At 35.8% G+C, this 115343-nt stretch carries 96 protein-coding genes and 2 tRNA genes (1 of these 98 running past the window's edge); 54 read left to right on the plus strand and 44 right to left on the minus strand.

Annotated elements, in window-relative coordinates; translation table 11 throughout:
- The first annotated feature begins 183 nt into the window (after nucleotides 1-183).
- Nucleotides 184-675 (plus strand): GNAT family N-acetyltransferase, encoded by a 492-nt coding sequence (locus ACN0U3_RS02390; protein WP_417264996.1) that lies wholly within the window; start codon nucleotides 184-186, stop codon nucleotides 673-675.
- 204 nt (nucleotides 676-879) lie between these two features.
- Here the strand turns inward: ACN0U3_RS02390 and ACN0U3_RS02395 are convergent, their stop codons facing one another.
- Entirely contained in the window at nucleotides 880-1653 is a 774-nt protein-coding gene (locus ACN0U3_RS02395; RefSeq protein ID WP_417264997.1) for a hypothetical protein, read from the minus strand.
- Between the two features lie 248 nt (nucleotides 1654-1901).
- Here ACN0U3_RS02395 and ACN0U3_RS02400 point away from each other — a divergent pair, with 248 nt between their 5' ends.
- Nucleotides 1902-2636 carry a peptide deformylase gene (locus ACN0U3_RS02400; protein WP_417264998.1) on the plus strand — a complete coding sequence of 245 codons (735 nt, stop codon included), beginning with the start codon at nucleotides 1902-1904 and terminating at the stop codon, nucleotides 2634-2636.
- 55 nt (nucleotides 2637-2691) lie between these two features.
- Here ACN0U3_RS02400 and ACN0U3_RS02405 read toward each other — a convergent pair whose 3' ends face one another.
- Both ACN0U3_RS02405 and ACN0U3_RS02410 read right to left on the minus strand, forming a co-directional pair.
- On the minus strand, nucleotides 2692-5547 hold the full coding sequence (locus tag ACN0U3_RS02405) for a PD-(D/E)XK nuclease family protein (protein ID WP_417264999.1): 2856 nt from the start codon (nucleotides 5545-5547) through the stop codon (nucleotides 2692-2694).
- A gap of 89 nt (nucleotides 5548-5636) precedes the next feature.
- The gene (locus ACN0U3_RS02410; RefSeq protein ID WP_417265000.1) at nucleotides 5637-6638 is read right to left on the minus strand and encodes an aspartate-semialdehyde dehydrogenase; all 1002 of its coding nucleotides are present in this window, start codon (nucleotides 6636-6638) and stop codon (nucleotides 5637-5639) included.
- 176 nt (nucleotides 6639-6814) lie between these two features.
- Between ACN0U3_RS02410 and ACN0U3_RS02415 the strand changes: the two genes are divergently transcribed.
- On the plus strand, nucleotides 6815-9394 hold the full coding sequence (locus tag ACN0U3_RS02415) for a lamin tail domain-containing protein (RefSeq protein WP_417265001.1): 2580 nt from the start codon (nucleotides 6815-6817) through the stop codon (nucleotides 9392-9394).
- Between the two features lie 54 nt (nucleotides 9395-9448).
- Here the strand turns inward: ACN0U3_RS02415 and ACN0U3_RS02420 are convergent, their stop codons facing one another.
- From ACN0U3_RS02420 to pheS, 3 genes are read right to left on the minus strand one after another with little or no spacing between them, the layout of a single operon-like run.
- A complete protein-coding gene (locus ACN0U3_RS02420; protein WP_417265002.1) occupies nucleotides 9449-10519 on the minus strand; it encodes a glutaminyl-peptide cyclotransferase in 1071 nt (356 codons plus the stop codon).
- A 6-nt stretch (nucleotides 10520-10525) separates the two neighbouring features.
- Nucleotides 10526-10897, minus strand: a complete 372-nt coding sequence (gene ytxJ / locus ACN0U3_RS02425; protein ID WP_417265003.1) for a bacillithiol system redox-active protein YtxJ — start codon at nucleotides 10895-10897, stop codon at nucleotides 10526-10528.
- A gap of 2 nt (nucleotides 10898-10899) precedes the next feature.
- Nucleotides 10900-11922, minus strand: coding sequence for a phenylalanine--tRNA ligase subunit alpha (gene pheS / locus ACN0U3_RS02430; protein ID WP_417265106.1), 1023 nt, complete (start codon nucleotides 11920-11922; stop codon nucleotides 10900-10902).
- Nucleotides 11923-12055: 133 nt separating this feature from the next.
- Here pheS and ACN0U3_RS02435 point away from each other — a divergent pair, with 133 nt between their 5' ends.
- The 7 genes from ACN0U3_RS02435 to ACN0U3_RS02465 all read left to right on the plus strand — a co-directional run bounded on the left by ACN0U3_RS02435 (nucleotide 12056) and on the right by ACN0U3_RS02465 (nucleotide 15965).
- Nucleotides 12056-12433, plus strand: a complete 378-nt coding sequence (locus ACN0U3_RS02435; RefSeq protein WP_299206225.1) for a hypothetical protein — start codon at nucleotides 12056-12058, stop codon at nucleotides 12431-12433.
- Between the two features lie 73 nt (nucleotides 12434-12506).
- Nucleotides 12507-12887: a hypothetical protein gene (locus tag ACN0U3_RS02440; protein WP_299206227.1), complete on the plus strand. Its 381-nt coding sequence runs from the start codon at nucleotides 12507-12509 to the stop codon at nucleotides 12885-12887.
- 199 nt (nucleotides 12888-13086) lie between these two features.
- Nucleotides 13087-13176, plus strand: a tRNA-Ser gene (locus tag ACN0U3_RS02445).
- 76 nt (nucleotides 13177-13252) lie between these two features.
- The gene (locus ACN0U3_RS02450) at nucleotides 13253-14107 is read left to right on the plus strand and encodes a MotA/TolQ/ExbB proton channel family protein (protein WP_417265004.1); all 855 of its coding nucleotides are present in this window, start codon (nucleotides 13253-13255) and stop codon (nucleotides 14105-14107) included.
- A 43-nt stretch (nucleotides 14108-14150) separates the two neighbouring features.
- On the plus strand, nucleotides 14151-14633 hold the full coding sequence (locus ACN0U3_RS02455; RefSeq protein WP_299206231.1) for a hypothetical protein: 483 nt from the start codon (nucleotides 14151-14153) through the stop codon (nucleotides 14631-14633).
- Nucleotides 14634-14640: 7 nt separating this feature from the next.
- Nucleotides 14641-15444, plus strand: coding sequence for an ExbD/TolR family protein (locus tag ACN0U3_RS02460; RefSeq protein ID WP_299206233.1), 804 nt, complete (start codon nucleotides 14641-14643; stop codon nucleotides 15442-15444).
- Nucleotides 15445-15446: 2 nt separating this feature from the next.
- Complete coding sequence (locus ACN0U3_RS02465) at nucleotides 15447-15965, plus strand: ExbD/TolR family protein (RefSeq protein WP_299206235.1); 519 nt, start codon at nucleotides 15447-15449, stop codon at nucleotides 15963-15965.
- A 1-nt stretch (nucleotide 15966) separates the two neighbouring features.
- On the opposite strand, the gene ACN0U3_RS02470 is transcribed toward ACN0U3_RS02465, so the two are convergent.
- The 8 genes from ACN0U3_RS02470 to ACN0U3_RS02505 form a co-directional block, all read right to left on the minus strand.
- A complete protein-coding gene (locus tag ACN0U3_RS02470) occupies nucleotides 15967-16818 on the minus strand; it encodes a CPBP family intramembrane glutamic endopeptidase (RefSeq protein WP_417265005.1) in 852 nt (283 codons plus the stop codon).
- Entirely contained in the window at nucleotides 16818-18218 is a 1401-nt protein-coding gene (rodA, locus tag ACN0U3_RS02475) for a rod shape-determining protein RodA (RefSeq protein WP_299206239.1), read from the minus strand. Before rodA ends, ACN0U3_RS02470 begins: the two co-directional genes overlap by 1 nt.
- Nucleotides 18211-20088, minus strand: coding sequence for a penicillin-binding transpeptidase domain-containing protein (locus ACN0U3_RS02480; protein ID WP_417265006.1), 1878 nt, complete (start codon nucleotides 20086-20088; stop codon nucleotides 18211-18213). Before ACN0U3_RS02480 ends, rodA begins: the two co-directional genes overlap by 8 nt.
- Nucleotides 20085-20600, minus strand: coding sequence for a rod shape-determining protein MreD (locus ACN0U3_RS02485; protein WP_299206243.1), 516 nt, complete (start codon nucleotides 20598-20600; stop codon nucleotides 20085-20087). The genes ACN0U3_RS02480 and ACN0U3_RS02485 overlap by 4 nt, the downstream gene beginning before the upstream one ends.
- Entirely contained in the window at nucleotides 20597-21430 is an 834-nt protein-coding gene (mreC, locus tag ACN0U3_RS02490) for a rod shape-determining protein MreC (RefSeq protein WP_417265007.1), read from the minus strand. The genes ACN0U3_RS02485 and mreC overlap by 4 nt, the downstream gene beginning before the upstream one ends.
- Before the next feature lie 16 nt (nucleotides 21431-21446).
- Nucleotides 21447-22472, minus strand: coding sequence for a rod shape-determining protein (locus ACN0U3_RS02495; RefSeq protein ID WP_299206247.1), 1026 nt, complete (start codon nucleotides 22470-22472; stop codon nucleotides 21447-21449).
- A gap of 96 nt (nucleotides 22473-22568) precedes the next feature.
- The gene (purH, locus tag ACN0U3_RS02500) at nucleotides 22569-24095 is read right to left on the minus strand and encodes a bifunctional phosphoribosylaminoimidazolecarboxamide formyltransferase/IMP cyclohydrolase (protein ID WP_417265008.1); all 1527 of its coding nucleotides are present in this window, start codon (nucleotides 24093-24095) and stop codon (nucleotides 22569-22571) included.
- 129 nt (nucleotides 24096-24224) lie between these two features.
- Nucleotides 24225-24602: a globin gene (locus tag ACN0U3_RS02505; protein ID WP_299206251.1), complete on the minus strand. Its 378-nt coding sequence runs from the start codon at nucleotides 24600-24602 to the stop codon at nucleotides 24225-24227.
- Between the two features lie 118 nt (nucleotides 24603-24720).
- Between ACN0U3_RS02505 and ACN0U3_RS02510 the strand changes: the two genes are divergently transcribed.
- Nucleotides 24721-25869 (plus strand): OmpA family protein, encoded by a 1149-nt coding sequence (locus tag ACN0U3_RS02510; protein WP_417265009.1) that lies wholly within the window; start codon nucleotides 24721-24723, stop codon nucleotides 25867-25869.
- Nucleotides 25866-27029 (plus strand): OmpA family protein, encoded by a 1164-nt coding sequence (locus ACN0U3_RS02515; RefSeq protein ID WP_417265010.1) that lies wholly within the window; start codon nucleotides 25866-25868, stop codon nucleotides 27027-27029. Before ACN0U3_RS02510 ends, ACN0U3_RS02515 begins: the two co-directional genes overlap by 4 nt.
- Nucleotides 27030-27041: 12 nt before the next feature.
- Here ACN0U3_RS02515 and ACN0U3_RS02520 read toward each other — a convergent pair whose 3' ends face one another.
- Nucleotides 27042-28013, minus strand: coding sequence for a polyprenyl synthetase family protein (locus ACN0U3_RS02520; RefSeq protein WP_417265011.1), 972 nt, complete (start codon nucleotides 28011-28013; stop codon nucleotides 27042-27044).
- Between the two features lie 155 nt (nucleotides 28014-28168).
- Here ACN0U3_RS02520 and ACN0U3_RS02525 point away from each other — a divergent pair, with 155 nt between their 5' ends.
- A complete protein-coding gene (locus ACN0U3_RS02525; protein ID WP_417265012.1) occupies nucleotides 28169-28381 on the plus strand; it encodes a YwbE family protein in 213 nt (70 codons plus the stop codon).
- 48 nt (nucleotides 28382-28429) lie between these two features.
- Here the strand turns inward: ACN0U3_RS02525 and ACN0U3_RS02530 are convergent, their stop codons facing one another.
- Nucleotides 28430-28762 carry a hypothetical protein gene (locus ACN0U3_RS02530; RefSeq protein WP_417265013.1) on the minus strand — a complete coding sequence of 111 codons (333 nt, stop codon included), beginning with the start codon at nucleotides 28760-28762 and terminating at the stop codon, nucleotides 28430-28432.
- A 7-nt stretch (nucleotides 28763-28769) separates the two neighbouring features.
- A complete protein-coding gene (locus ACN0U3_RS02535; RefSeq protein WP_417265014.1) occupies nucleotides 28770-29609 on the minus strand; it encodes a universal stress protein in 840 nt (279 codons plus the stop codon).
- 282 nt (nucleotides 29610-29891) lie between these two features.
- Between ACN0U3_RS02535 and ACN0U3_RS02540 the strand changes: the two genes are divergently transcribed.
- Both ACN0U3_RS02540 and ACN0U3_RS02545 read left to right on the plus strand, forming a co-directional pair.
- Nucleotides 29892-32045 carry a histidine kinase gene (locus ACN0U3_RS02540; protein ID WP_417265015.1) on the plus strand — a complete coding sequence of 718 codons (2154 nt, stop codon included), beginning with the start codon at nucleotides 29892-29894 and terminating at the stop codon, nucleotides 32043-32045.
- 9 nt (nucleotides 32046-32054) lie between these two features.
- On the plus strand, nucleotides 32055-32801 hold the full coding sequence (locus ACN0U3_RS02545) for a LytR/AlgR family response regulator transcription factor (protein ID WP_299206265.1): 747 nt from the start codon (nucleotides 32055-32057) through the stop codon (nucleotides 32799-32801).
- Nucleotides 32802-32810: 9 nt separating this feature from the next.
- On the opposite strand, the gene ACN0U3_RS02550 is transcribed toward ACN0U3_RS02545, so the two are convergent.
- On the minus strand, nucleotides 32811-34724 hold the full coding sequence (locus ACN0U3_RS02550) for a glycosyltransferase family 39 protein (protein ID WP_417265016.1): 1914 nt from the start codon (nucleotides 34722-34724) through the stop codon (nucleotides 32811-32813).
- Nucleotides 34725-34895: 171 nt separating this feature from the next.
- The gene (locus ACN0U3_RS02555) at nucleotides 34896-35738 is read right to left on the minus strand and encodes a DUF4476 domain-containing protein (protein ID WP_299206269.1); all 843 of its coding nucleotides are present in this window, start codon (nucleotides 35736-35738) and stop codon (nucleotides 34896-34898) included.
- A 219-nt stretch (nucleotides 35739-35957) separates the two neighbouring features.
- Here ACN0U3_RS02555 and ACN0U3_RS02560 point away from each other — a divergent pair, with 219 nt between their 5' ends.
- On the plus strand, nucleotides 35958-36434 hold the full coding sequence (locus ACN0U3_RS02560) for a biotin transporter BioY (protein ID WP_417265017.1): 477 nt from the start codon (nucleotides 35958-35960) through the stop codon (nucleotides 36432-36434).
- A gap of 171 nt (nucleotides 36435-36605) precedes the next feature.
- On the opposite strand, the gene leuS is transcribed toward ACN0U3_RS02560, so the two are convergent.
- Nucleotides 36606-39419: a leucine--tRNA ligase gene (leuS, locus tag ACN0U3_RS02565; RefSeq protein ID WP_417265018.1), complete on the minus strand. Its 2814-nt coding sequence runs from the start codon at nucleotides 39417-39419 to the stop codon at nucleotides 36606-36608.
- A gap of 152 nt (nucleotides 39420-39571) precedes the next feature.
- Here leuS and ACN0U3_RS02570 point away from each other — a divergent pair, with 152 nt between their 5' ends.
- Complete coding sequence (locus ACN0U3_RS02570; RefSeq protein WP_299206273.1) at nucleotides 39572-39868, plus strand: hypothetical protein; 297 nt, start codon at nucleotides 39572-39574, stop codon at nucleotides 39866-39868.
- 212 nt (nucleotides 39869-40080) lie between these two features.
- Here ACN0U3_RS02570 and ACN0U3_RS02575 read toward each other — a convergent pair whose 3' ends face one another.
- The 4 genes from ACN0U3_RS02575 to ACN0U3_RS02590 form a co-directional block, all read right to left on the minus strand.
- On the minus strand, nucleotides 40081-41868 hold the full coding sequence (locus ACN0U3_RS02575) for a gliding motility-associated C-terminal domain-containing protein (RefSeq protein WP_299206274.1): 1788 nt from the start codon (nucleotides 41866-41868) through the stop codon (nucleotides 40081-40083).
- Between the two features lie 192 nt (nucleotides 41869-42060).
- Nucleotides 42061-43356 carry a hypothetical protein gene (locus ACN0U3_RS02580; RefSeq protein ID WP_417265019.1) on the minus strand — a complete coding sequence of 432 codons (1296 nt, stop codon included), beginning with the start codon at nucleotides 43354-43356 and terminating at the stop codon, nucleotides 42061-42063.
- 248 nt (nucleotides 43357-43604) lie between these two features.
- Nucleotides 43605-45404 (minus strand): tetratricopeptide repeat protein, encoded by a 1800-nt coding sequence (locus ACN0U3_RS02585; RefSeq protein WP_417265020.1) that lies wholly within the window; start codon nucleotides 45402-45404, stop codon nucleotides 43605-43607.
- A 47-nt stretch (nucleotides 45405-45451) separates the two neighbouring features.
- The gene (locus ACN0U3_RS02590; RefSeq protein WP_417265021.1) at nucleotides 45452-48835 is read right to left on the minus strand and encodes a LamG-like jellyroll fold domain-containing protein; all 3384 of its coding nucleotides are present in this window, start codon (nucleotides 48833-48835) and stop codon (nucleotides 45452-45454) included.
- Between the two features lie 184 nt (nucleotides 48836-49019).
- Here ACN0U3_RS02590 and ACN0U3_RS02595 point away from each other — a divergent pair, with 184 nt between their 5' ends.
- Nucleotides 49020-49685: a DNA alkylation repair protein gene (locus ACN0U3_RS02595; protein ID WP_417265022.1), complete on the plus strand. Its 666-nt coding sequence runs from the start codon at nucleotides 49020-49022 to the stop codon at nucleotides 49683-49685.
- Here ACN0U3_RS02595 and ACN0U3_RS02600 read toward each other — a convergent pair.
- Nucleotides 49669-50139 carry a biotin/lipoyl-containing protein gene (locus ACN0U3_RS02600; RefSeq protein ID WP_417265023.1) on the minus strand — a complete coding sequence of 157 codons (471 nt, stop codon included), beginning with the start codon at nucleotides 50137-50139 and terminating at the stop codon, nucleotides 49669-49671. The genes ACN0U3_RS02595 and ACN0U3_RS02600 overlap by 17 nt on opposite strands.
- A 186-nt stretch (nucleotides 50140-50325) precedes the next feature.
- On the opposite strand from ACN0U3_RS02600, the gene ACN0U3_RS02605 reads away from it, so the two are divergent.
- Complete coding sequence (locus ACN0U3_RS02605; protein ID WP_417265024.1) at nucleotides 50326-52992, plus strand: M1 family aminopeptidase; 2667 nt, start codon at nucleotides 50326-50328, stop codon at nucleotides 52990-52992.
- 163 nt (nucleotides 52993-53155) lie between these two features.
- Nucleotides 53156-53404 carry a hypothetical protein gene (locus ACN0U3_RS02610; RefSeq protein ID WP_417265025.1) on the plus strand — a complete coding sequence of 83 codons (249 nt, stop codon included), beginning with the start codon at nucleotides 53156-53158 and terminating at the stop codon, nucleotides 53402-53404.
- A 57-nt stretch (nucleotides 53405-53461) separates the two neighbouring features.
- Here the strand turns inward: ACN0U3_RS02610 and ACN0U3_RS02615 are convergent, their stop codons facing one another.
- Complete coding sequence (locus ACN0U3_RS02615; RefSeq protein WP_417265026.1) at nucleotides 53462-54166, minus strand: hypothetical protein; 705 nt, start codon at nucleotides 54164-54166, stop codon at nucleotides 53462-53464.
- A 42-nt stretch (nucleotides 54167-54208) separates the two neighbouring features.
- Between ACN0U3_RS02615 and ACN0U3_RS02620 the strand changes: the two genes are divergently transcribed.
- Complete coding sequence (locus tag ACN0U3_RS02620) at nucleotides 54209-56152, plus strand: ABC-F family ATP-binding cassette domain-containing protein (protein WP_417265027.1); 1944 nt, start codon at nucleotides 54209-54211, stop codon at nucleotides 56150-56152.
- A gap of 89 nt (nucleotides 56153-56241) precedes the next feature.
- Here ACN0U3_RS02620 and ACN0U3_RS02625 read toward each other — a convergent pair whose 3' ends face one another.
- Entirely contained in the window at nucleotides 56242-56883 is a 642-nt protein-coding gene (locus ACN0U3_RS02625; protein WP_417265028.1) for a hypothetical protein, read from the minus strand.
- Complete coding sequence (locus ACN0U3_RS02630) at nucleotides 56880-58133, minus strand: DEAD/DEAH box helicase (protein WP_417265029.1); 1254 nt, start codon at nucleotides 58131-58133, stop codon at nucleotides 56880-56882. Before ACN0U3_RS02630 ends, ACN0U3_RS02625 begins: the two co-directional genes overlap by 4 nt.
- Before the next feature lie 163 nt (nucleotides 58134-58296).
- Between ACN0U3_RS02630 and ACN0U3_RS02635 the strand changes: the two genes are divergently transcribed.
- The 4 genes from ACN0U3_RS02635 to ACN0U3_RS02650 all read left to right on the plus strand — a co-directional run bounded on the left by ACN0U3_RS02635 (nucleotide 58297) and on the right by ACN0U3_RS02650 (nucleotide 63249).
- Nucleotides 58297-60615 (plus strand): two-component regulator propeller domain-containing protein, encoded by a 2319-nt coding sequence (locus ACN0U3_RS02635; protein ID WP_417265030.1) that lies wholly within the window; start codon nucleotides 58297-58299, stop codon nucleotides 60613-60615.
- A gap of 5 nt (nucleotides 60616-60620) precedes the next feature.
- Nucleotides 60621-61328, plus strand: a complete 708-nt coding sequence (recO, locus tag ACN0U3_RS02640; protein WP_299206297.1) for a DNA repair protein RecO — start codon at nucleotides 60621-60623, stop codon at nucleotides 61326-61328.
- Nucleotides 61329-61449: 121 nt separating this feature from the next.
- The gene (locus ACN0U3_RS02645) at nucleotides 61450-62460 is read left to right on the plus strand and encodes an NAD(P)/FAD-dependent oxidoreductase (RefSeq protein WP_417265031.1); all 1011 of its coding nucleotides are present in this window, start codon (nucleotides 61450-61452) and stop codon (nucleotides 62458-62460) included.
- A gap of 24 nt (nucleotides 62461-62484) precedes the next feature.
- Nucleotides 62485-63249 (plus strand): exodeoxyribonuclease III, encoded by a 765-nt coding sequence (locus ACN0U3_RS02650; RefSeq protein ID WP_417265032.1) that lies wholly within the window; start codon nucleotides 62485-62487, stop codon nucleotides 63247-63249.
- A 61-nt stretch (nucleotides 63250-63310) separates the two neighbouring features.
- Here the strand turns inward: ACN0U3_RS02650 and ACN0U3_RS02655 are convergent, their stop codons facing one another.
- Nucleotides 63311-64999, minus strand: coding sequence for a hypothetical protein (locus ACN0U3_RS02655; RefSeq protein ID WP_417265033.1), 1689 nt, complete (start codon nucleotides 64997-64999; stop codon nucleotides 63311-63313).
- A 144-nt stretch (nucleotides 65000-65143) separates the two neighbouring features.
- On the opposite strand from ACN0U3_RS02655, the gene ACN0U3_RS02660 reads away from it, so the two are divergent.
- Entirely contained in the window at nucleotides 65144-65272 is a 129-nt protein-coding gene (locus tag ACN0U3_RS02660; protein WP_417265034.1) for a hypothetical protein, read from the plus strand.
- Nucleotides 65273-65323: 51 nt separating this feature from the next.
- Here ACN0U3_RS02660 and ACN0U3_RS02665 read toward each other — a convergent pair whose 3' ends face one another.
- The 4 genes from ACN0U3_RS02665 to prfB all read right to left on the minus strand — a co-directional run bounded on the left by ACN0U3_RS02665 (nucleotide 65324) and on the right by prfB (nucleotide 68626).
- Nucleotides 65324-65986, minus strand: coding sequence for an SCO family protein (locus ACN0U3_RS02665; RefSeq protein WP_417265035.1), 663 nt, complete (start codon nucleotides 65984-65986; stop codon nucleotides 65324-65326).
- 135 nt (nucleotides 65987-66121) lie between these two features.
- Nucleotides 66122-66499 (minus strand): hypothetical protein, encoded by a 378-nt coding sequence (locus ACN0U3_RS02670; protein WP_417265036.1) that lies wholly within the window; start codon nucleotides 66497-66499, stop codon nucleotides 66122-66124.
- A gap of 1 nt (nucleotide 66500) precedes the next feature.
- Nucleotides 66501-67484, minus strand: coding sequence for a hypothetical protein (locus ACN0U3_RS02675; RefSeq protein ID WP_299206311.1), 984 nt, complete (start codon nucleotides 67482-67484; stop codon nucleotides 66501-66503).
- 56 nt (nucleotides 67485-67540) lie between these two features.
- Nucleotides 67541-68626 (minus strand): peptide chain release factor 2, encoded by a 1086-nt coding sequence (prfB, locus tag ACN0U3_RS02680; RefSeq protein ID WP_299206313.1) that lies wholly within the window; start codon nucleotides 68624-68626, stop codon nucleotides 67541-67543.
- A gap of 216 nt (nucleotides 68627-68842) precedes the next feature.
- Between prfB and gcvH the strand changes: the two genes are divergently transcribed.
- The 9 genes from gcvH (at nucleotide 68843) to ACN0U3_RS02725 (ending at nucleotide 76780) form a co-directional block, all read left to right on the plus strand.
- Nucleotides 68843-69223: a glycine cleavage system protein GcvH gene (gcvH, locus tag ACN0U3_RS02685; RefSeq protein ID WP_417265037.1), complete on the plus strand. Its 381-nt coding sequence runs from the start codon at nucleotides 68843-68845 to the stop codon at nucleotides 69221-69223.
- 3 nt (nucleotides 69224-69226) lie between these two features.
- Complete coding sequence (locus ACN0U3_RS02690; protein WP_299206317.1) at nucleotides 69227-69607, plus strand: VanZ family protein; 381 nt, start codon at nucleotides 69227-69229, stop codon at nucleotides 69605-69607.
- A 52-nt stretch (nucleotides 69608-69659) separates the two neighbouring features.
- Nucleotides 69660-70325, plus strand: coding sequence for an energy transducer TonB (locus tag ACN0U3_RS02695; RefSeq protein WP_299206319.1), 666 nt, complete (start codon nucleotides 69660-69662; stop codon nucleotides 70323-70325).
- Between the two features lie 74 nt (nucleotides 70326-70399).
- A complete protein-coding gene (gene deoC, locus ACN0U3_RS02700) occupies nucleotides 70400-71146 on the plus strand; it encodes a deoxyribose-phosphate aldolase (protein ID WP_417265038.1) in 747 nt (248 codons plus the stop codon).
- Entirely contained in the window at nucleotides 71139-71960 is an 822-nt protein-coding gene (locus ACN0U3_RS02705; RefSeq protein WP_417265039.1) for a 3'(2'),5'-bisphosphate nucleotidase CysQ family protein, read from the plus strand. The genes deoC and ACN0U3_RS02705 overlap by 8 nt, the downstream gene beginning before the upstream one ends.
- A gap of 44 nt (nucleotides 71961-72004) precedes the next feature.
- On the plus strand, nucleotides 72005-73531 hold the full coding sequence (locus ACN0U3_RS02710) for a hypothetical protein (protein WP_417265040.1): 1527 nt from the start codon (nucleotides 72005-72007) through the stop codon (nucleotides 73529-73531).
- A complete protein-coding gene (locus ACN0U3_RS02715) occupies nucleotides 73531-75033 on the plus strand; it encodes a hypothetical protein (RefSeq protein ID WP_417265041.1) in 1503 nt (500 codons plus the stop codon). Before ACN0U3_RS02710 ends, ACN0U3_RS02715 begins: the two co-directional genes overlap by 1 nt.
- 50 nt (nucleotides 75034-75083) lie before the next feature.
- Nucleotides 75084-75980 carry an ABC transporter ATP-binding protein gene (locus ACN0U3_RS02720; protein ID WP_417265042.1) on the plus strand — a complete coding sequence of 299 codons (897 nt, stop codon included), beginning with the start codon at nucleotides 75084-75086 and terminating at the stop codon, nucleotides 75978-75980.
- Nucleotides 75977-76780, plus strand: a complete 804-nt coding sequence (locus tag ACN0U3_RS02725) for an ABC transporter permease (protein WP_417265043.1) — start codon at nucleotides 75977-75979, stop codon at nucleotides 76778-76780. The genes ACN0U3_RS02720 and ACN0U3_RS02725 overlap by 4 nt, the downstream gene beginning before the upstream one ends.
- Before the next feature lie 2 nt (nucleotides 76781-76782).
- Here ACN0U3_RS02725 and ACN0U3_RS02730 read toward each other — a convergent pair whose 3' ends face one another.
- Both ACN0U3_RS02730 and ACN0U3_RS02735 read right to left on the minus strand, forming a co-directional pair.
- Nucleotides 76783-77745: an OmpA family protein gene (locus ACN0U3_RS02730; RefSeq protein ID WP_417265044.1), complete on the minus strand. Its 963-nt coding sequence runs from the start codon at nucleotides 77743-77745 to the stop codon at nucleotides 76783-76785.
- 167 nt (nucleotides 77746-77912) lie between these two features.
- On the minus strand, nucleotides 77913-79028 hold the full coding sequence (locus tag ACN0U3_RS02735; protein WP_417265045.1) for a glycosyltransferase: 1116 nt from the start codon (nucleotides 79026-79028) through the stop codon (nucleotides 77913-77915).
- Between the two features lie 131 nt (nucleotides 79029-79159).
- Between ACN0U3_RS02735 and ACN0U3_RS02740 the strand changes: the two genes are divergently transcribed.
- The 7 genes from ACN0U3_RS02740 (at nucleotide 79160) to ACN0U3_RS02770 (ending at nucleotide 88580) form a co-directional block, all read left to right on the plus strand.
- Entirely contained in the window at nucleotides 79160-80254 is a 1095-nt protein-coding gene (locus ACN0U3_RS02740; RefSeq protein WP_299206337.1) for a peptidylprolyl isomerase, read from the plus strand.
- On the plus strand, nucleotides 80254-82656 hold the full coding sequence (locus ACN0U3_RS02745; protein WP_417265046.1) for a DUF5686 family protein: 2403 nt from the start codon (nucleotides 80254-80256) through the stop codon (nucleotides 82654-82656). Before ACN0U3_RS02740 ends, ACN0U3_RS02745 begins: the two co-directional genes overlap by 1 nt.
- A 126-nt stretch (nucleotides 82657-82782) precedes the next feature.
- Nucleotides 82783-83715 carry a radical SAM/SPASM domain-containing protein gene (locus tag ACN0U3_RS02750; RefSeq protein ID WP_417265047.1) on the plus strand — a complete coding sequence of 311 codons (933 nt, stop codon included), beginning with the start codon at nucleotides 82783-82785 and terminating at the stop codon, nucleotides 83713-83715.
- Between the two features lie 79 nt (nucleotides 83716-83794).
- Nucleotides 83795-85351 carry a T9SS type A sorting domain-containing protein gene (locus ACN0U3_RS02755; protein WP_299206343.1) on the plus strand — a complete coding sequence of 519 codons (1557 nt, stop codon included), beginning with the start codon at nucleotides 83795-83797 and terminating at the stop codon, nucleotides 85349-85351.
- 123 nt (nucleotides 85352-85474) lie between these two features.
- Nucleotides 85475-87103, plus strand: a complete 1629-nt coding sequence (locus tag ACN0U3_RS02760) for a sensor histidine kinase (protein ID WP_417265048.1) — start codon at nucleotides 85475-85477, stop codon at nucleotides 87101-87103.
- Nucleotides 87096-87785 (plus strand): response regulator transcription factor, encoded by a 690-nt coding sequence (locus ACN0U3_RS02765; protein ID WP_417265049.1) that lies wholly within the window; start codon nucleotides 87096-87098, stop codon nucleotides 87783-87785. The genes ACN0U3_RS02760 and ACN0U3_RS02765 overlap by 8 nt, the downstream gene beginning before the upstream one ends.
- A 96-nt stretch (nucleotides 87786-87881) precedes the next feature.
- Nucleotides 87882-88580, plus strand: a complete 699-nt coding sequence (locus tag ACN0U3_RS02770; protein ID WP_417265050.1) for a TonB family protein — start codon at nucleotides 87882-87884, stop codon at nucleotides 88578-88580.
- A gap of 212 nt (nucleotides 88581-88792) precedes the next feature.
- On the opposite strand, the gene ACN0U3_RS02775 is transcribed toward ACN0U3_RS02770, so the two are convergent.
- The 3 genes from ACN0U3_RS02775 to ACN0U3_RS02785 form a co-directional block, all read right to left on the minus strand.
- Nucleotides 88793-89161 carry a DUF3127 domain-containing protein gene (locus ACN0U3_RS02775; protein WP_299206351.1) on the minus strand — a complete coding sequence of 123 codons (369 nt, stop codon included), beginning with the start codon at nucleotides 89159-89161 and terminating at the stop codon, nucleotides 88793-88795.
- 143 nt (nucleotides 89162-89304) lie between these two features.
- Nucleotides 89305-89378, minus strand: a tRNA-Ile gene (locus ACN0U3_RS02780).
- 170 nt (nucleotides 89379-89548) lie between these two features.
- On the minus strand, nucleotides 89549-90748 hold the full coding sequence (locus ACN0U3_RS02785) for an acyl-CoA dehydrogenase family protein (RefSeq protein ID WP_299206354.1): 1200 nt from the start codon (nucleotides 90746-90748) through the stop codon (nucleotides 89549-89551).
- 162 nt (nucleotides 90749-90910) lie between these two features.
- On the opposite strand from ACN0U3_RS02785, the gene ACN0U3_RS02790 reads away from it, so the two are divergent.
- The 6 genes from ACN0U3_RS02790 to ACN0U3_RS02815 all read left to right on the plus strand — a co-directional run bounded on the left by ACN0U3_RS02790 (nucleotide 90911) and on the right by ACN0U3_RS02815 (nucleotide 98378).
- Nucleotides 90911-91564 carry a DUF4271 domain-containing protein gene (locus ACN0U3_RS02790; RefSeq protein ID WP_417265051.1) on the plus strand — a complete coding sequence of 218 codons (654 nt, stop codon included), beginning with the start codon at nucleotides 90911-90913 and terminating at the stop codon, nucleotides 91562-91564.
- A 35-nt stretch (nucleotides 91565-91599) separates the two neighbouring features.
- On the plus strand, nucleotides 91600-92352 hold the full coding sequence (locus ACN0U3_RS02795; protein ID WP_299206358.1) for a uroporphyrinogen-III synthase: 753 nt from the start codon (nucleotides 91600-91602) through the stop codon (nucleotides 92350-92352).
- Between the two features lie 166 nt (nucleotides 92353-92518).
- Nucleotides 92519-95041, plus strand: a complete 2523-nt coding sequence (locus tag ACN0U3_RS02800) for a transglycosylase domain-containing protein (RefSeq protein WP_417265052.1) — start codon at nucleotides 92519-92521, stop codon at nucleotides 95039-95041.
- A gap of 14 nt (nucleotides 95042-95055) precedes the next feature.
- Nucleotides 95056-95754, plus strand: coding sequence for a CoA transferase subunit A (locus ACN0U3_RS02805; protein ID WP_299206362.1), 699 nt, complete (start codon nucleotides 95056-95058; stop codon nucleotides 95752-95754).
- Entirely contained in the window at nucleotides 95754-97562 is a 1809-nt protein-coding gene (locus ACN0U3_RS02810) for a hypothetical protein (protein WP_417265053.1), read from the plus strand. Before ACN0U3_RS02805 ends, ACN0U3_RS02810 begins: the two co-directional genes overlap by 1 nt.
- A 96-nt stretch (nucleotides 97563-97658) precedes the next feature.
- Nucleotides 97659-98378, plus strand: coding sequence for a glycosyltransferase family 2 protein (locus ACN0U3_RS02815; protein WP_299206366.1), 720 nt, complete (start codon nucleotides 97659-97661; stop codon nucleotides 98376-98378).
- 81 nt (nucleotides 98379-98459) lie between these two features.
- Here the strand turns inward: ACN0U3_RS02815 and ACN0U3_RS02820 are convergent, their stop codons facing one another.
- The 3 genes from ACN0U3_RS02820 to ACN0U3_RS02830 form a co-directional block, all read right to left on the minus strand.
- On the minus strand, nucleotides 98460-100604 hold the full coding sequence (locus ACN0U3_RS02820) for a hypothetical protein (RefSeq protein ID WP_417265054.1): 2145 nt from the start codon (nucleotides 100602-100604) through the stop codon (nucleotides 98460-98462).
- A gap of 245 nt (nucleotides 100605-100849) precedes the next feature.
- A complete protein-coding gene (locus ACN0U3_RS02825) occupies nucleotides 100850-101053 on the minus strand; it encodes a hypothetical protein (protein ID WP_299206370.1) in 204 nt (67 codons plus the stop codon).
- A 3-nt stretch (nucleotides 101054-101056) separates the two neighbouring features.
- Entirely contained in the window at nucleotides 101057-103312 is a 2256-nt protein-coding gene (locus ACN0U3_RS02830; RefSeq protein ID WP_417265055.1) for a TonB-dependent receptor, read from the minus strand.
- Between the two features lie 55 nt (nucleotides 103313-103367).
- On the opposite strand from ACN0U3_RS02830, the gene ACN0U3_RS02835 reads away from it, so the two are divergent.
- The 6 genes from ACN0U3_RS02835 (at nucleotide 103368) to ACN0U3_RS02860 (ending at nucleotide 110462) form a co-directional block, all read left to right on the plus strand.
- Nucleotides 103368-103778, plus strand: coding sequence for a Fur family transcriptional regulator (locus ACN0U3_RS02835; protein ID WP_417265056.1), 411 nt, complete (start codon nucleotides 103368-103370; stop codon nucleotides 103776-103778).
- Nucleotides 103779-103995: 217 nt separating this feature from the next.
- Entirely contained in the window at nucleotides 103996-106782 is a 2787-nt protein-coding gene (locus ACN0U3_RS02840; protein WP_417265057.1) for an efflux RND transporter permease subunit, read from the plus strand.
- A gap of 33 nt (nucleotides 106783-106815) precedes the next feature.
- On the plus strand, nucleotides 106816-107787 hold the full coding sequence (locus ACN0U3_RS02845; protein WP_417265058.1) for a polyprenyl synthetase family protein: 972 nt from the start codon (nucleotides 106816-106818) through the stop codon (nucleotides 107785-107787).
- Nucleotides 107787-108962, plus strand: coding sequence for a hypothetical protein (locus tag ACN0U3_RS02850; RefSeq protein ID WP_417265059.1), 1176 nt, complete (start codon nucleotides 107787-107789; stop codon nucleotides 108960-108962). The genes ACN0U3_RS02845 and ACN0U3_RS02850 overlap by 1 nt, the downstream gene beginning before the upstream one ends.
- An 87-nt stretch (nucleotides 108963-109049) precedes the next feature.
- Nucleotides 109050-109670 carry a hypothetical protein gene (locus ACN0U3_RS02855; RefSeq protein WP_299206380.1) on the plus strand — a complete coding sequence of 207 codons (621 nt, stop codon included), beginning with the start codon at nucleotides 109050-109052 and terminating at the stop codon, nucleotides 109668-109670.
- Nucleotides 109671-109760: 90 nt separating this feature from the next.
- On the plus strand, nucleotides 109761-110462 hold the full coding sequence (locus tag ACN0U3_RS02860; RefSeq protein WP_299206381.1) for a hypothetical protein: 702 nt from the start codon (nucleotides 109761-109763) through the stop codon (nucleotides 110460-110462).
- Nucleotides 110463-110465: 3 nt separating this feature from the next.
- Here ACN0U3_RS02860 and ACN0U3_RS02865 read toward each other — a convergent pair whose 3' ends face one another.
- The 3 genes from ACN0U3_RS02865 to ACN0U3_RS02875 all read right to left on the minus strand — a co-directional run.
- Complete coding sequence (locus ACN0U3_RS02865; RefSeq protein ID WP_417265060.1) at nucleotides 110466-110855, minus strand: hypothetical protein; 390 nt, start codon at nucleotides 110853-110855, stop codon at nucleotides 110466-110468.
- Between the two features lie 62 nt (nucleotides 110856-110917).
- Complete coding sequence (gcvP, locus tag ACN0U3_RS02870; protein ID WP_417265061.1) at nucleotides 110918-113803, minus strand: aminomethyl-transferring glycine dehydrogenase; 2886 nt, start codon at nucleotides 113801-113803, stop codon at nucleotides 110918-110920.
- Between the two features lie 209 nt (nucleotides 113804-114012).
- Nucleotides 114013-115343: the end of a DEAD/DEAH box helicase family protein gene (locus tag ACN0U3_RS02875; protein WP_417265062.1), read on the minus strand. It continues 2104 nt past the right edge of the window; the window shows 1331 of its 3435 coding nt (coding positions 2105-3435); the start codon falls outside the window, past its right edge — the gene reads right to left on this strand; its stop codon occupies nucleotides 114013-114015.

The raw sequence follows: 115343 nt of genomic DNA on the forward strand, positions 1-115343 counted from the left end.
AATTACGAATTAAAACAACATTGAAACGTTAGTTCGCAGTATTTCCACGAAAACTTTGCGTCATTTTTTTCTCTACTTCACTCTAAAAGTAATTAATTATAACGCCCTTTGCGAATCTCTACCTTATTTCTACTTCTTTTCTTTATTCAATTATACTAATTTCGAAGCTCCAAACATCCAATAATGAAAAACAATATACTCATTCGCAAAATCCAGCCTTCAGACAATCCTTTCATCGCTAAAATTATTCGCACAGCTTTGGAAGAATACGGCGAAGCAAAACCCGGAACTGTCTATACTGATCCGACCACAGATGAACTTTACAAAACCTTTTCTTCAGCACCAAAAAGCGGTTATTTCATTGCAGAACTGGATGGAGAAGTCATTGGTGGAAGTGGAATTTACCCGACGAAAAACTTACCCAAAGGTTATGCAGAATTGGTAAAAATTTACTTAAAAAGCGAATACCGCGGCAAAGGAATTGGAAAACAACTCATGGATAGAAGTATTGTTTATGCAAAAGAAAAAGGCTATACCCATTTGTACCTCGAGTCTTTTCCAAGTTTAAAGGAAGCCATTGTGTTGTATGAGAAAATTGGTTTTCAAAGAGTTGAAAGTCCGTTGGGCGACTCTGGCCATTTCGCATGTGATGTTTGGATGGTGTTGACTTTGTAATGTTATTTGGAAGACTAATCTATCTGCGTTTTATAGCGATGTCCTGAACGGAGTTGAACGGGTTGTTTTTCATTTGTTAGGTACTTAAAAAGGGCATCACAAGCTTCCTTTGGTCGCTATGACACCCTTGAATTACTGTGTATATTATTTTTCAGCTAGTTATTCAACTCCGGCAGGGCTTGCCGAACAACTTTCAAAAACAACTTACGGCATTATAATATCCGTATTCGCCATCATCTCTTGTAGGGTCTGAACATAAATACTCATGATATCGGATAAACTTAATCCAGCTGTAGCTTTAAGGTTCCATTCTGATTTCAATAAACGGTCATACACCTTATTCGTTGATGAATTAACACGAATTTTATCAAAGTTTTTTTTAACGTACTTATAGTTTCCTATTTTATTTTTATCTCTATCAAAAATAGTTATTGTGATAATGCATTTTGGCTTTAAATGATTGGGCATTAGATCAGACTTCAAAGAAATCTTTTCTTGAATTTCAACTGTTGTTTTTATGAGATAGGGAACTTCTGAATCATACTGCAAAAACTTTTTGAACATCCAACCAGGTAAATAGTCGAAACCATATTTTCCGCTGGAAGACATACAGCCTGGACAATAGGCTTTAAATGTTTTATCTTCTTGATCTGGGTCGGCAACTACAATCTTCTTATTTGTCTTTTTGCTTAGTTCTTCTTCAAAAATCTGAAAAAGTTCATATTTAGCAATATCAAAATTGATATAAGTTGAAACTTCCGAAAAGACCTTTGAATCTCGTTTGGCTTTAATAGAGCTCACATAAGCTTCAGGTACACAGAAGTTAAAATAAAAAACTGAAGCGTCTCGTTCTCTAAAATTATCCCAATTATCAATTCCCGCCTTTTCTGGAGTAGAATCATTCTCCTGCGCATTAATTTGTAGCGGTGTTAAAAATAGTAAAGCAAGAGCAGTAGCTTTAATTAGTGTAGAATTCATAGTATTTGATTTTAAAATTAACGAAATCACGCTCCAATAAACGTGCCGATTAAATAGATGAAATGTGATTAATAGGTTGATAATTAGTTGATTTAATGATTTATGCAGTGTATTTTAACTTTTTTATCTATAGTTTCTCTTCTTGATGCTAAAACTGTGAAAAAAAACACAATAAGATCGATTCATTAGAGAAAAGTAGTGAATTACCTTATCTTGTCCTTCTCAACAGTACAAAAATGCGACAATTTATGATTAAAAATTATTTAATATACAGCCTTGTCATCTTGACAGCACTATCCCAAACTTCTTGCTCAGTAGATCCATCCTTAACATTAGAAATACCTGAAGAAGGATTCAAGGTTGTTCAACACATTCCTATAGATTCTGTTGGAAGAGATCAAAACGCTTTGTACTTAACACCGCGTAGCATTAAACAGGATGAATTTAATTCTACTGAACTCAATACATTTATTGACAGCATGAATGCAGTTATGATGAGAGAAGAGGGGGTTGGAATAGCCGCAAATCAACTTGGAAAAAGACTGCAAATTTTTATCATTGAGGCGATGAATGATAATCCGAGATACAAAGTGTTAGGGGCAGTAGAAAATCAAGTTTTTATCAATCCAAAAATTACCAAAGTATCTAAGGAACGCAAAAACTTTTGGCACGGATGCTTGAGCGCAGAAAATGAAGATAGGGGAAACGTAGCGACTTTTAGTTGGATTGAATATGAGTGTCAAAATCAAAAAGGGGAGACCCAACGTGGACGATTAGAAGGATTTGCGTCAGTCATATTTCAACATGAATATAGGCATTTGATGAATGGCACTTATTTAGACCACGCCAATCATTTTCTTCCAAAAGCCGAATTGGATCATCAACTTGAAATTGGAGAATTACCATTTTTTGAACCCGCAAACGATACCTTACCGTTATTGATTGAAGGTTATCAATTGGGTAAGAGCCTAGAAGATTATTAGCATGAATATTGAAACAAATTAAAGGAAGTTAATCACATTTTGACTTGCTTTAGATTCACCCTTCACAATAATCACAATATTTACTTCTGGTATCGTGCTCGAAATCGTATTCTGTGCTGTATAAATCTTCTATAATCTGCGTCAAAACTTTCTCAAATAACTCCATTAACTCCTCGATTGTTTCGGTCAGTTCATTGGCCATATAGAATGGGCCATCATTCAAGTTTACCATAGAGATAATCCCTACTTTATCTGGGTATTCACCAAACTTATCTTTATACAGCATGTTGTACACTAGCATTTGAAAAGCATACTTGCTTCTTTTCAATTTTCCGATTAAATCTCCAACCATTTCTTCTTCGGTCATGCCTTTTCTTGAGGGTTTGGTGATTTTCACATCCTTTTCACTACATTTCCCCGATTTATAGTCAATAATGCGTTTTTTGCCTTCAAATTCATCAATTCTATCTATAAAACCGATGAAATTGACGGTTTTGTCTTCTCCATGAATGTTTAAGGTTAAAGATTTAGTCAACTCCATCTCCAAACTTACAATGAATAAATGTCCATCATGGTCTTTTAAACTTTGACGTTCTTTCTTTAAAAAACGATCGGTTAAATGTTGGGCGACTTCAAGACTGAGATAGTTTTTTCCTTCTAGGCTCTGATTGGATTCATAATTAAAGAAGGTGTAAAAATGTTTTTTCATCACCTCGCCTTGTTTTTTAATCATTTCATCAATGTCAACGGTTGACAAAGACTTGTGAGCATCTCGTTTATTTCCTTCTTTGTCAAGTTGAGCAAAATCATCGTATAAGGTTTCTAAAGTGTTGTGGATAAAGTTTCCAAACGTACTTGCTTCAATCTCTTCTTCGACCTTGTCTTCTTCTCCAAACCCGAGCAGGTATTTGTAGTAAAAATCTAAAGGACAACGCAGCGCAGTTTTTATGGCTGAAGCAGAAGTGCGTTTACCAAAATATTCATCCAGACGGTTAAGAACAGCATCTGTTTTTTGGACTGTGATTTCTTCGCTTTGTTCATCTTCATTGGAAATCGTATAATCGGAAGTGTTGAATTCAATTAAAGGATTAATACGTGAAAGTTCCAACTGCAATTGCATGATGTAGCGCGATGGTTCATCCACCCCTCCCATGTCTCTGTCTGCCGAAGAATAAGTAATCCAACAATTTTCTGCATGGTGCAACAAACGGTAGAAGTGATGTGCAAAGAGTCCTTGTTTTTCCCTTGGTGTTGGCAAATTGTGGTACTTCCTTAAATCCATTGGGATAATGGTCTGAATAGCATTCGTTGGTGGCATACTTCCATCGTTTAACCCAACGACTATCATGTTCTTAAAATCAATCAATCGGGTTTCTAATAACCCCATGACTTGCAAGCCATCTAGTGGATTTCCGTAATATGCAATGCTTTCATTCACCCAATGTTGATTAAACAAAGATTTAAAGGTTCCCAAACGCAAATCTGGGGTAAACTCTTCCAAAACGGACTCTAACTTGACCAAAGATCGGTCAAAATGATATAAAATTGACCTTTCTATCGCATTTTGCTCATTATTGAGTCTTTGGTAAATAATTTGATTTAAACTTCGTATTTGTTCCAGCGAATACTTCTTTTCGTCGCTTTTCCAAGGAGTAAAAAACAAATCAATCAGTTGGGAGATACGTTCGCCTAAATCCAAAGCGCTAGGAAATATAAATGTCCAGTTACCACTCAGTATTCTATGTTCAACTTTTGTTATGGCTAGACTCTCTTCCTTGTTGCAAAACCCTGTAATAAAAGGGTGTTTGATAAAGCGAATAAAATCTTTGTGATATATCTGTTTTGAATTGAATTGCTGAAAGTGTTCTTGCACGGTAAACAGCATGTCTACCCAAGACTTGATGGCGGTGTTTTTCAAAGGCAATCCTAAAGTGATATTCGTTTCGCCGACATTTTTAGGGATGTTCTTCATCACAGGAACCACTAGTTTCTCATCGGCCAGTAAAAGCAAAGTTTCAGAAAGTTCGTTGTGTGGAATTTGATCATGTAAAATTGTTGCACTCACTTTTGCTTGTCCAGTGGGTTGTGCACAGTTGATGACATTAAAAACTTTTTTTTCTTTACCGATTTTATCCACCACAAAAGGCAGTTCTTTTACCTTTAACTCGCTAAATAAATCGCGAATAAATCGACCTGCTTCATGGTTTTTATCGTTGAGGTAATATTCATCTGCATCTACGAAAACATCAGCTCTCCCCATATTTTTCAATTGTTTCATAATTGAAATCTCGGCAGGAGAAAGGGCGTTAAATCCAGCAAAAATGAAATGTGAAGCTTTATCTTCTTCAAAAGCGACGTCTATGTTTGTGGCTAAGTTCCTATACGCCATTCCCATATAACATTCACCGTCTTTTTTTAACCTTTCATTGAAATGTTGGTAATAATCTGCCAGTAAATCCCAAAAACGCATAAAACGCAGTTGACCTTCGGTAAGTTGTTCCTCACTGTCAAAACTCCAATTTTCAATATCTTTGATGTCTGCTAAATTCCGAAACAAGTCTTTACTATCGATGAGGTAGCGATCCATTTCATCAAAATCACTGAGCAAAGTTTTTCCCCATTTAAAGAATTCATCTAAAGTTTGGGGTTCTTCCGTATCTACTTTTAAATGGACATCATATAGTTTGAAAAGCGCTCTTGTTGGTTCGATAATCGGTAAGGAGGATAGTTCTTGCACCCATCTGTTCATCGTAATGATTTTCGGGGAGAAAATGGGTTTGCCATACACCTTAAATAAAGCACGTTGTAAATATTTTTTCGCACGTTGCGAAGGAAGGACAATGGTCAAGTGCTCTAACTCTAATTGTTCGTCATAAATATGTTGTGCGATACGGTCGATAAAATGGCTCATGGTTTGTTTTAGTTTTTAGAATGAAAAATAAAAGACAAAAAATGGTGCTTTAACACAATTTTCGCTTTTTATTTATACTTTTTAATTTTTTAAAAAGTCCCAATCTTGATAATCTTTTTCTCAATCAATTTCTGAACAATCTGAAGTGTATTGGTAGCTGCGCCTTTACGTAAGTTATCTGCAACTACCCACATGTTTAATGTGTTTTCTTGACTTTCGTCTCTTCTCAGGCGACCAATAAAAACTTCATTCTTTCCTGCCGCATATAAAGGCATAGGATAGCTATTTGTATCAGGATTGTCTTGTAAATGAATTGTAGAGTTGTTGTGGTATATTTTTCGAATAAAGGCCAAGTCAAAATCGTTTTCGAAACTTACATTGATAGCCTCAGAGTGTCCGCCCTGAACGGGAACACGCACTGCGGTAGCTGTTACCGCAATTTTAGGGTCTAAAATTTTCTTTGTTTCATTCACCAATTTCATTTCTTCTTTGGTGTAACCGTTGTCTAAAAAGTCATCGCAATGCGGTAAAACGTTTTGGTCAATAGGATAAGGATAAATCATTTCCCCTTGAATTCCTTGGCGTTCGTTATCCATTTGTTGAACGGCTTTCGCTCCTGTTCCAGAAATGGATTGGTATGTAGAAACGACCACTCTTTTTACGGTATACAATTGATGCAATGGAGCTAAGGCTATGAGCATTTGAATGGTAGAACAATTCGGATTGGCAATGATGAAGTCATCTTCTGTTAAGAGATCACCATTAATTTCTGGAATGATTAACTTTTTGTCTTCATCCATTCTAAAAGCAGAAGAATTATCGACTACACGACAACCAATTGCAGCGAATTTTGGTGCCCACTCAAGAGATATATTTCCTCCTGCAGAAAAAAGTGCAACATCTGGTTTCATGCTTAATGCTTTTTCAACATCAACAACGGTGTGCTCTTGTCCACCAAATTTAATTTTAGTACCTGCGGAACCTTTTGATGCTACTGGAATTAATTCAGTTATGGGAAGACTCATTTCTCCCAAGACTTTTAGCATTTCTTGTCCGACCATTCCTGTTACTCCAACAATTGCAAGCTTCATATTTTCAGTTTTTCCAAATGTAATTATTTTTCTATTTGGAACAGTTGTTTTAGCTCAAACAATCCATAGAATACCATCTTTTATCGCAATTCTCAGTCAAACAGTTTTGGCAATGATTCAATACGCTTATATTTGTATGAGATATTGTAGTTTACACTACTGAGTAAGAAAAAATTATGAGACAACTATTATTGATTTTTTGCAGCTTTTTCATTTTCACTTCATGGGGACAAATGAGTGATTCCTTTGATGATGGAGACTTTACAAATAATCCTACGTGGGTTGGTGATGTGACTGATTTTATCGTGAATACCAACAGTGAACTTCAGCTGAATGCAGCAGCACCAGGTGAAAGTTATTTATCCACCCCGCATACCTTAACGCAATTAGAAGACAGGGAATGGCGGTTTAAAATCAATTATGCTTTTAGTCCATCAAATAACAATAATGGGGACACTTATTTGACTGCAAGCGATTCTGATTTATCTACTGCTCCAGATGGAATTTTTGTGCGTATAGGTGAAAACGGCAGCAATGATCCAATTTATTTAATTGAAAGAAGTGGTGGGGTTGAAACCAATATTCTCACCAGTACACCCGCTATTGTTGCCACGAGCTTTGAAATCAATGTGAAAGTTATTTATCGTGCCAATGGAGATTGGGAATTGTATACAGATTTAGCCGGAGGAACAGCTTTTCAGTTGGATGCTACTGCCAATCATACGGCCACTGTTTTAGGTCAGCACCTTGGTGTCTGGTTGAAATACACGACCAGCAATGTAACAAAATTCACTTATGACGATATTTATGCTGGACCAATTCAAATTGACAATACGCCACCTAACTTAAGTTCAGTAACCCCCATTTCTTCAACCGTTTTAGAGGTTTTGTTTGATGAAGGGATTGATCAAACAACAGGAGAAGATGTTTTAAACTATTCAGTTGATGGGGGAATCGGTAATCCAACATCTGTACAACAGGACGCTTCGAATTTAGCATTGTTTACCCTAACATTTGCTAGTCCTTTTAATGTGGGCTCTATCTACACTTTAACTGCAAATGGAGTTGAAGATTATGCCGGAAATGCGATGTCAACACAAAGTGAGGCTTTTCAATATATTGAAGCACAAACTCCTGAGTTTGGAGATATTATAATCAATGAGTTTATTCCAAGGGAAAATCCAGCAGTTGGAATGCCAGAAGTTCAATATGTAGAACTTTATAACCGAAGCAATAAATATTTTCATTTAGATGGTTGGAAATTGAGCGACAATAATTCAACAGGAACAATTCAAGATGTTTGGATGCTGCCTGGTCAATTTTTGATTTTGGTTCCTACGAGTGGATTAACAGACTATCCTCAAGCTACAAATGTAACCAGTTGGGCAACTTTGAACAATAGCGGAGATGACATTCATTTAGCTACAGATAATGGAATTGTTGTTGATTTTTTAAGCTATACAGATGCTTGGTACAAGGATGAAAGTAAGCAAAATGGAGGGTGGAGTATAGAAAGAATCAATCCTGAGTTGCTTTGTTCATCAGCAGATAATTGGCGAGCAAGTATTGACCCGAGTGGAGGAACTCCAGGAGCACAAAATAGCGTTTATGACAACCTACCAGATACTCAAGCACCAACAGTTGTGAATACAACGCCTGAACTTCCAAATACATTAACCATTTATTTTTCAGAAGGAATGGATTCTTTGAGTTTGGAGAATGCTGTTTTTACTTCTCACCCAAACCTATCTCTTGCATCACGAACTTTGATCGGGAAATATCCAACTGAAATTACTTTCGTGTTCAATGAAGTCCTTGTTCCTGGTCAGGTTTATACGTATTCAATAAATAATTTTTCTGATTGTTCAGGGAATACAAATAGTTATGCGGGTACTTTTGTCTTGCCACAAACCCCTGTGAAAGGCGACTTAATCATCAATGAAATTCTGTTTAATCCCTTAACTGGTGGTTCAGACTTTGTTGAAATTTATAATCATTCTGATAAATACATTGATTTAAAAGATTGGGAATTAGCTAACTTTAAGGATGGTGCTGTAGCCAATCAAAAGCAAATTACCGAATCCTATATTTTGAAACCACAGGATTATGTTGTGTTAACTGCAGATAGTAATTTTCAACTGATGAATTATCCAGTAGCAGTGCCTGGAAAATTTCTACAAATGTCTAGTTTACCTAGCTATAACAATGATTCTTCTACAGTTTATTTGATTTTTAATAATGAGGTGATGGATAAAGTTGCTTATCATGAAGACTGGCATTTTTCATTATTACAATCAAAAAAAGGAGTGAGTTTAGAACGTTTTTCAGCCGAAAAAGCATCAAATACAGCTTCAAATTGGCACAGTTCGAGTGAAACCATTGGTTTTGCTACGCCAGGAAGAGTGAATTCTCAAGACATGAAACCAGGTGAAGAGGGAGGGACATTAACCTTGTCTTCAAAGACTTTTTCTCCTGATGGCGACGGATATGAAGACGCGCTGGTACTCAGTTATGAAGTTTCTGCGCCTGATTTGTTAGGGGATTTAGTTATCTACGATGATAAAGGAAGAATGATTAAGACCTTGTTTAAACAAGAACTTTTAGGAGGGAAAGGGTCTGTAAAATGGGAAGGAACAAAAGAAGATGGTACAAAAGCCTCGATAGGACCTTACATCATATTGTTTGATGTGTTTAATTTGGATTCAAGTAAAACACAAACAATAAGAAAAGTGGTGACTTTGTCTGGACGACTATAAAGGACATTTATTTTATAATAGAAGGTGTGACTTTTAAATCGCACCTTCCACTAGTTACTCTTTTACCAATCCAATTTCCAACATATTCGGCCAGTTTTTACCCGTTACGAATAATTGTTTAGTGGATTCTTTATAGGCAATTCCGTTAAAAACTTCCCCTGTTTTACGGTAATCTAATGCCAAAATACTTGCATCAATTCTCCCTGTTACAATTCCTGTTTCTGGGTCGATAATTGCGATTTGATTTGTGGTATAGATATTTGCATAAATCTTTCCATTAATGTATTCCAATTCGTTTAATCCTTTTACCGGGCCTTCATTGGTGTATACCTCTAGGGTTTTAATCAAACCAAAAGTGTTTGGATCTCTAAAGTAAAGACGTTCTGAACCATCCGTCATAATGAGCTGTTCTCCGTTGTTGCACAATCCCCAACCTTCTCCGGTGTAAGTAAATGTCTCAATTTCTTCCAAGGTGTTTTTGTTGTAAACAAAACAAGTGTGTTCTTGCCATGTTAATTGGTACAGTCTATCCCCTAGAATTGTAATTCCTTCTCCAAAATACTTCTCACCAAGCATTTTTTTGTCTTGAATTGCACCCGTGTTTAAGTCCACCTTTGCAATCATGCTGCTGCCCATTCCACCTGTTCCTTCATACAGTTGGTCGCCATCAAATTCAAGTCCTTGGGTGTAAGACATTGTCGAATGCGGATATTCTTTCAACACTTCAGCCGTGTACTCTTGTGGAAATACGTCTGGGATAATTTTAACAATTCGGTTGTCTCTGCGTGTTTTATCATTCGTAGTTTTGGTTTCTAAAGTCAGTTGGTTGGTTCCAATTCCCCAATTCCTTGTGTTTACCTCAAAAAGGTAGCTTTCTTTTTTTGCAGGACCTTCAAAAATCACAGTATCTTTGGTAAACACCTTGATTGATTTTACATTTTCCAGATTAGCAATACTTACTTCAACACGAATAGACTGACCTTTTTGTGCTGATGCGTTGTTGAATGGGAGTTCAAATTTTGCAGGCACAAGACTTCCTCTTGTAATTGGGGTATCATCTTCACCACATGAGTGAATAGTCAACACAAGCAACATAAACGTTGCTAAATAGAAAAACGATTTCATATGAATTTAGATTAAATTTTTTATAGCACTTGCTGAAATACCATTGTGAGATGAGTTGTATACAGCTTTTTTATCTTTGATTAAGATAACCTGGGGTGACTGATGTTCAACAGAGGTGATTTCACTCAATGCATTTGAAACGTCTCTGTGCCTTATTAAATCAATAAAGTACAAGTCGCATTTTTCGTTTTCTTCCCATTGAGACTCAAAACCATTAAGTGCCATCGAAGAAATATTGCAACGTGTAGAGTGTTTAAAAAATAGTCCAGATTTGTCCTTTGTATTTGAGATTGCTTCGTTGAGTGCTTCGACCGATTCGATATTGATCCAGTTGACTCTACTTTCTCTTGATTTTTTACTGAATGAAAAAAGTCCCATAATTAAAATGCAGATTTAAATTGTTTTAAAAAACGAACATCATTTTCAGAGTATAGACGCAAGTCGTTAACCCTGAACTTCAATTGTGCAATTCTTTCGATACCCATCCCGAAGGCGAATCCACTATATTCTTTGGGGTCAATATTTGCTGCTTCAAGAACGTTTGGGTCAATCATTCCACAGCCAAGAATTTCTAGCCAACCTGTGTATTTACAAACGTTACAGCCTTTTCCACTGCAAATTGTACAGCTTACATCTACTTCTGCACTCGGTTCGGTAAATGGAAAGTAAGAAGGTCTTAAACGGATTTGAGTTTTCTTTCCAAACATTTCTTGGGCGAAAAACAATATTGTTTGTTTCAAGTCTGCAAAAGAAACATCTTTATCAATAAACAATCCTTCAACTTGGTGGAAGAAGCAATGCGCACGTGCTGAAATAGCTTCGTTTCTGTAGACTCTACCAGGCGATATGGTACGGATTGGAGGTTTGCTGTTTTCCATAACACGCACTTGAACGGATGAGGTATGCGTTCTCAAAGCCATTTCTTCATCTCCTGCTTCTACAAAGAAAGTGTCTTGCATATCCCTTGCCGGATGTTCTTCAGGGAAGTTTAATGCAGAAAAGTTATGCCAATCATCCTCAACCTCAGGACCTTCAGAAACACCGTATCCTATGCGTTCAAAAATAGAAATAATTTCTTTGCGAATTACACTAATTGGGTGTCTAGCTCCTATAGTGTTGGGCTCTCCAGGTCTTGAAAAATCAATTTCTTCTTTGTCTACATCCTCATTCGAAAGCTGATCTTTAAACTTGTCGAATACAGTTTGTGCTGCATTTTTTAACTCATTTATTTGTAAACCAACTTTCTTTTTGTCTTCATTAGGAACTTTTTTTAGTTCTGTAAATAAAGGTTTAAGACAATTTTTTGATCCTAAAAATTTTATTCTAAATGTTTCTAAAGCTGAAGCATCTTGAATAGCAGTAGTATTGACTTCGTTAAGGAGTTGTTCTATTTTGTTTTGAATATCTGACATTTTAAAAAGTGTTCTTTATACTGTGTTTTACAATATTGTTCAAAAGATTTATTGTACAAATTTAGTAGTAATTTTTTGTAATTGTAATTATTCCATAACTTTGCAACATCTAAAATTATAAACTATGTCTTATAAAAAGCTTGTGTTGCTTGCGTTTGTTGTGTTTGGAGGCTTTCTTCTCCCTTCGTGTACAAAAAAAGATCCGTCCGTTTTAAAGATTTTTGTAAGGTCAAGTGACTTTATTTTGACAGAAGACGCTAGTGTTCGTATTGTTTCAGATATTAAAAAAGGGACACCAGAATACTTTGATGAGGTGAAGACGAATTCTTCAGGAGTAGCTATTTTTAATCTTGACGAGTTGTTTGATCAATATGGGAAGAAAGATGAGAAAGTAGCCTACTTTACTGTTTATGCAAAAGATACAACAACTTATCAAACTGTCGGAACAGCTAGAGCAAAGGCTTATTTGACCTCTACAGAGTCAATAATTTTGAAGAATTAGCAACCTTTTTGCTGTTTTTTACGTTATAATAAGAACAATACACTACTTTTAACCAATAGAAAACTATTTTACAATGAGAAACTATATTTTATTTTCAGGATTTTTATTAGTTGCTTTTGCAATGACATTTACGTTTGGGTCTTGCCGTAAAAAGGCAGATACCATCGCGAAAATAACCGTTAGAGATACAGCCAATGTATTGGTGCCTAATGCACGTGTTATATTGTATGGAACAGCAACTGAGCCGCCATTAAAACCTGTAGTAAGAAGAGATACAACCTATACAAACTCATCTGGTGTGGCTATTTTTAATTACAATGAAGTATACCAATTAGGACAAGCAGGAGTTGCAGTTTTAGATATTTCTGCTGAAAAAGGAGGTTTGTACGGCGAGGGAATTATAAAAGTTGAAGAAGAAGTGGAAAGTACAGCAACTGTATTTATTCAACCTTAAAAATAAAATCATTTTACTTAAAGCCTTGGCAATTAGTTGCTAGGGCTTTTTTTATGTATTGTAATTTAGGTTTTAGGCATAAGAAATTACTCTATTCTTGTCAATAAATGTGAGGAAATCAAAAGAAGAATCTATGTTTCCTTTTAGAATAAATAATTTTTTGTACTTTAGCCCGTCGAAAAGGTACAAGTTGAAAATTGGAGAGGTGCAGGAGTGGCTGAACTGGCTCGCCTGGAAAGCGAGTGTTCCTTCATCGGAACCGAGGGTTCGAATCCCTCTCTCTCCGCCACTAAACTTGTTAATTTTTGATTAATTTAGGAATATTAATAATTTTACAGAAACGATTAATTTTTAATCTTTGGAACATGAAAAAAATAGTTAGTTCTTTAGCAATCATCGGAATGTTTACATTCGGATTTAGCACAGTATCATTTGCGGACGAACAAGATCCAGCAAACGTAAGTCAAGAAGGAGTAGAAGCCGTAATGGGTGAAGATACTTCAGTAGTAAACGAAGTAGCGGAAGCTCCTGCTCAAACAGAGATTGAAGAGCAAGTTGAAGAAGCTGAAGTTGAAACAGAAGTAGGTTTCGTTTCTACTTTGAAAAAGAAGTTTATTGAAGGAGACCCGTTCTGGATGGGAATCGTTTTGATTGCTTTAATTATTGGTATTGCACTATGTGTTGAACGTATCGTATACTTAAACCTTTCTTCGATCAATACAAAGAAGTTCTTAGCAGATGTTGAAGCAGCTATCGCTAAAGGAGATATTGAAGGAGCGAAAGAGATTTGCCGTAACACAAGAGGTCCAATTGCATCTATATTTTATCAAGGACTTACACGTATTGATGAAGGTGTAGACGCTGTTGAGAAAACAGTTGTTGCTTACGGTGGAGTACAAATGGGATTATTAGAGAAAGGTATCTCTTGGATTTCTTTATTTATTGCTCTTGCGCCAATGCTTGGGTTTATGGGTACGGTAATCGGGATGATTCAAGCCTTTACTAAAATTGTTGAAGATGGTCAAGTATCTCCAATTACAGTTGCAGGTGGTATTCAGGTAGCACTTTTAACAACAGTATTTGGTTTGATTTCAGCAATTATCCTTCAGATTTTTTACAACTACATCATTTCTAAAATTGACGGTATTGTAAACGAAATGGAGAACTCTTCTATTACCTTAGTTGACATGTTGATTAAGTATAAAGCTACTGCAAAGTAATTTTATAGTAGGTTGTATTTATTCACTTTTAAAACCATTTATTATGGATAATGAAAAAAAGTTAAACGTTCTAGGTCTTATCATAAAACTAGTGATTGCAGTTCCTGCATTGATCTTCGGTTTTATCGTTATGACTTCAGGAGTTAACGCTGAAAGTAAAGATTTTGAGAAACTTGAATTTATGGATAGTTTCGCATTCAATGGTGTAATGAACATCAGTTTATATGCAATTGCAATCACAATTGTATTGATCTTGATTTTCTTTGTTGTGCTGTTGATTACAAGACCAGTTCAGGCAGTTAAATCTATTCTAGGGATCATCATTTCAGGAATCTTGTTCTTTATTCTTTACTCTATAGGAACAACGGATACCTTGGAAAGCTTGAACGTAGTTGGAGATATTACTGCAAGTGAATCAGCGATTAACTTTACACATGCAGGGATTTACACTGCTCTTATAGGTCTAGCTGTTTGTTCAGCAATAGCTATATTTATGGGCTTCATTGTTAAATTAATTAGAAACTAAAAAAAGAATGGCAAAGCGAGAATCACCGGAAATTAATGCAGGTTCGATGGCGGATATTGCCTTCTTATTGCTCATCTTTTTCCTTGTTACAACAACAATGGATAAGGATACAGCTTACTTGCGAATGATTCCAAAGAAAGTTGAGACGAATAAGCCTCAAACTCCTATTCAGCAAAAGAATATCTATAAAATCGCTATTAACAGTAAGCAGGTAATTCAAGCGAGAGATTCTATTATTAAGCCTGAAGATATTACACATCTGAATAGTAGAATTAAACATTTCTACCTTGTTAACAGAGGGAAAAAAGAAAACCGTGATATAAATTATCCTTACTATGGATATGGAAGTATACAGTTGTATAAATCTAACCTACAGGAACAAGAGGCTCGTTTGTTGAAGCTAGAATCGCAGGAAGTTATCGATGAGAGAACTCAGCAAATGATCGACCAAGCATATGATGCAGTTGCGAAATGGGAAGAAAAGTTAGAAATGATGGAACTCTACGCTAAATTTAGCGGGAAAAGAGAAATGCCAGAAATTGACTTTGAAGCGCATATCCGTTTGGAATCGTTCCTAGACACTGATTACTCTGCATACGTAGCTGTACAGTCAGAGGTTGAAAAAGCGGTAACTGAAATGAGAGATAAGGAAGCAATGGAATTGTTTGGTATGACGTATACCGCAATGAACAACTTCTATCAACAAAAGAAGACCGAGAATACTCCTGAAGTGCGTACAATGAAAAAGCACATGGAGTTAATTGAAACTTTGTTTCCTCTAAAATTAATTGAGGTAAAACCAAAACGTTAATTATGTCGAAATTTAGAAAAAATGAAGAAAAACCAGCTCCAGCGATTAATACATCGTCGTTGCCGGATATCGTTTTCATGCTTTTGTTCTTCTTCATGGTAGCTACAACTACCAAAGAAGTTGATCCATTGGTGAAAATTAATTCAGCACAAGGTGCAGGTGTTACTGATTTGACTCCCTTTAAACAACGTGGTGAAGTAGACTTCGTTTATTTAGGGGAACCAATGAAAGGTGACGTTGATAAATTCGAAAAAGGAATTGCTGTTCAGTTTGATGGTATCCTTTCGCAAAATGGAATTAACGGAATTGGAGTTTGGAAAACTGAAAAGTTTAGAAATAAACCGGCTGAAGTAACTGCTCCGCAGGAGAATATTATCACTTGTTTCAAAGCAGATGAGAAAGTTCCTATGGGAATCATCTTTACAGCACGTGAAATTTTGCAAGAATTAAACTTTAACTCAATTGCTTACTCAGCCCAAGAGATGGGGAACAAATCAAGTTATAGCATAAGAGAACAGTAGATTATTTTTTCTTAATATAATAGAAAATCAATCCCATCAATAGCAATGTTGATGGGATTGTTATTTTTAAATCGACCTCCATCATCCACGTAGGGAAAGTATCCTCAGACAACCAGTATACGTTTAAGATGTTGTTTAACGCGTGTACAACAATTCCTGGAATGATACTCCCCGAAACGTAATACATTAAGCCTAACGCAACCCCAAAGACCAATAATGGTATGATTTGAATGTAGTTAAAGTGCAATACAGCAAAAACTACAGCGCTGATTAATATACTGGGCATTACTTTTTTGTTGTTTTTTAGTATGTGATGAAAAAGAAATCTTCTAAAAGCCAATTCTTCTGCGATTCCTGTGATTACGCCAATGATTAAAACCGCAATTATAAATGAAGTTGATCCAACAGGGCCAACAAGAGATTTTAGCATTCTGTCTGAACTTTCTTTTTGGGCCAATAACTCATCGAATACACCCAAAGACTGAATTAGTTGTATGTTTATTTCATTGAAAAAGGGTAATAGGAAAAACGCACAAGTAAATAATAAAACACTCCAAACGATGAATTGGAACTGTGGCTTCCTTATTAGATTTTCTTCATCAGGCTCCAGCTTTATATAAAGTAATGCTGGAATCAACAAGAATCCTAATTGAAAAGGTAGGAATTGAATGAGCATGTACTGAACAGGATAAGAACTGAGCTGTATACTTATGTCATTTGTTGGCATTTCAGGGTAAAGAACACTGATAATTATACTTATGATAACCGAAAGTAGAACAACCGAAACTGCTCCAATGAGTAATAAGAAACTGGCTTGTAAAAACGGGCTTAAAGACTGATATTTTTCTTTCATTATGCGAGAACTTCTTTTCTTTGACTATCTAATTTAAGCAAGATAAGAATCATGATTAAAAAAGACATCATTGAAGAACCTCCATAACTAAAAAAGGGTAAAGGAATTCCAATTACAGGTATAATACCGATATTCATACCTACATTAATGGCAAAATGATAAAAAATAATCATTGCTACTGAATTGGCGTAAATTCTTGAAAAACGACTTTTCTGTCGTTCTGCAATGACCACTATCCTAACCAAAAGTATCGTGAATAGAACCACTAAGGTTGCAGAGCCTAAAAACCCCCATTCTTCTGAAAATACTGAAAAGATGAAATCAGTTTCACTTTCAGGAACGTGCCTGCTTCTAGGACTAGATAATAAGGCTTCGTGATAACCTACCCCAGAAAAGCCTCCAGAGCCTACTGCGGCTAGTGCCCTGTTTCGATTGTAATCTTTTCCATCTTGATCTTCTATTTTGCCTAGCCATAAATCTATTCGGTCCTTTTGATGGGATTGCAGTACATTCAAATAAGAATAAGAAACCGTTCCAACTAGTCCAATCGTGACGACATAGACAATTAATATGACAGATCTGATTTTCTTTTTAGCACGTTGTGCAGCAAAATTTTGTGCGATAAAGAATATGACTAGTGCGATCATAGTTATTCCAGAAATCAAGACCACCCACCCAGGCACATCATAGCCAGGTAAAAAAGAAAAGGTATGCTTTGATTCTGTAAAGTAAAGCGTGATGATACTAAAAAATATAATAACGAATAGAACAGGAATAAAATGCACTCCAACCCAAGTTTCTTTATACCTAAAACCGAGTACCCGATTCAAGAAAAATAAAATGATTGGATCAAGAGTAATTCCTTCCCTATACATTACAAAAAAGAATGCTGTAAAAACCAAAAAAGTTCCCGTATCATTCTGAATTAAGACCAACAGCATAGTCAGAATAACGATAAACAAGGCCAAACCTAATGTTTTTCTTGAGATGATTTTAACACGACCTTGCGATATAACATAGGCCAGCATGAGCGCTGTAGTAAGTTTAGAGAACTCTGAGGGTTGTACTCCGAAAGGGCCGACACCAAGCCATGATCTCGCGCCATTAATAGGTTCTGTAAATAAAACTAAAATTAATAATACCAGAACTACCAAAAAGGCGATTGGTGTTAGCTTTCGGATGTATTCTGAATCAATCAACGAAATTACAATTCCCAAAAACAAACCAATTCCAATCCACATTATTTGCTTACCATAAAGTGTTTTAATATCAAAAAGAAAAGGACGATCTGGATTGTAGGCTGCGGAATAGATGTTGATTATTCCCATCAGCAATAATGCGGACACTACTATGATTGTTAACCAATCCCACCCCAACGCTTTTTGCCTGAATTTATTCATTGATATTGGTAAATCTTTTTTCTAATATGCGACTTTCTTTGGCTTTGTTATTGACCTGACCAGTGAGGTATTTCTCCATCATTAAACTTGCAATTGGAGCTGCCCAAGTTCCACCAAATCCTGCGTTTTCAATAAAAACAGCAATAGCAATTTTTGGATTGTCGTGTGGTGCATAAGCCATAAAGACAGAGTGATCTTCTCCATGTGGATTCTGTGCTGTACCTGTTTTACCCGCTACGATAATTTCATCATTAATTCTTGCCCTTCTTGCCGTACCGCCTGGTTCGTTGACAGCGCCGCGCATACCTTCCTTGATGGATTTGTAATACTTAGCTTCTACCATGGTTTGCTTTTTTACTTTAAATTTTTCAAGCGGTCCATCGTCTCCTATGCTTTTGACTAAGTGCGGTTCATAAAAATATCCTTCGTTTGCAACAATAGCTGCAAGGTTGGCCATTTGTAAAGGAGTCATTTTTACCTCACCTTGACCAATACTATTTGAACGTATTGTAGAAAAGGCCCAACGAAATTCACCATACCAATGGTTGTAGAACGAAACATTAGGAATAACCCCGCTTCTAAGACCATAAATATCGGTTTCTGGTCGTATTCCAAATCCAAAGCTATGCATGTATCTTTCCCATAGTTCCAATCCGATTGCAGCGTCTTTAAACAGATTGGGGTCCTTATTCTGTTCTATGATTCGCTTTACCAAATAGTAATAATAGGGATTACAAGAATACTGAATAGATTTGGCCACATTACTTGCTGGGGGATGATTATGACATCCGACCAAAGACCTTGTGCATGGAAATCCTGTATTTTCTGTAATAACGTTTTCTTGCAAACCAACCAAAGCCTGAACAACTTTGAATATTGATCCTGGAGGATATTCTGCGGCCAACGGACGAGGGTAAAAAGGTTTTAATGAGTCCCGATAAAGCCTGCTGTAATTTGTTCGTATGTTTCTTGTTCCAACCATTAAATTAGGATCGTAACTGGGCGCACTTACCATGGCTAAAATCTCACCTGTGGAAGGTTCAATGGCTACAATAGACCCCAGTTTGTTTTGCATAAGCAATTCTCCATAGGCTTGTAGTTCTATATCGATACCAAGATGTAATGGAGGGCCTTGTAATGCGTTTGTATCCAGTTTTCCCCCTGCGAAGTTATCTACGAGTTTCCCTTTTGCAGAAGTTAAAATAACTTTTGTTCCTTTTTGCCCTCGAAGCGAATGCTCATAGTACTTTTCTAGTCCTGTTCGACCAATAAAATCTCCTACATTATAAAAGCGACGATCAGCGTTTAGCTCTTCTGCATTTATTTCATTGAGATATCCGAAAATATTTGCACCATGAGGATAAGGATAATCTCTCATGCTTATAGGACTTTCGTAAAATCCTTTGAAATCGGGAAGTTCTATGGCTATTTTCGAAATTTCATCGGCAGAGAGTTCTTTTAAGAAAGCATGCGGTAGATAACTTCGATAATCATTTACAATGGTGTCGTTTCCTGTTTTTTTACTTCTTGTTTTTCGGTCAAGCTGCTTTTTAATTTGCACGAAACGTTGTCGAATAGAATCAACAGATATTCCGATTAACTTAGAAAATGCTAGAGTGTCGAAATCTTCGATATCATCTTCTACAAACATCAAATTGTAGTAAGTTTTGTTGGCCACGATTTTTTTCCCGTCCCGATCGTATAGGATACCACGAGGGGGTTTGATTATAACTTTTCTTTTGGCCACCTCACCGGCCCTTTCAATCCACTTGTCATCGACTACTTGCATATAAAATAGACGGCCAACAAAAACAACTCCTACCAAGAGGAAAAGAAGGATAAAAACGAGTCTTCTACTTTCTAGGTTCATACACTTTTAGGCTTTTTGAAGAAAAGTACCTGAATAAGTATAAAGATAATCAAAGTAATAAGGGTACTCAAAACCGTACTAGAAATAATTTCTTTCCATGCAGACCATTTGAAATATTCTAGTGAGAAAAACCATAAATGATGGATAACTACAATGACTCCAGAGACTTTAACAAACCATGCATAACCCCATTCTGTAGCGGTAGGTTCTTTAAGAACGTCATAGTCATCTCGGGGTGCAAAACGTTTGAAAATTCCAGGCCTTAAATAAGCAATAAGTACAGCTGAACTGGCATGAAGGCCAAATGTGTTCATAAAAAAGTCAACTCCTATTCCTGCTAGAAAAGCCAATAGCATTAGTACGACAGGCCGAGTATCAAAAGGAAGTAGAATTATGAATAATGGATAAATCATAGGATGGATACCAAAGCCAAAATTAAGCTGCCCGAAAATAAGTCCTTGTGCCAGCACAAAAATTAATAATCGAATTGTATTTTTAAGGAGGTAATTCATTGTAATTGTTCTATTCCTCTTTCGAGTTCTTCTAATTCCAGTTGGTTGATATTCTTAATGATATAAACATAACGAAGTTTCCGCATGTCTTGGTTCAATCTAACAGTAATGTCCCACATTGGTTTACCTTCAATGGGTTCTAAGTTCTCAACTCTACCGATAGGCTCTCCTTGCGGAAAATAACCTCCTCTTCCTCTGGCGTTCACAGGACTCCCTTTTTTAATTACGATATCATTTGAAATTCCAGTAAGTTTCACTCTACGTGGATCTTCTCCATCGTACTTTATTATACCATAAGCGTCCGTTCCGTCTATATAAGCACTGATGTTGATGTCGGAGGTTAAAACGGATTTAACTATTGCATAATGACGAGAAACATCGTATACAGTTCCTACAATACCTTGTGAGGAAACCACGCCCATTTTACGTTCAACACCTTTTAAGCTTCCTGCGTTAATGGTGAAGTAGTTGTTGGTAAAGGAATGCGAGGAGTTGATTACTGTAGCTGGAGTACGTTCAAAACTTAACTTCTGGATGGTATCATTGATAATAGCTGTTTTTGCATCTACTGAAATGAAATTATCAGGAATTCGTTTTTCAAGTTCGATGTTTTGCGCCTGAAGTCTTTCATTAGCCTCGTCTAGATAGATGTACTTTATGATATTTCTTTCCCATGACAAAAGAGTTCCTGTAATTGCTGCGGATGAATTAAAGAACTTGGTTCTTGGAAAACTCATGACCGAGAAAAAGGAACTCAATGCAAGGATTTGTAAAATCAGGAAGACCAGAAAAACCCTAAATCTTCTAAAGAATGCTATAAACTTTAGCATGAATTATTTTTACTTTTTAATCTCTTATCAAGAATTGGAAACGGTTAATATTTTTTAAAGCAATACTTGTTCCTCTTGCAACTGCTCTTAAAGGATCTTCGGCAATGTGAACAGGTAATTTCGTTTTTAGTGACATTCTTTTGTCTAGTCCACGCAACATTGAACCACCACCAGCAAGGTAAATCCCCGTTTTGTAAATGTCTGCAGATAGTTCTGGTGGAGTCATTTCTAGGGCACTCAAAATAGCTTCTTCAATTTTTGAAATTGATTTGTCTAAAGCATGTGCAATTTCAACATAACTAACTGTAATTTCTTTTGGAATTCCAGTCATTAAATCTCGACCACGTACAGCATAATCTTCTGGTGGATTATCAAGTTCTGGTAAAGCAGCACCCACTTCAATTTTAATTTGTTCTGCAGTACGCTCACCAATCAATATGTTGTGTTGACGGCGCATGTATTCTTCAATGTCATTCGTAAAATCATTTCCTGCAACACGAATAGATTTATCACTCACAATACCACCAAGTGCAATAACAGCAATTTCCGAAGTTCCACCACCGATATCAATAATCATGTTACCCATTGGTTCTTCCACATCAATCCCAATACCGATTGCAGCAGCCATTGGTTCGTGGATTAAATAGACTTCTTTTGCTCCAGCATGCTCTGCTGAATCACGTACTGCTCTTTTTTCTACTTCTGTAATTCCTGAAGGAATACAAATTACCATTCGCAATGAAGTGTTGAAGAGACTTTTACGCTTTTTGATCATTTTGATCATTCCGCGAATCATTTGTTCAGCACATTGGAAATCTGCAATAACACCATCTTGCAAAGGCCTTACGGTTTCAATTAGCTTATGGGTTTTACCGTGCATTTGTTGTGCTTTCTTACCGATTGCAACAATTTTACCGGTCTGTATATCCCTGGCAACAATTGATGGTTCATCTACAACCACTTTATCATCCATGATAATTAGTGTGTTGGCTGTCCCTAAATCAAGTGCAATGTCCTGTGTTAAAAAGCTAAATAATCCCATATTCTTTGTTGCGTAGTATAAATTTTATAATAAAGTGTAGTTTTTGCTACCTTCAAATTTAGCTAAAATTATACAGTATATTTTAATTTATTTGTTTTAATGTTTAAAATGTCTATTTCCTGTAAAAACCATAGCCATACCGTGTTCATTACAGTAATCAATAGATAATTTATCCTTGATTGATCCACCTGGCTGAACCACAGTGTTTATGCCTTCTAAATTAGCGATTTCAACACAGTCTGGAAACGGGAAAAAGGCATCTGATGCCATCACAGCACCATTCAAATCAAAGTTAAATGATTTTGCTTTGTGAATGGCTTGATTTAAAGCGTCTACTCGTGAAGTTTGACCTGTTCCGCTGGCCAATAGCTGTCCATTTTTTGCAATGACGATAGTGTTGGACTTGGTATGTTTTACTAATTTATTGGCAAAAACTAAATCTTCTTTTTGTTGCGCTGTTGGAGCTACTTTTGTTACTGTTTCAAAGTTCTCTACAGTTTCTGTAATGGTATCGCGATCTTGGGCTAAAACACCATTCAAAATAGTTCTGAATTGTTTTTTTGGTAAATCGATCGGTTTTTGAACCAAAAGCACCCTGTTTTTCTTTGATTTTAAAATTTCAAGTGACTTTTCGTCAAATGAAGGAGCAATAACAACCTCACAGAATAAATCATTAATCAATTCGGCAGTGGCTACATCAATCGTTTTGTTGGCCATTAAAATACCTCCGAATGCAGAAACAGGATCTCCAGCTAAAGCATCTTTATAAGCTTGAACAAGTGTTTCTCTTGTTGCTAATCCACATGCATTGTTGTGTTTTAATATAGCAAATGTTGGTGCGTCATTTTTAAAGTCTTCCATCAAACAAACAGCAGCGTCAACATCTAATAAGTTGTTGTAAGAAAGTTCTTTTCCATGTAATTTATCGAAAATTTCATCTAAATCACCATAGAAAATTCCTTCTTGGTGTGGATTCTCTCCATACCTTAATACTTGTGCTTCTGTGATACTTTGTTTGAAAACTGCTTGCTCTCCCTTGTTGAAGTAATTAAAGATGTGTGTGTCGTAATGTGAACTAACATTAAAAGCATCTCTAGCAAAAGCTTTTCTTTGTGCCAATGTCACTTCTCCATTTTGCTCGGTTAGAATAGATAAAAAGTCATTGTATTGAGTTCTTGTTGAAACCAACATAACGTCTTTGTAGTTTTTGGCTGCTGCACGAATAAGTGAGATTCCACCGATATCAATTTTTTCAATAATTTCTTCGTGGGTTCCTCCCGCAGCAACTGTTTCCTCGAAAGGATACAAATCGACCATCACTAAATCAAAAGATGGAATTTCAAATTCCTGTAATTGTTGTTGATCTTGCGTGTTATCTTTTCTGTTTAATATTGCACCAAATATCTTCGGGTGTAAAGTTTTTACTCGTCCACCCAAAATTGAAGGGTAAGAAGTTAAATCTTCTACACGCTTCACTTCGATTCCAAGGTCTTCGATAAACGATTGAGTTCCTCCTGTACTGTAGATTGTAACTCCTTGACTGTTTAGTGCTTTAACGATTGGTGCAAGTCCTTCTTTGTTGAAAACTGATATGATTGCACTTTTGATTTTTGTATTGCTCATAACCGAATTGATATTAAGCCTACAAAAGTAAATAGTTTAACCGAATATGTCACTTTTTTAACGACATTTAGTTATAGACAATTGCATTTAGATTTTAACATCAGAAATCAGTCGTTTCGAAGTCAAAAACTAACTGTTCACCATGTGTTGTGCTAATTTCGGAAAACTGTTGTAAAGCGATTGGGCATCTTTTTCAGGTAAATCCAGTGTTGCAATTGCTTTTTTCATGCAAAGTAACCAGGCTTCCATCGCTTTTTGATCAATTTTGTGAGGTAAATGACGCATTCGCATTCGTGGTGGGCCATACTTTTCAATGTAAAGTCGTGGTCCGCCAAAAAACTGTGTTAAAAACATGTATTGTTTTTCCTTAATTTCTTCAATGTCGTTGTGAAAAAGTGGAATTAAAATGGGATCTTGATAAACGAATCCATAAAATGCGTCTACTAATTGCCTGATTTTCTGACTTCCCAATTTATTGTATAATGAATCTATCTCTTCTGTTTCCATTGTCATCAAAAATACTTAAATTTATCCATTGATGAACCCCAATTAAGTTTAAATGCTAACACGGCTACTGTTACCTTTGTTGATTTCACTTCCGTTTTTTGTTTTTTCTCAGTACAGGATGGACGTAAGGAACGTTGCGGACTGTTATGGGAATAGTTTTATTAGGCATCCAGGTGATTATGAATTGCAATTTACTGGAAGAAAAGGTACAGAAACAGACTTATCGGCTTATCCGACCTTGGCAGAGCTTCAATTGAACAACACTTTTTGGTCTTCTTTTACGGCTCCCCATGATGGGTTGTTTATGTTTTCTGGAATTACAGAAAACTGCATCATGGATATTCTGATTTTTTCAGCGCAAAAAAAAGAGGGGGAAGAAAGCAGTTCTAGCTATGCGAATATCTGTGAAAACATTGAAGTCGGAACTGCTGTAATTGAAAGAATATTGAAAGTAAAAGGCAATCAGCGTTTTGGGCTGAATAAATCACCAAATGAGCAATTTCTATATGGATTAAGAATGACCGAAGGAATGGAGGTGTATCTCCTTTTTAATGCTTCGATAAGTCAGCGAATTAAAGTCCGTTTAAATGTGGAGTACGAAGTAGATTATTCAGACATTGATGTAGAAAGTCTTAAAAGTGTTACCGATATGCGTAGAAGTAATAAGCATTCGGAACTGCGGATTCAATTAAGAGATAAAAGTACAGGTTTACCCATAAAAGGGAAATTGCTTATTGATAATTCTAAACGCATAAATGGACTTTATAGTGGTTCTGATTTTATCTTTTCGATTCAAGAGAGGGAACATCTTAAATTGAGCATAGATGTTATTGGCTACTTCTTTCAAGATCAGGAGGTCTTCATTGAAGCAGGGATAAATAAAGAGTTAACCTTGTGGCTTGAACCTGCTGAAATAGGAAAGAAGATGGAGCTGTCTGGAATTCAATTCAAAACAGGTAGTAGCGAACTGTTAAAAGGTGCTGAAATAAAACTTGTTCGTTTAAGGGATTTTCTCTTGTTGAACTCATCTATTCATATTGAAATTGAAGGACATGTGTTTGAATTTGGAGAGAGTACGTTTGCAGGTAGACGAATGTCGGTAGCTAGGGCAAATACTGTATTGAAGTATTTGGTCGATAGCGGAGTGAGCAGAAGCCGATTGAGCGCCAAGGGATATGGGAATGAATTTATGATTTATCCAGAACCAAAATTCGATTGGCAAGAACAGGCAAACCGCAGGGTAGAAATTAGAATTTTAAAAGAGTGAATAGTGTCTTAAAAAAAATAGGGATAGGGATTTTGTTCTTAAACTCGTTTTATGGGGTGACCCAAAACGATCATTTAATGGGAGATGTTGGCGATTGTAATGGAGCTATTTTATTATCACCAAACACCTTGTTAAAGCCAAAGATTTTTAAAGGGCCGGGAACGGTTATGGATGTCGAAAACTATTCAAAATCTTTAAAATTAACAGAAGTCAATAGCCTATGGTTAAAGTTTGAAGCTGACTATTCGGGTGAATTAAGGTTAGCTTTTGAAAAATTTGATTTTGCTCTAGAATACTGTGTTTTCATTTTGAAAGAACATCAGACCTGCGACTTGATTCGCAAAGGTAGCGCGAAGGTGTTTACACATCAATACATGGACCAACAAGCGCATTCGGCATCCATAGATTCTATACATTATAACAAAGGTGAGGTTATACTTTTATACCTGAACACGGTAAATTCCGATGAAAATACTGTAGCAATTAAAGCTAACTTTGAAGGAGATGTTAGTCCTGAAGAGTTCAGTGCAATGAAAGAAGAGTTTGATTTGCGTAGTTCAGAAGATTTAGATCCCTACATCATTAAGGTGCGTGATGCCAAAACTAAACTACCTTTGACGGCCAGTATTATTGTCTCTGATACGAGAGGATTAAATGCTTTATATACTGCTTCAGACCTTATAGTTCCTAATTCAGAAAACCTTAAGATGAACTTAAAAATTGATGCTGGAGGATACTTTTTCCAAGATGTTGTGATCAATAACAGAAGGGAGGAAGCAAAAGAAAAGGTGATTTATTTAATTCCATTAGAACAGAATCAGTTGATTGAACTTGAAGGATTGATTTTTGAATCTCATTCTGATGTGCTCATCCCAGAAGCGATGTTAAAGCTGAAAAGGTTAAAAGACTTTATGTTGATGAATACATCGGTGCAAATCGAAATTCAAGGCCATGTTCATTTATCAGGGAGAAATACTTTTGCCGCTAAAAGACTTTCTAAGAAACGAGCTAAAACTGTTCGTACAGTCTTAGTAGAGAGTGGAATCAGTAAAAAACGCATCAGTGTGAAAGGGTTTGGAAATTCTATGATGAAATTTCCTGAAGCTGAAACAGATTTGGAAAAGCAAGCCAACAGAAGAGTAGAGATTAAGATAAAGTAAGCTTCTGCAGTTTTATTTTTCTCGGTTTGTTGTATATTCCACCAGCATGATTAAAGATTTTTTGCTGGGTGAATCAGGAATAGGACCCAATAGCTCTAAAGCCTCTTTCTTGAACTTAATCATGTAGTCATAAGCATATTCTATACCTCCATTTTCTGTCACCAATTGAATTGCACGACGTACTTTTTTTGGATTTTCGTTGTGGCGTTTAACAATATTGATTAACTCCTTTCTTGTTTTCTTATCCACGGTATTTAAGGTGTAGATCAGTGGAAGGGTCATTTTTTGTTCGCGAATATCATTTCCTGTTGGTTTTCCAATTTTCCCCGGAGTACCATAATCGAAAATGTCATCTTTTATTTGAAAAGCTAAACCTACTTTTTCACCAAAGAGTCTCATGCGTTCTGCTTCATCTTCTCTTCCAACGGAAACAGCTCCAGCTTCACAACAAGTGGCAATTAGAGATGCTGTTTTTTGTCGAATAACTTCAAAATAAGTTTCTTCATCGATATCGAGTTTACGGGCTTTTTCAATCTGAAGTAATTCTCCTTCACTCATTTCACGAACTGCACGGGCAACGATTTCCAAAGAACGGTATTTTTTGTTTTCAATACTCATCAATAAAACCTTTGAGAGCAAGAAGTCACCCACTAAAACAGCAATTTTATTCTTCCAAAGTGCATTGATCGAGAAAAAACCTCTTCTTTCATTGGCATCATCCACAACATCGTCATGAACGAGTGTGGCAGTGTGAAGCAATTCAATTAAAGAAGCAGAGTTGTAGGTATCAGGATTGACTTCTCCCAGCATTTTGGCTGATAGAAAAACAAACATAGGGCGCATTTGCTTCCCTTTCCTTTTAATAATGTAATGAGTAATCTTATCTAAAAGGGGAACCTTAGATTGCATACTTTCACGAAAGTGAACCTCAAACTTCGATAGTTCTTCAGTTATGGGGCTCTTAATATCACTCACTTTTATCATGGACTGCAAATATAGAAAATAAAAGTACGGAGATAAAGAAATGAAGATGTATAAAAGATGAATTTTGGGGCTTCGTTACAGAAGCGAGAATTTAAACAAGTTGATTTATTGACTTTCTATGCTTTTCCGTATGTTTGCAGTTAAATTTAAGAGGAATGGGAGGTACTTTACGCAAGAATATAAAAATAGGGGTAGAGGTAAATATTGTTTTAAAAAAAGACCAAAGATCAGGGGCTTTAACACAAGGAGTAGTAAGTAAAATATTGACCAATTCACCTCAACATCCTCATGGGATCAAAGTAAAACTTGCTACTGGAGAGGTGGGCAGAGTGAAGGAAATTCTCTCCGAGGACAGGTCAGACTTTTAAAATCGGTTGGATGAAATCTTTGTAGAAGATTGATCAGACATTAAACATCTAATCTCCATTGAATAGTATTTTAACAGCCTTACAGTCAGGAAGTTCTTCGAGCAAAAACTCCTTGTCGCTGCGTCCCTTTCTTTCAAGCCCTTTTTCTTCAAAATATTGAGGTTCAATCGTGAGCATACATTCCGTTTTCTTTGCTTTTAAAGCCTCATATTCTTCTGATTGCGTTGCATCCTTATTCTGATCAACCGACTTTAATAGATTTTTGATGGCTAAACGAACCTCGAAACATTCACAAATATCGGACTTGTTTTCACAAGATGAAAATAGAAATACAGAGAATAATACTGCTAGTCCAACACTAAACTTATGGAGTAAACGCATATTTCATTTATTTGGCGGGCAAAGTAAATAAAGGGATGCTTAGTTTTTGAACCATCTGTTTGGAAACGCTCTTTTTAAATATTTGTGTAAAGAAATTTCTTTTTCTTGGTTGAATGGCTAAAATATCAATATTTTCTTTGATGTATAATTCACAAATAGCCTCTTCAAAATTATGCCCTGTAACAACAAACGTTTCAAGGTTTTGATTGTCAATACCTAATTTGTTTTTCCATTCTTCCATTTCTTTTTCACTAATGTCAGAAACTTCTTTTTCAAAATGAATACTGCATATTTCAGCATTAAAATGTTTAGCAAAACGATTGACCTCATTAAAAGAAACAACCTCTTCGTCTTTGTAATTAGTGAGGTAAGCTACTTTATCAATGGAATTGGATGGACTCACCTCTTCAGGAATACTAAGGACATTACAGGGTGCATTGTCGATAACTCCAGCAGCAACAGAACCTAAGAAAACTTCTTTTAACCCGGTCGCCCCAGTTGTTCCCATCACAATATAATCTACTTCCTCTACTTTTGCTATGGCTGTAATTCTTGTCACTACTTGTCCTTCAGCCATAACATGTTTGAAGTCAATATCACCATAACCATTATTGTCGGCCTTTCTTCTTAAGGTTTCAACAGATTTTTTGAAATTCTCGAGTGTTTCCATCTCCATAATTTCATAGACTTCTTTAGACGTATTATGCAAAGCACGTCCTAAATCTGGTAGCTCATAGACATGTGCCAAAAGCAACTCAGCATTTAATTTTCGTGTGAGTTGTAAAGCGTAAAAAAATGCATTTTCAGCAGCATTAGAAAAATCCGTAGGAAACAGTATTTTAATCATCGTAGTTCGTTTTATGTATGTGAATGTTTATTGCACTAAGTTAAGCCTAAATAACTTTTTTACCTCTAAAAAGTTCCGAAAAAACACCAAAACCTATCAAATATCATTTTAATTTAATCTTTCCTAACCTTTTGTTCATATGCTTTAGGCTAATTGAACCTTACAAAACGACTAAGATCTAAATGACGGAGAATACATTTGAGCAAATATTTTTTCGATTATCCATAAGTGAAACGGGATTAATTTCATACTTTTCAACTTTAAGGATGTAGTCCATATACAATGAAGCACTTATTTCACCTCTTATTGTTTTTCCTGCCTTTTTCACTATTTGCAGTGAATGACGATGTTTATTTGAAAAAAATTGAGACGGCACAAACAGACGCTGAAAAAGAAGCTGCCTATTTAGATTGGATCAGTGCAAATGTTCAGAAAAACACTTTAAGGTGTGACTCTATTCTTAAACAAAAGAAAAATTTTACTTCTAGATTTACAGAAGATGGGCGATTCACTTTGTTATTGCTCAATTATAATAACATTCGGTTTGGCGGACTTGAAGAGATGCCACAGATAGAAGAATTTGAACTAAGTCCTAGAGATTTATTATTGGCAAGAGGTCTAAATATTTGTTATAATAGAACACCTTTACCAGATAATTTACTTTCTGAAATTAAAGCGAACATAGATAAGTATAACGACCCAACTCGTCAAAGTGTTTATTATGCAGTGATGAGTTGTGAGAAAGGACTGACCAGCAAACAGGTGATTAACTCCTTTAACAAAGCGTTGAAACATGCTAAAAGAAGTCATTTAAAAAGTATTTATACTTCAATTTTAGATGTTATTTCAAACTTTTACTTGCAGGTTGAAAACTTTGAAGAGGCGATATTTCATCAGCAAAAAGGAGTAGCATATTCCAAAAAACATAATTTGAGAGGAGATCAAGTTAAACACCTAGTGAACCTGGGGAAAATTCTTTTTCAGTTTGATGATTTAGAAAAGTCTGAAGGGTATCTGCTTGACGCATTGAAATTAAGTTCTAACCTCAAATTGGATTATATTTCAGGCCAGTTATACAACCAACTCGGCGAATTATATACTGAGCAAGGCAAAAGAGAAAAGGGCATACGCTTTTATCAACAGGCTATTTTAAAATTTTATGTTGTTAATAATACTTGGGGACTTGCACAAACACATCAGAATATTGGTAGGGCTTTCTATAAACAAGGTTTTCTAGATTTAGCAGAAAAGAACTATAAACTAAGTGAAGATTTCTATAGTAAATTAAATCATGGAGATACAAAAGGAGATCTGTACAATTATTTGGCAGAGCTCTATTCTAATAAAGGAAAACTAAGTCTAGCAAAAAAGTACATTAATAAATCAATTGCTTTTTGGAGAGAAAGTGATATGCTAATCCCTTTGAATGATGCGTATTACCTGAAATCAGTTATTTTAAGTAAATCTGGTGATTTGGCCGAAGCCTATCACTTCTTGAATAAGTATCAGCTTTTTCGTGACAGCACTTATGCTTTAGAAACTAAATCTAAGATTGCCGAGCTGAGTGAAATGTTTATGTCTGAACAAAATGAGCGTAAAATACTAGAGCAAGAAAGGAAACTGGCTGAAGAATCCTCCCAACGTTTATTGATTCAAAATAAATTAGAAAACAGTAAGCAACAAACGCGGTTAATAATCGCCTTGTTTATTATTTCACTAGTGCTATTTGTGGCTATTTTTGTTATTATTCGAAATAAAAACAGACAAGAGCAATTAATTAAAAAACAAAGAGAGATTGAATTGCAACAAACTCTATTGCGAACTCAAATGAATCCTCACTTTATTTTTAATGCGATGTCGGTTATTCAGAGCTATATTTATGATGAGGATACAGCCAATTCTTCAAAGTTTTTAATTCACTTCTCGAAATTGATGCGAATGATATTGGAAAACAATGCAAAGCAATTTATTCCGCTTGAAACAGAATTAGAAATCATCAACAGGTATTTGGTACTTCAAAAAATGAGGTTTGAAGACCGTTTTGATTTTGAAGTCAAAGGAAACGAATCTATTGATGCTACCTCAACTTCTATTCCTCCTATGTTGGTTCAACCTTTTATTGAAAATGCAATTGAACATGGAGATTTGGATAAAGTAGATAAAGGCAAAGTAAAAGTGACTTGTGAAATTTATGAAGATTTATTTATTTTTACTATTGAAGATAATGGAATTGGAAGGCAACAAGCTGAACAGAAAAAGAAAAAACCTTCCTCTGAAAGTCATCGAAGTATGGCTGTGGAACTAACGCAAAGTAGAATTTTGTTATTGAATGAAAAGTATAAAAGCAAAGGATATTTAAAGATAGAAGATTTAGATACGGAAAAGGGTACTGGCACAAAAGTAACCATTGCAACTCCGTACATCAAGAATATATAAAGTTGAATTATGGCATATAGTGTAGTTATTATTGATGATGAAACAAGAACACGTTCATTACTTAAAAAAATGGTGAGTAATGCTGATTTTCCGCTTGAAGTCGTTGGTGAAGCGGAAGGTGTTGAATCTGGATTACGTGCAATCCAAAAACATGAACCAAATATCGTACTCTTAGACATTCAAATGTCTGATGGTTCTGGTTTTGATGTGCTTGATCGTTTGAAAAAGAGGAATTTCGAAGTCATTTTTGTAACTGCCCATCAAGAATTTGCTATTCGTGCAATAAAATTCTCTGCATTGGATTATATCTTGAAACCGGTAGAGATGGATGAGTTGGAAAGCGCTCTAGGCAATGCTATTGATGCAATTCAAACAAAGTCCGATCTTTCTGTTCGGTATGAAGAACTACTCAACAACTTAAAACACAACAATAAGAGAATCGTAATTCGTACCAAAGGATCAATGTTCGTTTTTGATGTGAAAGACATTGTGCATTGTCAATCGGATAGAAACTATACTTATTTTTACCTCAATGACGGAAGAAAGGTGTTTACTTCAAGGACCTTAAAAGATTATGAAGACACCTTGTGTATGCCAGATTTCATTCGTTGTCACCGATCTCATATAATAAACATCAATTATTTAGAGCGCTATGATCGAGGTGATGGAGGTACAATTATCATGAAGGATGGAACAGAAATCCCTTTGTCTAGAATGAGTAGAGAAAGATTCTTGGATGTATTAAACTCTCTTTAGATTTGGAATTTATAGCTTATTAACAATACCATAAATGATAGGATTCCCTTTTCTTAATTTTATTTTGTAATCTTCAACTAAAAAAGTATTCTTGTCTTTATTCCAAATGTAGGTTTTAAACTTAAGGTTCGGATTGTTAAGGTGTTCTTTTGGAATTTCAATTGTTCCATGGAAAGTTGCCGATTCAGCCCCTTGTTGTTGAAGATTTAACTGTTGGTCAAAATCATATCCTCTCCACAGTATTGTTTCGCCCTCATTTTCTAAGGTCAAAACTAAAGTTGCCGTTGGTGGTTGGTTAGCCTTTATTTTTACAGAAAGGTCAATGAACGCATGGTCTTTTAAAAGAAAACGACCTAAGTTCGCTTCAAAGCCTGGCCCCCATTCTTCATCAGGATTTATTTGATAACTTCTTTTTCCAGCATACGAAACTGTATCTATTATAGATGACGTATTATAACTCCAACTCGGCAGTGAGTCCTTTTCAAAGTCTAAAGTCGAAACAAGTTTTGACGGACTTGGATTTTTAGAAAAAAGATAAGAGCTTCCCCCAAAATAGTTCTTTTGTAGTTCAATACTCGGATAAAATTCTTGTATAATAGGAACAACAAGAGGATCGATATGATGTAAACAGCCTAAATAAAAATAGCTATGATGTTCAGCATTATCTATAAGGAATTGTTTAAAATCGGGTATAGATTCAAATTGATCATACCAAGTGTAGTTGGAATCAAACCTCATTTGGTTCATATAATATGCATTAATGTGTTCTACCGATTGCACAACAGAAAGTACGTTTTCTTTCTCATTGGCCACTTGTAAATCATTGAGGATTTCCAAATATGGAGATTGATAAAAGTACTTGTAATGTTGACGTTCATAAACTAAGGAAAGTGTTCCTGTCAATAAAATTAGTGCAACAAGAATTAGATTTGTTTTTGGAGAACAGTTGGGTAAATGTCCAAAGAGGAGAAACAAAAGATAAGTAAAACTGAATATTAGTACTGAATATTGTAGTACCGCATTTACGTTTGTCGAGTAGAAATACCCAATAAGAAGAGGAGTTAAAAACCACGTAAGAAACAAAAGGTAATTTTTGAGATTGATTTTTACATGTTTTTTGGTGACTAAAAAACCCAATGCAATTCCCAATACTACCATTATAAAGATGTAGGAATAATTAAAAATATAGGAGATGTAATTCAAGAAAAAAACGGGTGTAGGCTTTGCTAACCATTCTTCAACACCAGCCACGTTTAATTGATAAAAGAAAATTTCTAAATGCGGAATATAAAGCCCAAAAATGCCTAAGCCTAATAAACAATAGCGAATAAGAAAGGCCTTCTGAATAAAAAATAAACCACTAACTCCAACAATCGCTGCAAATAAGAGACTAAAATGGTGGTTATATGCACATAAAGCACCTGAAATGATGAAAAAACATCCATTCAATAGAAAATTTCGCTTTGGATGTTGAATTAGTTTTGTAAGGAAAAACACCATTAACAAGGAAAAAAACAGTCCACTAATATAAGGTCGTGCAATTTGGCTAAACAGCACTGTATATTGAAGACAAGAAACAGTTGCAGCACTTAATAATCCGACAGTTTCATTCATCCATTTTTCTCCAATGGAAAAGGTAAGATATACAGAAATCACTCCAGCAATAATAAAAGGGAACTTCACAGCAATTGTAGAAATGCCAAAAATTTTCGTCCAATAATATAAGAATACTTGTACCCCTGCCGGATGTCCATCGATTTTTACTCCCTCATGAATTAGTGCAGAGAAACTGTCGAAATTTAACCGAGATAAAGCGCTAAATTCATCATGTGTAAAAGGAATTTCCGAGAGATTGAACACGCGTAAAACAACTGCAACCATTAAAATGAGGAATAAAATCCAACGATTTGAAAGTTGTTTCATTGTGAGTTAAAGAATTAAAGTATTGTGTACAATAATAGTAAATGGTTTTATTGATTACTGTATTTCTACTGTTTTATTTTGCTTAGTAACTCAAGCCAAAGAAAAACCCTCGTCTTTCTCACCCATTGTGGCGAGTCATGACGAGGGCATAAAATTTCATTTAGAGCACTTTTACTTCGTGAAGTACTTTCTAACTTCATTTCTTGTTCCTGAGTAAGGAAATAAGTCAAGCAACTTGTTTGCATATATTTGATCTGTCATCCTATCATAACAGTATTTTGCAATTTTTACGCGGTCACTGTCGAAAGTAAAAGACTCAACGATTTGATAAGCTTGATCAGCCGTGATGCATTTATTGGCCAAAGCATCTTTCGCGTATTCCATTTTTTTATCAGCAAAATTTAAGTTTTCCATCTCATCTAAAATCGGTTGAATGGTGGGCACCGCAACAACACAATTAGGATTGTAGTTCCCATGCGGAGGATATTGGCCATTTCCATTGGGTGGATAATTCCCATTGGGTGGATAGTGAGCGCCATTTCCTGTATAATTATTGTGTATTGTTCCATCAGGGTGATAATGCTGTCCTGGTGGATTTACGCCAGTACACAAATGACATGTGTTGGTGTTCTTTCCTGCGTATTGAACCACTAACACATTTTGGCCATACATAGACTGGTTTATATTTACCACTTCTATCCAGTTGAGTTTTTTATTGCCGCCAATCCAGTTTACAAATCCAGTATATTGCTTGTGCTGCTGAAGTGTAACGTGTTCTTTCACTTGAATGATTACACCGTTTGTATACAACAATTTGATTTCATGATAAGATGCCGGTAAACCAACAACCTTTAATTGATAGTTGGGAATTATATTCTGTACAACATCATCGATAATCAAATAAAAAGGATCTCCAGTTTTATCCATAATCACTATATTTGACTTACTACCATGATTTTGAGCAGTTGCATTGAATGCTAAGACGACGAGTAAAATTGTAATTAATTTCTTCATGATGCGTAGTTTTAATAGTGAAACAATATATTTATATTCGGGAATTCAAAAACGAGGCCAAAAATATGAAAAGGCTTTCCGTTTTTTGACGAATTAAAGCAGTTTATAATAAGTAGCAAATAGAAACCTCAAAAATTCATTTTATACATTTGTACTATGTTAATGAGCCTACGTATTTTAATCGGATTTCTTTTTCTGATCCTTTTTACTCAATTCCAAATGGAGTTAAGCATTATGGAGGTGAACATTCCAATTACTGGACAAAGTTTTGGGGTTTTATTGGTGCCTTATGTTTTAGGAACAAAAGAGGGCATGATAACGATTTTACTTTATTTGATTTTGGGCTTGTTGGGAATGCCTATTTTCGCCGAAGGCAGTAGTGGATGGGCGTCTTTTACAAGTAATAGTGGGGGATATCTAGTCGGTTTTCTTGTTGGCGGAATGTTTAGTGGATGTGTTTCAGGAAAGTTTGAAAACACAATTTGGGCCTCGCTCTCGGCTATGTTTTTTGGAACCTTTTTAATTCTTCTTTTTGGAGTTTTGAAACTGTCCTTAACCCTAGGTTTATCAAAGGCAATAGTGTATGGATTTAATCCCTTTATTGTTGGGGGAGTAATTAAGATATTGTTGGGGGGAATTGTTGGTTGGTGGTTGAAAGAACGGATGTTATTAAGTGAAGAAAAAGGGACTTATTAATTTATTCGGTTAAAGATAAAAAGGTCTGACCTCAACTTTTACAATTGCAAGAAGGTTTGGTAAAGCGTTGTATTGTTCTTTACCCTCTTAAACTATTGCTTTGTGGTAGATCCAAAACAAAAAAGGAGAATGATTAGAATCATCCTCCCTTCAAAGTTATTTTAAATTAATCTACACTACAATGTTGACAATTCTTCCTGGAACAACAATCACTTTCTTTGGCGTTTTACCCTCCAAATACTTTTGTGATTTTTCCAAACTTAAAATTTCCTTTTCTATTTCTTCTTTCGATAAACTGTTCGGCAACTCCACCTTGAAACGCATTTTTCCGTTAAAACTTACTGGATATTCAAAGGCATCTTCTACCAAATAGTCTTCGTTGAAAACAGGGTAATTAGCATCGCTTAAAGTACCGGCCTCGTTTCCTAAAACCACCCATAATTCTTCAGCAATATGTGGAGCATATGGCGCTAATAGCACAACTAAGTCCTGTAAAACAGTTTTGTTATTGCACTTTTGCTCTGTCAATTCATTCACACAAATCATCATTGCAGAAACGGAAGTGTTGAACACATATCTGTCCATATCCTCTTGTACTTTCTTGATTGTTTTGTGGATGGTTTTTAGAGCTTTGGCGTCTGGTTCCCCTTCAGTAATTAGTACGTTTCCTTCTTGATCATGGAATAACCTCCACAACTTACGCAAGAAGTTATTTACTCCATTGATACCTTTGATGTCCCATGGCTTTGCTTGCTCAAGTGGACCTAAGAACATTTCGTACATTCTCAAGGTGTCTGCACCGTATTTTTCTATTAAATCATCTGGATTTTGCACGTTGAATTTAGATTTTGACATCTTTTCAACTTCATTTCCGCAAAGGTAAGTTCCGTCGTCTTCTAAAATGAATTCAGCGTTGGCATATTCAGGACGTGACGCTTTGAATGCTTCTGTATCAAGAATATCGTTGTTGACAATGTTGATGTCAACGTGGATTCTTGAAGTTTTAAATTCTTTACGCTTTCCAAAACTGATGAATTTACCACTTTCTTTATCGCGGTAAACAAAATTACTTCTCCCCAAGATCATCCCTTGGTTAATCATTTTTTTGAAAGGTTCTTCGAAAGGAATAAATCCAAAATCATGTAAGAACATTGACCAGAAACGAGAATAGAGTAGGTGTCCTGTTGCGTGTTCAGCACCACCGATGTATAAATCTACGTTATTCCAATAGTCCACTTTTTCTTTAGCAACAAATGCTTTTTCGTTGTGTGGATCCATGTAGCGCAAAAAATACCAAGAGCTTCCTGCCCAGCCTGGCATGGTGTTTAACTCCATCGGATGAACGTTAGCTTCTTCAGCTCTGTCTTTACTTGTTAATTTGTTCTTCTCGCTGTCCCAATACCAATTGGAAGCATTTCCCAATGGAGGTTTACCGTCAGGAGTAGGTAAATACTTATCTACTTCAGGCAATTCTATAGGTAAATATTGGTCTTCAATTGTTTTTGCAATTCCATTGTCATAATACACAGGAAAAGGTTCTCCCCAATAACGTTGACGAGAGAAAACAGCATCACGCAAGCGGAAATTAGTCTTGGCTTCACCGATTTTTTTCTCTTCAAGAACTTCAATTGCTTTTTTAATTGCTTCTGTTACTTCTAATCCATCTAAGAAATCAGAATTGGCGATTTTTCCTTTCTTTTCTGTGTAAGCATTTTCTTCGATTGAAACATCAGCAAAGATATTCTTAATCGGAATATTAAAGTGATTTGCAAAATCCCAGTCGCGTTGGTCTCCACAAGGAACCGCCATTACAGCGCCTGTTCCGTAAGAAGCCAAAACATAATCACCTATCCATATTTGAATTTTCTCACCACTTAAAGGGTGAATAGCATAAGCTCCAGTGAATTGTCCAGAGATCGTTTTTGTGTCCGACATACGGTCGCGTTCCGATTTCAATCCTGCTTTTTGCTGATATTTTTTGATGTCTTCTTTGTATTCCTCAGTCGTAATTTTGGCAACTAATTCATGTTCTGGGGCTAAAACCATAAATGAAACACCGAAAATTGTGTCTGGTCGTGTTGTAAAGACTTGAATTTCCTCATCGTGGTCAGCCACTTGAAAATAAACAGAAGCACCAACCGATTTACCTATCCAATTGCGTTGTATATCTTTTACTGCATCCGACCAATCTAACTGGTCTAAACCTTTCAACAAACGTTCTGCATAAGCAGTAATTCGCATTGACCATTGACGCATTAATTTTTGTTCTACTGGATGTCCACCGCGTTCAGAGACACCATTTACAATTTCGTCATTGGCCAAAACAGTACTAAGTGCAGGACACCAGTTCACCCATGAATCTGCTAAATAGGTTAAGCGGTAATCCATCAATATCTCCGCTTGCTTTTTTTCATCAAATGATTTCCATTCGTCGGCGGTAAATTCTATTTCGCAGTCATTGACTGCGTTTACTTTTGTATTCCCTTCACTTTCAAAGACAGCAACTAGGTTTTCAATAGGCATTGCTTGATCAGCATCATTACAATAATAAGCAGCGAATAATTGCTTAAAAATCCATTGCGTCCATTTGTAATACTGTGGGTCTGAAGTCCTCACTTCTCTGGACCAATCGAATGAGAAACCGATTAAGTCTAATTGCTCTCTGTATCTTTTTAAATTCTCTTCGGTCGTTACCGCTGGGTGTTGACCTGTTTGAATAGCATATTGCTCTGCAGGCAAACCAAAAGAATCGTATCCCATTGGATGTAAAACGTTGAATCCTTTCAATCTTTTATAACGCGCATAAATATCAGAAGCGATATAACCAAGTGGATGACCAACATGCAGTCCAGCACCAGAAGGATAAGGAAACATTGTTAAACCATAGTATTTCGGTTTAGTAGAATCCATCTTGGAATCATAAGTGTTGTTTTCTTGCCAGTGCTTTCTCCACTTTTTCTCTATCGTGCTAAAATCGTATTCCATGCTTGTTGCTGTTTGTTTTTGAAAAAGCAAAGATAATTTTTTTTAAGTTCATACGTGTATGTATAGTCTCTGAATAGATTTACTATTTTATGAATGGGGTTTTTTAATCGATTATTTATTATATTCGTAGGTAACTTTAAACATTATTTATTATGAACTCAAATAACTTTTTGATTACAGCTTTCTTCACCGTGATTTCATTTTTTACATTTTCACAAAATAAATACGCTTTTGAGGTAGAGTCATTAAACAATAAATCACCGCAAGAAGTACTAGAAGATTTTTCAAGACATTTTGAAGAAGACCATAAAGAGTATGTAGAAGGAGTGTTCTTTATTGAATCTAAAACTGTTTATACAGAAGACAACTTTAAAGAAGTTGCAGCTGCTACAGGTTACACGTTAAAAGGGTTTAAAATCATTTCAAGAGAAGAGGTTATTGAAGAATAAAAACAACGGTTTTTTTAGGTATTCGACATCAAATAGATTTTACATTTTTGAATACGAATTCGAATAGACCATTGATGGTCAGTGTTCAATTCATTTAATATCCTATAGTTAACCATCTCAATTGATGAGCTAGGTTCAAATCGTCAGCAATAAGGTTTAAACTTATAGGTGTATTGTGTGCATGTTCATGAAGCTATCAATTATTTATTTTCTTACTTTTCACCTCTCGACAATTGAACAAAACCATGTTTTAAAACTTCTTCTCCGTTCAAGTCTTTAGCTGTAATTTTATAGAAGTAGGTACCATCTGAGCATTCTGCACCATTGTTTAATACTGAGCCATTCCATTTAAAGTCTATATCACTACTTTCAAAAACAACATTCCCCCAACGATTTAAGATAACAAGATCCAATTCGGAAATATTTTGAACATTAATCAATTGAAAGAAATCATTCTCGTTATCACTATTTGGAGTAAAGATATTTGGAATAGATATTTCAATATCGGGATTGTTAATAATGATGGTTAAATTTGTTGAGTCCATACAGCCAAAATCTCCAATTGCATACAGTGTTACTGTATATTCATTGGCAACTCCATTTGGAAATTCATGAACAGGATTAACATCATTGCTTTGAGCTGAGAAGTCACCAAAATCCCAAATGTAATTAGTCGCATTTGTAGATTCATTTGTAAAGTCAACCTCTGTGTTGTTAAAGTCTGTTGTCATCGGATTTGCGGAGAAGTTAGCGATTGGACCATCTGCCACCTCAATATAACTTGTTAGTGTGGTATCTCCAACACAACCATTTGCAAATTCCATAGTTAAAGTAACGTCAAAAGTTCCAGATTGCGTATAGGTGTGTGTAACGGTACCGCAGGAAGTGCTGGTGTTTCCATCTCCAAAATCCCAAAGACAAGATGCGTTAAGGAAAGTAGAGGTATCTGTAAAGGTCACAGTATGTGGACTACATCCCATAAGTGTGTCACCAAAGAAAGATGGTTCTGGGTTAAGAAACTGCTCTTCAACTTGGAAGTTGGAAGATGCAGTACAGTCACCATTATCTACTTCAACAGCGTAATTTTGGCCGAATGCGGCTCCTGTGATTAAACCAGAGGCATCAACTGAAGGACCTGTGGGCGTAAAAGTATAAGTTGAACCAGCATCATAATTTAAAATTTCAGCAGAACCGTCTACGAAACAGTCAGGATCTGTAATATCAAAAGTTGGCGCATCTGGAGTGATTAATTGTTCATCAATTTGGAAACTCGTTGCACAGCCTCCGCCGCCTTCTTCTACAGTGTATTGTTGTCCAAACACAGCACCATTAATTTCTCCATTACTACCTATTGTTGGTCCAGCAGGAGTAAAAGTATAAGTTGCATTATTGTCATAGTTCGTAATTTGCGCAGAGCCGTCAGCACTACAAGTAGGATTTGTAACATCAACGTTTACTGCCCCTGAACCTGCAACTGGTGAGGAGGTTACAATGGCGTCCCAACCTTCTTTGTTAACTACACTAGTAGCATAAAATCGAAAAGTCAAACATTGATCTTGGAGGGTGGTAAGGTCCAGGACATCGTTGTTATTCATAAAGTTACAATCTGTTCCTCTCGGGTTGTCAGGGCCTCCAGCTCTATTGTCAAACAATATTGTACCAGTTGTACCCACACCTTCATAGATAACCATCCAATCCCATCCTGACGATGTACCGTACATAGACAAAACCAGGAATTCAACATTTAAAGATTCACATGCTGCAGGACAAATAGTCGTTATTGTTTCGCAGTTGCCATTGGCATAGTTGTTTGCATATCCATCACTACTGCAGTTTCCTCCCGGTCCACCATCGTCATAAAAATGTATGCTTGTTCCTGGATCTAATGTGTATGTGGCAGTTGCGCAGGCAGTAGGGATAATATCACCTTGCTGTGCAATGGCGGTATTTCCGAAGATTAATCCTATGATAATGAGCGCGTAGTATAATATAGACTTCATAATTTTTATTGTCAAATTAGTGTAGAGTATAGTTTAATATTCCACTAATTTAAAGAATAAAATAATTACAAAGAAATTATTGTAGAATTTAACAATTGGGAAGGGTTATTTTTCTTGCATTATCAAAACCAAGAAAATTATTTACGTTCTAAACAAGATTAAACTATGTTTAAAAGCTAACTTTGATAAAGGTTAATTTGTGATTTTATATAAATGAATTCCATTTCCATAGTCTGCGGAAAAATATAAAGCATTGTTAAAGTAGAATAACTGATCTTTATTTGGGAGACAACATTCATGTGCTAAGGGATTGACAGGAGAAATTAATTTTGTTCCTTTTTCTGTTCCATCAGTTTCGAATAATTGGATTCCACTTTTGTTACTTCTTGCAATGAAATATAGCTTACTTCCTAGTTGAGAGAAGCTCTGAGGAGCGCTATTACCGTCAGATTTAATTGTTTTTAGCAAGGTTGTCCCTTCAGTTGTTCCGTCAGTCACCCATAGTTGTGATCCCTTTCCGTCATCAGCGGAGAAGTACAGTTTCCCATTGAATTCGGTGAATCCCATCGCGTTGCTACTACCATTTGGGTTTATTGTTTTTACAAGTTTTGTTCCTTTAGTGGTTCCGTCAGTTACCCAAAGTTGTAGATGATCATTTTTTTCTGAAGCAGTAAAATATAGTTTATCGTGAAGCTGCGCAAAACTCCATCCGTTAACAATAATATCTTTGATAATCTTTGTTCCTTCGGATGTACCATCTGATATCCATAACGGACCGTAACCGTATTCATACTCCATACTATATGCAGTAAAAACGAGTTTATTATTGTAGGCAGTTAATCCAATAGGTTGAGCACCTGGATTTTCTTCGATCATCTTTAAAACCATAGTTCCAGTAGGGGTTCCATCAGAAACCCATGGCTGGTCTCCATTGCCATCATTTGCTGAGAAATATACCTTCCGGTTTAATTCTGTTAAGAAAGTCAAATTTGGATTTATATCTTTTAATAATTTTGTGCCTTCTTTTGTTCCATTACTGACCCAAAGTTGATTTTTATGCTGATCAATTGTCGAAAAGTAGAACTGTTCATTTGTGGCAGGTTGTAATTTGGAGTTTATTTTTATGGATTGATTTGTCAGTGATATTCTTGTTAAGTTATTTTCTCCTTTCTTTCGCATCCAAACTATTGTCTCTCCGGTTTCATTATGTTCTAAAAAATATAGATTCTCATTAATAGTAATTGGCGACGGATTAAAGTTGAGTTTTCCATTTGGATTAATAATGTTTTCTAATATAGTTCCTTTTTGACTTCCATCACTTGACCAAAGCTGTATCTTATCGGTGTTTTCTACAAAAAACATAAGTCGACCATTATGTTTTATAAAGTTTGATATATGTGTACTCTCAGTTGAATCGAATTCTTTTACCAATTCAATTTTGGTCTGTGAAAAAACACTCAAACCAAAAATACTGATTATTACTTGCATTAGAATATTTTTCATCAATATGGTGTATTAAGTTATTTATAATTGCTTACAACTGCAACCAAAGATAATCTCATAACTTTTGATCCTTCATAGGGTAAACCCTGATTTTGTGTTTGTTAGTTATATTCTTAATTGGTAGTCCGTGACTAAAAAAGGTAATTTTGAGTCTCCTGCTAGTTGGATTAAGTATGTTTTGAATGGCTGTACAAACTATACAATAACAATACATGAAGAGATTGATAAAGTTTCTACCCTATTCCTTTTAAAAACTCCACCAAATCAACTTCAGCAGGAAGATTCAGCTTCTTACGAATGCGATAACGAGACATGCGAACAGCTTTGTAACTTACATTTCGCATCGTAGCAATTTCCTTGTTGGAAAGGCCTAAACGAATTAAGCCACATACGTTTTTATCGAGCTCGGTAAGGTTGGGATATTTCTTTTGTAGAGTGTCTAGAAATTTGTAGTTGATTTCATCCACATTTTCTTGGAACTCCTTTAATTGTTCATCAATAATAAGGTTGTTATTGGTGTAAAAAATGAGCGATTTAATGGCTTTCTTGATCGATTCATCTTTCCATTCTCCCTCCAAAATAGCTCCGAGCTTTGATTTGACCTCTGTTAACACTTCTTGCTTTCTTGAGATGTCAATGGCGAAATCTGTGAGGTCCTTATTTTTGTACTTGAGTTCAATATTCGCTTTTTCTTTAGCGATTTTCTCTACTTCGAACTTGTTTTCTGCAAGTTCTTTTTTTATCCGTAGCAATGATATTCTTTTTCTCCCATAAAAAAAGAGGAAAAGAAGCAACGAAAGTAAAAGAATTAAACCGATTGTTACTTGATAAAAATAAAGCTTATTTTTCTCTACTAAAACTTCGTTTTCCTTCTCTTTTAATTGTATTTGTTGATTTTGATAATTCAACTGAACGTTCAAGATATTTTCGAGTAAACTTTTTTCAATGGTAGTTCTTCTTGCTTCTCGCGCTTCATCTCGAACTGTTTTTAGAGAGTCGTAGGCTTTGAAATAATGTAAAGCTTCCGTGTTTTTTTGTTGTTCAAGATGTGCCTTGAATAGCCAGTAATAATTTAAAACCAATAGTTCATTGTTGGGGTGTTCTCGATTTTGAATTCTCGGATGACCAATGCAGTTTAAAATGGTTTCATTGGCTTTTTGAAAGTCCTTGATACTATAGTAATATTTGGCCAATTCTATGGAAGCATTCAATGCTAAATCTAATTCTCCTTGCTCGAGGTTAAAATGAATGTCTTCATTTAAGTATAGGATACCTTTTTCAAGTTGCTCTTGATTTAGTAAATAATTTCCTCCTAAATTTCCTTTGAGAAGTGCTAGTTGTGCTTTTTGTTGTGCTTTAATGCTGTCTTTTGACTCTAGCGTTTTTATTCCTTGAAGGTAGTATTTTTCTGATTGTTCGAAATCATTATTCTGTGAATAGAAGAAGCCAAGATTATTATAGGCCAGGATGATATAAAATAGACTATTGGCTTTTTTGGCTGATTCCAGAGAGTTGAGGTAATAGATCTCTGATTGCCGCATGTCTTTGCTGAAATGATAATACCTTGCAATCAAAGAATTCTCAAGTGAAACAGCATCATTAAACTGTTTGCTTTTCAGAAACAGTAAGTTGTCTTTGTGCAGTTTTATGGCCTTGTCATATTGTTCTATTGAACCATAAAGTTCTGCAAATCGCCTACGGACTTCAACACAACGAATGTATTCATTGTTGCATAATGAATCTATCGCATATTGATACCAGAATATTTTCTCTGCAAATTCTCCTACCTTTTCAAAGTAGTTGTCAATCAATAGAATTTTATCGATGAGTATCTCGGAGGCATTGTTTTGAATTGCTTTTTTAGCAAAGGCATTAAAAGAGGTTTTTACTTCTTGTATAGAACCTGATTCTGTTTGAGATTGAATAGTTTTCCAATCAAGTTCAACAGAGTTGTGTGAAACTTGAGCGATACTTTCAGATTGAGCAAATAAAAAGCCCAACAGAAAAACGATATTTAAATAAAACTTCGTCATTTTCTATTGGGCTAAAGTAGTGGTTTTCTTTAAAAAACCATTGCACTTTAATTTTTGATAAACTTCTTCACTATCGTTTGATTTTCTGTGTTGAAGTGAATAAAGTAAATAGCTTTATCCCAACCTTTGATTGATATTTCTGGATTGTCCTTTAAGGCTGAGATAGATCCTCCTTCTAATGTTTGTCCATAAGCATTATAAACAGTGTATGTACCTTCTTCATTCCCTTTGATGTCAATATTAATCACCTCATTTGCTGGAATAGGGTAAAGGTTATACGTTGGAGTGTAAATGGTTTGATTCTCAAGCGAGGCATTTTGAGTAACACTGAACTCAAAAGCATAACTTCCACCAAAGTCTGCTTCCATGTTTTTAATCCAGCTGCCTGTAAGTGTTTTAAATCGCATATAGCCTGTTCCATCGTTATTGGCCCACCAGCTAATTCCATTATTTCCTGCATCTTCGATGAAGTATCTGTAGCATCCTGCTGTTAATTGTAAGGTGTCGGTATAAACAGTGTTGTTCGAAAGTGAATTTCTTTCTAAAATTACATTTCCATTTAAATCTTCAATACGGTAATTGTTTTCATACCCTTTTGAGTTAGTTTTAACCTCTAAGACAAATTCTGGCTGCATAATTTCAACAACTTCAAACATAGAGTTGTAGGTGTTATTCAACGCATATTCGTCTGCAGCTCCGTTTACAGTAGAGATTGTTGCGGTAAACTTGTTGCTTTGATTGTCAACTGCTGTAGTCCAGAATCCTGCTGGAACTGGCAAACTAATACTTTCTTTTGCTAAGTAAGAAAGTGAACCTGTCCAATCGAATGTAGCTTCTGTGCCATCATTGATTTTGTAAGTGATTTTCAATGAAGTAATTTCAGCTGTTCCGTTGTTTTGAACCACAATTTTTGGTTGATAACATGTTGGATTGATTCGTCCAAATGAAATCGCATTGTTGGGCGCTTCTACCATCACAATTCTTGCGTCAGTTGTGAAATTCGGTGTGCCATAGGCTACAATTTGATGATTTACAATGTATCTTGAGTCCCCAGACGCTGGAGCAACACTGTAATCTACTTCTACTTGGTCGTTGTTGATGAAGCCGGTTACGTCCCATTCTTCCATTTGTGTTGGCATACCTGGACACCATCCTGCACGGTCATAAACCCATGTTCCTCCTTGCGGATAGATTGGATTTTCTGCACATGCTTTCCAAACTTGCCAAGTGTTAACCAATGCACCACTGTTAATGTTCAGGCTGTGCTGGCGTGGAATAAATTCTCCTTCTTGTCCATGTCCTGTAATTGCAGATCTAACTTTAGCAGCGTCTGTATTGCTTGGTAATTCTATTGTTCTTGGTTCGTAAACTTTGTTTGCTTGAATATCGGCATATGAATTATGTCCCACCTTCCATATTTGACGCATGTCTAATACTTCTCTAGTAGGTGTTCCATGAACAAATAAGAATTGAATGTCTATGTCTTCTTGCCATTCTCCACCTCTTGTCATTCTCAAACCTCTATTGCCTTTTAATACTGGATAGAAATCTGTAACATCAAAATACCAAGCAACTCCTTCATCACCCAAGTCTAATCCTATTCCGTATGGCGTAACTAATGATAGCAATTCCAATTGACTCGGTTCTCTTCTGAAATAATCAATTGTTGAGTTAACAATTGTGGTAAGATCATCGCTCAAAATGTCATTGCTTGTCATTGAGAAATGGGTGTGTGCTTTTGGGTAATATTCTAAATAATTAGAAGAAATATCAGAATCAAATCCTGTTGTGGCAGAAAAGTAGTTTTCAACAACAATGTAGTTGTCTTTTACCACCGAATCTTGTTTGGTTACGGTTGAAATGTCTAAAACATAATCTGCCTGGTGTAATGTAATGTCTGGAATAATAGTACTTGGAACAAAGTCAAAATAGTCTGTTCCTGCAGACATAGTTCCATATATAGCACCACCTAAGAACTCACCATTGTTTCCATTTGGGGATAAGTCTGTAACTGTGGATGAAGATCCATCAAACACGTAATTCAATTCTAAGTCAGCATAATTTGGGTGGTCACTATCTACGCGTGTATTGAAGTATTTTGCAATGGTAGTTGGGTCTAGTGCAGAGCTCCAGATTCTGATGTCATCCATTCCTCCATTAAAGTAGTTGTTCCAGTCGCCTCTTGAAATTTCAACTTCGTTATGAGCACCTGTGTTGACTACTACATTGTTCATGTTGATGCTGTTCACTAAAGCTCCATCAACATAAAACTTTGTTCCAGTAAGGCTTATCCCTGTCAAAGAAATAGCGATATGATGCCATTCTCCGTCATTAACAACCTGGTTTCCTTCTACAGACCCATTGTGAACTTCCACTCTTGGACGTCCATTCTGATCTATCTTCACGGTGAATCTTCCTCCTTCTTGGGATTCTCCCCAGGACATTACATCGACTTCTGTTCCTGTTGTTTTAACCCATGCTTCAATGGTTCTGTCAGTACTTCCGGTAACGCCTAAATACCCTGGAACCTTGATGTAATTTCCAGGGAAGAATTGTGCAAATTGATTGGCGTTGCTGTGTAGAGATTGCTTCGCTGAGATATCCGTAGCGGTTAAAGCAATTGGTGCAGAACCATTACTTGTTGAAGAGGTGATTTCAATTAATAGATTTCCACCTGCCCACTGATAAGGTTGAAAAAATGGAATTTTATTTTCACCATCTACAAGGTTCCAATCGCCTTGATATACAGTGTCTCCACCTGTTAAGTCTGCATAAGGAATACTGTCAAGGCTAAGAAAAGGCACCTCCTTCATTTGAATTTTAAGGTGATTCAATCCTAAGGTGCTACCATTGCTGAACAAGCTTAATGCGTTGATGTCACCTACCGTTAAACTAGAAAGGTGTGCAGCGGTGAGCAAAGTAAAAGACTTTCCACCTTTTATTTGATGAGAAAGAAGTGGTGATGTTTCAGTTCCACCAGCGGTAATTGGAAAGCTTGATTCGCTTGTTGTACTTGTAATTTGTACATCGTAGCCTTCGTAATCGTATATGTTAAATGTTGGTGTCGTACTGTATTGATTGTCTGCACTTGCTTGAGGATAAACAAAGTACTTGTCAATTGTGGCTTTTGTAGAATCTATTCTTGTAGAATCAACAATGTATGTGTTACAGGAATAGTCCCATTCACCGCATCCTCTATTTCTATTGCTTGAAGTAGAAATTAATCCATCTTTACAACGCATGGTGTATTTCATCCAAATACGCTCGATTTTATCGGCATCATAAACAGGGAACGTAATTTGAGTATCTCTAACAAGGCTATTGAAATTAAAACCTTGAACTATCGAGGTGTCTCCGGGTGTTTGCGAAAAAGCAAATTGAGCCGAAAACAGAATTGCCGCACTTGCAATTGTTTTGAGTATTTTATTCATCATTATATAGTTTTAGTTCAAAAATACGTCTTTGTTGATTGAAACAGGTGAAATTGAACGTCTACAAATGGACTACATACCTATGAAACCTCTATTGTACATGGGTTTAATGATTTTATATGAGTTTTAAATAGATTGGGGAAAAAGAAAAGAAATTATGTGAATTAATGCTTAATTTCGTGTTATGCAACATCCAATCACATCCGTTTTTGAAGAGAATTCTAATCCGAAAATTGCAGAGGGACAAAAGGCCTATATGAAAAATAGATTTGAATTTTTTGGACTAAAAACACCGCTTCGCCGAGAATTACAAAAACCGTTTTTATTGAAAGAGAATTTACCAAATAAAACTGATGCGTTTGAAATCGTATTGAAATTGTGGGATGCACCCCAACGTGAACTGCATTATTTTGCACAAGAACTTTTTTTTAAATATAAGCAGCAATTAGAAGTGTCTGATATTTCAGTGATTGAATGTCTGATAGGTCACAATGCGTGGTGGGACACTGTAGATTTTATTGCTACTAAACCATTGGCTGTCTATTTTAAAAAGTTTCCTGATCAACGAGAGAAAATAGTTCAAAAATGGCTTTCTACTGGAGATATTTGGTTCCAGCGTAGTGCTTTGCTGTTTCAATTGAAATACAAAACGGAAATAGATTTAGAGTTAATGAGTTCTACAATTTTAACTTTGAAAGATTCAAAAGAATTTTTCATTAAAAAAGCCATCGGTTGGATACTGCGTGAATACAGCAGAACAGATGCTCAATGGGTTTTGAATTTTGTTAATCAAAATGAATTGCAAGCGCTATCAAAAAGAGAAGCTATCAGACTTATTCAAACTCAATAAGTAATTCTCCTTTTTCTACAACTGTTTCTTCTGATTTGTTAATCGCCTTTACTTTCCCTTCTCCTTCAGCTTTAATCACATTTTCCATTTTCATCGCCTCAAGCGTTAATAGTGGTGAGCCTAATGTAACTTCGTCTCCGATTTCTACTGCAAAATTTAAAATTCTTCCAGGCATTGGTGATTTTAATTGATGGAGTTTTCTCACTTTTTTCTTGTCTAATCCCATTTGACGAATCAATTCATCAATTGCACGTTCTTTCTTTACTTCAAACGTACGTTGATTGACTTTAATGGTCATTTTTTGGTCTTCAGTTGCTGCCTCAACTATCTCTCCATGGAATTTTTTTCCCATAAAATGAATGGTAAAATAAGTGTCATCAACCCACTCTATTGAGCTAAAGCCTTTTTCTCCTTTAACCTCATTTCCGTCAACTATATATTTAGCCCCTGCCATTTTATGTCTTTTTAGTTTAAACAATCTTTACAAATATAATTTTTCTATTTGAAATTTGAGGTGTCTTCCTTCCATCTATGGATTTTTTAAACAGTTTATCTTAAAATGTCACCTTACTTCCTTCTTTTTCTATCTATTTCGAATAAAATCGTCATTTTTGTTTATCAAAAATAACAATTACGTTTTATGAAAAGAATTTTGACCATCATTGTATCCATAGGGTTTTTATACTCATGTGGGGCAACCAAAGGGAAACCTTCTAAAAATCAACCTGCAGAACAAAGAACTGAAGTTGTTGGTGAAAAAGGTGAAATCATTGATAATTCTGAAGCAGAAGAAGTTGAAGAAATCATTGAAAGACCACGTTACAACCCTTCGGCAACAATTTTAACCGCATTAAAGCATACCAAATTAGAAGTGAGTTTTGATTGGGATAAGTCTCAGTTGAAAGGATTAGCTACATTGACGCTTTCGCCACACTTTTATGCAACTGATAGTCTAATTCTTGACGCAAAGGCAATGGAAATTAAGTCTGTTGAGTTGAATGGAAAGCCACTGAAATATAAATACAACGATGCTAACTTTTTAAGAATTAAACTAGATAGAGAGTACACTAGAGATGAGGAGTATACAGTGGTGATTGATTATGTTGCAAAACCGGAAGAAAAAGTAGAAGGTGGGTCAAGTGCAATTAGCAGCGATAAAGGTTTGTACTTCATTAACCCAAAAGGAGAAAATGAAAATCAAATGCCTCATATTTGGACCCAAGGAGAAACCGAAGCAAGTTCAGTTTGGTTTCCAACCATCGATCGACCGAATCAGAAAACCACACAAGAAATCTTCATTACTGTTGAAGACAAATACAAGACACTTTCGAACGGGAAATTTATTTCATCGACAAAACATAAGGATGGAACCAGAACAGATTATTGGAAGCAAGAATTAAAACACGTTCCCTATTTATTTATGATGGCAATTGGAGAATTTGCTGTTGTTGAAGATTCATATACAAAGCCAGATGGTACTGTAATTCCTGTACACTACTACGTAGAGCCTGAATGGGAAGAGCATGCTCAAGCTATTTTCGGGGAAACTCCTGCAATGATGGAGTTTTTCTCAGAGTTGTTAGGTGTCGATTATAAATGGGACAAGTACCACCAAGTTGTGGTACGTGAGTATGTATCTGGAGCAATGGAAAATACTGGGGCTGTTGTTTTCGGAGACTTTGTCTATAAAACTAAACGTGAACTCATCGATTCAGACGATCATTCTATTATTGCCCATGAATTATTTCACCATTGGTTTGGTAACCTCGTGACTTGTGAGAGTTGGGCCAACCTTCCATTAAATGAGGCTTTTGCAAATTACTCTCAATATTTATGGGATGAACACTACAATGGAAGAGATCATGCGGATTATGTTGCTGAAAAAGAAGCCAATGGTTATTATCAATCTGCAGAACAAATGGGACACCATGACATGATTTGGTATGATTACGATGAAAAGGAAGATATGTTTGATGGGCATTCTTATAATAAAGGGGGGAGAATTTTACATATGCTACGCTATTATTTAGGCGACGATGCTTTTTACGAAGGCCTGAAGAAATACCTTAACGATAATGCCTATACAGCTGCTGAAATTCATCATTTACGTTTGGCCTTTGAGGAAGTTTCTGGTGAAGATTTAAACTGGTTCTTTAATCAGTGGTTCCTTTCTTCACATCATCCAAAATTAGACATTTCGCAAGAAGTTTCAGGAGGAGAAGTTACTGTTCGTATTGATCAGAAACAGGATTTAGAAAAAGCACCGTTATACAAATTACCGATGAAAATTGGAGTATACGCTGGAGGAAAGAAAACTACGCATGAAGTAGTTGTAGACAAAAACATCAACAGGTTTACTTTTGCTTATGAAGGTGAACTAGAGAATATAGTAGTTGATGAAGACAGAACGATTTTGGGAGGATATAGTCATGATAAACCTCGTGAATGGTATGTACACCAATATTATAACGCTCCAAGGTACAAAGATAGAGAGCAAGCAATTACTTATGGGTCACGTTTAAGAAAGCCAGAAGGAAAACAATTGATTATCGATGCTTTGAAAGATGAATTCTGGTACATCCGTCAATTGGCTATTTCTAAACTAGACAAAATCGGTTCAGATCGAAAGGCAGAAGCATTTGAACTTCTTCAAAAGATGGCAAAAACCGATAAAAATTCACATGTACGTGGAGCCGCCTTAACAGCTTTGGCTTCTGATTTCTTTAGAGGAGAATATGCAGAAACAACAAGAGTGCTTTTAACCCATGCCATCGAAAAAGACAGCTCTTATCATGTTATTTCTCGTGCACTGAATGGATTAACGAAAGGAAACGAAGCAGATTTACAAAACGCTCTGAAATTGGCAAAAACATTAGAAACAGAACGTTCATCAGCACTTAAAGCGCAAATCATTGGGATTTATAAAAACCATGGTGATGAATCTCATTTAGAATTTATGGCAAACGCAATTACAAGTGGAGATATTTCTGGGTATGATGCTATTGGAGGATTGTTGAATTTTACAGCAGCTGTAAAAGCGCAAGAAATAAAGGTACAAGAGCAGTATTTACCTGTTTTTGAGCAACTCTCTAATAACGGAGGCGCCTACATTAATATGGTGTTGCCAATGAGTGTTTTAAACCTTAAGCGAGGAGCAGACGAAACTGTATCAAATTTGAAAAATGAATTGAAAACCCTAGAGGAAGAAGGAAAGTCTGGAGAAGCTACAGTGGTTCAAGGAAAATTAAACGCAGCAGAAAACTACACTGATCAATTAGGTAAATTACTTCAAAAAGTAGCAAACTAGAAGAGTGTTTAGAGCACTTTTTTTAAACGCTAACTCTTTTCTGAACTATATGACAGAAGAAGGGTTGGCGTTTTTTTTACGCTCAATTTCAATTTTTTTTAATTTGGTTTTGTAAATCTTTCAGTTGTATTATATTTACCGAAATTTAATTATAATGAAACTAATGAAAAAGAGTGTAAGAACAGTATTGATGGCAACATTGGTAATCGGAATGTCTGCTGGATTAACAGCATGTGGTGAAACAGAAGCTGCTGAAGAAGTTGTAACCGAAGAGGTTGTGACTGAGGAAGAGGTTGTTGAAGAAGAAGTAATCGAAGAGGAAGTGGTAACAGAAGACACAACAGTTACTGCTGAAGGTGACGAAGCAGTAGTTGAAGAAGTTGTTGCTGAAGAAGTTGAAGCACAAGCTTAAGATAAATTCTTTACGAATTAAGAACCACTTCTATTTAGAAGTGGTTTTTTTATGTCTTTACCTTTCTTTCAAAAGTAAAAGTCGTTTTTGGTCTAACGATAAATTCATCAATCTCCATAATAGGGTAAGCCATAAAATTAATATTCCCAGAAGCTGGTCCAGGATTAAAATTAAGATCTCTCCCATGAGAAAGCTCAATTCTATTTCCTTAAATCTATCGTCTACAGGGATTAGCGTATTCGATTTTAAATATTGCTCTAAACTCTCTCCGTCTTCTGCTGGATAAGGATTTTTCTCTAAGCGTTTAACACGGTATGCAATTGAAATCTCTTTATGGCTATGACTTTCATCTAACTCTAAATAAAGCGACTTGTTGTTGAATTGATCATCAGTTAAATACTGTTCTTTTGTCGGTACGTTTAATGATAGAATTTCAATGGTTTGGAAAGGGTCTGATTGAGCAATTGGAATCCAAACTCTACCTTCCCCATCAATTTCTGGTAATTCAACAGTATAGTAATACTCAAATTCATCTTCGCCTTCAACAACACCGAGTAAATCACCGTCCGCATTCTCCATTGGAACCCTTTCCCATGTCTTGTCTTCTTTGTTTTGCCTCCAAGAATAAAAGGGCTTTCCGTTGAGCTTATGCACATTTGTACGTACAACATTCTTGAATTTCAAAGCCTTTTGTTGAATGGAAGGGAATTCTTTACAAAGGAATGTTCCTGATTTATACTTTTTTATCGCTTTGTAAGGCATGTTTTACAAGTGGTGTTCTTATCTTTTTAGTACCTTTGCGCCATGATTAATATCGAGAATTTAAGCTTTCACTTACCACAAGGGTATTTATTTAAAGAAGTCAGTTTACAAATCAATGCTGGAGACAAAATTGGACTTGTAGGGAAAAACGGAGCGGGTAAATCAACATTGTTGCGTTTGCTGTCTGGAAAAGAACAGCCTACGGAAGGGAGAATTCATAAAGTAAAAGATGCTACAATTGGTTACTTGACCCAAGATATCGTTATCGATACCAACCAAAGTGTATTTGATTATTTAGATTTTTCTAATGAGAACTTGAATAGAATTAGAACTCAAATCGATGATATTAATCACCAACTAACAACCCGAACGGATTACGAAAGCGATTCATATTTGCAATTGCTCGACGATTTAAACTTCGCCAACGAACAATTTAATCTGTTTGAGGGGTATCAATGGGAAGAGAAAATCACTTCTACTTTACTCGGATTAGGATTTCAAGAAAGTGTTTTTACACAACCATTAAATCAATTTTCTGGAGGGTGGAAAATGAGGGCAGAGTTAGCAAGAATCTTGATCAATAATCCTTCTGTGTTATTGCTGGATGAGCCAACAAACCACTTAGATATTATTTCCATTGGCTGGTTAGAAACCTATTTAAAACGTTTTGAAGGCGCTTTGATTACTATTTCGCATGACCGTTATTTCTTGGATAATGTAACCAAGAAAACACTGGAAATCACCAATAGTAAGATCTTAAATTTTCCCTATCCTTATTCAATTTATAAAGAAAAGAGGGCAGAAGAGATTGAAGTGTTGATCAATGCTCAAAAACAGCAAGAAAAAGAAATCAAACGTACAGAAGAGTTGATTGATAAGTTCCGTGCAAAAGCAAGTAAAGCTTCATTTGCACAGTCCTTAATGAAGAAGTTGGAAAGAACAGAACTCATCGAGGTGGAAACAGATGAGGTTTCGCAAATGAGAATAACCTTCCCATTAAGTGTTCAGCCTGGAAAGACCGTTTTGGAAATGGAGAATCTTGGTAAATCGTATGGCGACTTAAACTTATTTAAAAATGTAAACCTAAGCGTTGGTCGAGGAGAGAAAATCGCTTTGCTGGGACCCAACGGTGTGGGGAAGTCAACATTGTTGAAACGAATAATGAAGACTGAAGATGGTGAAGGAACGGTAACCTACGGTCACAATGTTGAAGTAACTTATTTTGCGCAGGACCAAGCGGATAAATTAGATCCAAAAATGACCGTCCTCGAAACTGTTGATTCAGTCGCAAAAGGAGAAATTAGAAAACAATTGCGTTCTATTTTAGGAGCATTTTTGTTTAGCGGTGAGGATGTTGACAAACAAGTTGGGGTCTTATCAGGAGGAGAACGGACCCGATTGGCACTTTGTCAGTTGTTGTTGAGTCCTTCAAACGTTTTAATTTTGGATGAGCCGACCAACCACCTTGATATTCAAAGCAAGGCCGTGTTAAAACAAGCTTTAAAACAATACGAAGGAACTTTTATTATTGTTTCTCACGACCGTGAATTCTTGGAAGGATTGACCAATCGAATTTGGGACATAGAAAACAAGAACTTAAAAATTCACCATTATACAGTTCAAGAATATTTAAGAAAAAAATCTGACGCATTCGAGCAGGCACAACAACTAGGTAAAAGTAATAAAAAGAAGGTTGCAGAAGAGGTTAAAGTAGTTGAAGAAAAGAAGTCAGAACTTTCATACGAAGAAGAAAAAGCTCAAAAGAAAGAAACCAATCGATTGAAAAATGCTATTCGAAAAGCAGAACAACGCATAGAGCAACTTGAAAAAGACATCGCTAAAATGGATAAAGTGATTGCAAGCCTTGACTATACAGATGAGGAAAATGCAGCTAAGACCTTAAAGGAATACGATGCACTCAAAACCGAATTAGATCAGGTGATGGAGTCGTGGGAAGAAAACACAATGGCTTTAGATGAATTGTAAGAATCCAACTTTTTCGATTGAACTATTGTAAATTATAAAGGGTAGATCGAATCTACCCTTTTTCATTGTATTTAGATACTGGTAATGTTTTAACTTACCGTCATCACCGCATGTTCAAAGTTCATTTTAATAGCTCCTTTCCCTTGCTTTTTCGAACCGTCTTTGGCTTTGAAAGTTCCATCAATTTTAAGTTCTAAAGTTCCAAGTCTTGGAGAGAAACTTATAATTTCAACCACTCCATCCTGTAAAGAATATTCCTTTTCACCTGATATTACAGTCATTTTTACTGAATTCATAGACTTTCCAGTTGGATCAGCTTTATATTCGCCTTTGTGTTGAGTAACAATGTCAGTTTTCTTAAAAGTAAGATGAACATCTTCATTAAACGCACTTTTAATAAAGGCATTTATGCGTTCAGTAGTAAAGGTCAAGACATTTTTCTTACGTTCAAACAATTTAAATTTAATTGAATCTCCTTCAATAATTAAAGATACATTTCCCATGCTGTAGAAGTCAGAACCTTGACTTTTTCTTTTAATTTTCGGCTCATCACCGTCAACGACTTTTAAGTATTCACCGTTCCACTTGGCTTCTGGAAGATCATCTGCTTTTTCTGCTGCTGTTGTCACCTCTTCCTTTTGAGCAGCGACATTTTCTCCCTCAATTTTTTGTTCAGATGTACATGAAGAGATAAAAAATATACCACTAATTAAAAAAGCTATTTTTTTCATTTTTGAGTTTTATTGTTCTTTTTATTATTTGGTTGGTTTGATTTTGGCTTCTTTTTATTCCACTTTTTTTTGTGTTTACCACCCGGCTTAGACTTTGATTTCTCCCTCCACTCTGGAGCTGGCCCAAGTTCTTCTGGTAAAGGCGAAACAGGGATTTTTGAGCCAATCAACTTCTGAATTTTAGAAAGCTTTGACATGTCCTTCGGATTAATCAAAGAAGTTGCTTCTCCTTTAGTATTTGCACGCGCAGTTCTTCCAACTCTATGAACATAATCTTCAGCATCTCTTGGCACATCATAATTAATGACCATATTGATTTCCTTAATGTCGATTCCACGACTCATTACGTCTGTAGCAACAAGTAAAGAAATTCTACCCGATTTAAATCCACGCAATACCTCTTCACGTTCTTCTTGTTCTAAGTTTGAAGAAATTCCACTGGCTTTAAAACCATTCTTCTTCAAATACCTTACAATGGTACCTACCTTTTCTTTTGTAGAAGAGAAAATGATGATGCGTTTGTATTCTTTTCTTTCATCTAAAATGTGCTTTAAAAGTGGATTCTTTTGCTCGTCAAATGCTAAATAAACAGATTGTTTAACACCTTCGGCAGGTTTTGAAAGTGCCAAATTAATTTCTACAGGGTCCTTTAAAAGTGTACGTGCAAATTTTCTTATTTCTGGTGCCATAGTAGCACTAAACATTAAGTTTTGTCGTTGTTTTGGCAGTTTTTTGAAAATCATGGTCAAATCATCAATGAATCCCATGTCCAACATTCGGTCGGCTTCATCTAAAATTAAGTGTTCTAAGCCCGAAAAATCTGTATACCCCATTTTTAGATGAGACAATAATTTTCCTGGTGTGGCAACAATAATATTTGTTCCGCTTACTAAGGCCTCTTTCTGTTCAGACCAGTCTTTTCCATCACCACCACCATAAATAGCTTTTGAACTGACAGAAACGAAATAGGAAAGACCTTGAATCTGTTGTTCAATTTGAACTGCTAATTCACGTGTTGGGACGATGATTAATGTATTTATTTTCTCTGTTGGGTTTTGTGCTATTTTATGAAGAATAGGTAACACAAAAGCTCCTGTTTTTCCGGTTCCTGTTTGGGCACAACCAATTATATCCCGGCCCTTAATGATTTCAGGGATGGCTTGTTCTTGAATTGGGGTGGCATTTTCAAACCCCATGTACCCAATTGCTTCTAATAGTTGATCGTCTAATCCGAGCGCTGTAAATTTCATGCTATAAAGTTACGAATTTCTTATAGATTTGCTTTCACTTTCGCTTGTCATTATATAGGAGAATGAATTGGAAGGATAGAATTGAACAATCATAGCAGATGTTTTCCTTATATTTAAACCGAAAATTCAAATATTTTTGAAATTTAAGCGTTAAAAGTTCACCATGAGAAAAATCGGAACACTATTTATTGCCTTGTCTTTGTCCATCATTGGATACGCTCAAATTGGTATGGGAGAATGGAGAATGCATATATCCCCGTATTCAGCTATTGATGCAGTGAAAGGAAAAGATGCGGTTTATGCAATAATGGAGAATGGTTTGTTAGAACATGATTTAGATGCTGGAGAACAATCTATATGGACCGTGGCTAACTACCTTTCTGATGTTTCACCTTCTGCAATTGCTTACGACGAAGGTTCTGCAAACCTTCTTGTTGGGTATGAAAATGGAAATTTAGACTTGATCAAAAATAATTCAGTATATAATCTACCAGCAATTGTACAATCTACAGTAAACGGAATTAAAAAGATCAATAAAATTGTGGTCAACGATGGAAGTGCCTATTTGGCCACTGGAGTTGGAGTTGTTGTAGTGAACTTAAACAAAAGAGAAATTCGAGATACCTACCATCCTTCTAGTTCGGAAGAAGAGTTCTTAGATATTGCGTTTTATCAAGACAGTATTTATGTCTTAACAGCTTCAAATATATATGTGAGCAGTGCAGATAATTCTTTTTTAGCTGATCCAGGACAATGGAATGTCCTTCAAAACATAGCTGATTATACAGCGTTTGGTGCTTATGAAAACATAGAGGTTTTTAATAACGAGTTGTTCCTCTCTTATAATGATGATGCCTACGAAGTTGATACACTCTTTAAGCTCGTCAATAATTCACCAGAAGTTTTCTTGGACAATATTGAAATTAGAGGTTTAAGAGCAAATGAAAATAAATTCTTGGTGTCTGTTATGGGTTCTGTATTGAGCTATGATAATGCATTCGTTTTAGAAGAAAATGTGTTTCAATATCAAGGAATTGGTTTCCCTAGTCCAAAAAATGCAATCTTTGTCAATGGAGATTATTTCATTGCCGACGAAAGATGGGGGCTAGTGAAGGCCAGGAATGCTTTTATGGCACAAAGACTTAGTTTTGAAGGTCCACGCTTCAATGATGCTTTTAGAGCTAAATGGGTAAAGAATAAACTGGCCATTGCTACAGGTGGTTTTAGCGGTAAAAGCCCTTCTTTTAGCTTGAAAGGTGGAGCAACTATGTTAGAAGGAGAGTGGAGTTCAACGGTTATTTATGATGATCCAATGATTGCCAACAGTGATTCATGGGACTTTATATGTACTGCCATAAACCCAACAGACCCTGATGAGGTAGCCTACGGAAGTTATGCCGGTGTTCCTTTGGTAATTACCAAAAATGGTGTTGTGAGCGATACATTTGTTTTTGCTAACAGTTTGATTGAAGAAACAGGTAATGTAGGTTGGGGTTACATTTCCGATTTGGAATATGATGATCAAGGTAACCTTTGGGTAGCCAACGCTAACGCCAACAGACCTTTGAAAGTACGAAGTAAGGAGGGTGTTTGGTATGATTTTGAAACAGGAACCTCACCTAAGAATAAAATAACCAAAAGGTTGGTTATTGATGGGAATGACACCAAATGGATGAGTGTTGGTGGAGCTGGAATCGTTGCTTTTAATCATGGAGAAAGTATTTCCGATGCTGGTGATGATCGCTATAGAATTTTGAATACGGGTGTAAATAGTGGTGATTTGCCTTCTTCAGATATTGAGGCTATTGCGGTAGATTTCGATAATAATATTTGGGTCGGAACGCCGGAAGGAATGCGTGTTTTGTATAATTCTAGCAATGTGTTTGATGCCTCGGCAGGTCAGTATAACTTTCAAAAACTACTGATTGAGTTTGGAGAAAATGTTGAAATTGTTCTTGGTACAACTCATATTACTTCTATTGAAATCGATGGAGCCAATAGAAAGTGGATTGGTACTGCTAGTTCTGGAGTGTTTTTACTTTCTCCTGACGGCCTAGAAGTGGTGCGTAATTTTACTGCTGAAAATAGTCCGTTGTTGAGCAACTCTATTTTAGATATAGCCATTGACCATAACAATGGTGAGGTATACTTTATTACTGAATCTGGATTGATTTCTTATCGTTCTGATGCCTCGCAAGGGGATCTAGAATATACCAATGTTATCGTTTTTCCAAACCCTGTTAAACCTGATTATCATGGCCCAATTACCATACAAGGTATCGCTTATGATTCAGATGTGAAAATTACGGATGTTTCTGGAAAACTGGTCTATAGAACACACTCAAACGGTGGGACAGCAACATGGAATGGAGAAACAATGGATGGTCAACGCGCAGCCACAGGGGTTTATCTGATTTGGACAAGTGTTGATGATCCCGACTTTAAAGGTAGAAAAGTTGGAAAAGTGGTTTTGATAAACTGATTGCCATGAAAGGAATTCAAAGTGGTATTCTCCTTAAAAAACTCAACTACAGCGAAACGAGTCTTATTCTACACTTTTTTACTTTAGAAGATGGATTTCAAGCCTACATCTTTCAGGGAGGCAAAAAGAAAAAAGGAAATACTTTACAAGCTTTAAGTATCGTCGAAATTACTGCCTATCGAAGGGAAGATAGTGATTTGGGTAAAATTACAGAAATTAATTCGCTTTTTGTACCGCAAACTATTCCTTATCATCCGCTAAAAAGTGGATTGGCTTTTTTTATGACTGAGGTGCTGTCTTACGTGCTTCAAAGAAGTGATAAAGATCCTGAAATGTACACGTTTTTAGAACATGAAATCAAATGGATTGATGATTCCGACGAATTGACCAACTATCCCATCTGGTTCCTCCTTAAACTGGCTGATGAAATAGGGATTGGAATAAATGTAGAAAATCCAAATGGATTAACTTTCGACTTACAAGATGGTGTGATTTCAAATCAAACCCCAAGTAGTCACATATTTGTTAATGATGAAGTTGTTCCTATTCTAATTCAATTGTTAGACAGTCAAAAAACAGAAATGTTGGCAAAACATATTCATAAAACCCATAGAAGGCATATCGTAGATCACTTGATCAGTTATTATAAAATTCACATTAGTGGTTTTAAAACTCCAAAATCCCTTCAAGTAATGCAGACCATCTTTGAATAAGCTAGTTTAAACGAAAAATGAATGAGATAAATCATCATTTTAGAGGAAAACAATAGAAGCTTATATGTGTTAAACAAAGAATGGTTAATTTTGTGAACCAATATGATTTATACATAAGAATATGATTAAAACAGATATAATTATAATAGGTGCCGGTCCAGTTGGATTGTTCACTATTTTTGAGGCAGGATTATTAAAGTTAAAATGTCATTTAATTGATTCATTGCCACAACCAGGAGGTCAATGTTCTGAGATATACCCTAAAAAACCGATTTATGACATCCCAGGATTTCCTTCTATTTTAGCTGGAGACCTAGTGGATAACCTTATGGAACAAGCAGCGCCATTTAAACCCGGATTTACGCTAGGAGAAGCGGCTGTGAAAATTGAAAAGGTAGAAGAAAATAAGTTTATTGTAACCACAGATAAAGGAACCCAACACGAAGCTCCAATTGTTATGATTGCCGGTGGATTAGGTGTATTTGAGCCGCGTAAACCACCTATCGAAAATTTAGAGGAATACGAAGATAAAGGTGTGGAATACATCATCAAAGACCCTGAATTTTACCGTGGAAAAGAGTGTGTGATTTCTGGTGGTGGTGACTCGGCATTGGACTGGGCAATTTTCTTGGTGGAAAAAAATATTGCATCGAAAGTTTCATTGGTACACAGAAGAAGTTCTTTCAGAGGACACTTAGACTCTGTACAAAAAGTGATGGACTTAGCCGAAGCGGGTAAAATTAATCTTTTAACGGATAGAGAAGTTGTTGGAATTGGTGGTGATGGAAAAGTTGAAAATGTGACCATCAGACACAAAACTGAAGGTGATGTGGTGGTGCCAACAGACCATTTTATTCCTTTGTTTGGTTTGAAACCTTCATTGGGTCCAATTGCAGATTGGGGCTTAGAAATTGAGAAAAATGCAATTAAAGTTGATACCACAGATTATTCAACAAATATTCCAGGCATTTATGCAATTGGAGATGTAAATACTTATGTTGGGAAATTAAAATTGATTCTATGTGGTTTCCACGAAGGTACAATTGCTGTTCAATCTGCTTTTGCACGAATTCATCCCGATAAAAAGAACATCCTGAAATATACAACAGTAAACGGAGTTCAAGGATTTTAATCATGTCTAAAAACCAATAGTATTATGGCGAAGTTAGTTTCTTTTAATGTGAATGGTATTCGTGCCATCATGAAAAAAGATTTCGAAGCAGATATGAAAGCTTTGAATCCTGATGTTTTGTGTTTACAAGAAACAAAAGCACAAGACGATCAAGTGCAGGAAGCATTAGCCCTTTTTAAGGATTATCATATTGTTTCTAACTCTGCAGTGAAAAAGGGGTATTCAGGTACTGCTATCATGAGTAAAGAAAAACCTTTGGATGTTATTTATGATATTGGAGTAGAAGAACATGATCAAGAAGGCCGTGTGATTACAGCTGAGTTTAAAGATTACTACCTCACTGTTGTCTATGTTCCCAATTCAGGAAGTGACTTAAAAAGATTGGATTATCGAACAACTTGGGATGCTTCCTTTTTGAAGTTTCTAAAAGACCTAGAGGCGAAAAAACCAGTGATTGTTTGTGGTGATTTTAATGTTGCACACAGAGATATTGACTTAGCACGTCCCAAAGCAAATTATGATAAGAGCGCTGGATACACCCAAAAAGAAATCGATGGAATGAATGCTTTTACAAGTAATGGACTTGTAGATACTTTCCGTTATTTTCATCCTGAAGAAGTGAAATATTCTTGGTGGAGTTATAGAGGTGGAGCAAGAGCTAGAAACGTTGGCTGGCGGATTGACTATTTTTTAGTGAGCGAGTCTATTATCGACAAGGTTAAAAGTGCTGAAATACTTAACGACATCATGGGATCAGATCATTGCCCAGTAATGATTGAACTGAAATAAAACTAAGTTATACAATCAATAGTATTATCGCCTTCGGTTTATCGGAGGCGATTTTTTTTGCCTAAAAGTAAGCGATATATCCAAAATGTACCTTTCCATCCCTCAGTTGAATGGGGTTGTTGAATTGCTTCCCTAAGGCATAGGAAATTGAGAAGATTCCCAAATTGGTACCAAAACTGAAGCCTAATCCAAATCCAAAAGGTTGGTCTTGGACATAATCCTTTGCGTTGTTTTCATAAAATGACTGGTCAAAAAAAGCAAAAGCATGGGAATTGCGATCGACTAAGAAACGATATTCTGCAGTAAAAGTGGTTAAAGTAGTCGCATATAAAACTTCTTCGTTAAAACCCCTTTGTGAATTGAGTCCGCCGAATCGAAACAGTTCATTCTGATAAATGTTTGGGGCGTAATAGCTGCGTGTTGAATTGGCAATTCTCATAACATTCCTAGGTGTTATGGGAATAAACATTTCAAGACTTAAGTTCCCTTTGAATGTAGTTGAAATAGAAAGGGTGTCTGCTTCAGTAGGCCTGCTTTTTCTTCTTCCTGCTGATACATCTAATGACATTCGGAAACCTTTACTGGGATTTGGCAAGTAATCTACATTGTTTCTGTACAATCCTAATCCATAGTTATTGCTGGAAACCGAGGAAAGGTTATTATTGGAAATATTTGCTGCACCTGAAAGTAAATTGGAGTTTTCCGCTTGATAAAATACCTTTATATAGCTTCCGCCTGAAAGAAAATACCGTATCCCTAAGTTGACATTTGTGGTTAAATAGGTGCTGTCTTGTTTGTATAGATCAAATTTTGTGTCAATTCCAAAAGGAGTGTTGAATAGAAATGGAAAATTGAAGTTTAAATCCAATTCTTGAGTCTTGGGTTGCAGACTTTTCCAATTGATTTGAAGTTCTTCTCCTCGTTTTACAATGTTCAATAACTTTAATCGTACATCTCCGGTTACAGTAGTCTTTTCTGTTGTTGGATTGGGCTGTAATCCGACAATTCCATTGATTAAACTCACGGGAACACTTTCCAAATAAAGATATAATTCGGCTCCTTCAGGTGTAAAAAGCAATTCATGTGGACGGATTTCTTTAACGAATTGAATTTGCTCTATTTTTCCAGAAATACTTTTCAATAGGTTGTGGTCATAATAGTCCCCTTCTGTTATGGAAATGGCGTTGTGAATAAACTTTTCCCTTACTTTTGATTCACCTTTGATGGACACTTTGGTAAATTTAACCAATGGTCCTTTATCGATTTTCAGTTGAGCTGTTGATGTTCCAGGTCGGATGGTGTCTACCTTGAGGTAAACTTTTGAGAAGGGGTAGCCATTCTCATTTAAATAGTTATTTAACCCACTCAGTAATTCTTCTACGAGTTGTGGCTTGAAAGGGAGTTTGGAAATTAAACGTTCGCTCATTCTTGGGGTCTTGCTGATGATATATGCATCTTCCTGATCATAAGAGATGTTTATTTTCTCAAATTTTTCACCCTGATAAAAAACAACAAAAGCAGTGTCATTTTGCCATTTAACTTGATCTATTGAGGCCAAGACATAGCCTTTTTTTATTTGCTTACTTCTGGTTTTCTCCAAAAAATCTAATAGTTCTTGCTCAGTATCAAATTTTTGATTCTTTTTTGAAAAATCGTCATGATTTTGTGAAATAAATGACAAATGAAAAGAATTTTGCCCCAAAAGTAGCAAAGGAATTAAAAATATAAAAAGCGTTACAATACGTGTCATTTAACAGCTTTTAACGTTAATTTCATTTCTTTATTTCTTTATCTTTTGTAAATCAAGCAAAAAAAATTCTTTTTGTTTCACGATTATCTATATATTTACACCTTCAAACAAAAACTAAAACTATAAAAAGCTATGAAAAGAATTATGCCGTGGGCTATTGTCGGAGTATTTTTTGTATCAATCGCCTCTTCTTGTGGATCTTCAAAACAAAACTGTGATGCATATGGAGACATCGATACTAAAACAGAACAAAATGACTTAGCTCAGCAATAATTTAGCAGAGCGTTAAACATATTTGTAAATAGGCATGGTATTTTACTGTGCCTATTTTTCATTTAATAAAAGATCAATATCATCCATCAGAATATTGATGTCCTCGGTGCTTGTACCGTCATAATACCCTCTGATTCTCATTTCTCTGTCTACTAAGACAAAGTTATTGGTGTGAATAAAATCAGAGCCAGCATCACCAAGGTTTTTCGCTTCAGCAGGTTTTAAAACGAAAAATGAATTTCGTGCTAAGCTGTATAGGTCTTCTTTAGGTCCCGTTAAAAAATGCCATTGTCCGGCAACAGCATTATGATTTTCTGCATAAGCTTTCATTACCGCAACATCGTCTTGTTCTGGATCTACGGTGAAACTTAAAATCTTTACATCTTGATTACCCTTAAAACGTTCTTGTACACGTTTCATTTCTTCTGTCATGACTGGACAAATCGTTAAACAAGTGGTGAAGAAATATTCGGCTACGAAAATTTTACCTTGTACGTCTTCATGGGTAATTTTTTCACCGTTCTGATTGAGAAATTCGAACTTCCCTATTCTGTGACCAATTCCAATGTTTGCAAGCTCTGGATTAATCATTTCAGCATTAACGTCTCTAGGTTGAATTACCGGAAGCTGCTTTTGTTCCATCGATTGCTTTGTAAGATAGTAAGCCGTAAAAATTCCAATGACAAGCACAATAAACGTAAGTAAAACTCTCATTTTTTATTTTTTATTCAAAAATATCCAATTATTAGCGGAATTGAGAAGTATACCTGTTAATTATTTGCTAATGTGTCGTCCTTTTGGCTATTCTTGAAGACTTAGTGATATAAACCAACTGGAGAGATTAGAAAGCTACATTTGATCATCCAGGAGATCATCCTCTGGTGATGCTTGTTCTGACTTAACAAAGAATGAACTAGCAATGATTATTAACCCTCCTATGAAAAGCTCAACCGTGAATGGCCAATGCATAATATGGGTCATTATTCCCGTAAATACGACAATCATTCCAATGTAAAATACTAAGGTTTGAACCTTGTTTTTTTTCTGCTTTTTATCTGGATCAAAATAATTGGACAGTATGGAAAAGATAAACCCTGTTAAACCAAAAGTGAATACTCCTAGCACTAATGCAAAGCCACTTAAGCCAAATGGGTTAAAACGAAATAGCATCACCAACAAAGTTGTTAGTGATGCTAAATACGCTATAAAACTGAGTTTATTCCACATTCTATTTTAATGTGAATGTGTCTTTACCAATTAGTGCTCCATCTGCAAATATCTTAACAACATAATTACCACTTGGAATTTCATTTCCTTCAAGGTTGTAGACTATTGTCATGTCGATGAGTTGTCCTTGATAGTTGATTTCACGTTTTCCTGTGTAGAGAATTTCACTACCCGCAACTTGTGTTACATCGTTTGGACGACGGTATATAACTTGTCCATTAGGGTCTGTAATCTGCATGAAAATGGTCTTGTTTCCTGTTCTTGCAATTTTGTTTTCCCCAATTGTGAAGGTACTCGATAGTATTTCCGCCCTTGCCGCTCTATTTACCGATTTTGTGCTTCCACCAAATGTTTGATAACGCAATGCCTCACTGTTAAAGTTGAAAGCATTCAACTTTGCGCCTTTAGTAAGTAGCTCAGCATTTTGTTCATTCTGCTTTCTTAATTCATCACGTTCAGATTGTGTTTCATCCAATGCAGAACTTGTTTTATCAAGCTTAGACGTTAAATCAATATTTAAAGTGTTTAATGAATCAATGGTAATTAAGTAACGGTTCATGATTTCACGTAAACGTTCGTTACGCTTTTTTAATTTGTTGATTTCATAATAACTTCTGTTTCTATTGTCTTTTAATTCTGCCAATAAAATGTTGATACTGTCTTTTTGTGCTTGAAGACTATCTGATTTAGAAGCGTCTTTTTCAATCAGCTTGTCGTAAGTCGACAACATGTTTTGGAAGTCTTGTTTTAAATCATTAGTTGCTCCATCAATGTATCCACCCAAAGCGTCATTCATGGCTTTCATTTCCTGCTCTAATTGTGCATTTGTTGCTTGACAACTTTCATAAGCCTTTGATTCTTTTGAATACATCCAGCCTAAAATCCCAGCACCTAATAAAGCCAAGATAGTGATGAGTATCCATAACCCAGCACTCGATTTCTTTTTGCCGTTATCTATTTCTGTGTTTTGCGTTTCTTCTGACATATTTTGCGTTTTATTTTAATAATACAAAATTAATTTAACATTCTAGCATTGTTGGCTTACGCACCAAATTCCATTAAGTAGGCTTTTAAAAACTCATTTATATCTCCGTCCATTACATCATCAACATTTCCTGTTTCATGACCTGTGCGGACGTCCTTAACCAATTTGTAAGGATGCATAACATAGTTTCTAATTTGTGAGCCCCACTCTATATTTTTCTTTTCCGATTCAATTTCAGCCCTCTTTTCCATTCGTTTGCGCAACTCCAGTTCATACAGCTGAGATTTCAATAGCTGCATGGCTTTCTCTTTATTTCCTAATTGCGACCTTGATTCGGAGTTTTCAATTACAATCCCACTTGGCTCATGGCGTAAACGAACCGCAGTCTCTACTTTGTTTACATTTTGACCACCTTTTCCTCCAGACCTAAAGGTCTCGAAGTTGATATCAGCAGGGTTGATGTCTATTTCAATAGAATCATCTACCAAAGGATAGACATAGACGGAAGCAAAAGAGGTGTGTCGTTTCGCATTGGAATCAAAAGGAGAAATTCTTACTAAACGATGCACGCCATTCTCACCTTTTAAATATCCAAAAGCAAAATCACCATCAAATTCAATAGTTACGGTCTTGATTCCTGCAACTTCTCCTTCTTGATAATTGAGTTCTTTAAGTTTGTAACCGTTTTTCTCTCCCCACATCATGTACATTCGCATGAGCATATTCGCCCAATCACAACTTTCTGTACCTCCTGCACCTGCAGTAATTTGCAATACAGCGTTAAGACTATCTTCTTCACCTGAAAGCATATTTTTTAATTCCAACTCTTCGAGTTCGGTAATTATGCTCTCCTGCAGGCTGTCAATTTCTTCTACGGAACCCGCTCCGTCATTGTAAAACTCAATGAGTACTTCTAAGTCTTCGGTTTTTTGTTTTAAAGATGTTGTTGAATCAACCCAAAACTTTAGTTGACGATTTTCTTTTAAAACAATTTCGGCTTTTTTAGGATCATCCCAAAATTGAGGGTCTTGAGCTTTCAATTCATTCTCGTGAATTTTTCTCTTTTTCTCATCAATAGATAGATAAACAAACAATTTGTCTATGCGTTCTTTAAGGGATTTTATTTGATCACTGTTTACCATAATAGACAAAAATATAAATTTGCTACAATGATGTATGAAATTTATGTTTTTTTAGCAGGCAGCTGAGTTTTAATTTCTTTGGGTCGCTTTAGAAGTTGCTTTTTTCTGGAATTCTTACATGTTCTAACTTAAAAGGAGTCTAAACACTAAATTAATTGTAAAAACTCAAGTAATTTGATATAAAAATTTTACATTTGAGTCCAAAATTTAAGAACTATGAATATTCCAGAGGGTTTAAAATACACCAAAGATCACGAATGGTGTTTAGTAGAAGGTGATATGGTTACAATAGGTGTAACTGACTTTGCTCAAAGCGAGTTGGGAGATATCGTATTTGTAGAGGTAGAAACTGAAGGTGAGTCGCTTGACCGCGAAGAGGTTTTTGGATCAATTGAGGCCGTGAAAACTGTTTCAGATCTATTTATGCCTGTAGCTGGTGAGGTGGTTGAATTTAACGAAGAGTTAGAGGCTAATCCAGAATTAGTGAACTCTGACCCTTACGGAGAAGGATGGATGATTAAAGTGAAGTATACAGACGCTGATGGTTTGGATGAATTGATGAGCGCTGCAGAATATAAAGAAATGATTGGTCAGTAAATCGTGTTACGGTTTATACTACCAAGTTTGATTTGGACTGCCTTCGTGGTGGTCATAAGTTTGGTCCCTAGCTCAAATGTGAATTTGAAAGAAATTCAAATTGAAGGGGTAGATAAAATTGCTCATTTTATAATGTATACATTGATGAGTTTGTTTTGGGCCATTGGTTTGAAAAGACAAAATGTTTCTATTTTACTGCGTCGTAATGCTTTTAAAATAAGTGTTTTTGGTGGGTTTTTCCTGAGTTTAATCATAGAGCTCATTCAAGAATTTGTTATTTTAACACGACATTTTGAAGTATTGGACTTGATTGCTAATGGAATTGGTTGTATTTTTGGAATAGTTTTATTTAAAATTATCTATCAAGATTACGGTAGCAATTAAAGGAACGATTTTTGTAGGTTTAGAACTTTAAGTAAAAGTAAAAAATTAGAATATGGCAGTTAAAAAAAATCCAGAAGTTGATAATGAACGCTTGAGAGTACCTCTAATATTTTTAGGGTTTTTTATCGTAGGAAGTTTGATTACATTATCTTTTTCATTTAAAAACAAAGTTGAAATTGTTTTAGGAGATAGAGATAATCAAGCTGTTCAAGAGATTCCAGAACAAGAAGAACTCGTTGAAGAAGATGAACCAGAACCTGTTGTTCAAGAAGTTCAAGATTTAGAAGTTCAAGAAGAACCAACAGAGGAAATCGAAGTCATTGAAAGTAAAGATGAGGACATTAAGCCAGACATTAAGCTTGAGAAAATCGAAGAAGAACCAGATATTCCAGCTCCACCAGCTGAAATTGTTGATTATCCAGATGTTGAGGCAGGATTCCCAGGAGGAGCGGCTGCAATGAAACAATTCCTTGCAGATAACATTAAATATCCAGAAATCGCAATGGAGCTTGGTGACCAAGGTCGTGTTTTTATCGAGTTTGTTGTGAATAAAGATGGATCGATCGAACAAGTAAAAGTGTTAAGAGGTGTGTCGAAAGAAATTGATATAGAAGCTAGACGAGTAGTGAGGAAAATGCCTAAATGGCAACCTGCTGAGTCAAATGGTGAACCGGTACGTGCAAGATGCCGTATTCCAATTAACTTTATTCTTCAATAATATTGTATTTTAATACATGAAAAGTCTATCTCACGGTAGACTTTTTTTATAAGCAAAAATGTGTAACTTGGACAGTGAAAAAAGGAAAGGATATGTGGACAAAAAAAGAAGTATGCGGTTTAGTTGATTTAACCTCGCTTAATGCTTATGATTCTGTAAAAAGTATAGACCAATTTCTTGATCAAGCACTTTCATACAAAACGAAGGGTTTCCAAGTCGCTGCGATTTGTCTTTATCCTAATTTTGCCGCTCAAGCTGTGAATACGCTTCAAAATACTTCAATCAAAACCGCAGTTGTAGCAGGAAACTTTCCAAATTCACAAGGTTTTTTATCCACGAAGTTGAATGAATGTGAATTGGCACTGGAGGCAGGTGTTGATGAGGTCGATATTGTACTCAATTTAGGTGCATTTGATGATGGTGATTATGATCATTTAGTGAATGAAGTCAAAGCATTTAAAGGTCTAATGCCCAATAAATGTCTAAAGGTTATTCTGGAAACAGGATACTTAAAAACATCAGATCGCATTAAGTTGGCAAGTGAATTGGCCATTGAAGGTGGTGCAGATTTCATCAAAACTTCTACTGGAAAAGAATTTCCTGGTGCTACTATTGAAGCCGTTGATGTTATGGCTAAAGTCATCTCCAAGTTAAGCCCTTCACATACGGTTGGACTTAAAATAAGTGGAGGTGTTCGTACCTACGATGACGCATTGAGATACCTAGAAGTGGTAGAAAAACACCTTGGTGGCGCATTTATAACACCAGAATTATTGAGAATCGGAGCGAGTTCTTTGGTTACAAACTTGATGAATGACTGATCTTTTTAAGCAATATAAAGTAACTATTACTGCCGCCTTAGAAGCTTCAGAAGCCATAATGAAGATCTATGCTGGAGATTTTGAACGCATAGAAAAAGAGGACGGAAGTCCTGTAACGATCGCAGATTTATCAGCTTCAAAAATCATTAGGAAACATTTACTTCCTACAGGAATCCCCATTACTGGTGAAGAAGCAGAAAAACATCCCTTTTCTGTTCGCAAGTCTTGGAAACATTTGTGGTGTGTTGACCCACTTGATGGTACAAAAGAATTCATTAAAAAGAATGGTGAATTTGTTGTAAATATTGCGCTTATAGAAAATTCGAAACCCGTTTTTGGACTCATTGCTTCCCCAATTAACAAAGAAATTATTCTTGGAAACGAAAAAAGTGGCGCTTTTCAAACTTCATTTGAAAATGCACTTGAACCAAGGAAATGGGAACCACTAAAGTATCTTTCTTCAACCAATTCTCCCATTCAATTAATCTCTTCCAGAAGTCATTACTCTGGGAATCTTCAAAAGTTAGTAGATGAAATTGAAGTTGAGTATGGTCCAGTGGAACGCACCGCTATGGGCTCGGCCTTAAAGTTTTTCGAGTTGGTTAATAACAGAGCCGATGTTTATCCAAGGTTTGCACCAACAATGGAATGGGATATTGCAGCAGGACAAGCTATTTACGAAGCCATAGGTGGTAAAGTAATCAATGTCAATACCGGAAAACCGCTTGTTTACAATAAGGAAAACTTGAAAAACCCTCATTTTATTGCTTCAAATTCACTCCTTAATATTTCTCTAGATTCCTTCCAACAATGATTTCAACTCATCGACATGAAGTTTTGCTGTGTGTTATCTTTTTGATGAGCTTTTTTACTTGGAGTCAGGAAATACTCATTTCTCCAGCAAGTAATATCAAGGATAAAGTGTTGTTTTCAGAAGAAAATCAAAGCGTTATAGGAAATGGATTTTTTCCAATTTCTTATTCAGATGCCAACTTTAGTCTTCCAGGAAAAGATACAACCCGTTCCTGGGTCGCTAGAAAATTATTTACAGAACACTTTGTTCAAAAGTCAGGCGAAGACTTCTTCTTGGCGGTTGATCCTTTGTTGAATATGTCCATTGGAAAAGAGCAATTGCAAAACACATCCGATTATCTTTTTCATAACACTCGAGGTGTTCAAGCTTTTGGTCATCTTAAAAACAAACTGTCTTTTTATACTGCGTTTTACGAGAATCAAGCGCGATTTGTGAACTATCAAAGTGATTATTTTACAGAAAGAGGGGAGTATTATCCAAGTAACGGAACATATACACAAAGCAATGCCGTTGTTCCAAACGGAGGAAGAACTAAACCTTTTAAATCTAATGGTTTTGATTATGCTTCAGCCATAAGTTATGTGCGCTTAACACCTATAAAACAATTGTCGATCCAGTTTGGAAATGCTCCGAGGTTTTTTGGATGGGGTCACCGCTCTTTGTTATTGTCTGATAATTCTTACAACTACACCCACCTTTCTATCGATTGGGAAATTACGAAGCATTTAAGTTATACTTTCATTCGTGGAAAGCAGTTGAATTTAAGAAGAAAGGTTCATTCTACTATGGTGGAGTCGCCCTACGAAAGAAAAGGAATAGGAGTTCATTACTTAAGTTATCGTCCAGCTCCTTCTTTGGTGATTGGCCTTTTCGAATCAACTGTTTATTTAAGGGATGAAGCAATGTCGAGTCAAAGGGTTAATCCAATGTTTTACCAGCCAGTAATAGGTGTAAATTCCCTTGCGATGGGCAGTGAAATTGCTGACATGAAAAACATTGTAGGATTAAATTTAGCTTGGCGCTTTCATAAAAACCATATGATATATGGACAAGCGGTAAGCGATGATTTCTCTAATCTAGAATATGGTTTTCAATTGGGCTACAGAACGGGGAATACTTTTGGAATAAAAAACTTACGTTTTCAAATTGAGTTTAATCATGCTTCTAGTCACCTTTATGCTGCCAATAATCAACGTATGGCCTATACTCATTTTAATCTGCCTTTGGCCCATACCTTAGGTAATGGATTTGATGAATTTGTTGTTCGCGCAGGATATCAATGGAAAGGTCTTTTTGTTGAAGCTGCATTGGTGTACTATGAATCGTATCAACCCATGGATGGAAAAAGTAATTTATTCAAATCCAAGGTAATGGCATTTAGCGATGATGACACCAGCGTTTTAAATGGAAATGTAGAGTTGGGGTATGAGGTGAATCCAGCATCTCAATTAAGGGTTTTTGTGAATGCCAATTATCGCTCCAGTTCTTCTGTTTTAGGAGGAGATGTGAGCTATGGTGTTATTTCATTCGGCTTGCGTTCAGCATTAAGGAATCAATACTTTGACTTCTAATGAAAAAGAGACTATCCATAGCATTTTTATTCCATGTTTTGTTCGTTTTTGGACAGGAAGCAATTCAATCAGAAGTGAATTACCTTAATTATGACCCTTTTTATGGAAATGATTCAATAGCTTCAGGTCCTATTTTCCCCTCTCTTTCTTCACCTGAAGAAGTTGGCTATTCTTTGCCGTGGGTTTCTAAACAGAAAAAATATTCATCCAATTACCTGCGTGTTTTTCCAGTGGTGAACTTTATGGGGTCCTACCTTACAGACCAATACAATTCAAATTCCTTTTTGAATGGAGCGGGCTTTGGAATCACAGGTCAATTTTCACGAAAGTTTTATGCAAGATTAATACTTAATGGAAATTATAGCGGCCACGGGGGGAATGACTTCGCTTATTCAGGTGTTTATCATACTGATTTTTGGGAAAATAAAAACCAAGACTATACGCTCGGGTTACAGCCTCGTATGCGTTTAAGTTACACGCCTTACGATTTCATTAATATTCAGGCTGGAATAGATCAAAATTTTATAGGTCAAGGAAAAAGATCAATGCTCTTAGGAGATTATGGAGCGCCTTATCCATTTGTTCAGTTAAGAACCAAAATTTGGAAGATTGAAATGGTTAACATCTACCAGTTTTTTAAAGAAGATCAAAATGCACAATTCACACGTAAGTTCGCATCAACACATTTTTTTAATTACAAAGTGACCAAAAATCTACAAATCGGAGTGTTTGAATCGGTGGTTTTCGCACCTAAAGATACCTTACTGAACAGAGGATATGAGGTTGCTTACTTAAATCCATTTTTGTTTTATCGTCCAACAGAATATGGATTAGGTTCTCAAGACAGACTTTTGATAGGCTTAAACACCAGCTATTCATTTGAGCAGTTTATGATTTACGGTCAATTGGCGATTGATGATTTTGTACTCAAAGAACTTACAAGTCGTAGTCGATGGTGGGCCAATAAGTACAGTGGTCAAATTGGATTAAAAGGGAAAGCGGACTTATCAATTGGAAATTTAAGGTGGCTAACAGAGCTCAACTTTGCCCGTCCATTCATCTATTCGCACCTAAATGAATCAACCAACTATGGGAATCAAGGTAGGCCTTTAGCACATCCATTGGGTTCTAATTTTGTAGAAGTTTATGCTGAGACAAGTCTTAAATTTACTCCTCAATTAACAATCAAAGGGAGACTGTTTTTTGTCCAACAAGGAGGAGGAGATAGCAATGATACCTTGTCTTTTGGTTCTGATGTGTACCAACCTTATACAGATCGACCTTACGAATATGGATATAAGATTGGGGGGAATGGAAAAATCAATCGACTTCATTTTTCTGCAGAAATCAATTATGAATTGTTTAAGAAATTAAAAATAAATGCTTTTGTTCGTCCAGGAATTGAAGTAAACAACCTTTCTAAGCAAGGGTATAAAGCACATGTGATTATGTATGGAGGTATACGTACCCAATTATGGAATGATCACTCTTTTGATTTTTAATTTACTTTTTTCAAGTAATTGCATTACTTTTAGTTCAAACATCTACTCAAATGAATGAAATTCTAAAGACTGAAGAAATTCGGAAGTCTTATAAAAAAGTTGAAGCTCTAAAAGGACTAAGCATCACTGTTCAAGAAGGTCAAATCTATGGAATACTTGGTCCAAACGGAAGTGGAAAAACAACAACCTTAGGGATTATCCTCGGAGTTATACAATCTGATGGAGGCAGTTTTAGTTGGTTTGGAAAAGGAGAATTAGACGTAAACCGTAAAAACATTGGTGCGCTTTTAGAAACGCCAAATTTCTATCCCTATCTAAATGCCATTGACAATTTAAAGATTGTGGCTACCATTAAGTCTTTAGACAATATTTCTGAACGCATTGAGAGGGTGTTGAGGCGCGTGGATCTTTGGAAAAGGAAAAAGGCTCAATTCAAGACCTATTCTTTAGGAATGAAACAACGTTTAGCCATTGCAAGTGCAATTCTTGCAGATCCAGAGGTCCTTGTTTTAGATGAACCTACCAATGGATTAGACCCTCAAGGAATTGCAGAAATTCGAGATTTAATTTTGGATATTGCAGCAGAAGGAAAAACAATCATTATTGCCTCACATATTTTGGATGAAATAGAGAAGATGTGTACACATGTTGCTATTTTAAAAGATGGAGAGTTGATCACAGAAGCAACATTAGACGAAATAATGATTCAAGACAAGGTTTTATGTATCGGGTCCGATAACATCGAAGAATTAAAGTTTGCCATCACCGAAATTCCAGCGTTGAAGTTTTTACAAGATTTAGCGCCAAATATTTTGGTGAGTGTTGATGGTGATATCCCCAATGCTTTAGTCAATAAAATGCTTGCAGAAAAAGGAGTTTATTTGAATACCTTGATGCTCTATAGGAAAAATTTAGAATCAACATTCTTAGAAATTGTCAACTCATGAAACAGCTACTTACCATAGAATTTATCAAGCTACGCAAGTTAAAATCATTGCAAATTATCTTTTTGATTTATGCGGTAATTTCTCCCGTAGCGATTTACACCATTTCGAAATTCATCACGAATTTCATGACTTTCTTCTTGCCAAAGGACTACTCTCCTTTTACATTTCCAGATGTTTGGGCAGTTGCAACTTATTCAGCGAGTTATTTTAATATCCTCATGGGGGTTTTAGCAGTGATAATTATCAGCAATGAATACACCTATAAAACACTAAGACAACATGTAATTGATGGATTATCGATAAAAAAAGCAATTCTTGGAAAGTTCCTTGTGTTGTTATCTTTTTCCATTATCATAACGTTGTACACTTTCTTGACAGGGCTGCTTTTTGGTTTGGCAAACACTACAACAGAAAGCACTTTTATGAGTGGAATTGACAGCATAGGCTTGTACTTTATTCAAACCATGTGCTATTTTAGTTTCGCATTTTTTATAGCGGTTTTAGTTAAAAGAACAGCTGTTTCAATCACCTTGTTTATCCTTTCTTTTATCACAGAAACAATCATTGGAATTTCAATTTCATTGGGTGGCTTTCAAACTTTCTATGCTTACATGCCAATGAATGCCTTCTCCAAGCTAACTCCATTCCCTATTCTCAAGGAAATGATAGCAGCAGGACAAGAAAGAAACGGAAATGTTCCAGTAATTCTAGATACTCCAATAAATATAGCCGTTTGCTTGGCTTATATGGTATTGTTTTTCCTTGTTGCTTATTTCACTTTAAAGCGAAGAGACCTATAGTGTTATTTTGAAATTAATTCGAATAAAGCATCTAATCTTGGAGCAATAATGACTTCAATTCTTCTGTTTTTTGATTTGTCATTTGCATCAACAGGATGATATTGAGAACGACCAGAGGCAGATAAAATTGCTGGGTTTATATCTGTGTTCTCAGTCATAATTCCTACCACTGAGGTTGCACGAAGAACAGACAGTTCCCAGTTGTTTTTTGGGTGTGTACCACTTGCCAGTCGGTCTGTGTCGGTATGACCTTCAACAATAATTTCTAATTGATCATCACCTTCAATTGCTCTAGCTAATTGAATAATCGCTTTTCTTCCTTCAGCTTCAACAAAAGTACTCCCTGAGGCAAACAATAATTTTGCTTCAAGGCTAACGTATATTTTTCCATTGCGCTCTTCTACTTTTAATCCTTTGTTTTCGAATCCGCGCAGCGCTTGTGCAATTTTAGATTCTAATGCTTTTACGGCCATTTCTTGACGGCTGATCATTTCCTCAAGTTCTGCCACTCTTTGTTCACGGTCTGCAAGTAGTACTTGCTTATTTTTTAACTCTTTTTCTAAACTTAATAGTGCGTCTTCCTTGCGTTGCGTCTCAATGATTTTTGCTTCTAAATCTGCACGCATTCTTGCTAAGTGCTTAGCATCACTGTCTTTTATTTTATCCAGTTGCTTTTCGAATGAAGCCCCCATGGAAATAGCTTGTTGGTATTTTGCTTGCAATGAACGGTAAGATTTACCCAATTCTGTTGTATCAGATTTTAATTGAGTAATGTCTTTCTGCATTAAATTGGCCCTGGTTTGTACAGTTTTTAATTGCGCCTCATAATCTAATGAGGAGGTCTTGTATTTTTTTAATTCTTCACTGCAATTTTGTTCTTTTGCTAATAAATCATTGTACTTTTTGGCTGGAACACATGATCCAAGTCCAATTACTAATGTCAAAACTCCTAATATTAAACGCATAACTCTACTTCTACTATTGATTCATTCGATACAAAGTTCGATAATGTTTACCTGCATTATTCAATGATTGCAGATAATTTTAAACACTCCATTATTAATAACAGTAATTAGGTCCTATTATTTTAAGAAATCATTGTAAGGCTGATGCTTAATGTGCTGTTTTTAGATTAAAGATAGATCTCCTCTAAAACTTTACTTTCATGTACCCAGTTTTCGATTTGGGCAGCTTGCTTGCAATTTGCTTTGAGTTGCTCGAGTAAAACAGGATCTTTTAAAAGTGAATTGATGGTTTGTGCTACTCCTTTAGCACTGTGTTCAGGAATAATTCGGCCTACGTTATGTTTTTCGATTACTCGTCTTAATTCTACTAAATCGGAACTGATTACTGGAGTAGTGGTATGAATGTAATCGAAAATCTTGTTGGGCAAGGAGAATCTATAGTTTGGATTGGTGTCCTTGTCTAGGCTCAAACCTAGATCTGCGTGATAAGTATAATTCATCATTTGATCATAAGGAACCCTGCCAATGAAACGAACTTTATCTTCAAGATGATGTTCTTTTGTTAATTGCTTTAATTGTGGTATTACATCACCACTTCCAACGATGAGAAACAGGCCCTGCTCAACTTCTTTCATGGCCAAAACCGCTTCCTCACCTCCTCGGTCAACATTAATTCCAGAGCCTTGAAGTATGATAATGTGTTTATCCTCGGGTAGATTTAATTCCTTTTTGCTGAGAATGGTTTTGGGTTGCCAAAGTTTCGAGACATTCCTTACTACTCGGACTTCTTTTTCATATTTTTTTGAATAAATATCGGCAATGGATTGATTGACGGTGTAAACAACTTCTAACTTGGGGAAAATCTTTTGTTCAATGGCCAACCAAACTTTCCTTACTTTTGGTCGAGCTGTTAACTCCGGAACTTCTGTAAACAATTCGTGGGTGTCATAAACCAAGCGTGACTTTCTTTTGAATTTATGTGCGCAATAATTAGCCAACAAAGAGTCTAAATCGTTACTCAACAGCACATCAAACTTACTGAAAAGTAAAAACCAAAATAAGCGCATGTTATAATTGGCATAAAACAATGCCCCTCGTGTAAAAACGAGTTTAAAACGTTTTATACTGTAGGGTCGATCAGTTATCGGTTGACTGTCCTTCAGTTTTCTACCGACCAAAAGTACTTGATACCCGTTATCATGAAGAAAAGAACAAACCTTGTGTACCCTTTGATCGGTATACAAGTCATTGGTTACAGAAACGATGATCTTTTTTGGTTTCATTTAGGCAAAAGTAATATTATTCACACATTCCGTCTACAAATAAATGAATTCACTATTGAATAATTAACTCCAACAGAATTTAAGTGATGTAAAACCAAGACTTTTCTTATTTTTGGATAAAATTTTTTGATATGCGTTTAATTTTCACACTTGTTACTATTGTATTGTTCGTTTCTACATCTTTCGGTCAAAGTAAAGATTTGGAACTTGAAAAAGGCTTATATGCCAATATTTCAACTTCGAAAGGAGATATTTTTCTAGAGCTTTATCAAGATGAAGCGCCATTAACGGTAGCCAACTTTGCTGGACTTGCAATGGGGAAACTAAAAGTAGGTGATTCAATTAAATATACGGAACCTTATTATGATGGCGTCGTTTTCCATAGGGTTATTGATAACTTTATGATTCAAGGAGGAGACCCAACAGGGACTGGTTCTGGAGGTCCTGGATATAGTTTTTGGGATGAAGCAGACAATGGTATTCGTCATGGAAAAGGTTCTTTATCAATGGCCAACGCAGGTCCAAACACCAATGGGAGTCAGTTCTTTATTACCCATTTAGCCACTCCACACTTGAATACTAGACATACTGTTTTTGGACAAGTCTTAGAAGGTCAAGATGTAGTTGATGCCATTGTTCAGGGAGACACAATTCATGAAATCAAGATTGTGAAAAAAGGATTAAAGTATAAATGGTTTTACAATCCTTCCAAAATTTTCAAAAAAGAATACAGCCGATTGAAAGCAGTTAAAGAAAAAGAAAGACTGGAAGCGGAAAAACTGAAAGCACAAAATAAAGTGCGAATGATAGAGGCGGAAGCCAAAACACAAGAAGAATATAAATCATATTTTTATGATTTAGTGAAAGAAATCGAACCATCAGCATTGCAAACTGAATCAGGATTAGTTTATTATATCCATGAAGAAGGAGAAGGAGAAGTTGCTGAAAAAGGCGATAAAGTAAGTTTACATTACCTGGGTAAATTTGTGTTGGGTGATAAATTCGACTCTTCTTATGACCGAAATGCCCCGTTTGACTTCCAATACCTTGTTAACGGTTTAATCCCAGGGTTTAACGAAGGAGTTGGGATGAGTAAGAAAGGGACTAAAATTGATTTATACATTCCTTACTTTTTAGCTTATGGTAAAAATGGAAGGGGAGCACAAATACCACCTTACTCAGATTTACATTTTAAAATTGAAGTATTAGACTTACAAAAGCAATAATGAAGAAACAACTACTACTAAACTTCGTTTTCATTGTTTTATCTACTTCTCTATTATCGCAAAAAACTGCGGTTCAAGTAATAGATATTCAAACAGAAAGCCCTGTTGCCTTTGCCAAAGTTAGCGATGGAACAAATGCTGCTTTTATCGCCGATATTGACGGGAAATTAAACATAGATATTGATGTATCTAGAAAGTATTCATTTCGATTTTTTGATTACAAAGACACCATAATTTCTGGTGCTGTGTTAATCAAAAACCCGAGAGTTTACATGTCTCCAGATGCACAAGTTTATGATGAAGTTGTGATTACTCCAGGTGAAAACCCTGCCCATAGAATCATACAGAATGTAATGGATAATAAATCCATGAACAATCCATTAAAAAACAATTCCTTTACCTATGATTCTTATTCTAAACTTTATGTAACTGGAGAGTTAAATGAAGGTGTGGACCGCGATACAATTCGTGATACTACCATGATTAGTGCATTAGAATTGCTCGATCGACAATATTTATTTCTTACAGAAACAAAAGCTACACGAGAATTCAATCCACCAAGCTACGATAAAGAGGTGGTTACAGCCTATAATGTTTCAGGAATAAAAGACCCATTATTTGCGACCATAGTCAATCAGTTTCAATCTTTTTCTTTCTACGATAATAACTTTGAGTTAAATCAGAAAGAGTACGTCAATCCAATTGCTCCAGGAGGTTTAAGGCGTTATCTATTTATTTTAGAAGATACGTTGGTGCATCAAGGTACTCAAGACACTACATATACGATAAAATATAGGCCAAGAAAAGGGAAAAACTTTGAAGGCTTAGAGGGTTATTTATACATCCATACAAAAGATTGGGCCATCGAACGTGTTATTGCTTCTCCGTATGAAGATGGAAGCTTGTTTAATGCACGTATTATTCAAGAATATGATGTTGTAAACAATAAAAAATGGTTCCCCAAAAAAATCAGTACAGAAATTGATTTCGGCATTGATATCATGGGTTATGGTAACCTAATCGGACGTAGTTCTTTGTATATTTCAAATGTTAAATTTGATCAAGAGCTGAAGCGTGGTTTTAATCCTGTTTCTGTAGAGGTTGAAGAAGGCGCTGGAGAACAAACAGCTGCAATTGAAGGAGCACGTGGTGAAACTGAAACCGGGAAGGAAAAGGAAACTTATACCATTGTTGATAGTGTTGCGAAAGAATCGAATCTTGAACTTATGCTTGACGCATTAAAAATACTGTCTACAGGAAAAATCCCTTTAGGGAAGTTCAGTGTTCCAATTGATGAGATCGTAAATTATAATGGACAAGAAGGATTTCGTTTAGGATTAGGTCTAGAAACCAATCGAAGAATGAGCAAAGTTGTTCAACTTGGTGGTTATTTTGCTTATGGTCTTAGGGATAAAGAATGGAAATGGGGAGGGGACCTAACATTCACCTTACACCAAAAAAGATTAATCAAACTGAATCTACATTACAGCGATGATTTACACGAAAGAGGAGGTACAGATATGTATGACGATGCTTTTAATCTTATTAATCAAGGCATTTATCGTAACTTCTTCGTGAATTTAATGGATAGAGAACGCTTTGCAGGTGTAAAACTTAGCGGATTAATCAGACAGAATATTAAGTTGCAACTTTTTGGTAATTATAAACGATTTACTTTTACAGACGATTACCAGTATATGCCTTTGTTTAGTCAAAATGGAACGTTGGACAATTTTGATATCGCAGAATTGGGCTTTGTGTTCAACTGGAACATTCGTGAAAAAGTGATGATTCTTGAAAATCGTAGGGTTTCTTTAGGAACTAAATGGCCTAAAATAACCCTTAAAGGGACAAAAGGATTGAGTGGAGTTTTTGAATCAAATTATGATTACTTCCGACTGAATTTAAGTGTCCACCAAAATTTTAAAATTCGTGGAGTTGGAGATTTAAGTTTTGTTAGTAAAAGTGGAATGACGATTGGAAATGTTCCATTAACATTAAGTCAAATCCAAGAAGGAACAGAAAAAGGGTTTAGTTTATCAGTGGCCAATACTTTTGAAACAATGCAACCTGCTGAGTTTTTTAGTGATCAACACTCAGCACTTTTTATGCGATTTACTTTCTTGCCTATAAAAAGCAAGCTGGAATGGACAAAACCAACTTTTGTTGTGCATAGTGCTGCCGGATTTGGAACCATGAATAACCGTACCGACCATAAAGGTTTTAACTTTCAAACTCCTGAAAAAGGTTATTATGAATCGGGTTTGATCGTGGATAACCTTTTGGTTTTTAATAACATCATGGGAGTTGGAGCAGGTGTGTTTTATAGATATGGACCTTATGAATTGCCCAAAATGAGTGATAATTTTGTCTATAAAATATCTGTAACATTTAATTTCTAAAAGTTTGTTTTGCTTTCACATCGCTTAACTTAACTTTGTTATCGTATGTGGAAGGACCAAATAAATATAATCAATAAACTCTCATTTTCAAGATTGTGGAATCTGGGACTCTTGTACGCCTCTTTTTTGAATGCTAAATTTTTTAAGAAAACCCAAGGAAAAGGATTACCGTATGCCGCAAGTATTGAGCCTACAACCGCGTGTAACTTAGGTTGTCCTGAATGTCCTAGCGGTTTAAAACAATTCACTCGGCCAACTGGAAGGTTAGATTTGAAAGTGCATCAACACATGTTGAATCAGTTGGGAAATCAGCTGTTCTATATTAATTACTACTTTCAAGGTGAGCCTTTTTTACACCCCGATTTTTTGGAACTCATAAAGGAAGCGCACCAAAGGAATATTTATACTGCTACTTCAACAAATGCCCACTTTATCACTTCAAAAAAAGCCGAAGAAATTGTTCAGTCTGGTCTGGATCGTTTGATTATTTCTATTGATGGATTAACCCAAGATACCTATGAACAATACCGAAGAAAAGGGGAGTTGGAAAAAGTGATTTCAGGAACTAAAAACATCATTGAAGCCAAAAATAAACTAAACAGTAAAACACCGCATTTGATTTTTCAGTTTTTGGTCGTGCGTCCCAATGAACACGAAGTAGACGAAGTGTTTAAATTAGGAAAAGAGTTGGGAGTAGATGAGGTAAGGTTGAAAACCGCCCAATTATATTATTATAAAAACGGTAACCCTTTAATGCCTAAAAATGAAAAATATGCACGCTATAAAAAAATGAAGGATGGAACCTATAAAAGCAAGTATGCCCTTAGCAATCATTGTTGGCGTATGTGGTCTTCTACCGTGTTAACTTGGGATGGAAAAGTGGTGCCTTGTTGTTTCGATAAAGATGCTCAACATGTCTTAGGAGATGTGACAAAAACAGAGTTTTTTACGATATGGCGACACCCAAAGTATCAAGCGTTTAGAAAGCAGGTGTTTAACAATAGATCAGAAATTGATATTTGTAAAAATTGTTCAGAAGGAGCAAAGGTGTGGACATGATCTCTTTTTTGTGATAATCTCCTCCGTGCTCCATTTTTATTTTATATCTTTGATTACTAATTATTAATTCTACTACATTATGAAAGCTCTATCAAGCCTCGCGCTTTTAATGCTTGCGACTTTTTCTTATGCGCAAGTTTGTACAATCGATTATTCTCAAAACAACCCAGGCGTCTATCCTTCTGTTTCTCCAAATGGAATAAAAGGCACCACGTTTAGTCAAGAGTTTACAGTTCTATTTCCTACTGCTGATGCAGGGGTGAACTATTCTTCTTTTCAAATTACAAGCGTAGAATTGCCAATGGGACTGACTTGGGAGTGCAGTAACGAATCAACTTCTTGTGTTTATTTGCCCCAACAAGATCCATTTGCTTGTCTACTTATTTCTGGAACTCCTGCAGAGTCGGGTCAGTTTGAAGTGAAAATTAATTCAAATGCAGTTTTAGCGAATAATGTTGAAACGGTTCATACAGTTCAGTTTGACTTAGAGATTGAACTGTCTTCTTCTTCAAACGGAGTTTTCTCTATCTCTCCTGCTATGGGTTGTGAAACTGTTGATGTTGATTTTACCATAGACAATCCAATAAATTACACACCTATTGCTGGTCAAACAACAGGAGTTGATTACCAATGGAGTTTTGGAAATGGAAACTCTTCTTCTTTTGAAACTCCAGTAACACAAACCTATAATGGCGCAGGAACATATCAAGTAGCATTGACTCAAATTTTTGATACAATTGGATTTAGACTGAAAAATGTGGTAATCAATAACGTGGGATGTGACGATGCAATTGGATATGGAAATCCAGACATCTACATTCATGTTATTGATGCAGACAATACTGTTGTATACTCAACCGAGCCAAGCCCTAATAGTGCAGACCTTCCACAAAACTATAATATGGATGTATTGTTGAATAATCCACCATATCAAATTAGAGTGATGGATGATGATAGCGACAATGCTTGGGGAACAACAGATGATAATTGCATCAATGGTGATGAAAATACTGCCACAACAGCAATCTCTTTGCCGGCTGAAACAAATCTAGGTTCTACTACACAAATTGGAAATAATGGTTCTTTAAATTTTAGTTATACGATTGAAAAAGATACTTTTCATATTGTTTCTTATGAATCAGTAACGGTTTACAGTAATCCAGCACAACCCAACATCATTGTAGATTTAAACGATCCGCTGACTTTGAGTACAACTGACCTTGGACACGTTTATCATTGGAATATGAACAATACAGTTGTTCCAAGTTTAAGAGGAACAGAGGTAAATCCTTTTGAAACGGGAACTTATTCAGTAACTGCTGTTAACGAGCATGGATGTTATAGTACTTCAACAGATGAAATTCTTGACTTTACACATCTTGAGGAACTCACTGAAATACGTTTTAATATTTATCCAAATCCAGCAAACCATGTTGTCAATATAGATTTTGCAGAAACCTTAAATCTAGGGAAGGTAATGGTTACAGATTTATCTGGTAGAACCCTGATTCAGCAATCTATTGTTGGACAAAGTTCATTAAATGTTGATGTGTCTGCGTTGGCCAATGGAGTTTATACAATTTCAATTATTAATGAAAGTGGAAATCTTACCACAAAGAAACTGATCGTTCAATAATTAAATTACTAAAATCGACGGAAGAAAGAGGAGCTCGCATCTTGACTTTCCTCTCTTTTTCGTTGTTAAAAAAGGTTAAGCTAGCAGGATTAGCAAGAGATACTAGTAATTTAGAACGCTAAAGTGAGAAAGATTAAATTAAAACATATAGTATTCTTGATCAGTACCGCGTCTTTGGTGTTGGTTTTCCTGCAGTTATATCAGGCTTTTCAGTTGTATGAAAAGAAGTCTGAAGAACTAAGTAGTCACATGGATAACGTTTTGTCTAAGGTGGCTATTCGTCACGAAAAAGCTTCAGACTTAGAACGCTATACCTCATTTTTTGGAAAGGACTTTAGCGGACAGTACAAAATGGCATTGAAGCAAGAGTTTCAAAATCTTGTGCCTGTTAGAGAGTCTGTTTCTATAAAAGACACCTTGATTTATGAAGACGGTAGAGATGTAAAATATCTTCATATCACAGGAGATTCGTATGATTCTTTAACTCATGTTACCGCAAAACATAGTGTTTTGGCAAGAGACATCAGTGAATTGTCGACTTACATGAAAAAAGGAGCGAAGACCACGAATCAGCAAGATTCTAATGACTTGGCTTTTCAATTGGATAAACGTGTAATCAACAGCTTATTTAAGAAGTCGAAGTACATTAATGAAATGATGATTTCTGCTTTTAGAAACAGTGATCAAATTAAACCTACGGAGAGAATTAATTTGGCGTTTTTGGATTCTATGATTTCAAAAACTTTTGAAGTAGAAGGACTAGAAACAAGTTTTAATTACGGGATATTTGATGAAGAAAATGAAATTGTCACCTTCCCATCTTATACTGATCGCTATAATCTTTCTATCAATCCCGAGAAAACTAAAAAAGTAAGATTGTTTCCTGGGAATATTTTTGATGAGGACTTGATGCTCCATGTTGAGTTTCCAAAAAAGAATACGGTTTTGTTTAACGAGATGTGGTTGACTTTAACCGTGAGTATTTTGTTAGTGATTCTTATTGTGATCTCGTTTTATGTGATGTTTAAAACAATTCTTAACCAACGAAGATTAGCAGAAGTTAAAAGTGATTTTATTTCCAACATGACCCATGAGTTTAAGACACCAATAAGCACTATTTCATTAGCGTGTGAAGCAATGTCTGATTCAGATATGAATAAAGAAGGTACCAACACAATGGCTCCTTTTATAAAAATGATTGATGAAGAGAACAAACGCTTGGGAGGTCTGGTTGAGCAAATATTAAAAAGTGCAGTGCTCGATCGAGGTGACATTAAAATGAAAAAGGATCAATTAGAATTAAATGAAATTGTATCACAAGTTGTAGGGAAAGCAAAAATACGTATTACCAATGGCGGAATAAAGTTAGATCAAGTAATGGGATTGTTACCATTTGTAGGTGATCCAGTGCACACCAATAATTTGATTTCTAATTTAATTGATAATGCAATAAAGTACAGTAAAGACGAGGTAGATATTTTAGTAAAAACTGAAAAGTTATCCAACGGAAATTACCGTTTAACCGTCCGAGATAAAGGAATTGGAATAAAGAACGAACATTTGGATAAAATTTTCGATAAATTATACCGAGTACCTACTGGTAACGTTCACAACGTTAAAGGATATGGTCTAGGGTTGAACTATGTAAAAGCAATTGTTGACATGCAGGGTTGGGAGATCAACGTAAAAAGTAAATACGGTGAAGGAACAACCTTTATACTACTAATTAAAAATTTAAAAGAAAATGAGTAACGCAATTAAAATACTTTTAGCAGAAGATGACAATAACCTAGGATTGTTGCTGGAGTCTTTTATAAAAGCAAAAGGATTTAAGGTGGATTTGGCAAGAGATGGAAAGCAGGCCCTTGAGAAATTCAATCAAGACACATATCATTTTGTTATTCTTGATGTAATGATGCCAGAGATGGATGGATTTACTGTAGCCAAAGAAATACGTCAAATTGATGCTAAAATTCCAATTCTTTTCCTTACAGCCAAGTCAATGAAGGAAGATAAACTTGAAGGGTTCGCTATTGGTGCAGATGATTACCTTACGAAACCATTTAGTATGGAAGAATTGGTCGCACGTATTGAAGCGATTCTAAAACGAACAAATACGGATGATTCTCCATTGGATGATACATTCACTATTGGACGCTTTACTTTTGATCCTCAAAAAAGAATCATCAATATCGATGGAGAGGAGAATAAATTAACGACCAAAGAAAGTCAGTTGTTGAAATTGTTGGCGAAAAACAAGAATCAAATCTTAGATCGACAAGCGGCTTTAAGAGCGATTTGGGGAGACGACAACTACTTTAATGGACGTAGTATGGATGTTTACATTGCCAAATTAAGAAAGATTTTAAAAGAAGATGAGAATATAGAAATCATGAATATTCATGGTAAAGGATTTAAACTTTTGGATCAATAGTCGATTTTTTACGCCATGAAACATTGATTGGCAAAGGTCTACCTTGATTGGTACAATACTTGCTTCTTTTTCATCATCATTATAAAACACAGTACGATGGAAAACAAGAATCCAAAATTCGAATTAGAACCCAACAGAAAAGTATATTTTCAGTTGGGTTTATTTATTGTAGGAACAGTCACTTTAATGGCGTTTACCTACAAAACACCTGTTTATTTAACAAAAAAAACCACGGTAGATCAAATTGCTGAAGTGCCTGTTGTGTTCGAAGAGAAAATCGATGAACCCATCATCGAAATTCCAGAAGTTCAAAAACTTCCTAATCAAACACCAACAACACCAATTGTTCCTAATGATTTCTTGTCGAATGTTGACCCGATTAAAAGTTCGAACCTAGACCCGAAAATTGTTATTTCTAGCACGGCTAAAGATCCTGTTATTGTAGACCCATTTAATGTGAATATAGGGGATGCTCCTACCTTGACCGAAGTTGTAAATTATCCAGATTTTGTAGCAAAATTTGATGGAAATTGGACTGAATTTTTAGGTGGAGAATTGAAGTATCCCGAAGAAAGTATAATCTTTAATGAGTCAGGAACAGCTTACGTGAGCTTCGTTGTTGAACTCGATGGAAGTGTAACTGATGTTAAGGTATTGAACCAAAACCTACCAAAAGCACTTCAAGAAGAAGCAATTCGTGTGGTTAAAGCATCGCCTAATTGGATCCCAGGAAGTAAAAACGGAGAGAATGTTCGTTCAACCAAAAAGGTGAGAATTAACTTTGTCTTACGTTAAGTTCTTCGAAACCCTTAATAGTTAAAAAAGCAAAACGAAAGTTTTGCTTTTTTTTGCGCGGAATTTTTATTGATTTCAAATAGAGTTAAAACTATCCTCCCGACAGGTCTCGGGATTAGTGCATCTCGTTTTGTCTTTTAAAAACTTTATCAGACGTTAGAGAATTTTATTCTGATCTAACCCCTTGGCACTTTCAGTCTATAGTGGTTCAGTTAGAAAGGTAAATCCCCATCATCATCGTCGCTTAAGTCTACTGGCGCAGGAGCAGGAGGTGGGGTATCATTGCCTGCAGTCGGAGCTTGTCCTCCTAATGCTTCAATTCTCCATCCTTGAATCGTGTTGAAATAAATTGCTTCACCTTTTGGGTTAATCCATTCTCTCCCTCTAATATTGATGCCGATCTTTACGTCTTGTCCAACCTTAAATCCGTCCAACAGGGAGCATCGGTCTTGGGTAAACTCTACCAATATGTGTTGCGGATACTGTTCTTCTAATGTGACCACAACTTCACGTTTTTGGAATCCCTTGTCTCCAATCGTTTGTGTTTCTTTAATCAGTTTGATTTTTCCTGTTATTTCCATAGTTTATTCAATTAATGGTTTTATCTGGGTTAATGTTTACTCCATCAATATTAGTGAATTTTAATTTGAATATGAACAGGAGTCTCCTTAAAAGCTGCTAAAATAAAAAAAGCACCTACATTTCTGTAAGTGCTTTTTTAACGTGGTCCCAGCAGGACTTGAACCTGCGACTTTCTGATTATGAGTCAGATACTCTAACCAGCTGAGTTATAGGACCGGTATAGATTTTACCTAAAAGCGTTGTCATTACAACAAAGCGATTGCAAAAATAATATTATCCTTCATTAATTGCAAAAAGAAATAAGAATTTTGTGTTTTTAGTGTGCTTCACCAAAAAGGACTGTCACTTAATCGCAACAGTCCTTTCTTTAAATCTTTCTTTTATGTTTATTTCTTTTCTGGCATTTCACGGGTAAATGCTGGAATTCCAGTAACGTCCATTCCTGTAATTAACAAGTGAATGTCATGTGTACCTTCATAAGTTACAACAGATTCAAGGTTGGCCATGTGGCGCATCATTGAGTATTCTGAAGTAATTCCCATTCCACCGTGCATTTGTCTTGCTTCACGTGCAATGTTTAATGCGATTTCCACGTTGTTACGTTTGGCCATTGAGATTTGAGCAGAAGTTGCTTTACCTTCGTTTCTTAATTGACCTAAACGGAAAGTTAATAATTGTGCTTTTGTGATTTCAGTAATCATTTCAGCCAACTTCTTTTGCATTAATTGGAATGCACCAATTGGAACATTAAATTGTGTTCTCTCTTTTGAATAACGCAATGCTTGATCATAGCAATCCATTGCAGCACCTAAAGCACCCCATGCAATTCCAAAACGGGCAGAATCTAAGCACGATAAAGGTGCACCTAATCCACTTCTTCCTGGAAGTAGGTTTTCCTTAGGAACCTTCACATCTTCAAAAATCAACTCTCCTGTTGCAGAAGCACGTAAAGATAGTTTGCCATGCATTTCTGGAGTTGAGAATCCTTCCATTCCTCTTTCAACGATTAGTCCGTGAATTCTTCCTTCTTCGTTTTTAGCCCAAACTACAGCAATGTCTGCAAATGGAGCATTTGAAATCCACATTTTCGCACCATTCAATAAATAATGGTCTCCCATATCTTTAAAGTTGGTAATCATACTTCCTGGGTCCGACCCATGATCAGGTTCAGTAAGTCCGAAACAACCAATCATCTCTCCTGAAGCAAGCTTCGGTAAGAACTTCTGTTTGTGCTCTTCTGAACCATATTTGTAAATAGGATACATCACTAAAGAACTCTGAACTGATGCTGTGGAGCGTAAACCGCTGTCACATCGTTCTAATTCTTGCATAATTAAACCATATGAAATTTGGTCTAAACCTGCTCCTCCATATTCTTCAGGAATATAAGGTCCAAACGCACCAATTTCTCCTAAGCCACTTAAAATGTGCATTGGGAAAGTAGCGTTTTCATAATGTTCATCGATAATTGGAGATACCTCCTTCTTTACCCAATCTCTCGCAGTATCACGAATTAACTTATGTTCATCGGAGAGTAAATCATCCATTCCATAGTAATCCGGGTGCGTGTATAAATCTGACTTCATGTTCTACTTTTTAATTCAAGGTCAAATTTAAAGAATTATCTCGTCTTTTTCGAGATTTATAAGAAGAGAAAGATTGCTTCTTATATTTTTGTATTTTTAATGTCAAATGAGGGTTTCATTTTATAGATTTGAAATCAATACCACAAATAGTGTGAATGTAAAATGAACGAGATAGAATTAATAGCACGTAACCAATTATTTCCTTACTGGATAATTTATGCCCTGTTGTTTTCTATTGCTATCATTTCCATCCTGAAGTTTCAAAAAGAGTTCGTTTTTGTTCACCTTAAAGATGCCTTCTTTAAAGCTCCGTCTTCTGTTCCTTTTTCTAAGGGAGAAATAAGTTTTTTTGGGGCAACAAACTGGATTCTATTAATAAACTATTTTGCAGTCTCTGGAATTACAGTGTATATGTTGTTGGTGTATTTCAAGGTGGGTCATTCTTGGATGGTGATTTTACCAATGGCCTATTACTTCTATCAATCTTTTGCTTTATTTATTGCTGGAACCTTGAGCGGAGAATTGAAAAAACTGAAGGATTTGTTTTTATTGCTGAATTTTACCACGCATTCAATCGGAATTGTGATGATTCCAATTTTATTTATTTGGATCCTTAATCCTGAATTGTCAACTTACCTTCCTAAGACCTTGACTGTTGTGTTTTTATTGTTTCATTTTATACGAATAGTGAGAAGTATATTTATAGCACTTAAGAATAAAGTGTTGTGGTATTATATAATTTTGTACCTTTGCGGCTTGGAAATCTGGCCGATACTTGCGGTATATCTTCTTGTATCACCAGGTTTTATAGGATAATTCGAGTTATTAAGGAACTAAATTACTGCTAAATTTTGAGTATTCGAACGATTTTAGTGTCACAGCCAGAGCCAGAGAGCAATAAGAACCCTTATATTTCCTTGGCGGAAAAATATAATCTGCAAGTTGACTTCAGACCATTCATTCATGTTGAAGGTGTTGATAAGTCTGAATTTAGAAACCAAAAGGTTAATTATGCAGAACATACTGCTGTTATTTTAACTTCTAAAACCGCTGTGGATCATTATTTCCGCATGGCTGAAGAGTGTAGGTTTGAGGTGCCAACAGAAATGAAATACTTTTGTATCTCAGAAGCTGTTGCTTATTACTTGCAAAAGTATGTTACTTACAGAAAAAGAAAGATTTTTCATGGAAAACAAACCATCCATGATTTAATGGATGCTATCAAAAAACATAAGAAAGAAGTGTTTTTACTTCCTTGTTCTGATATCTTGAGAGACAGCATTCCAAATGCATTAGATGCAGAGAAAATTGAATATAAAAAAGTTGTATTGTACAGAACGGTAGCTTCAGATTTATCTGATTTAGAAAGTGTGCAGTATGATGTTTTGGTGTTTTTCTCTCCTTCTGGAATAGAATCATTGTTGAAAAACTTCCCTGACTTTAAACAGAATAAAACCTTAATTGCAGCGTTTGGACCTACAACAGCAAAAGCAGTTGTGGATAACAATCTTAGATTAGACATCAATGCGCCGCAACCACAAGTACCTTCAATGTCGTTGGCTATTGAACAGTACATTAAAGATGCAAAAAAAGGAAAAAAATAAATTGCTTTTATAAGTAAAACTGAAAATCGTCTTGTGAAAGCAAGGCGATTTTTATTTATTATGAAATGAGATTCACTGTACTAGATGCGAAAAAATTATAAATCTATTGCGTTCGCCGATAGATTTTGGCAATTATGTTTAAATTTATCTTTTATAATGTATACTGATGTCAAAAAAAGCAAAAACAGAAAAACCGAAATTTAAAAAATCCATCTCTACAAGTCTTATTGTATTGTTGTGGCTTGTTGGTTTACTTCCTTTTTTCTCAATTATTTATCTAAGATACGTTAAGACAGATAACGAATCTCTACCCTCTGTTTCTATGCTTGAAAACCAAGAGGAACTATTGGCAACAACGGTCTTTGCTGATGATGGAGTGACTGAACTAGGTAAGTATTGGAAGGTGAATCGTACAAGTGTATCTTATAATGAAATTTCACCTTACGTTATTTCAGCACTCATATCAACAGAAGATGAACGTTTCGAAACACATTCTGGGATTGACATCAAAGCTGTTGGACGAGCCATTATTAACATGGGAGAAGCGGGAGGAGCTTCCACCGTTACCCAACAATTGGCCAAATTAATTTTTACCCTAAAAGAAAGAGACGAAAGAAGGCAAGCGCAACAATCTGGAGCCGGACCAACCGAAGAACAGAAACGACTTGAAAAAATGAGCGGTATAGAACGTCGACTTTATGAAAAAGTAAAGGAAAACGTAATTGCACTTCGGTTAGAAAAGAGATACACCAAAAATGAAATTCTGACCATGTATTTGAATCAATTCGATTTCCTATACAATGCTGTTGGTATTTCGAGTGCCTCAAAAGTTTATTTCAATAAAAAAGCATCTGAATTATCCCCTGAAGAAGCGGCTATTTTGGTAGGAATGTGTAAAAATCCCGGACTTTACAATCCATACGGGTTTACAGTAACCAATTATGAAGATAGAATTGCCCGAAGAAATAATGTTTCAAAAGACAAAGTTACAGCCGAAGAGGTGAGAGCAGAACGTGAAAAAGACTCTCTAAGAGCCATTACCCGAAGAAACACAGTGTTGTATAAATGGTATGAGAACTCGGCTAAGGATAATCCTGCATTGACCAGTAAAATAACCAAAGAAGAATACGATAGTTTGAAAGTTTTGCCTATTCAAACAGATTACCAAACAGTTGATCATAAGGAAGGTCTTGCACCTTATTTTAGAGAATCTTTAAGGGGTTCAATTTCTAATATTCTAAGTGAAAAATTGGACAATGGTGAGTTGAAATATAAAAAACCAAACGGAGAAGCATACAGCATATATGAAGACGGTTTAAAGATCTATACGACCATTAACGCCGATATTCAAAAGCATGCTGAAAATGCATTGACGAAACACTTGAAGAAAAATATTCAAGAACCATTCACAAAAAATAATTTGAGGTCAAAGAATTATCCATTTGCCTACAATATAAAAGAAGATGTTGTTGAAAACTTAATGAACAGCGCAAGAAAACGTTCTGAACGTTATATTAAAATGAGAGCTGCTGGAATTCCCGATAGTGAAATTGAAGCGTCTTTTGATAAAGCGACTACAATGAAAGTCTTTTCTTGGAATGGTGAGATTGATACGGTTATGACCCCTAATGATTCGATCCGCTATTATAAAAATATTATGCGAGCAGGTTTAGTTTCAGTTGAACCACAAACCGGTTTCATTAAGGCTTGGGTTGGAGGACCAGATATTAATCACTTTGCCTACGACCATGTTGCTCAGGGGAAAAGACAAGTGGGTTCGACAATCAAACCTTTTATTTATTCAGCAGGAATGCAGTTTGGTGTGATTACACCCTGTGAAACCACTCCAAATATTTCATACTGTGTAGATGTTCAAACAGGATCACGACCTGAAGATATGAAGTCTTGGTGTCCTAAGAATGCTGGGTCTAAAATGGACGGGAAGCCAGTTGCATTTGAAAAAGGATTGGCGAGTTCGATGAACAATATAACCGTTTCCGTAATGTCAAGAATGGGTGGTGTTGCTGGTCCTCGAGCAGTGGCAAAATTAATGAGGGACTTGAATATTAATGTTCGTGAAGAGGATATTGTTCCTGCAATGTGCTTGGGAGTAATGGATTTATCTTTATTGGAAATGGTGGGGGCACAATCTGCTTTTGTGAATGGTGGAATTTATACTCAACCAACTTCTATTATTCGCATTGAGGATAGAAATGGAAATGTAATTTATGAACATCAACCGATTGCGAGAGAAGCAATGTCTGAGGAGTTAGCCTATGCCACATTGAAAATGATGCAAAAAGTGGTAACACAAGGAACGGCAGCAAGCTTACGTGGAACCTGGAGAGGTGATTGGGGAGGTATAACTCAGCCTACCGCGGGTAAAACAGGAACAACTCAAAACAATTCAGATGGTTGGTTTATGGCGCTTACGCCCGACCTTGTAACGGGTGTTTGGGTAGGTGCTGAAGATATGGCCATTCGTTTCCGTTCGATGGAATGGGGGCAAGGAGCACGTTTGGCTCTACCAATATACGGATATATGATGCAAGAGGTTTATAAAGACCCAAACATCCATATCTCAACCGATGATTTTGAAGAACCTTATGGTTTTTCAAGTTCAATGTATAATTGTCAAAATAACAACCAAACTTCTGGTTCAGAAGCCGATCCAGGATTTGGCATATAAAAATATATAGTAGTATGAATAAGTCTGTTAATAATGTAGAAGAAGCATGTGAGGGCATTGCCTCAGGAATGACTTTAATGCTGGGTGGTTTTGGATTATGCGGTATTCCAGAAAATACGATTGCTCACTTAGTTAAAATGGGGATCAAAGATTTGACTTGTATTTCAAATAATGCAGGAGTTGATGATTTTGGATTAGGATTATTACTCCAGAAGAAACAAATTAAAAAAATGATTTCTTCTTATGTGGGAGAGAATGACGAGTTTGAAAGACAAATGCTTTCAGGAGAACTAGAAGTAGATCTTATTCCTCAAGGTTCATTGGCAGAACGTTGTCGTGCAGGAGGAACAGGAATTCCAGCATTTTTTACCCCAGCAGGATACGGAACAGAAGTCGCCGAAGGGAAGGAAGTAAGAGAATTCAACGGTAAACCTCACATTTTGGAAACGGCTTTAACTGCAGATTATGCAATCGTAAAAGCTTGGAAAGGGGATACAGAAGGAAATCTTATCTATAAAGGAACCGCAAGAAACTTTAATCCTGTTATGGCAATGGCGGGTAAAATTACGATTGCAGAAGTTGAAGAACTCGTTCCTGCAGGAGAATTAGACCCGAATGAAATTCATACCCCAGGAATTTTTGTTCAACGCATTTTTAAAGGTGAAAAATTCGAGAAAAGAATTGAACAATTAACCGTAAGAAAAAGAGAATAATGAATACTTTGAACAGTAATGAGTCCAAAATTTATCCTGTTTTTACATGGGTGCTTTTTGGACTCTTGATAACCTACCTTTTATTACGCGCCTATTTCCTTGAACCACTTCACGATGAGGCCGCAACTTTTTTCTATTATATAGAATCGGGGTTGTTTTGGGGGCCTGATGTAATGCTAGATGCCAATAATCATTGGTTAAATAGCATTTTAGGGCATTGGATGTATTTGATTTTTGGAGATCAGTTTTTCTTTGTTCGCTTACCTAATGTTTTTGCATTTATTCTTTTTTTCTGGGGAATTTATCGCTTGATCAAACCCATTCAATCGGACCTCAACAAAATGTTGATTCTTCTAGGCACAACTTGTATTCCTTTTATCTTAGATTATTTCTCGTATACAAGAGGCTATGGTCTTTCCATGGGGCTTTTCATCTTTTCACTATCTTATGTTCGTGATTTTGTTGTTCACCTTCATTTGAGGTCGGCATTTTGGGCTTCATTCTTTATGGGCTTGTCTGTTTATGCTAACCTCAATTTTATTCTGTCCTTAATTTTAATGGGTTTGCTATTTGTATTGATGCAATTGCTCCATAAAAAGGAGTTGAGTATAAAACAGCACCTGCTCTTGGTCTCAAATTATATCTTATTGGCATTAGCAATGCTTCCTAATATCTTTTATGGCCTTCAATTAAAGGAAAGTGGAGCTTTGTATTATGGTAGTTTAGATGGTTTTTGGGAAGTAACAGGAAAAACTTTATCGCGATACGTAATTTTCTATGATGCTGATTGGTTGAAGTATGCCTCCTTAGCACTTATTGCTGTACTTATTTTCTATTTCGTACGCCGTTGGAAAAGCTTAGGAGGAATCAAATTTTTTAGAAAGTCTTCAACGCTTATGGCTTGGTTTCTCTTCGGAAATTGTGCAGCAATTCTCCTGATGGCTAAACTTATGGATGTAAACTATCCAGAGGATCGCGTAGGCATGTATTTGGTTACCCTTTTTCTTTTAATGATGGGATTTGTGCTTAATGAAATTAAGGCTATGAATTGGATGCTTGTAGGAATGCTCTTTTTTCCTATTGTAATGATTCCTAAAACGAATCTTTCCACCTCGATATTTTCTCCAGATGACCGAATGGCTCAAACGTTTTTCGACGAAGTACAAAAACATGTAGATAGCTATTCAACTATTTCTATTTATCCAATGCAGCAATTGACATGGGCCCACCATTCTAGAAGCGTAGATTCGAATAACTACGTTATTGTTGGGCGTGAATTCAATAAAGTAACAGATATAGCAATTCATAAGACTCCTTTGCTTGAAGGAATTGAGAATTTGGATGAATATGATGTTATAGCACATACCCCCGAGAGTACGCACATCGCATATAAGCGTAAATCTCCTTATCAAAAGAAAGTGATTTATGAATTGCCTTTAAACATTTCTGAAACGCAAAAAGAATTTGTATCTCTTGTTAGTTTTATTATTCCTGACTCCTTAAGAAATAGAAAACTACAATTTCATATTCATGGTGATGTAGAAGCTGAAAATAAATTTCGAGAGTTTGCTATAATGACCTATTCTACATTCGATGAAAATGATCAAGTGGTGAATCATTCCTATACAAACGAACGATGGTATCATGGAAAGAAAAAAGAGTTCTTATTGAACTTTAATTATGCAGTGGAAAGATTGGAGCCCAATGAACACGAAATTCGAACCTATATATGGAATCGAAAACATGAGAAAATTGGTTTGAAAAATGGTGTTTTTCAGATTTTAGAACTTATTGAAACAAAGGATTAAACCCCGCTTTAATTCTGAAGTAATCTTTTTTAATAAAAAACAAACCCTCTATTTATATAAATCAATATATTCGTCTAAAAATTAACGCAATTTTAAATGAGCATCAAGAAACTATCTATACTTATCCCTGCATACAACGAAGCAAGAACAATTCACCTTATATTAGATAGGGTAAAGGATGTTAAATTAGTAAATGACATCGAAAAAGAAGTGATTATTGTCAATGACTGCTCAAGCGATGATACTGTGCTTAAGATTGAAGAATATATGAAAAACAATCCTGACTTTAGCATTCAATTGTTTTCACAAGATAGAAATAGAGGTAAAGGTGCTGCCATTAATCGCGCTATTCAAGAATGCACAGGCGATTATATGATTATTCAAGATGCTGATTTAGAATATGACCCAAATGAGTATAACTTGCTATTAAAACCCGTGTTTATGGATGATGCAGATGCCGTTTATGGTTCTCGTTTTGTCGGTCATCACCCCCACAGAATCTTGTTCTTTTGGCATTCAATTGGGAATAAGTTTTTAACGCGTTTATCAAACATGATGACAAATCTGAATTTAACAGACATGGAAACCTGTTATAAGTTGATCCGTACATCTATTGCAAAAAAAATCACCATTAAAGAAAATCGTTTTGGTATAGAACCAGAAATTACAGCCAAACTTGCTAGGGTTCCTAAAGTTAAAATCTATGAAGTAGGTATTTCATACTACGGTAGAACCTATGAAGAAGGGAAAAAAATTGGATGGAAAGATGGGTTTAGGGCAATCTATTGTATTATTAAGTACAAGTTCTCTAAATAACGATTGAAGTACAAGCAATTATTTGTAGCTAGAATGCCCTCGATTTTTGATTCCCAATTGTGTTAGGGGTTACAGTTTCAATTAGAAATTAATACTGACTCCTGGACCAATTAAGAAGAAGAATTTTGATTCATTTAAAAAGTACCCCATTCCGACATACAAAGGAAATGAAAATCTACGGTTCTTCTTGGTGGGATAAACAGAACCCAACAATACAATACCTAAGTCTCTTTCCGCATCAGGATTAAAGTTGAAAGCATTCTTCGCTAAGAATCCTGCACCAACTTTAAATGGACGTAGTTTTTGAATTTCTCCTCTCTGATAGAAAGAAAATTGAGCAAGCATAGAAAGTGATATTCCGCTTAATCCCGGGAAACCTGGCTCTCCTACCTTTTTGATAATTAAACCTGCGGGGATGGATAAATCGACATCAAATGTTACGTATCGGGCTTTTATGATTTCCACCCGACTGGTATATCCTTGACCACCATAAACATTTTTACGGTGCTTAATGATCAATTCGATTTTTGCCCAATCTTCCAAACTATGCGTTTTATTTGATAAATAGTCATTTACCGATATTGGTTCATTCATACAACCTGTAGCACTTGTATATGAAAAGCTTCGTGGAGAACTTGAGCCTGGACACACGACAATATCATCAATGATTTGTTTTTCAACCAATTTGTTTCTGCTGTCTGTAATGCGAATTTCAATTTCTAAAAATTGTTTCCCATACAACTCAAATGCATCGTCGATGAATAAATTGTCGAACTGTACATTCACATCACCAATGGTTTTCTCATGTAAAATCGGTTGACTAGCCTCTTTGGCAACGACTGGTGTTCCACCATATTCAACAATTACGAAATCCAATTCTTTTGGTCGCTGGAATTCTATAATGTCAAGCATCACACCTGTCTTTACATTTCCAGAGTAAATATTGATGCTCTTTTTCCTAATGTCGATCGGAACCTTAAGCACAAAGTGAGAAACAGTTTCGTTTTTAATGAGGCTGTCTGTTGAAATGTCTACTAAGTCTTCAAACTGGAAATTTGTCCTGCTTAAACCTTCTCCTTCTAATCGTATTTCTACTGTTTCTCCAGGGTAAATTTGTTTAGATTTCACCCAACTTCCACCTTGTCTTAGGATACTCACTTCATTAATTTTCGGTTCAGGAACTATGTTGATGTTGGTAATGAACTTGGCTACATCTCCGTCTTTAATGTAAAGATAACCAGATGAAATTTTATGATAATTATAAGGTCTAAACATACAAAGCACCTTGTCATTACTTAGTCTTCGAATGGTAAATAACTCTGCAATTAATGGACCTCCCGCTTCATCTGTCGCTTCAATACGATAGGTTTTATTGATGGCCAATAAGCGGTGGTTGTCTATTTGTAATTCAACCCCTTTTGGGTTTTTCGTTTCCCAGATTACCTCCTTGTTTTCAAAAGTTAAAAACTTCAAACGAGATCCCCTGACATTAAAAGTAAAGCTCTGTTTATCTAGTTTGTATTTTGGTCTTCTGTTTACAATGTTTGGACGGTATAAATCAATGGTAAAATCAATTTCTAAATTTCCTGTGTTGGTGGGAATAAAAGACAGCCAAATCTTATTGTTATGACTATGTATTCTATACTCATAGCCATCTCTTTGTTTCCATAATGGGTCAATAATGATATTGTCAGGATTGTTGGTCACCAATTCGAATGTTTTTTCGTCACCAATGTATAAATCTCCTTCTCCAGGGTAAATTGTAGCATAGGTATGTGTGTATGGAAAAAGTGCTATTGGAATAACTTGTTCTTCTTGAACGATGTTAAGGTTGAGAAAAGAAGCATTTGATAAATCCTGAAACTGAACTTTACAATGGTAATATCCATCTATTCTGAGGTTCAAAGAGTCAAGTATTTTATAACCGTTAGCTGCCTCTAGGCCGAGCGGTGTAACTTCACCATTTTTTAATTTAGGATACAAACGAAATTCAACAATTGGATTACTTTCTTGATATTCAAATGAAATTTTCCATTCATTTTCTACATATATACGATCTGTAGTGTATTTATAAATGTTCGTGTCGATTCGCAATTCAACGTCAGAAAAGTGATTGAAGAGGTTGGCTTGTGCACTTAAGGTTGAAGAGCTTAATCCAAAACCAATTACGAAAAGCAATAGCAAAGCTAAGTTCGAACAGAAAGTATTTTTAAATCCAACTAACATGTGCACAATATTTTTGCGCAAAGATAAGGATAGGAACTTAGAAACTCTAATTCGATGTGTTGTAATTTATTGCCCCTTCCTGTAGTGGAAGTAAAGTAAAAAGAGGAAAAGATTGGAAGAAAGAGGAGAAACATTTCCACTTCTTCCAACCTCGATCATAAATGACCATCATCTCAATCATAGTTATAAACCTTTGACTTTTGTGATGGAGAGATCTTTTATATCATGGTCTTTAATGATTAAAACTAATGGTCGTGGCAGTGCACTTCGTAATTTACTCCATCTTTGGTATAACCGGACTGCTCTATGTCTTCTAGGTCGTCACCACAGTACTCACCAATTTCAACAATTCCGTTTGGAGCATCATAATGACACTCAGCACATTTCTTACAAGAGGTTAAGGATAATCCAGCAATGATTAATCCGCTTAATAAAAATTTATTTTTCATAATTTATTTGATTTGATATTTCAGACTGAAAAAGACATTTATTCCTGGTTGCGATAAACCTAGGTTCTTCAATGAAGATAAATGCCCTTGATATTGAGTGTTGAGTAAATTTCTTATTCCCGTTGATGCAGATAAGCGTTTTAAATCACCTATAGTAAATTGTGTTGCTAAGTTCACTAAATGGTAATCGACAGAAAAAGTTTCGTTCGGTCCAACCCTGTTTTGAGGAAGGTGATATATGTGCTCTAAAACAACATGTTTAAAACTTATCTTGTGATTGTTGTTAATGTCAAACCTTATCGATGTGTTGACATTGGGTTGAGGCATTAAACCAATAGGATCACCATTATTGGTTTCCGCTATAGTTACAGAAAAGTTTGAATTGATGTGTAGGCGGTGTATACTGTGAGGGTGATAATGGAAACCTACTTCACCACCAAATAAATGGGCAAGATCAGTTTGCTTGTATTCATAGACTGGAAAACTCCCTTCGAACTCATCTGTTTGAACCAAGTAAATGAAATCACTAATGCGATTGTAATAAGGATTAATAATTAATTCTAAATGATCAAAGTGAAGTTCTAAAGCCGCATCAAATTGAATGGCATGTTCTGCTTTTAAAGTTTGACTTCCTTTTTCGTAGCGCAACGAACCATGGTGAAATCCGTCTGCCTGAAGCTCAGCTAAATGAGGAGCACGGTATCCACTCGAGGCGTTAAAACGAACAGAAGTGAGTTTTGCGTTACGCACAAAGCCTGCAGAATAATTAATTCCTTGGAAATTGCGTTTAAGCCCGTCAGTGTTGATGTTGTTTACTAAAGAGCTGTCCAAATCAGCCGCACTTAAAACGTTTAAAAAACGGATATCATACCTTAAACCTCCTTGAAATCTCCATTTTTTGTATTCATAATCCATCAAGGCATAAACACCATTGTCGAGGGTATTGGCATCTGGAATAAGTAAGGAAGAACTAGGGAATCTATTCCTGTTTATTTTCGCCATTCCTTGCACTCCAGTTTTTAAACTCATATTTTCTAAAAGCTTGTAGGAATAACGGAAATTATAGCTTGTATTGTTGACGTTCAAATGGGTGAATGGCAAGGTCACCTTTTCATCAAATTCTTTTAAGTCGCTGTTGGTATTTCCAATTTCTAACAGAAGGTTGGAGCGGTTGAAGAATATCGTGTTTTCAATCAATAAAAAATGGTCAAAATTATATTGTGCGGGAAGTGTGCCTTTTCTTTGTCTTTTATTGGAAATAAAGTCAAGCACATCGGGTTGAGCGTTGTGCGAATGTCCTGGAATTCCTAATCGTCGGTGCGAAAGTTGGTAGCGAATGTTCAATTGAAAATTCTTGTGGCGGTAGCCTATACTTGATTTGAAATTGGTAGACCAGAATCTGGAATTTTTGATGAAATTTCCATCAGGTAATTGAAAATCGGCATGGTTGATATAGTTGGCGTGGATGTTGGCCCTCCATTTTCCTTTGTGCGTACGGTATCCAATTTCGTTGGTTGTTCCCATTGAGTTGGATTCAAATTTTGAGGAAATGTATAATTCATCCTTATCTTTTCGAATGTATTTTTCATCCAAAAAGTGAATTACACCTCCCAAAGCATCAGCGCCATAAAGCAGAGAAGAGGGACCTTTCACTACTTCAACTTTACCTAATCCAAGTTCGGAAGCTGCCATCCCATGATCGTCTCCCCATTGTTGGTTTTCAATTCGTAATCCGTTGTTGTAGGTAACCACGCGCATTCCAGATAAGCCCCTAATAATTGGTTTGCTAATTCCCATTCCTACGGAAGAAGATTGTACACCTGGAATTTGGATTAAGGATTCGCCTAAGGTCGTGGCGCCAGTTTGAAAAAGTTCATCTTTTGAAACAACAGCAATGGAAGTAATGTTTTCCCTTTGTACCTTTCCTTCTGAGGCTGTAACTTGTACTTCTTCGAATACAGTGTGTAAAGGAGTGAGTTCAATAATTAACAGTTCATCGCTGGCTAAATCAATATCTTTAACCAATGCTTTATAGTCAAACGCACTGACTTTTATTTTTAAGTGTGATTGTGGCAAGTATTTAAATTTAAATCCGCCAAGGCTATCCGCATCAGTAAATACATTAATACTAGGGAACCCTACTTTGGCGTAGGGAACAGGCTGTTTTGTGTCTGTGTCAATGACCTTCCCTTTAATCTCTTGTGCTGAGAGACTAAAAGAGAGCATTAAGTAAATTAAAATCGCTACTTTTGCTTGCATTGGTTTGAATTTGAATGCAAATATAACTAAATGCAACAATATTGCATCTACAGAAATGGATATTTTACGAGATAAAAATTTACGCGTCACTCCTTTTCGTAAAGAAGTGTTGGAGATCTTTCTAGAAAATGAGCATGCAATTTCGATACAAGATATTGAAGAAGCGCTAGTTGAGTTTGATCGTATAACTTTGTACAGAACAATAAAGTCTTTTACAAATAAAGGTGTCATTCATGAAATTGTAATGCCGGGAGACATTAGAAAATTGGCCTTGTGTGATAGGGTTTGTGACCATGAAGAAGGTTTACATGAGCATAACCACATTCATTTTCAGTGTCGTATGTGTGATGAGGTTTACTGTGTTGAAAGCGATGAGCTTCCTCAGGTAAAAATTCCAGGATTTATTGTCGAAGAGCAAGAAATACAAGCTAAAGGTGTATGTAAGAAATGTAAGAAACCATCTTAATAGAATCGAATTTGTTTAAATAAGTTTCAATTTTATTGACTTCTATCATTTTGTTTTAACTTTGTTTGTTTAATTATAAATTAGCTTCATGTGGTTTAAACTTTCCCAACTCATTTTGAGAAACAGGATAGTTATTATTTCAATAATAGCTGGCTTGACTATATTTTTTGGCTATTTCGCTTTTACGAGTTTAGAAATGGATAACAAGTATGGTAACATGCTTCCAAAAAAATCACCTGCTCAGGATGATTATTTACAGCTTAAGGAGATGTTTGGTGAAGATGGCGGTGCCTTGGTATTAGCTATAAAAACCGACAAACTTTATACAGAAGAAAACTTTTTAATGTGGAAACAACTCGGTGATTCTATCGCCAAGTTGGATGGTGTAAATTCTGTTTTGTCAGAAGCTGATTTATTTACCATAAATAACAATACAGAAGAAGGTAAGTTTGAAGCAAATCCTGTGTTTATTGACGAGGAATTCCAAGAGAAATCCATCGAGGAAATACGTCAAGAGATCCGAAGAATCCCTTTGTATGACGGTGTCTTGTACAATGACTCAACGAATGTTTCTTTGATGATGATTAGTATCGACGAAGCTTTCTTAAGTGATCAAAATAAATCAGATGTTGTTTTAGACGCAGAAGCTATTGCACTAGGATATGAACATGTATTTGGTAAAATGCACTTCGCTGGTCTTCCGCACATTCGTGTAGTGATGGGGAAAAGAGTCGTGAGTGAAATGTATATTTTCATAGGACTTGCCATATTTGTAACTTCTCTTTTGCTTTATATATTCTTCCGTTCTTTCAGGGTAGTATTATTCTGTAATCTGGTCGTTTTTACCGCTGTAATTTGGTCTTTGGGTAGTATTGGATTGATGGGCTTTAAACTGTCTATTCTTATGGCGTTGATTCCGCCCCTTATGATTGTTATTGGAATTCCCAATTGTATATTCCTACTCAATAAATTTCATCAGGAGGTCAAAGATCATGGAAATAAAATTAAGGCCATTTCTCGTGTTATTGCAAAAGTAGGAAACGCTACTTTTCTAACGAATTTAACGACTGCCTTAGGATTTTCAACATTTATGTTTACAAACTCAGAAAAACTGGTAGAGTTCGGAACGACTGCTTCATTGAATATAATGTTTGTATTTATTCTTTCGATTTGTATTATCCCTATTTTATTTTCTTTAACCAAACATCCAAAACCACGACACCTAAAACATTTAGAAAAGAAGTTTTCGGTAACCATTGTAAACAAGCTTGTATACATTACTACAACGCATAGAAAAATCATTTACGCTGTAACTATTGGAGTTGTTGCAATAGCAATTTTTGGAGCCACTAAAATGGAAGCCACTGGTAATTTAACAAGTGATTTACCCGAATCTGACCCGATTTTACAAGACATTCATTTTATAGAAGAAAATTTTAAAGGAGCCATTCCTTTTGAAATCTTGATCAATTATAAAAAAGATGCCCGTAAATTTGATCGAGCAACGCTACAAAAAGTGGAGGCCATTCAAAATGAAATAGAGAAAGATAGCGAGTTTAGTAAATCTATTTCATTGGTGAACTTTATGAAGTTAATCAACATGGCATATTATGGCAATAATCCTGAGATGTACAAGTTGATTGAACGTAGAGACATGTTGCGTTTGAAAGGATATGTTGAGAATTTCCAAAGCGATATAGAGAAAACACAGCGTGTTTATGGATTCCAAGATTCTTTGAGGAAAGGGAATTTGAACTATGCCGATTCAATCATGTTAGACAACCCAAAATTGGCCAAACGCATCATGCAGTTCGAACCGGTAGCAGATAGTTTAGACTCTATTTCCCTGCCTACTCTTCCAAATGAAACTCAAATTTCAAATTTCTTGGCAGAAAATGAAGTGAGCAAAGAAGTGTTGGCTGTTTCAGAAAAAATGTTCCCTGTTTCTGCAGTTGGACTTTCACTTAAAGAATTGATAGATACCACCAATACAACTTACCGTGTGAGAATGCAAGTACTCGATTTAGGTTCTTATGAAATTGATGAGAAAATAAAGAAAGTCTCTGCAATGATGGATACCATTTTGAATCCACACCACGCAAAAGCGATGACTTATTTTGAGGAATATACAAATGGAAAATACACTTATGCTGACTCTATTTTTGCTTTGTCAAATGCCTATAGAAACAACACCAGTTATAACATTGCCGATGGAAACGATTCGTTGTTATTTCAATTTGATTTAGACCCTGCTTTACTTTCTTCTTACTATGAAAAGTCTGAGTTTAGAGCAGCGCTAGAAAAAGCAATTGATGATGAGAAATTAGAGTATTTAGTTACAGGTACTTCTGTTGTTGCAGCTGAAGGAACGCAATATCTCATCAAAAATCTATTGACTAGTTTAACCATTGCGGTATTTATTATTGCCATATTAATGGCTTTCTTATTCCGTTCTTGGCGAATGGTGATTATCTCCTTGGTACCTAACTTTATTCCTTTGATTATTACTGCTGGAATTATGGGACTCTTTGCTATTCCTGTTAAGCCATCCACAATTCTAGTGTTTAGTATTGCCTTTGGTATATCTGTCGATGACACCATTCACTTCTTGGCCAAATACCGTCAAGAACTTAAAGTTAGAAGCTATGACCAACGAGCATGTGTGATCAATGCTTTATATGAAACAGGTTTAAGTATGTTCTATACTTCGATTGTCTTGTTTTTTGGATTCTCAATGTTTGCTTTCTCCCAATTCGGAGGAACAAAAGCGCTAGGTTTATTGGTTTCTTTAACAATGTTGGTGGCGATGCTTACCAACTTAACTGTGCTCCCTTCACTGTTGTTGACCTTAGAAAATCGTATTGCAACAAAGGCTTTCCGTGAGCCTTTCATCAACATATATGATGAAGAAATTGACATTGAATTGTCGGATCTTGAAGTAGACCCAAGAACAAGGATTGATTACGACCCAAGTGATCCTCATCACGTTAGGGGGCAAGAATAAAAGCGTAATACTTAGGATTTAATTGAAATATTAATGCAGCAAATACAAGCATATCAAAATATATTGGAAGAAAGGATTCAGAAGTTAACCCTTCCTGAAAGTCCAAAAAATCTTTACGACCCGTTACGCTACTTTTTGACCTTAGGCGGAAAACGAACACGACCTTCACTAACGATGCTGGCCTGTAGTTTATTTGGTCAACCTGGAATTAAAGCGGTAAACGCTGCAATGGCGGTTGAGCTATTTCACAACTTTACTTTGATCCATGACGATATTATGGATGATGCGCCACTGAGAAGAGGGCAACAAACTGTTCATGAAAAATGGAACAAAGACATTGCTATATTATCAGGAGATGTTCTTTTTGTAGAAGCTTATGCACTTTTAGCTCAGCATGAACCTGCTGTATTGGCTCCATTACTAGCTGTTTTCTCAAGAACAGCCAGAGAGGTTTGTGAAGGTCAACAGATGGATATGGATTTCGAATCTTTATCAACCGTTACTATTGACGCTTATATTGAGATGATCCGTTTGAAAACATCTGTTTTACTCGGTGCGGCCTTAGAAATGGGAGCAATCGTTGCTGGTGTTGACAGTCGAGATGACATTCAAAATATTTATGATTTTGGTGTGAATATCGGATTGGCTTTTCAAATGCATGATGATATTTTAGATGTATATGCCGACCCAAAGAAATTTGGAAAACAAGTAGGAGGTGACATTCTTTCGAATAAAAAAACTTTTATGTTGCTTAAAGCTTATGAGCTTGCAGATGAGGAGACTAAAAAGGCCCTTGACCAACAATTACTTGAAGGCAATGAAGAAGATAAAGTTCAGAAAGTAACTGCAATTTTTGATCAATTGGGAATTAAAGAAGTGGCAGAAGCGCAAAAAGAGTTGTTTTATCAAAATGCACTCGAAAAAATGAATCGAATTAACGTTCCAGAAGAAAATAAAAAAGAATTGCTAGGATTAGCAAAATACCTGATGTCAAGAGATCATTGATGAAGCCGAACATTCAATATATAGACCATAAAGAAAGCTTTGAGAAGGCCATTTCCATCTTGTCTACAAAAAAAGAAATATATATTGACCTGGAATTCGATAAAAACCATTTTAGATATGGTTTTAATCTTTGCTTAATGCAAATTTTTGATGGGGAGATTTGTTATTTAATTGACCCCTTAACAGAAATAGAGATTGAGCTTATTTTTCCTGTTCTGGAAAATAAAGACATTCAGATTGTATGTTTTGCCTTCAATGAAGACATGCGATTACTTCATCATTTGGGTGCAAAACCCAATAATATTTTGGACCTTGCAGTAGCCACTAGGTTATTGAACTATGATACACTTTCTTTAAACAATACCTTGGCTGTGATATTGGAAGATGATCGTTATATCACTGAAAAATCAAGCCAACAAAAGAGCAACTGGTTTCAACGTCCTTTAACTGAAAAGCAAAATCATTATGCAGCAGAAGATGTGCTCTATCTTCCAGCACTAAGTGAAGAGTTAAAGAAAAGAATTGAAGCTGAGGGTAAGACTTCATGGTTAGCACAAGAGATGGAAGCATTTGAAAATTATGATTGGTCAAATGGTTCTGTTGCTGAATACTTGACTAAGAAGGACCAAAAGTTATTGTCCATGCGTGAATGGATTCGATTTACAAAATTGATGGATTACCGAGAAACTCTTGCTGAATTATTGAATCGTCCGACCTATAAGGTATTGGATAAAAAGGTAATTTTCGAACTTTCTACTGCCCCTAAGAAAGTTGAGCAATGGAAAAGTTTGAAAGGGATTCACCCAAAATTCAAATCGGATGAAGTTCAAAGTAAGATCGCATCACTTTTAGATGAAGCAGATAAGGAAATCTCTGAGAATAGAATTACCATGGGTCAATCCAGTATTCCTCCATTGTCGTCAGATGAAAGGCAAGCTGCAGGTCAGCGTCGAAAGCGCCAGCAATACTTTAAGGAAACCTTCTTTTTACCAATCAAAGAAGTTGTAAAAAACGAATACGGTGAAAATCTAAGTAATTATTTTTTATCCAATCGTAAAATAACTGACTTCATCAATCAAGAGACCTTATTGTTGCCTTATCAGAAAGAAATTGTACTTCAGACAGCCCAAAAGCTTAAGCTTGAAATACCTTCTTTTATTAGTGAAATTAAATAGATTGCTTTTTTTAACAAAAGAAAATGGTATGATATCACAACCTTTTGCTTAATCTTTACGTATATTAGCTATATAACATATATTATTATGAAACAATTTACAGGATTATCGTTTATATTAGGGATGTTTATGTTTACTTCTTGTATCAAACATGAAGTTATTCCTCCTCCTACACCAGAAGTTGATTTACCTGCATCATTCACTGCATCACTGCAAGGATCGAGCTATGAAATCATCAAAGATGTAAATGGATATTATTGTGATGCGACCCAAGCAAAAGAGATTTTGCCAACGCCTCAACCTTCTAAAATTATTTATTTCTCGTCCATTAAATCGGAGCAACAATTAGATTTCATCCAAATTGGATTAGGAAAATTAAATTTCAATGCAGACGCAAGCATTGTTCCTTCGTTAGATGCATTTACTGCATATTTCAACAACAATGTTTCTCCAGATTATAAAGAAGGTGCAGATGGAGGTGTGGAAATTGTTTTTAGAGATGGTCAAGGGGGTGTTTGGATGAGTAGTGAAAACTCAACGCTTCCACAAGATTTTACTTTTACTTCTTTGGTTCAAGAGTCAGATGAAAACGGAGATTATATGAAGTTTACAGCATCGTTTAATGTTTCTTTATTTGATGACATTACAGCACCTACAGATACAATTGTATTTCAAAACGCTGTTTTTGAAGGATATTTCAAAAGATAAAACACTCGAATTTATATAGATAATGGTCGTTCTTTATAGGAATGACCATTTTTTTTTAATACCTTTTCCTTTGAATTTTTGTTTTGAACTATGAAGGAAGCCCTGAAAATTGCAATAATAGGAGACTTTAACTTTACGTACAATGCTCATCATGCCACAAATTTGGCGATAGAACATGCTGCTCATCTTTTAGAAGTGGAGGTTAATTATTATTGGATTCGTGTTCATGAGGCAGCTGGTCTGAAAGTTAATAAATACAGTGGTTTCGATGGGGTGCTACTTGCTCCAGGTCCTTATGAAAATGCTTTTTTTCTCAATGAAGTGCTGAAGACAATATTGGAGGCTCAAGTACCAATTCTTATTACGGGTCTTGGTTTTAAAACCTTTTTGGAAGTTGTGATTAAAATGTACAATTTAAATCCTAGTCAAGAGAAAGTCATCTCTAACAATTTAGCCGCGGAAGATCATTTTGAGAAGGTAGAAGTAATTCCTATAACAGAGTCCTTAAAAAAGCTTTATCAACATTCAAATCGATTAGAATTAACCAATTCTCGGTATTCAATATATCCCGATATTTTGAAAGTGTTAAAAGAAGAGGTAATTGATGTTGAAGGAGTCAATCAGTTTGATGAACCTGAGGTGATCAGTTTGAAATCACGACAGTTTTGTGTTGCTTCCATGAGTTTACCCCAAGTGTGTAGTACAAAAGAAGCACCGCATCCATTAATAAGTGCCTTTTTAAACTATATAAAGAATTCATCCCAAAGGGAAGGCGTGAAAAAACACGGTTAAGTATTATTGTTCAAAATACCTGAGTACCTCAGGAATTTCAATATTGTCTGGACTTTCATTGTTTTCAGCTTTAAAATAAGCCAAAATTGCTTCTTTCATTAAATGTTGTTGTTGACGCTCGTCTAAAGGAGGTAATTCCTTTAAAAATTCAAAGTGAGGCCAGTTGTCCTCATCTCTACCGATAGTTTTATAAAAACCATAAGGCTCTAAAACAGTACAGACTGCCACGTGCATTAGTTCAGTTTTTTCGCGCTTGTTGAAGTTTTTATATCCTTTACCTAGTTCTTGAACACCGATAAGAAACAAAATAGATTGTACATCTAATCCTCCGCCAAACCTTTCATTAAGTTCGGCAACTAATGCTTTGAATTTAATCTCTACTGCGTAGTCCATTGTGTTTATTTAAAAAAGCAAAGAGGGATCAAAACCCCTCTTTGCCATAGTGAATTTATAATTTAAGCTAATGCTTCTTCCTCCTCAATGTCATAAGACGAAATTGCAGGACATGAACACATTAGGTTTCTATCTCCGTATGCGTCATCAACACGACGAACCGGTACCCAGAATTTGTTGCGTACCAAGTAGTCTAATGGATATGCTGCTTCCTTAGGAGTGTAGTCATACTTCCAATCTTGATTGATCATACACTCAGCGGTATGCGGTGCATTTTTCAATAGGTTACTTTCTTGATCCGCTTTTCCTTCTTCAATGAACTGAATTTCTTTTCGAATGTTAATCATCGCTTCACAGAAACGGTCTAACTCAGCTTTGTCTTCCGATTCAGTTGGTTCAACCATTAACGTTCCTGCTACAGGGAAAGAAACCGTTGGAGAATGGAATCCATAATCGATTAAACGCTTTGCAATGTCTGCTACTTCAACGTTAGCTGAACGTTTAAATTCTCTACAATCCAGGATCATTTCGTGAGCAACGGTATTGTTTTCTCCAGAATATAAAATTGGATAATGTTTCTTTAAACGTGCCTTGATGTAGTTGGCATTAACAATGGCCATTTCTGTTGCATGTTTCAAGCCTTTTGTTCCCAACATCTTAATGTATCCGTAGGAAATCAAAAGAATTAATGCGCTACCATAAGGAGCTGCAGAAATACCGTGAATCGCCTTTTCACCTCCAACATTTTCAACAAGTGCGTTTCCTGGTATAAAAGGAGCCAAGTGCTTTGCAACACCAATTGGTCCCATTCCTGGTCCACCACCTCCGTGAGGAATTGCAAATGTTTTATGCAAGTTCAAGTGACAAACATCTGCACCGATATTTCCTGGATTTGTTAATCCAACCTGTGCGTTCATGTTTGCTCCATCCATGTAAACTTGTCCACCGTGATCATGAATAATCTGAGTAATTTCTTTAATTCCTGCTTCGAATACTCCATGCGTTGAAGGATAAGTAATCATTACTGCACCTAACTTCTCACTGTATTTTTCAGCATTTTTTCTTAAATCCTCAATATCAATATTTCCAGCGTCGTCACATTTTGTAACCACCACTTTAAATCCAGCCATTACTGCTGAAGCAGGGTTGGTTCCGTGTGCTGATGAAGGAATTAAACATATATTTCTATCTCCCTCACCGTTTGATTCGTGGTATGCTTTAATGACCATTAATCCAGCATATTCTCCTTGCGCACCTGAGTTGGGTTGCATAGACATGGCATGGAACCCTGTGATTTCACAAAGGTCTTTTTCTAATTGTCTTAGCATTTCATGGTATCCAGCTGCTTGATTCACCGGAGCAAAAGGATGAATATTTGAAAACTCTGGCCATGTAATCGGCATCAATTGAGCCGCAGCGTTTAATTTCATTGTACATGAACCCAAAGCAATCATCGAATGAACCAATGACAGATCTTTGTTTTCTAACCATTTCATGTAACGCATCATCTTTGTTTCAGAATGATAAGTGTTGAACACTTCGTGCGTTAAAATCTCCGTTTTACGAGCTAAATCTTGGTTTACCAATGAAGTTGTGAATTCAACCTCTGTACTTTTTACATTTGCAGCCAATTCAAGTACAGCAACTAATCCTTTTACTTCCGCATCATTGGTTCTTTCACCAACGCTGATTGTAAATTGATTCTCATTCACATAACGCAAGTTAATGTGGTGCTCTTCAGCTATTGTTTTTAGCTTTTCACAAGTCAATCCAGCTGGAGTTTCTACCCAAATTGTATCGAAATAGTCATTGTGTAAAATTTTATAACCTGCCTTTTCAATTGATTTATGAATTGTTGCCGTTTGGTTGTGAATGTTCTGTGCAATTGCTCTTAATCCATTTGGACCGTGGTAAACCGCATACATTCCAGCCATAACCGCCAATAAAGCCTGAGCTGTACAAATATTTGATGTTGCTCTATCTCTTTTAATGTGTTGCTCTCGAGTTTGAAGCGCCATTCTGTAGGCTACATTACCATCAGCATCTTTTGATACCCCGATAATTCTACCTGGAATATGTCTTTTATATTCTTCACGTGTTGCAAAGTAAGCTGCGTGTGGTCCTCCGTATCCCATTGGTACACCAAATCGCTGTGTTGAACCACAAACGACATCAACTCCCATTTTTCCTGGAGCTTCCAATAAAACCAATGACATAATATCTGCTGCAACAGCAACTTTCACATCATTTTTTGACAATTTCTCAACGAATCCTCTGAGGTCTTTTACCCGACCGTAAACATCTGGATATTGAACCAATGCTCCAAAAATCTTATCGTCTGTCAAGTCAAAGTTGGTTGGGTCACCAAAAATCAATTCGATTCCTAAGTGCTTTGCTCTACCTTTAATGACATCAATGGTTTGTGGATATGCAAATTCAGAAACGAAGAACTTGTTTTTACCTGCTTTCACATCAGCTCTTGCTCTAGCATTATAGAACATAATCATTGCTTCTGCTGCTGCAGTTGATTCGTCCAGTAAAGAAGCGTTAGCAATTTCTAAACCTGTCAAATCAATGATCATGGTTTGGAAGTTCAACAATGCTTCCAATCTTCCTTGAGCGATTTCCGCTTGATAAGGTGTATATGCAGTATACCATCCTGGATTCTCCAATACGTTACGCTGAATAACTGGTGGAACATTTGTTTCACTATATCCTAATCCAATATAAGACTTGAATACTTTGTTTTTTACTGCTAAATCACCAATATGATCTAAATACTGCTTTTCCGTTAGGGCAGTATCAATGTTTAATTCATTCTTTAAACGAATATCTTTAGGAACGGTAAGTTCCATTAATTCGTCTATAGAATTTACTCCGATTTCAGCTAACATCGCCGATTTCTCATCCTGTGAAGGACCTATGTGTCGTTTTGAAAATGCGCTCATTTATTACAGTTTATTTGAGACTGCAAATATAAGCTTTATAGTATCGAGAATAAAATATTTTAAGAATATTAGATAAGCTTTGATAAATATCTGACAATGACTTGTTTTTGAGGGTGGGGTGGGTGGTGGAATTGATAATTACGAACGGCTTTAGCCTTCAAAGAAGTTAATTGCGAATTTTGGGAAACATTTTCTTTTTGTTAAGAACATTACCCAGTTCCATCACCAGTGTATTCATTTACTTTTTGAACAATAGAAATAATCTTAGTGGCTTGCGCATCATCGAAAATTCCAATAATTCCATCTTGATGTTGTTCTGTAAATGGCGGTTCGAAGAGCATGTGTTTATCAATACGTCCATTTTTTGTAAGAAATTGAACGATTTTATTGATAAAAGTCATTTGATTCGCAGAAAGGGTTGTTGAATTTATGAATTCTGCAAAGACGGCATTGGCTGCTTCAATATTCATTCCTAGGATGCTGCGTATGAAAGTGCCCAAAGGTTGATTTCCATAATTTGACTCGTATTCTTCTCTTGTACCAATGTTTTCGTTATCAAACAATAGGTTTTCCAATTGTAGCAATTCCTTTTTGGTAATCGGTACATTATGAGTGATTTTATGAATCACCAAATGATCTTTGTTTTCACGAAGATACTTTGCTACTCTGTCTTTGTAGCTCTGCATGTTTTGATACTGCGGAACAACGTCCCTCACTTCAATATTTGAGGTGTCGATTTCGTCTTCAAAGGAAGTATAAACGTTTTCTATTTTTTCGTATTCAATATATTTTACTAAATCTCTAAGTGCACTGCGCATTTCTTCAACACGATGCAGCGATTTATTAATCCAATACACTTCTGTTTGAAGACTCTCAATTAATGGCATTTGTAAATTCACGACAGGAACGTTCGATAGTTTACTTAATCCTGTGGCTACATTTACCACACGATTGATGTATTTCGTATCATCAGAATTTGTGAGCATACACAATTGAATAGTCAAAGCCAGTAAATCAAAGCGCCTGGCTAATTCATCATTGCCTTCTGGTTCAGGTAAATGTGATAAATGTGAACAAATGTCAATTACGTCTCCTTTTGTCAATTGATTCCAACGTTCTCTGTCCGTATATTCATTTACCTTTCGCAGTTCTTTTCTTACCACAAACCTTTCTTGAACAAGTGTTGCTATAGAATTGTGCAATTCATCTAAATACTGAATACGTAATTGCTTATCTTCTTCGGTGGCGTTCGCTGCTTCGTCAATTAATTGAGCAACTTCTAATTTGGCTTCAAATATTTTCTGAGAAACAGGTTTTGATGCTCTGGTTTCTATTCCATCTGGATGCTCATCGAAGAACTCGAAATTCTCACAGAAATCGAAAATAAGAAATTCAGTTTTGTGCTCGCCAGGACCAAATAAATCAGGACGCAAGCGTGTCCCACGACCTATCATTTGCCAAAATTTAGAGGCAGATTTTACAGGTTTAAAGAAAACAAGATTTACCACACGTGGCGCATCTACTCCGGTATCCATCATAT

Origin of the sequence: Brumimicrobium sp. (assembly GCF_048268645.1) — a bacterium.
Lineage (GTDB): Bacteria > Bacteroidota > Bacteroidia > Flavobacteriales_D > Crocinitomicaceae > Brumimicrobium > Brumimicrobium ulvae.

Coding starts and splice junctions, on each gene's coding strand:
- ACN0U3_RS02390 (WP_417264996.1), top strand. CDS start 184: ATGAAAAACAATATACTCATTCGCAAAATCCAGCCTTCAGACAATCCT.
- ACN0U3_RS02395 (WP_417264997.1), bottom strand. CDS start 1,653: ATGAATTCTACACTAATTAAAGCTACTGCTCTTGCTTTACTATTTTTA.
- ACN0U3_RS02400 (WP_417264998.1), top strand. CDS start 1,902: ATGATTAAAAATTATTTAATATACAGCCTTGTCATCTTGACAGCACTA.
- ACN0U3_RS02405 (WP_417264999.1), bottom strand. CDS start 5,547: ATGAGCCATTTTATCGACCGTATCGCACAACATATTTATGACGAACAA.
- ACN0U3_RS02410 (WP_417265000.1), bottom strand. CDS start 6,638: ATGAAGCTTGCAATTGTTGGAGTAACAGGAATGGTCGGACAAGAAATG.
- ACN0U3_RS02415 (WP_417265001.1), top strand. CDS start 6,815: ATGAGACAACTATTATTGATTTTTTGCAGCTTTTTCATTTTCACTTCA.
- ACN0U3_RS02420 (WP_417265002.1), bottom strand. CDS start 10,519: ATGAAATCGTTTTTCTATTTAGCAACGTTTATGTTGCTTGTGTTGACT.
- ytxJ (WP_417265003.1), bottom strand. CDS start 10,897: ATGGGACTTTTTTCATTCAGTAAAAAATCAAGAGAAAGTAGAGTCAAC.
- ACN0U3_RS02435 (WP_299206225.1), top strand. CDS start 12,056: ATGTCTTATAAAAAGCTTGTGTTGCTTGCGTTTGTTGTGTTTGGAGGC.
- ACN0U3_RS02440 (WP_299206227.1), top strand. CDS start 12,507: ATGAGAAACTATATTTTATTTTCAGGATTTTTATTAGTTGCTTTTGCA.
- ACN0U3_RS02450 (WP_417265004.1), top strand. CDS start 13,253: ATGAAAAAAATAGTTAGTTCTTTAGCAATCATCGGAATGTTTACATTC.
- ACN0U3_RS02455 (WP_299206231.1), top strand. CDS start 14,151: ATGGATAATGAAAAAAAGTTAAACGTTCTAGGTCTTATCATAAAACTA.
- ACN0U3_RS02460 (WP_299206233.1), top strand. CDS start 14,641: ATGGCAAAGCGAGAATCACCGGAAATTAATGCAGGTTCGATGGCGGAT.
- ACN0U3_RS02465 (WP_299206235.1), top strand. CDS start 15,447: ATGTCGAAATTTAGAAAAAATGAAGAAAAACCAGCTCCAGCGATTAAT.
- ACN0U3_RS02470 (WP_417265005.1), bottom strand. CDS start 16,818: ATGAAAGAAAAATATCAGTCTTTAAGCCCGTTTTTACAAGCCAGTTTC.
- rodA (WP_299206239.1), bottom strand. CDS start 18,218: ATGAATAAATTCAGGCAAAAAGCGTTGGGGTGGGATTGGTTAACAATC.
- ACN0U3_RS02480 (WP_417265006.1), bottom strand. CDS start 20,088: ATGAACCTAGAAAGTAGAAGACTCGTTTTTATCCTTCTTTTCCTCTTG.
- ACN0U3_RS02485 (WP_299206243.1), bottom strand. CDS start 20,600: ATGAATTACCTCCTTAAAAATACAATTCGATTATTAATTTTTGTGCTG.
- mreC (WP_417265007.1), bottom strand. CDS start 21,430: ATGCTAAAGTTTATAGCATTCTTTAGAAGATTTAGGGTTTTTCTGGTC.
- ACN0U3_RS02495 (WP_299206247.1), bottom strand. CDS start 22,472: ATGGGATTATTTAGCTTTTTAACACAGGACATTGCACTTGATTTAGGG.
- purH (WP_417265008.1), bottom strand. CDS start 24,095: ATGAGCAATACAAAAATCAAAAGTGCAATCATATCAGTTTTCAACAAA.
- ACN0U3_RS02505 (WP_299206251.1), bottom strand. CDS start 24,602: ATGGAAACAGAAGAGATAGATTCATTATACAATAAATTGGGAAGTCAG.
- ACN0U3_RS02510 (WP_417265009.1), top strand. CDS start 24,721: ATGGACGTAAGGAACGTTGCGGACTGTTATGGGAATAGTTTTATTAGG.
- ACN0U3_RS02520 (WP_417265011.1), bottom strand. CDS start 28,013: ATGATAAAAGTGAGTGATATTAAGAGCCCCATAACTGAAGAACTATCG.
- ACN0U3_RS02525 (WP_417265012.1), top strand. CDS start 28,169: ATGGGAGGTACTTTACGCAAGAATATAAAAATAGGGGTAGAGGTAAAT.
- ACN0U3_RS02530 (WP_417265013.1), bottom strand. CDS start 28,762: ATGCGTTTACTCCATAAGTTTAGTGTTGGACTAGCAGTATTATTCTCT.
- ACN0U3_RS02535 (WP_417265014.1), bottom strand. CDS start 29,609: ATGATTAAAATACTGTTTCCTACGGATTTTTCTAATGCTGCTGAAAAT.
- ACN0U3_RS02540 (WP_417265015.1), top strand. CDS start 29,892: ATGAAGCACTTATTTCACCTCTTATTGTTTTTCCTGCCTTTTTCACTA.
- ACN0U3_RS02545 (WP_299206265.1), top strand. CDS start 32,055: ATGGCATATAGTGTAGTTATTATTGATGATGAAACAAGAACACGTTCA.
- ACN0U3_RS02550 (WP_417265016.1), bottom strand. CDS start 34,724: ATGAAACAACTTTCAAATCGTTGGATTTTATTCCTCATTTTAATGGTT.
- ACN0U3_RS02555 (WP_299206269.1), bottom strand. CDS start 35,738: ATGAAGAAATTAATTACAATTTTACTCGTCGTCTTAGCATTCAATGCA.
- ACN0U3_RS02560 (WP_417265017.1), top strand. CDS start 35,958: ATGGAGTTAAGCATTATGGAGGTGAACATTCCAATTACTGGACAAAGT.
- leuS (WP_417265018.1), bottom strand. CDS start 39,419: ATGGAATACGATTTTAGCACGATAGAGAAAAAGTGGAGAAAGCACTGG.
- ACN0U3_RS02570 (WP_299206273.1), top strand. CDS start 39,572: ATGAACTCAAATAACTTTTTGATTACAGCTTTCTTCACCGTGATTTCA.
- ACN0U3_RS02575 (WP_299206274.1), bottom strand. CDS start 41,868: ATGAAGTCTATATTATACTACGCGCTCATTATCATAGGATTAATCTTC.
- ACN0U3_RS02580 (WP_417265019.1), bottom strand. CDS start 43,356: ATGCAAGTAATAATCAGTATTTTTGGTTTGAGTGTTTTTTCACAGACC.
- ACN0U3_RS02585 (WP_417265020.1), bottom strand. CDS start 45,404: ATGACGAAGTTTTATTTAAATATCGTTTTTCTGTTGGGCTTTTTATTT.
- ACN0U3_RS02590 (WP_417265021.1), bottom strand. CDS start 48,835: ATGAATAAAATACTCAAAACAATTGCAAGTGCGGCAATTCTGTTTTCG.
- ACN0U3_RS02595 (WP_417265022.1), top strand. CDS start 49,020: ATGCAACATCCAATCACATCCGTTTTTGAAGAGAATTCTAATCCGAAA.
- ACN0U3_RS02600 (WP_417265023.1), bottom strand. CDS start 50,139: ATGGCAGGGGCTAAATATATAGTTGACGGAAATGAGGTTAAAGGAGAA.
- ACN0U3_RS02605 (WP_417265024.1), top strand. CDS start 50,326: ATGAAAAGAATTTTGACCATCATTGTATCCATAGGGTTTTTATACTCA.
- ACN0U3_RS02610 (WP_417265025.1), top strand. CDS start 53,156: ATGAAAAAGAGTGTAAGAACAGTATTGATGGCAACATTGGTAATCGGA.
- ACN0U3_RS02615 (WP_417265026.1), bottom strand. CDS start 54,166: ATGCCTTACAAAGCGATAAAAAAGTATAAATCAGGAACATTCCTTTGT.
- ACN0U3_RS02620 (WP_417265027.1), top strand. CDS start 54,209: ATGATTAATATCGAGAATTTAAGCTTTCACTTACCACAAGGGTATTTA.
- ACN0U3_RS02625 (WP_417265028.1), bottom strand. CDS start 56,883: ATGAAAAAAATAGCTTTTTTAATTAGTGGTATATTTTTTATCTCTTCA.
- ACN0U3_RS02630 (WP_417265029.1), bottom strand. CDS start 58,133: ATGAAATTTACAGCGCTCGGATTAGACGATCAACTATTAGAAGCAATT.
- ACN0U3_RS02635 (WP_417265030.1), top strand. CDS start 58,297: ATGAGAAAAATCGGAACACTATTTATTGCCTTGTCTTTGTCCATCATT.
- recO (WP_299206297.1), top strand. CDS start 60,621: ATGAAAGGAATTCAAAGTGGTATTCTCCTTAAAAAACTCAACTACAGC.
- ACN0U3_RS02645 (WP_417265031.1), top strand. CDS start 61,450: ATGATTAAAACAGATATAATTATAATAGGTGCCGGTCCAGTTGGATTG.
- ACN0U3_RS02650 (WP_417265032.1), top strand. CDS start 62,485: ATGGCGAAGTTAGTTTCTTTTAATGTGAATGGTATTCGTGCCATCATG.
- ACN0U3_RS02655 (WP_417265033.1), bottom strand. CDS start 64,999: ATGACACGTATTGTAACGCTTTTTATATTTTTAATTCCTTTGCTACTT.
- ACN0U3_RS02660 (WP_417265034.1), top strand. CDS start 65,144: ATGCCGTGGGCTATTGTCGGAGTATTTTTTGTATCAATCGCCTCTTCT.
- ACN0U3_RS02665 (WP_417265035.1), bottom strand. CDS start 65,986: ATGAGAGTTTTACTTACGTTTATTGTGCTTGTCATTGGAATTTTTACG.
- ACN0U3_RS02670 (WP_417265036.1), bottom strand. CDS start 66,499: ATGTGGAATAAACTCAGTTTTATAGCGTATTTAGCATCACTAACAACT.
- ACN0U3_RS02675 (WP_299206311.1), bottom strand. CDS start 67,484: ATGTCAGAAGAAACGCAAAACACAGAAATAGATAACGGCAAAAAGAAA.
- prfB (WP_299206313.1), bottom strand. CDS start 68,626: ATGGTAAACAGTGATCAAATAAAATCCCTTAAAGAACGCATAGACAAA.
- gcvH (WP_417265037.1), top strand. CDS start 68,843: ATGAATATTCCAGAGGGTTTAAAATACACCAAAGATCACGAATGGTGT.
- ACN0U3_RS02695 (WP_299206319.1), top strand. CDS start 69,660: ATGGCAGTTAAAAAAAATCCAGAAGTTGATAATGAACGCTTGAGAGTA.
- ACN0U3_RS02705 (WP_417265039.1), top strand. CDS start 71,139: ATGACTGATCTTTTTAAGCAATATAAAGTAACTATTACTGCCGCCTTA.
- ACN0U3_RS02710 (WP_417265040.1), top strand. CDS start 72,005: ATGAGCTTTTTTACTTGGAGTCAGGAAATACTCATTTCTCCAGCAAGT.
- ACN0U3_RS02715 (WP_417265041.1), top strand. CDS start 73,531: ATGAAAAAGAGACTATCCATAGCATTTTTATTCCATGTTTTGTTCGTT.
- ACN0U3_RS02720 (WP_417265042.1), top strand. CDS start 75,084: ATGAATGAAATTCTAAAGACTGAAGAAATTCGGAAGTCTTATAAAAAA.
- ACN0U3_RS02725 (WP_417265043.1), top strand. CDS start 75,977: ATGAAACAGCTACTTACCATAGAATTTATCAAGCTACGCAAGTTAAAA.
- ACN0U3_RS02730 (WP_417265044.1), bottom strand. CDS start 77,745: ATGCGTTTAATATTAGGAGTTTTGACATTAGTAATTGGACTTGGATCA.
- ACN0U3_RS02735 (WP_417265045.1), bottom strand. CDS start 79,028: ATGAAACCAAAAAAGATCATCGTTTCTGTAACCAATGACTTGTATACC.
- ACN0U3_RS02740 (WP_299206337.1), top strand. CDS start 79,160: ATGCGTTTAATTTTCACACTTGTTACTATTGTATTGTTCGTTTCTACA.
- ACN0U3_RS02745 (WP_417265046.1), top strand. CDS start 80,254: ATGAAGAAACAACTACTACTAAACTTCGTTTTCATTGTTTTATCTACT.
- ACN0U3_RS02755 (WP_299206343.1), top strand. CDS start 83,795: ATGAAAGCTCTATCAAGCCTCGCGCTTTTAATGCTTGCGACTTTTTCT.
- ACN0U3_RS02765 (WP_417265049.1), top strand. CDS start 87,096: ATGAGTAACGCAATTAAAATACTTTTAGCAGAAGATGACAATAACCTA.
- ACN0U3_RS02770 (WP_417265050.1), top strand. CDS start 87,882: ATGGAAAACAAGAATCCAAAATTCGAATTAGAACCCAACAGAAAAGTA.
- ACN0U3_RS02775 (WP_299206351.1), bottom strand. CDS start 89,161: ATGGAAATAACAGGAAAAATCAAACTGATTAAAGAAACACAAACGATT.
- ACN0U3_RS02785 (WP_299206354.1), bottom strand. CDS start 90,748: ATGAAGTCAGATTTATACACGCACCCGGATTACTATGGAATGGATGAT.
- ACN0U3_RS02790 (WP_417265051.1), top strand. CDS start 90,911: ATGAACGAGATAGAATTAATAGCACGTAACCAATTATTTCCTTACTGG.
- ACN0U3_RS02800 (WP_417265052.1), top strand. CDS start 92,519: ATGTCAAAAAAAGCAAAAACAGAAAAACCGAAATTTAAAAAATCCATC.
- ACN0U3_RS02805 (WP_299206362.1), top strand. CDS start 95,056: ATGAATAAGTCTGTTAATAATGTAGAAGAAGCATGTGAGGGCATTGCC.
- ACN0U3_RS02810 (WP_417265053.1), top strand. CDS start 95,754: ATGAATACTTTGAACAGTAATGAGTCCAAAATTTATCCTGTTTTTACA.
- ACN0U3_RS02815 (WP_299206366.1), top strand. CDS start 97,659: ATGAGCATCAAGAAACTATCTATACTTATCCCTGCATACAACGAAGCA.
- ACN0U3_RS02820 (WP_417265054.1), bottom strand. CDS start 100,604: ATGTTAGTTGGATTTAAAAATACTTTCTGTTCGAACTTAGCTTTGCTA.
- ACN0U3_RS02825 (WP_299206370.1), bottom strand. CDS start 101,053: ATGAAAAATAAATTTTTATTAAGCGGATTAATCATTGCTGGATTATCC.
- ACN0U3_RS02830 (WP_417265055.1), bottom strand. CDS start 103,312: ATGCAAGCAAAAGTAGCGATTTTAATTTACTTAATGCTCTCTTTTAGT.
- ACN0U3_RS02835 (WP_417265056.1), top strand. CDS start 103,368: ATGGATATTTTACGAGATAAAAATTTACGCGTCACTCCTTTTCGTAAA.
- ACN0U3_RS02840 (WP_417265057.1), top strand. CDS start 103,996: ATGCTTCCAAAAAAATCACCTGCTCAGGATGATTATTTACAGCTTAAG.
- ACN0U3_RS02845 (WP_417265058.1), top strand. CDS start 106,816: ATGCAGCAAATACAAGCATATCAAAATATATTGGAAGAAAGGATTCAG.
- ACN0U3_RS02850 (WP_417265059.1), top strand. CDS start 107,787: ATGAAGCCGAACATTCAATATATAGACCATAAAGAAAGCTTTGAGAAG.
- ACN0U3_RS02855 (WP_299206380.1), top strand. CDS start 109,050: ATGAAACAATTTACAGGATTATCGTTTATATTAGGGATGTTTATGTTT.
- ACN0U3_RS02860 (WP_299206381.1), top strand. CDS start 109,761: ATGAAGGAAGCCCTGAAAATTGCAATAATAGGAGACTTTAACTTTACG.
- ACN0U3_RS02865 (WP_417265060.1), bottom strand. CDS start 110,855: ATGGACTACGCAGTAGAGATTAAATTCAAAGCATTAGTTGCCGAACTT.
- gcvP (WP_417265061.1), bottom strand. CDS start 113,803: ATGAGCGCATTTTCAAAACGACACATAGGTCCTTCACAGGATGAGAAA.